The 110,942-nt window shown below is 63.9% G+C and carries 112 protein-coding genes, 5 tRNA genes and 2 pseudogenes (1 of these 119 running past the window's edge); 72 read left to right on the top strand and 47 right to left on the bottom strand.

Annotation, left to right across the window (positions count from 1 at the left end; genetic code table 11):
* Positions 1-73 precede the first annotated feature (73 nt).
* The 7 genes from CAG33_RS09710 to CAG33_RS09680 all read left to right on the top strand — a co-directional run bounded on the left by CAG33_RS09710 (position 74) and on the right by CAG33_RS09680 (position 10,773).
* Positions 74-556, top strand: a complete 483-nt coding sequence (locus tag CAG33_RS09710) for a sigma-70 family RNA polymerase sigma factor (RefSeq protein WP_085577528.1) — start codon at positions 74-76, stop codon at positions 554-556.
* Positions 557-689: 133 nt separating this feature from the next.
* Entirely contained in the window at positions 690-2,027 is a 1,338-nt protein-coding gene (locus tag CAG33_RS09705) for a lysine N(6)-hydroxylase/L-ornithine N(5)-oxygenase family protein (RefSeq protein WP_085577527.1), read from the top strand.
* Positions 2,028-2,616: 589 nt separating this feature from the next.
* Positions 2,617-5,316 carry a magnesium-translocating P-type ATPase gene (gene mgtA, locus CAG33_RS09700; RefSeq protein WP_085638128.1) on the top strand — a complete coding sequence of 900 codons (2,700 nt, stop codon included), beginning with the start codon at positions 2,617-2,619 and terminating at the stop codon, positions 5,314-5,316.
* A gap of 229 nt (positions 5,317-5,545) precedes the next feature.
* Positions 5,546-6,262 (top strand): MgtC/SapB family protein, encoded by a 717-nt coding sequence (locus CAG33_RS09695; RefSeq protein WP_085631416.1) that lies wholly within the window; start codon positions 5,546-5,548, stop codon positions 6,260-6,262.
* 129 nt (positions 6,263-6,391) lie between these two features.
* Complete coding sequence (locus CAG33_RS09690; RefSeq protein WP_085577524.1) at positions 6,392-6,784, top strand: hypothetical protein; 393 nt, start codon at positions 6,392-6,394, stop codon at positions 6,782-6,784.
* 145 nt (positions 6,785-6,929) lie between these two features.
* On the top strand, positions 6,930-7,556 hold the full coding sequence (locus tag CAG33_RS09685) for a response regulator transcription factor (RefSeq protein WP_085577523.1): 627 nt from the start codon (positions 6,930-6,932) through the stop codon (positions 7,554-7,556).
* A 10-nt stretch (positions 7,557-7,566) separates the two neighbouring features.
* Positions 7,567-10,773 (top strand): ATP-binding protein, encoded by a 3,207-nt coding sequence (locus CAG33_RS09680; protein WP_085638123.1) that lies wholly within the window; start codon positions 7,567-7,569, stop codon positions 10,771-10,773.
* A gap of 4 nt (positions 10,774-10,777) precedes the next feature.
* On the opposite strand, the gene dkgB is transcribed toward CAG33_RS09680, so the two are convergent.
* Positions 10,778-11,581 (bottom strand): 2,5-didehydrogluconate reductase DkgB, encoded by an 804-nt coding sequence (gene dkgB, locus CAG33_RS09675; protein WP_085638120.1) that lies wholly within the window; start codon positions 11,579-11,581, stop codon positions 10,778-10,780.
* 222 nt (positions 11,582-11,803) lie between these two features.
* Here dkgB and CAG33_RS09670 point away from each other — a divergent pair, with 222 nt between their 5' ends.
* The 3 genes from CAG33_RS09670 (at position 11,804) to CAG33_RS09660 (ending at position 15,045) form a co-directional block, all read left to right on the top strand.
* On the top strand, positions 11,804-12,670 hold the full coding sequence (locus tag CAG33_RS09670; protein ID WP_085577520.1) for a pirin family protein: 867 nt from the start codon (positions 11,804-11,806) through the stop codon (positions 12,668-12,670).
* Positions 12,671-13,065: 395 nt separating this feature from the next.
* Entirely contained in the window at positions 13,066-14,508 is a 1,443-nt protein-coding gene (locus CAG33_RS09665) for a mechanosensitive ion channel family protein (RefSeq protein WP_085577519.1), read from the top strand.
* Between the two features lie 96 nt (positions 14,509-14,604).
* On the top strand, positions 14,605-15,045 hold the full coding sequence (locus CAG33_RS09660) for a carboxymuconolactone decarboxylase family protein (RefSeq protein ID WP_085577518.1): 441 nt from the start codon (positions 14,605-14,607) through the stop codon (positions 15,043-15,045).
* A gap of 76 nt (positions 15,046-15,121) precedes the next feature.
* Here the strand turns inward: CAG33_RS09660 and CAG33_RS09655 are convergent, their stop codons facing one another.
* Both CAG33_RS09655 and CAG33_RS09650 read right to left on the bottom strand, forming a co-directional pair.
* Positions 15,122-16,714, bottom strand: coding sequence for a DHA2 family efflux MFS transporter permease subunit (locus CAG33_RS09655; RefSeq protein ID WP_085631422.1), 1,593 nt, complete (start codon positions 16,712-16,714; stop codon positions 15,122-15,124).
* Positions 16,711-17,832 carry an HlyD family secretion protein gene (locus tag CAG33_RS09650; RefSeq protein ID WP_085577516.1) on the bottom strand — a complete coding sequence of 374 codons (1,122 nt, stop codon included), beginning with the start codon at positions 17,830-17,832 and terminating at the stop codon, positions 16,711-16,713. The genes CAG33_RS09655 and CAG33_RS09650 overlap by 4 nt, the downstream gene beginning before the upstream one ends.
* Positions 17,833-18,233: 401 nt before the next feature.
* On the opposite strand from CAG33_RS09650, the gene CAG33_RS09645 reads away from it, so the two are divergent.
* The 6 genes from CAG33_RS09645 to CAG33_RS09620 all read left to right on the top strand — a co-directional run bounded on the left by CAG33_RS09645 (position 18,234) and on the right by CAG33_RS09620 (position 29,811).
* The gene (locus CAG33_RS09645) at positions 18,234-19,961 is read left to right on the top strand and encodes a ShlB/FhaC/HecB family hemolysin secretion/activation protein (protein WP_085638117.1); all 1,728 of its coding nucleotides are present in this window, start codon (positions 18,234-18,236) and stop codon (positions 19,959-19,961) included.
* 98 nt (positions 19,962-20,059) lie between these two features.
* Positions 20,060-24,535 carry a hemagglutinin repeat-containing protein gene (locus CAG33_RS09640; RefSeq protein ID WP_085638114.1) on the top strand — a complete coding sequence of 1,492 codons (4,476 nt, stop codon included), beginning with the start codon at positions 20,060-20,062 and terminating at the stop codon, positions 24,533-24,535.
* Positions 24,536-24,842: 307 nt separating this feature from the next.
* Positions 24,843-25,670, top strand: a complete 828-nt coding sequence (locus CAG33_RS09635) for a hypothetical protein (protein ID WP_085638111.1) — start codon at positions 24,843-24,845, stop codon at positions 25,668-25,670.
* A gap of 94 nt (positions 25,671-25,764) precedes the next feature.
* Entirely contained in the window at positions 25,765-26,265 is a 501-nt protein-coding gene (locus CAG33_RS09630; protein WP_085577512.1) for a sigma-70 family RNA polymerase sigma factor, read from the top strand.
* A gap of 40 nt (positions 26,266-26,305) precedes the next feature.
* Positions 26,306-27,289: a FecR family protein gene (locus tag CAG33_RS09625; RefSeq protein ID WP_085638109.1), complete on the top strand. Its 984-nt coding sequence runs from the start codon at positions 26,306-26,308 to the stop codon at positions 27,287-27,289.
* 98 nt (positions 27,290-27,387) lie between these two features.
* Positions 27,388-29,811 (top strand): TonB-dependent receptor, encoded by a 2,424-nt coding sequence (locus tag CAG33_RS09620; protein ID WP_085638106.1) that lies wholly within the window; start codon positions 27,388-27,390, stop codon positions 29,809-29,811.
* A gap of 361 nt (positions 29,812-30,172) precedes the next feature.
* Here the strand turns inward: CAG33_RS09620 and CAG33_RS09615 are convergent, their stop codons facing one another.
* On the bottom strand, positions 30,173-31,324 hold the full coding sequence (locus tag CAG33_RS09615; RefSeq protein WP_085577509.1) for an MFS transporter: 1,152 nt from the start codon (positions 31,322-31,324) through the stop codon (positions 30,173-30,175).
* 122 nt (positions 31,325-31,446) lie between these two features.
* On the opposite strand from CAG33_RS09615, the gene CAG33_RS09610 reads away from it, so the two are divergent.
* A complete protein-coding gene (locus tag CAG33_RS09610) occupies positions 31,447-32,436 on the top strand; it encodes a diaminopimelate epimerase (RefSeq protein WP_085631434.1) in 990 nt (329 codons plus the stop codon).
* A 28-nt stretch (positions 32,437-32,464) separates the two neighbouring features.
* On the opposite strand, the gene CAG33_RS09605 is transcribed toward CAG33_RS09610, so the two are convergent.
* The 5 genes from CAG33_RS09605 to CAG33_RS09585 all read right to left on the bottom strand — a co-directional run bounded on the left by CAG33_RS09605 (position 32,465) and on the right by CAG33_RS09585 (position 36,971).
* On the bottom strand, positions 32,465-33,121 hold the full coding sequence (locus tag CAG33_RS09605) for a carboxymuconolactone decarboxylase family protein (protein WP_085638103.1): 657 nt from the start codon (positions 33,119-33,121) through the stop codon (positions 32,465-32,467).
* A gap of 112 nt (positions 33,122-33,233) precedes the next feature.
* A complete protein-coding gene (gene codA / locus CAG33_RS09600; RefSeq protein WP_085638100.1) occupies positions 33,234-34,469 on the bottom strand; it encodes a cytosine deaminase in 1,236 nt (411 codons plus the stop codon).
* Between the two features lie 74 nt (positions 34,470-34,543).
* Positions 34,544-35,356, bottom strand: a complete 813-nt coding sequence (locus CAG33_RS09595) for an alpha/beta fold hydrolase (RefSeq protein ID WP_085638097.1) — start codon at positions 35,354-35,356, stop codon at positions 34,544-34,546.
* Positions 35,357-35,440: 84 nt separating this feature from the next.
* On the bottom strand, positions 35,441-35,797 hold the full coding sequence (queD, locus tag CAG33_RS09590) for a 6-carboxytetrahydropterin synthase QueD (protein ID WP_085577504.1): 357 nt from the start codon (positions 35,795-35,797) through the stop codon (positions 35,441-35,443).
* Positions 35,798-35,891: 94 nt separating this feature from the next.
* Positions 35,892-36,971: a hypothetical protein gene (locus tag CAG33_RS09585; protein ID WP_085638093.1), complete on the bottom strand. Its 1,080-nt coding sequence runs from the start codon at positions 36,969-36,971 to the stop codon at positions 35,892-35,894.
* A gap of 250 nt (positions 36,972-37,221) precedes the next feature.
* On the opposite strand from CAG33_RS09585, the gene CAG33_RS09580 reads away from it, so the two are divergent.
* Genes CAG33_RS09580 through CAG33_RS09565 form a run of 4 tightly spaced genes read left to right on the top strand, consistent with a single transcriptional unit; the run spans position 37,222 to position 39,832 of the window.
* Positions 37,222-37,530: a PepSY domain-containing protein gene (locus CAG33_RS09580; RefSeq protein ID WP_085638090.1), complete on the top strand. Its 309-nt coding sequence runs from the start codon at positions 37,222-37,224 to the stop codon at positions 37,528-37,530.
* Positions 37,530-37,850, top strand: a complete 321-nt coding sequence (locus tag CAG33_RS09575; protein WP_085577501.1) for a PepSY domain-containing protein — start codon at positions 37,530-37,532, stop codon at positions 37,848-37,850. Before CAG33_RS09580 ends, CAG33_RS09575 begins: the two co-directional genes overlap by 1 nt.
* Positions 37,851-37,853: 3 nt before the next feature.
* On the top strand, positions 37,854-38,522 hold the full coding sequence (locus CAG33_RS09570; protein ID WP_085638087.1) for a response regulator transcription factor: 669 nt from the start codon (positions 37,854-37,856) through the stop codon (positions 38,520-38,522).
* On the top strand, positions 38,519-39,832 hold the full coding sequence (locus tag CAG33_RS09565) for a sensor histidine kinase (RefSeq protein WP_085577499.1): 1,314 nt from the start codon (positions 38,519-38,521) through the stop codon (positions 39,830-39,832). Before CAG33_RS09570 ends, CAG33_RS09565 begins: the two co-directional genes overlap by 4 nt.
* A 472-nt stretch (positions 39,833-40,304) precedes the next feature.
* On the opposite strand, the gene CAG33_RS29015 is transcribed toward CAG33_RS09565, so the two are convergent.
* A complete protein-coding gene (locus tag CAG33_RS29015) occupies positions 40,305-41,060 on the bottom strand; it encodes a methyl-accepting chemotaxis protein (protein WP_371856083.1) in 756 nt (251 codons plus the stop codon).
* Between the two features lie 102 nt (positions 41,061-41,162).
* Positions 41,163-41,309, bottom strand: a pseudogene (locus tag CAG33_RS29010) (HAMP domain-containing protein); the annotation flags it as partial.
* A 1,540-nt stretch (positions 41,310-42,849) separates the two neighbouring features.
* On the opposite strand from CAG33_RS29010, the gene CAG33_RS09555 reads away from it, so the two are divergent.
* The 3 genes and pseudogenes from CAG33_RS09555 to CAG33_RS29000 all read left to right on the top strand — a co-directional run bounded on the left by CAG33_RS09555 (position 42,850) and on the right by CAG33_RS29000 (position 45,975).
* Positions 42,850-44,169, top strand: coding sequence for a Na+/H+ antiporter family protein (locus CAG33_RS09555; RefSeq protein ID WP_085577497.1), 1,320 nt, complete (start codon positions 42,850-42,852; stop codon positions 44,167-44,169).
* 123 nt (positions 44,170-44,292) lie between these two features.
* A pseudogene (locus CAG33_RS29005) lies at positions 44,293-45,117 on the top strand (cache domain-containing protein); the annotation flags it as partial.
* A 36-nt stretch (positions 45,118-45,153) separates the two neighbouring features.
* A complete protein-coding gene (locus CAG33_RS29000) occupies positions 45,154-45,975 on the top strand; it encodes a methyl-accepting chemotaxis protein (RefSeq protein WP_371856082.1) in 822 nt (273 codons plus the stop codon).
* 152 nt (positions 45,976-46,127) lie between these two features.
* On the opposite strand, the gene CAG33_RS09545 is transcribed toward CAG33_RS29000, so the two are convergent.
* Both CAG33_RS09545 and CAG33_RS09540 read right to left on the bottom strand, forming a co-directional pair.
* Positions 46,128-46,400, bottom strand: a complete 273-nt coding sequence (locus CAG33_RS09545; RefSeq protein WP_085631440.1) for a hypothetical protein — start codon at positions 46,398-46,400, stop codon at positions 46,128-46,130.
* A 38-nt stretch (positions 46,401-46,438) separates the two neighbouring features.
* A complete protein-coding gene (locus CAG33_RS09540) occupies positions 46,439-46,666 on the bottom strand; it encodes a DUF6555 family protein (protein WP_085577494.1) in 228 nt (75 codons plus the stop codon).
* A 139-nt stretch (positions 46,667-46,805) separates the two neighbouring features.
* Here CAG33_RS09540 and CAG33_RS09535 point away from each other — a divergent pair, with 139 nt between their 5' ends.
* From CAG33_RS09535 to CAG33_RS09435, 21 genes are all read left to right on the top strand, one after another.
* Positions 46,806-47,585, top strand: coding sequence for a helix-turn-helix domain-containing protein (locus CAG33_RS09535; protein WP_085577493.1), 780 nt, complete (start codon positions 46,806-46,808; stop codon positions 47,583-47,585).
* 248 nt (positions 47,586-47,833) lie between these two features.
* A complete protein-coding gene (locus CAG33_RS09530; RefSeq protein ID WP_085577492.1) occupies positions 47,834-48,007 on the top strand; it encodes a DUF1427 family protein in 174 nt (57 codons plus the stop codon).
* Positions 48,008-48,039: 32 nt separating this feature from the next.
* Positions 48,040-48,996 (top strand): zinc-binding alcohol dehydrogenase family protein, encoded by a 957-nt coding sequence (locus tag CAG33_RS09525; protein ID WP_085577491.1) that lies wholly within the window; start codon positions 48,040-48,042, stop codon positions 48,994-48,996.
* 119 nt (positions 48,997-49,115) lie between these two features.
* Positions 49,116-50,126 carry an aspartate-semialdehyde dehydrogenase gene (locus tag CAG33_RS09520; protein ID WP_085631442.1) on the top strand — a complete coding sequence of 337 codons (1,011 nt, stop codon included), beginning with the start codon at positions 49,116-49,118 and terminating at the stop codon, positions 50,124-50,126.
* A gap of 208 nt (positions 50,127-50,334) precedes the next feature.
* Positions 50,335-52,995, top strand: a complete 2,661-nt coding sequence (locus CAG33_RS09515; RefSeq protein ID WP_085638081.1) for a FimV/HubP family polar landmark protein — start codon at positions 50,335-50,337, stop codon at positions 52,993-52,995.
* 351 nt (positions 52,996-53,346) lie between these two features.
* The gene (gene truA, locus CAG33_RS09510) at positions 53,347-54,171 is read left to right on the top strand and encodes a tRNA pseudouridine(38-40) synthase TruA (protein ID WP_085631446.1); all 825 of its coding nucleotides are present in this window, start codon (positions 53,347-53,349) and stop codon (positions 54,169-54,171) included.
* 63 nt (positions 54,172-54,234) lie between these two features.
* Positions 54,235-54,867 carry a phosphoribosylanthranilate isomerase gene (locus tag CAG33_RS09505; protein ID WP_085577487.1) on the top strand — a complete coding sequence of 211 codons (633 nt, stop codon included), beginning with the start codon at positions 54,235-54,237 and terminating at the stop codon, positions 54,865-54,867.
* A gap of 198 nt (positions 54,868-55,065) precedes the next feature.
* A complete protein-coding gene (gene accD, locus CAG33_RS09500; RefSeq protein WP_085577486.1) occupies positions 55,066-55,986 on the top strand; it encodes an acetyl-CoA carboxylase, carboxyltransferase subunit beta in 921 nt (306 codons plus the stop codon).
* On the top strand, positions 55,983-57,290 hold the full coding sequence (gene folC, locus CAG33_RS09495) for a bifunctional tetrahydrofolate synthase/dihydrofolate synthase (protein WP_085638078.1): 1,308 nt from the start codon (positions 55,983-55,985) through the stop codon (positions 57,288-57,290). The genes accD and folC overlap by 4 nt, the downstream gene beginning before the upstream one ends.
* The gene (locus tag CAG33_RS09490) at positions 57,274-57,951 is read left to right on the top strand and encodes an SPOR domain-containing protein (RefSeq protein WP_085577484.1); all 678 of its coding nucleotides are present in this window, start codon (positions 57,274-57,276) and stop codon (positions 57,949-57,951) included. Before folC ends, CAG33_RS09490 begins: the two co-directional genes overlap by 17 nt.
* 98 nt (positions 57,952-58,049) lie before the next feature.
* A complete protein-coding gene (locus CAG33_RS09485; protein ID WP_085577483.1) occupies positions 58,050-58,610 on the top strand; it encodes a CvpA family protein in 561 nt (186 codons plus the stop codon).
* A 41-nt stretch (positions 58,611-58,651) separates the two neighbouring features.
* A complete protein-coding gene (gene purF / locus CAG33_RS09480; protein ID WP_085577482.1) occupies positions 58,652-60,157 on the top strand; it encodes an amidophosphoribosyltransferase in 1,506 nt (501 codons plus the stop codon).
* A gap of 80 nt (positions 60,158-60,237) precedes the next feature.
* A complete protein-coding gene (locus tag CAG33_RS09475; protein ID WP_085577481.1) occupies positions 60,238-61,449 on the top strand; it encodes an O-succinylhomoserine sulfhydrylase in 1,212 nt (403 codons plus the stop codon).
* Positions 61,450-61,454: 5 nt separating this feature from the next.
* On the top strand, positions 61,455-62,222 hold the full coding sequence (locus CAG33_RS09470; protein ID WP_170929974.1) for an SDR family oxidoreductase: 768 nt from the start codon (positions 61,455-61,457) through the stop codon (positions 62,220-62,222).
* A gap of 129 nt (positions 62,223-62,351) precedes the next feature.
* Positions 62,352-62,427, top strand: a tRNA-Val gene (locus tag CAG33_RS09465).
* A gap of 54 nt (positions 62,428-62,481) precedes the next feature.
* Positions 62,482-62,558, top strand: a tRNA-Asp gene (locus CAG33_RS09460).
* 94 nt (positions 62,559-62,652) lie between these two features.
* Positions 62,653-62,729 (top strand) — tRNA-Asp (locus tag CAG33_RS09455).
* 434 nt (positions 62,730-63,163) lie between these two features.
* Positions 63,164-65,995 (top strand): xanthine dehydrogenase family protein molybdopterin-binding subunit, encoded by a 2,832-nt coding sequence (locus CAG33_RS09450; RefSeq protein WP_085631450.1) that lies wholly within the window; start codon positions 63,164-63,166, stop codon positions 65,993-65,995.
* Positions 65,988-66,527 (top strand): (2Fe-2S)-binding protein, encoded by a 540-nt coding sequence (locus CAG33_RS09445; protein ID WP_085577478.1) that lies wholly within the window; start codon positions 65,988-65,990, stop codon positions 66,525-66,527. The genes CAG33_RS09450 and CAG33_RS09445 overlap by 8 nt, the downstream gene beginning before the upstream one ends.
* Before the next feature lie 2 nt (positions 66,528-66,529).
* Positions 66,530-67,765, top strand: a complete 1,236-nt coding sequence (locus CAG33_RS09440; RefSeq protein ID WP_085638072.1) for a cytochrome c — start codon at positions 66,530-66,532, stop codon at positions 67,763-67,765.
* A gap of 1 nt (position 67,766) precedes the next feature.
* Positions 67,767-68,738, top strand: a complete 972-nt coding sequence (locus CAG33_RS09435) for an XdhC family protein (protein ID WP_085577476.1) — start codon at positions 67,767-67,769, stop codon at positions 68,736-68,738.
* Positions 68,739-68,801: 63 nt separating this feature from the next.
* Here the strand turns inward: CAG33_RS09435 and CAG33_RS09430 are convergent, their stop codons facing one another.
* Positions 68,802-70,085 carry an FAD-binding oxidoreductase gene (locus CAG33_RS09430; RefSeq protein WP_085577475.1) on the bottom strand — a complete coding sequence of 428 codons (1,284 nt, stop codon included), beginning with the start codon at positions 70,083-70,085 and terminating at the stop codon, positions 68,802-68,804.
* Positions 70,086-70,268: 183 nt separating this feature from the next.
* On the opposite strand from CAG33_RS09430, the gene CAG33_RS09425 reads away from it, so the two are divergent.
* Positions 70,269-70,345: transfer RNA gene (locus CAG33_RS09425), tRNA-Val, on the top strand.
* Positions 70,346-70,863: 518 nt separating this feature from the next.
* The gene (locus tag CAG33_RS09420) at positions 70,864-71,319 is read left to right on the top strand and encodes a DUF2214 family protein (protein ID WP_085577474.1); all 456 of its coding nucleotides are present in this window, start codon (positions 70,864-70,866) and stop codon (positions 71,317-71,319) included.
* Between the two features lie 191 nt (positions 71,320-71,510).
* Here CAG33_RS09420 and csrA read toward each other — a convergent pair whose 3' ends face one another.
* Positions 71,511-71,705: a carbon storage regulator CsrA gene (gene csrA / locus CAG33_RS09415; RefSeq protein ID WP_003179932.1), complete on the bottom strand. Its 195-nt coding sequence runs from the start codon at positions 71,703-71,705 to the stop codon at positions 71,511-71,513.
* 249 nt (positions 71,706-71,954) lie between these two features.
* On the opposite strand from csrA, the gene CAG33_RS09410 reads away from it, so the two are divergent.
* The gene (locus CAG33_RS09410) at positions 71,955-72,323 is read left to right on the top strand and encodes a penicillin-binding protein activator LpoB (RefSeq protein WP_085638069.1); all 369 of its coding nucleotides are present in this window, start codon (positions 71,955-71,957) and stop codon (positions 72,321-72,323) included.
* Positions 72,324-72,410: 87 nt separating this feature from the next.
* Complete coding sequence (locus tag CAG33_RS09405; RefSeq protein ID WP_085577472.1) at positions 72,411-73,322, top strand: siderophore-interacting protein; 912 nt, start codon at positions 72,411-72,413, stop codon at positions 73,320-73,322.
* Between the two features lie 54 nt (positions 73,323-73,376).
* On the opposite strand, the gene CAG33_RS09400 is transcribed toward CAG33_RS09405, so the two are convergent.
* The 3 genes from CAG33_RS09400 to CAG33_RS09390 all read right to left on the bottom strand — a co-directional run bounded on the left by CAG33_RS09400 (position 73,377) and on the right by CAG33_RS09390 (position 75,599).
* A complete protein-coding gene (locus tag CAG33_RS09400) occupies positions 73,377-74,066 on the bottom strand; it encodes an endonuclease (RefSeq protein ID WP_085577471.1) in 690 nt (229 codons plus the stop codon).
* 4 nt (positions 74,067-74,070) lie between these two features.
* Positions 74,071-74,340, bottom strand: coding sequence for a DUF1654 domain-containing protein (locus CAG33_RS09395; protein WP_085577470.1), 270 nt, complete (start codon positions 74,338-74,340; stop codon positions 74,071-74,073).
* Positions 74,341-74,510: 170 nt separating this feature from the next.
* Positions 74,511-75,599, bottom strand: coding sequence for an asparaginase (locus tag CAG33_RS09390; protein WP_085631456.1), 1,089 nt, complete (start codon positions 75,597-75,599; stop codon positions 74,511-74,513).
* A 351-nt stretch (positions 75,600-75,950) separates the two neighbouring features.
* Between CAG33_RS09390 and CAG33_RS09385 the strand changes: the two genes are divergently transcribed.
* The 8 genes from CAG33_RS09385 to CAG33_RS09350 all read left to right on the top strand — a co-directional run bounded on the left by CAG33_RS09385 (position 75,951) and on the right by CAG33_RS09350 (position 83,582).
* Positions 75,951-76,406, top strand: a complete 456-nt coding sequence (locus CAG33_RS09385; protein WP_085631459.1) for a hypothetical protein — start codon at positions 75,951-75,953, stop codon at positions 76,404-76,406.
* Between the two features lie 200 nt (positions 76,407-76,606).
* Positions 76,607-77,560, top strand: a complete 954-nt coding sequence (locus tag CAG33_RS09380; protein ID WP_085577467.1) for a sugar ABC transporter substrate-binding protein — start codon at positions 76,607-76,609, stop codon at positions 77,558-77,560.
* A 55-nt stretch (positions 77,561-77,615) separates the two neighbouring features.
* Positions 77,616-79,169, top strand: a complete 1,554-nt coding sequence (locus CAG33_RS09375) for a sugar ABC transporter ATP-binding protein (protein WP_085577466.1) — start codon at positions 77,616-77,618, stop codon at positions 79,167-79,169.
* Positions 79,166-80,143 (top strand): ABC transporter permease, encoded by a 978-nt coding sequence (locus CAG33_RS09370; RefSeq protein WP_085631463.1) that lies wholly within the window; start codon positions 79,166-79,168, stop codon positions 80,141-80,143. The genes CAG33_RS09375 and CAG33_RS09370 overlap by 4 nt, the downstream gene beginning before the upstream one ends.
* Before the next feature lie 3 nt (positions 80,144-80,146).
* Positions 80,147-81,166: a LacI family DNA-binding transcriptional regulator gene (locus tag CAG33_RS09365; RefSeq protein ID WP_085638066.1), complete on the top strand. Its 1,020-nt coding sequence runs from the start codon at positions 80,147-80,149 to the stop codon at positions 81,164-81,166.
* 24 nt (positions 81,167-81,190) lie between these two features.
* Positions 81,191-82,108 (top strand): ribokinase, encoded by a 918-nt coding sequence (gene rbsK / locus CAG33_RS09360; RefSeq protein WP_085577463.1) that lies wholly within the window; start codon positions 81,191-81,193, stop codon positions 82,106-82,108.
* Complete coding sequence (rbsD, locus tag CAG33_RS09355) at positions 82,105-82,509, top strand: D-ribose pyranase (RefSeq protein WP_085631465.1); 405 nt, start codon at positions 82,105-82,107, stop codon at positions 82,507-82,509. The genes rbsK and rbsD overlap by 4 nt, the downstream gene beginning before the upstream one ends.
* A gap of 44 nt (positions 82,510-82,553) precedes the next feature.
* Positions 82,554-83,582 (top strand): nucleoside hydrolase, encoded by a 1,029-nt coding sequence (locus CAG33_RS09350; protein ID WP_085577461.1) that lies wholly within the window; start codon positions 82,554-82,556, stop codon positions 83,580-83,582.
* 34 nt (positions 83,583-83,616) lie between these two features.
* Here the strand turns inward: CAG33_RS09350 and CAG33_RS09345 are convergent, their stop codons facing one another.
* On the bottom strand, positions 83,617-83,829 hold the full coding sequence (locus CAG33_RS09345) for a hypothetical protein (protein ID WP_085638063.1): 213 nt from the start codon (positions 83,827-83,829) through the stop codon (positions 83,617-83,619).
* Positions 83,830-83,961: 132 nt separating this feature from the next.
* On the opposite strand from CAG33_RS09345, the gene CAG33_RS09340 reads away from it, so the two are divergent.
* Both CAG33_RS09340 and CAG33_RS09335 read left to right on the top strand, forming a co-directional pair.
* On the top strand, positions 83,962-84,267 hold the full coding sequence (locus CAG33_RS09340) for a hypothetical protein (RefSeq protein ID WP_085638058.1): 306 nt from the start codon (positions 83,962-83,964) through the stop codon (positions 84,265-84,267).
* A 167-nt stretch (positions 84,268-84,434) separates the two neighbouring features.
* Positions 84,435-84,752, top strand: coding sequence for an I78 family peptidase inhibitor (locus CAG33_RS09335; RefSeq protein ID WP_085638055.1), 318 nt, complete (start codon positions 84,435-84,437; stop codon positions 84,750-84,752).
* Positions 84,753-84,822: 70 nt separating this feature from the next.
* Here the strand turns inward: CAG33_RS09335 and CAG33_RS09330 are convergent, their stop codons facing one another.
* Complete coding sequence (locus CAG33_RS09330) at positions 84,823-85,035, bottom strand: cold-shock protein (protein WP_085577457.1); 213 nt, start codon at positions 85,033-85,035, stop codon at positions 84,823-84,825.
* A gap of 291 nt (positions 85,036-85,326) precedes the next feature.
* Entirely contained in the window at positions 85,327-85,629 is a 303-nt protein-coding gene (locus CAG33_RS09325; RefSeq protein ID WP_085577456.1) for a hypothetical protein, read from the bottom strand.
* A 356-nt stretch (positions 85,630-85,985) separates the two neighbouring features.
* Here CAG33_RS09325 and thrS point away from each other — a divergent pair, with 356 nt between their 5' ends.
* From thrS to CAG33_RS09275, 9 genes are all read left to right on the top strand, one after another.
* Positions 85,986-87,908, top strand: a complete 1,923-nt coding sequence (gene thrS, locus CAG33_RS09315) for a threonine--tRNA ligase (protein WP_085631469.1) — start codon at positions 85,986-85,988, stop codon at positions 87,906-87,908.
* Positions 87,908-88,459, top strand: coding sequence for a translation initiation factor IF-3 (gene infC / locus CAG33_RS09310; RefSeq protein WP_170929973.1), 552 nt, complete (start codon positions 87,908-87,910; stop codon positions 88,457-88,459). The genes thrS and infC overlap by 1 nt, the downstream gene beginning before the upstream one ends.
* Positions 88,460-88,519: 60 nt before the next feature.
* Positions 88,520-88,714: a 50S ribosomal protein L35 gene (rpmI, locus tag CAG33_RS09305; RefSeq protein WP_002553160.1), complete on the top strand. Its 195-nt coding sequence runs from the start codon at positions 88,520-88,522 to the stop codon at positions 88,712-88,714.
* A gap of 30 nt (positions 88,715-88,744) precedes the next feature.
* Positions 88,745-89,101, top strand: coding sequence for a 50S ribosomal protein L20 (gene rplT, locus CAG33_RS09300; protein WP_085577453.1), 357 nt, complete (start codon positions 88,745-88,747; stop codon positions 89,099-89,101).
* Between the two features lie 109 nt (positions 89,102-89,210).
* Positions 89,211-90,227: a phenylalanine--tRNA ligase subunit alpha gene (pheS, locus tag CAG33_RS09295; protein ID WP_085577452.1), complete on the top strand. Its 1,017-nt coding sequence runs from the start codon at positions 89,211-89,213 to the stop codon at positions 90,225-90,227.
* Between the two features lie 26 nt (positions 90,228-90,253).
* Positions 90,254-92,632 (top strand): phenylalanine--tRNA ligase subunit beta, encoded by a 2,379-nt coding sequence (gene pheT, locus CAG33_RS09290; RefSeq protein ID WP_085577451.1) that lies wholly within the window; start codon positions 90,254-90,256, stop codon positions 92,630-92,632.
* 3 nt (positions 92,633-92,635) lie between these two features.
* A complete protein-coding gene (ihfA, locus tag CAG33_RS09285; RefSeq protein ID WP_002553164.1) occupies positions 92,636-92,938 on the top strand; it encodes an integration host factor subunit alpha in 303 nt (100 codons plus the stop codon).
* Positions 92,919-93,275: a MerR family transcriptional regulator gene (locus CAG33_RS09280; protein ID WP_085638052.1), complete on the top strand. Its 357-nt coding sequence runs from the start codon at positions 92,919-92,921 to the stop codon at positions 93,273-93,275. Before ihfA ends, CAG33_RS09280 begins: the two co-directional genes overlap by 20 nt.
* 89 nt (positions 93,276-93,364) lie before the next feature.
* Positions 93,365-93,441, top strand: a tRNA-Pro gene (locus CAG33_RS09275).
* Between the two features lie 69 nt (positions 93,442-93,510).
* On the opposite strand, the gene CAG33_RS09270 is transcribed toward CAG33_RS09275, so the two are convergent.
* The 11 genes from CAG33_RS09270 to yejK all read right to left on the bottom strand — a co-directional run bounded on the left by CAG33_RS09270 (position 93,511) and on the right by yejK (position 101,444).
* Positions 93,511-94,707 (bottom strand): tyrosine-type recombinase/integrase, encoded by a 1,197-nt coding sequence (locus CAG33_RS09270; protein WP_085638049.1) that lies wholly within the window; start codon positions 94,705-94,707, stop codon positions 93,511-93,513.
* 308 nt (positions 94,708-95,015) lie between these two features.
* Positions 95,016-95,171: a hypothetical protein gene (locus CAG33_RS28490; RefSeq protein ID WP_170929969.1), complete on the bottom strand. Its 156-nt coding sequence runs from the start codon at positions 95,169-95,171 to the stop codon at positions 95,016-95,018.
* A 51-nt stretch (positions 95,172-95,222) separates the two neighbouring features.
* Positions 95,223-95,495, bottom strand: coding sequence for a hypothetical protein (locus CAG33_RS09265; protein ID WP_085638046.1), 273 nt, complete (start codon positions 95,493-95,495; stop codon positions 95,223-95,225).
* A 42-nt stretch (positions 95,496-95,537) separates the two neighbouring features.
* Positions 95,538-95,921 carry a hypothetical protein gene (locus CAG33_RS09260; protein WP_085638042.1) on the bottom strand — a complete coding sequence of 128 codons (384 nt, stop codon included), beginning with the start codon at positions 95,919-95,921 and terminating at the stop codon, positions 95,538-95,540.
* Between the two features lie 49 nt (positions 95,922-95,970).
* Complete coding sequence (locus CAG33_RS09255; protein WP_085638039.1) at positions 95,971-96,696, bottom strand: hypothetical protein; 726 nt, start codon at positions 96,694-96,696, stop codon at positions 95,971-95,973.
* Positions 96,693-96,938 carry a hypothetical protein gene (locus CAG33_RS09250; protein ID WP_085638036.1) on the bottom strand — a complete coding sequence of 82 codons (246 nt, stop codon included), beginning with the start codon at positions 96,936-96,938 and terminating at the stop codon, positions 96,693-96,695. Before CAG33_RS09250 ends, CAG33_RS09255 begins: the two co-directional genes overlap by 4 nt.
* A gap of 85 nt (positions 96,939-97,023) precedes the next feature.
* Positions 97,024-97,350, bottom strand: a complete 327-nt coding sequence (locus CAG33_RS09245; protein ID WP_085638033.1) for a hypothetical protein — start codon at positions 97,348-97,350, stop codon at positions 97,024-97,026.
* A 73-nt stretch (positions 97,351-97,423) separates the two neighbouring features.
* A complete protein-coding gene (locus CAG33_RS09240) occupies positions 97,424-97,786 on the bottom strand; it encodes an HNH endonuclease (RefSeq protein WP_085631485.1) in 363 nt (120 codons plus the stop codon).
* Positions 97,767-98,366 carry a hypothetical protein gene (locus CAG33_RS09235; protein WP_085638030.1) on the bottom strand — a complete coding sequence of 200 codons (600 nt, stop codon included), beginning with the start codon at positions 98,364-98,366 and terminating at the stop codon, positions 97,767-97,769. Before CAG33_RS09235 ends, CAG33_RS09240 begins: the two co-directional genes overlap by 20 nt.
* A gap of 401 nt (positions 98,367-98,767) precedes the next feature.
* Positions 98,768-100,321 carry a DNA cytosine methyltransferase gene (locus CAG33_RS09230; protein WP_085638027.1) on the bottom strand — a complete coding sequence of 518 codons (1,554 nt, stop codon included), beginning with the start codon at positions 100,319-100,321 and terminating at the stop codon, positions 98,768-98,770.
* Between the two features lie 115 nt (positions 100,322-100,436).
* Positions 100,437-101,444 carry a nucleoid-associated protein YejK gene (gene yejK / locus CAG33_RS09225; RefSeq protein ID WP_085638023.1) on the bottom strand — a complete coding sequence of 336 codons (1,008 nt, stop codon included), beginning with the start codon at positions 101,442-101,444 and terminating at the stop codon, positions 100,437-100,439.
* A gap of 97 nt (positions 101,445-101,541) precedes the next feature.
* Between yejK and CAG33_RS28220 the strand changes: the two genes are divergently transcribed.
* Positions 101,542-102,336: a hypothetical protein gene (locus tag CAG33_RS28220; RefSeq protein WP_139833001.1), complete on the top strand. Its 795-nt coding sequence runs from the start codon at positions 101,542-101,544 to the stop codon at positions 102,334-102,336.
* Here the strand turns inward: CAG33_RS28220 and CAG33_RS09215 are convergent.
* The 13 genes from CAG33_RS09215 to CAG33_RS09165 form a co-directional block, all read right to left on the bottom strand.
* A complete protein-coding gene (locus tag CAG33_RS09215; RefSeq protein WP_085638016.1) occupies positions 102,329-102,646 on the bottom strand; it encodes a hypothetical protein in 318 nt (105 codons plus the stop codon). The genes CAG33_RS28220 and CAG33_RS09215 overlap by 8 nt on opposite strands.
* 81 nt (positions 102,647-102,727) lie before the next feature.
* The gene (locus CAG33_RS09210) at positions 102,728-103,189 is read right to left on the bottom strand and encodes a hypothetical protein (protein ID WP_085638013.1); all 462 of its coding nucleotides are present in this window, start codon (positions 103,187-103,189) and stop codon (positions 102,728-102,730) included.
* A complete protein-coding gene (locus CAG33_RS09205; protein ID WP_085638009.1) occupies positions 103,186-103,425 on the bottom strand; it encodes a hypothetical protein in 240 nt (79 codons plus the stop codon). The genes CAG33_RS09210 and CAG33_RS09205 overlap by 4 nt, the downstream gene beginning before the upstream one ends.
* A gap of 7 nt (positions 103,426-103,432) precedes the next feature.
* Entirely contained in the window at positions 103,433-103,996 is a 564-nt protein-coding gene (locus CAG33_RS09200; RefSeq protein WP_085638006.1) for a siphovirus Gp157 family protein, read from the bottom strand.
* On the bottom strand, positions 103,993-104,730 hold the full coding sequence (locus CAG33_RS09195) for a hypothetical protein (RefSeq protein WP_085638003.1): 738 nt from the start codon (positions 104,728-104,730) through the stop codon (positions 103,993-103,995). The genes CAG33_RS09200 and CAG33_RS09195 overlap by 4 nt, the downstream gene beginning before the upstream one ends.
* Before the next feature lie 329 nt (positions 104,731-105,059).
* Positions 105,060-105,185: a hypothetical protein gene (locus CAG33_RS28740; protein ID WP_256576725.1), complete on the bottom strand. Its 126-nt coding sequence runs from the start codon at positions 105,183-105,185 to the stop codon at positions 105,060-105,062.
* Positions 105,182-105,376 (bottom strand): hypothetical protein, encoded by a 195-nt coding sequence (locus tag CAG33_RS09190; protein WP_085638000.1) that lies wholly within the window; start codon positions 105,374-105,376, stop codon positions 105,182-105,184. Before CAG33_RS09190 ends, CAG33_RS28740 begins: the two co-directional genes overlap by 4 nt.
* Positions 105,373-105,564: a hypothetical protein gene (locus tag CAG33_RS09185; RefSeq protein ID WP_085637997.1), complete on the bottom strand. Its 192-nt coding sequence runs from the start codon at positions 105,562-105,564 to the stop codon at positions 105,373-105,375. Before CAG33_RS09185 ends, CAG33_RS09190 begins: the two co-directional genes overlap by 4 nt.
* Positions 105,561-105,965 (bottom strand): hypothetical protein, encoded by a 405-nt coding sequence (locus CAG33_RS09180; RefSeq protein WP_085638275.1) that lies wholly within the window; start codon positions 105,963-105,965, stop codon positions 105,561-105,563. Before CAG33_RS09180 ends, CAG33_RS09185 begins: the two co-directional genes overlap by 4 nt.
* Before the next feature lie 19 nt (positions 105,966-105,984).
* A complete protein-coding gene (locus tag CAG33_RS28485) occupies positions 105,985-106,143 on the bottom strand; it encodes a hypothetical protein (RefSeq protein ID WP_170929968.1) in 159 nt (52 codons plus the stop codon).
* A 20-nt stretch (positions 106,144-106,163) separates the two neighbouring features.
* Positions 106,164-106,400: a DUF551 domain-containing protein gene (locus tag CAG33_RS09175; RefSeq protein WP_085637994.1), complete on the bottom strand. Its 237-nt coding sequence runs from the start codon at positions 106,398-106,400 to the stop codon at positions 106,164-106,166.
* 750 nt (positions 106,401-107,150) lie between these two features.
* Positions 107,151-107,423, bottom strand: coding sequence for a hypothetical protein (locus CAG33_RS09170; RefSeq protein WP_085637991.1), 273 nt, complete (start codon positions 107,421-107,423; stop codon positions 107,151-107,153).
* A gap of 60 nt (positions 107,424-107,483) precedes the next feature.
* Complete coding sequence (locus CAG33_RS09165; protein ID WP_085637988.1) at positions 107,484-107,699, bottom strand: hypothetical protein; 216 nt, start codon at positions 107,697-107,699, stop codon at positions 107,484-107,486.
* Positions 107,700-108,168: 469 nt separating this feature from the next.
* On the opposite strand from CAG33_RS09165, the gene CAG33_RS09160 reads away from it, so the two are divergent.
* Positions 108,169-108,747 carry an SPOR domain-containing protein gene (locus CAG33_RS09160; RefSeq protein ID WP_170929967.1) on the top strand — a complete coding sequence of 193 codons (579 nt, stop codon included), beginning with the start codon at positions 108,169-108,171 and terminating at the stop codon, positions 108,745-108,747.
* A 57-nt stretch (positions 108,748-108,804) separates the two neighbouring features.
* Here CAG33_RS09160 and CAG33_RS09155 read toward each other — a convergent pair whose 3' ends face one another.
* Together CAG33_RS09155 and CAG33_RS09150 are read right to left on the bottom strand one after the other, a co-directional pair.
* Positions 108,805-109,323 (bottom strand): DUF4760 domain-containing protein, encoded by a 519-nt coding sequence (locus CAG33_RS09155; RefSeq protein ID WP_085637981.1) that lies wholly within the window; start codon positions 109,321-109,323, stop codon positions 108,805-108,807.
* Between the two features lie 392 nt (positions 109,324-109,715).
* Positions 109,716-110,447: a helix-turn-helix transcriptional regulator gene (locus CAG33_RS09150; protein WP_085637978.1), complete on the bottom strand. Its 732-nt coding sequence runs from the start codon at positions 110,445-110,447 to the stop codon at positions 109,716-109,718.
* An 87-nt stretch (positions 110,448-110,534) separates the two neighbouring features.
* On the opposite strand from CAG33_RS09150, the gene CAG33_RS09145 reads away from it, so the two are divergent.
* Together CAG33_RS09145 and CAG33_RS09140 are read left to right on the top strand one after the other, a co-directional pair.
* Positions 110,535-110,750 (top strand): YdaS family helix-turn-helix protein, encoded by a 216-nt coding sequence (locus tag CAG33_RS09145; RefSeq protein ID WP_085637975.1) that lies wholly within the window; start codon positions 110,535-110,537, stop codon positions 110,748-110,750.
* Between the two features lie 54 nt (positions 110,751-110,804).
* On the top strand, positions 110,805-110,942 hold the beginning of the coding sequence (locus CAG33_RS09140) for a hypothetical protein (RefSeq protein ID WP_085637972.1). Its footprint extends 480 nt past the window's final position; 138 of the gene's 618 nt are visible here — the first part of the coding sequence; its start codon is at positions 110,805-110,807; the stop codon falls past the right edge of the window.

Below are 110,942 nucleotides of genomic sequence, written 5' to 3'. Positions count from 1 at the left end.
TTGCTAGCGCCCGTCGCGGGTTCCCGGATCAGTGTGCCCAAGGACAGAAACCGCACCGCTGCGGCGGGGAGCCATGTTGGAAAACTACTATCGCGAGCTGGTGAGTTTCCTGAATGCCAGACTCGGCAACCGCCAGGTCGCCGAAGATGTGGTGCATGACGCCTATGTGCGGGTGCTGGAGCGCTCCAGCGACACGCCGATCGAGCAGCCCCGGGCCTTTCTCTACCGCACGGCCCTGAACCTGGTGATCGACGACCACCGGCGCAACGCCTTGCGTCAGGTCGAGTCCCTTGAGGTGCTCGACAGCGAAGAGCGCTATTTCACCCCGTCCCCCCACAGCACGCTCGACCACGGCCAGCGCCTGGAGATGCTCCAGCGTGCATTGGCGGAACTGCCGCCGCTGTGCCGCGACAGTTTCCTGCTGCGCAAGATCGAAGGCCTGTCGCACCCCGAGATCGCCGAGCACCTGGGCATTTCCAAGGCGCTGGTGGAAAAGCACATCGTCAACGCCATGAAGCACTGCCGGGTGCGCATCAAACAATGGGACGCCCATTGAGCCGCCGTCGTTAAATTTTATTTCACTGTCCTCGTTCCTACTCAACAGACGACCTGCTGTCCCGCTCGGGGCCGGCCGGTCACGTAGGCTCTTCCTCCCCGCTGCGTTGGGGTTCATCCAGAGGACACTGGAAATGACACAGGCAATTGCATCGCCCATCGTTCACGATCTGATCGGCGTCGGTTTCGGCCCTTCGAACCTGGCGCTGGCCATCGCTCTGCAAGAGCGCGGCCCGACCCAGGGCGAACTGGATGTGCTGTTCCTCGACAAGCAGGCCGACTACAGCTGGCACGGCAACACCCTGTCGACCCAGAGCGAGCTGCAGATCTCCTTCCTCAAGGACCTGGTGACCCTGCGCAACCCGACCAGCCCGTACTCGTTCGTCAACTACCTCAAGCAGCACGGGCGCCTGGTGGACTTCATCAACCTCGGCACCTTCTACCCGTGCCGCATGGAGTACAACGACTACCTGCGCTGGGTCGCCGGGCAGTTCACCGAGCAGAGCCGCTACGGCGAAGAAGTGCTGACCATCGAGCCGGTGCTGCACAACCAGCAGGTCGAAGCGCTGCGGGTGATCTCCCGTGACGTCCAGGGCCAGCAGTTCGTGCGCACCGCCCGCTCGGTGGTGGTCAGCGCCGGCGGCACGCCGCGCATTCCGGAGGCGTTCAAGGGCCTGAAGGGCGACGCCCGCGTGTTCCACCACTCCCAGTACCTGGCGCAGATGGCCAAGCAGCCGTGCGTCAACAACCAGCCGATGAGCATTGCGATCATCGGCGGCGGGCAGAGCGCGGCGGAAGCGTTCATCGACCTCAACGACTCCTTCCCGTCGGTGCAGGTGGACATGATCCTGCGCGGTTCGGCCCTGAAGCCGGCCGACGACAGCCCGTTCGTCAACGAAGTGTTCTCGCCGGAATTCACCGACCTGATCTTCCAGCAGAAAAGCAGCGAGCGTGAGCGTCTGGTCAACGAGTACCACAACACCAACTATTCGGTGGTGGACATCGACCTGATCGAACGCATCTACGGCATCTTCTACCGCCAGAAGGTCTCGGGCGTCGCCCGTCACATGTTCCGCACCCTGACCACCGTCGAGAAGGCTGTCGCCACCGACCGCGGCATCGAGCTGACCGTGCGCAACAACGCCACCGGCGAAGTCACCGTGCGCCACTACGACGCCGTGGTGCTGGCCACCGGTTACGAGCGCCAGTTGCACCGCCAGTTGCTGGCGCCGCTGGAAGAGTACCTGGGCGACTTCGAGGTCGACCGCAACTACCGCCTGATCACCGACGAGCGCTGCAAGGCCGGCCTGTACATGCAGGGCTTCTGCCAGGCCAGCCACGGCCTGAGCGACACGCTGCTGTCGGTGCTGCCGGTGCGGGCGGACGAGATCGCCGGTTCCCTGTATGAGCACGGCAAGCACCGCGGGCACAGCCGTTCGGTGGCGGACCTGCTGTTGGCGACCGCCAGCTAAGACCGCGGCGCCTTCAAGGCCGTCACCGCGAGCAGGCTCGCTCCCACAGGGGATCTCCAGCGGACACGGAAGGTGTGTCGAACGGCGATCCGGTGTGGGAGCGAGCCTGCTCGCGTTCGGCCCCCGGCAATCCCAACCTGAACCTTTCCTGAACCCTTCCTGAAAAGCGGTGACATTCCCCGTCACACTTTCCTTTGCGGGTTTACTCTCCAGATACCGGGGCGTAAGCTTCGCGCGTTTTCATCAATAGCGGAGACCCACAGTGGGTACTTGTTCGAGTGACAGTTGTCGGCCGGTCTCGGTAACCGGCAGATTCTCGGCAAGATAACGCGCATTCCCTGATGCCGTTGTCTCGCCGAACAGCGAGCGGCGGCATCCCGATCATGGCCGGTTGAGGCCATGTCCCGACGTCCTTCTCATCGACGCTGAACAGAGCGTGGCCGTGACCTTTGTGTCGTCGCCGCAGCCCTATCGACACGCCTGTCTTGGCTGACCGGCGTGCCAGGCCCTGCCTTGCCGGTGTTTCCGGCGGCCGGGGCGTGGACGTGCCTGCTCGACGGTTTCCCGGCTGACCAGAGGGGTAGCAGCCATGAAACTGACGCTCAAGGAATTCTTCGCAGGCTTCCTGCGGACCCGCCACATCGCCCGCCACTTCCGGCGCCTGGCGCTTTTGGAATCGATCAGCGACACCACGGTCAGCCGTGAAGTGCCGCCCAGCCTGGCCAACACCCTGGTGGACGCCGCCCACTGCGACAGCGGCGCGCTGCTGTCGTCGCTGGGCACCCACGCCGACGGCCTCACGGATTTCGAGGTCGATGCGCTGCGTGCGCAGCACGGCCTGAACGAAGTCGAGCACGAACAGCCGCTGCCGTGGTGGACGCACCTGTGGCACTGCTACAAGAACCCGTTCAACCTGCTGCTGACCCTGTTGGCGGTGATCTCGTGGCTGACCGAGGACCTGAAGGCGGCCATCGTGATCTTCTCGATGGTGGTGCTGTCGACCCTGCTGCGCTTCTGGCAGGAAAGCAAATCCAACCAGGCCGCCGACGCGCTCAAGGCCATGGTGAGCAACACCGCCACGGTGATCCGTCGGGATGCGCCGCGCATCGAATTGCCGATCAAGCAACTGGTGCCGGGCGACCTGATCGTGCTGTCGGCCGGCGACATGATCCCCGCCGACTGCCGGGTGCTCAGCGCCAAGGACCTGTTCGTCAGCCAGGCGGCGATGACCGGCGAATCGATGCCGGTGGAGAAATTCCCGCGCCAGCAGGACCGCGACACGCGCAACCCGCTGGAACTGGACAACGTCCTGTTCATGGGCACCAACGTGGTGTCCGGCACGGCGGTGGCGGTGATCCTGACCACCGGCAACAACACCTATTTCGGTGCGCTGGCCCAGCGGGTCGGGGCCACCGACCGGGCGGTGACGTCGTTCCAGCAAGGCGTCAACAAGGTCAGTTGGCTGTTGATTCGCTTCATGTTCGTGATGGCGCCACTGGTGCTGTTCATCAACGGCTTCACCAAGGGCGACTGGACCGAGGCGCTGCTGTTCGCGCTGTCGATCGCTGTGGGCCTGACCCCGGAAATGCTGCCGATGATCGTCACCTCGACCCTGGCCAAGGGCGCGGTGTTCCTGTCGCGCAAGAAAGTCATCGTCAAGCGCCTGGACGCGATCCAGAACTTCGGCGCCATGGACGTGCTGTGCACCGACAAGACCGGCACCCTGACCCAGGACAAGATCTTCCTGGCGCGCAACGTCGACGTCTGGGGCGAGGACTCCGACGACGTGCTGGAGATGGCGTACCTGAACAGCTACTACCAGACCGGCCTCAAGAACCTGCTGGACGTGGCGGTGCTGGAGCATGTGGAGGTCCACCGCGAGCTGAAGGTCGGCACGGCGTTTCGCAAGGTCGATGAGATCCCGTTCGACTTCAACCGCCGGCGCATGTCGGTGGTGGTCGAAGGGCGGGGCCAGCCGCACCAGTTGATCTGCAAGGGCGCGGTGGAGGAAGTGCTCGCGGTGTGCAGCCATGTGCGCCACGGCGAAGCCGACGACGTGCTGAGCGCGGACCTGCTGGCCCGCATCCGCCAGGTGACCGCTGCGTTCAACGCCGAAGGCCTGCGGGTGGTGGCGGTGGCGGCGCGGTCGATGCCTCAGGGGCGCGACACCTACAGCCTGGCCGATGAACAGGACCTGACGCTGATCGGCTACGTGGCGTTTCTCGATCCGCCGAAGGAAAGCACCGCGCCGGCGCTCAAGGCCCTGGCCGAGCATGGCGTGGCGGTGAAAGTGCTGACCGGCGACAACGAACTGGTGACGGCCAAGATCTGCCGCGAGGTGGGCCTCGCCCAGCAAGGCCTGCTGCTGGGCAACGACGTGGAGCGCATGAGCGATGCCGAACTGGCGGTGGCGGTGGAGACCACCAACGTGTTCGCCAAACTGACGCCGTCGCACAAGGAACGCATCGTCCGCATCCTCAAGGGCAACGGCCATGTGGTCGGGTTCATGGGCGACGGCATCAACGACGCGCCGGCGCTGCGCACTGCCGACATCGGCATTTCGGTGGACAGCGCCGTGGACATCGCCAAGGAAGCGGCGGACATCATCCTGCTGGAAAAGAGCCTGATGGTGCTGGAGGAGGGCGTGCTCGAAGGGCGGCGCACCTTCGCCAACATGCTCAAGTACATCAAGATGACCGCCAGCTCCAACTTCGGCAACGTGTTCTCGGTGCTGGTGGCCAGTGCGTTCATTCCGTTCCTGCCGATGCTGCCGATGCACCTGTTGGTGCAGAACCTGCTCTACGACATTTCGCAGATCGCCATCCCGTTCGACAACGTCGATGACGAGATGCTGAAGCAGCCGCAGCGCTGGCAGCCGGCGGATGTGGGCCGGTTCATGCTGTTCTTCGGGCCGATCAGTTCGATCTTCGACATCACGACGTTCGCCTTGATGTGGTACGTGTTCGATGCCAACACCCCGGACCACCAGACCCTGTTCCAGTCGGGCTGGTTCGTGGTGGGGCTGCTGACCCAGACGCTGATCGTGCACATGATCCGCACGCCGAAGATCCCGTTCCTGCAAAGCCGCGCGGCCCTGCCGCTGCTGGTGATGACCGGGATCATCATGGCGGTGGGGATCTTCCTGCCGATGGGGCCTTTGGCGAACTACTTCAAGCTGCAGGCGCTGCCGTCGCTGTACTTCGTGTTCCTGCCGGTGATCCTGCTGGCGTACATGGCCCTGACCCAGGCGGTGAAGGGCTTCTACATCCGCCGGTTCGGCTGGCAGTAAGACTGGGGACGCTGTGGGAGCAAGGGGCTTTTCCTTGCTCTGCGGTGTCTGTGCCGGCCTCATCGCTTGCAGGCAAGCTCCTACAGGTTTTGTGGTGCGCAGGGATTTTGCAGACACCAGAAATACCTGTGGGAGCCAGCCTGCTGGCGATGAGGCCGGCACAGCCGCCCTCTGTGGTGACTGAACCGCTGCTCCCACAACGGACGGAAGATTTTTCAAGGAGCTGGACATGCAAGCCATCAATAACCTCAACCTGACCTCGCTGCTCGACACCCTGGTCAGCCTCAGCGCGGCGTTCATCCTCGGCGGCCTGATCGGCTTCGAGCGCCAGTACCGCCAACGCACGGCGGGCCTGCGCACCAATGTGCTGGTAGCGGTGGGCGCGGCGATCTTCGTTGACATGGCCAACCGCCTCGGCGGCGCCGAAGGGGCGGTGCGGGTGGTCGCCTACGTGGTGTCGGGCATCGGCTTTCTCGGCGCCGGGGTGATCATGCGCGAAGAGGGCAACGTGCGCGGCCTCAACACCGCCGCCACCCTCTGGACCTCGGCGGCGGTGGGGGCCTGCGCCGGGGCGGACCTGCTGGCCGAGGCGGTGCTCGGCACGCTGTTCGTGCTGGCGGCCAACACGCTGCTGCGGCCGATCGTCAACAACATCAACCGCCAGCCGCTGGATGTGGTCTCGGCGGAAGTCACCAACATCGTCTACGTCATCGCCCGGCGCTCGCAGCAGAAGGCCGTGCTGGCCTTGCTCGAGGCGGAACTGGAACGCAGCAACTACCCGGCCAGCGACGTCGACGTGCATGCCTTCGGCAGCGATGAGGTGGAGATCGAGGCGACGCTGGCCACCACCTCGGTGGACGGCGATGAGCTCGACGCGCTGGTGGCGCGGGTCTCGACGTCGGCTCTGGTGGTGCAGGCCTTCTGGAGCCCGAGCACCACCGAGTGAGGTCGCTGCGCGCGGCGGTGCGGCCTGCGGATGGGTGGCCGGATTTTTCGGAAAAGTCCTACAGAGTGTTCCGTGGCGCTTGCGTAACCTTGGCGCCTCGTGAAGCCGACACCGACCGGGAAGTCCACCGTGCCCCAAAAAGCCTTGCGCATCCTGATTGCCGATCCGCAGCATTTTCACCGGATGACCCTCGAGCGATCGTTCAATCGCCTCGGGTACTTTCGCATCGCGCCGGTGCGCAACCTGGCCGAACTGCTGACCTTGGTCGAGCGTGACTGCGGTGCCTTCGACGTGGTCGCCGCCAATGCCGGGCTGGCGGCGGGCTCGATGGACCTGGCGGACTTCCTGTGCGGCAATCCCCGTGTCCGCCATGCTCTGGTCTACAACGCGCCGGCGTCGACGGTGGCCGGGTTTGCCTGCAAGCCCATCGGGATCAGCGAGGCGCAGCTGCCGGACATCCACCGGATCGAGCGCCTGATGGCACAGATCGAGGGGGCGGTCGGGCAGGCTGTCGGCGTTTGAGCACGGTTATCCGTTTGTCGCAACTGTCAGATCTGACAGGTAGATTCCTCCCGCATCCCGTGCAACAGTCTTGGCGCAGCCAGGGTCTGTCCGAGCCGGGCGACGCCTGTGGCACCGGCGTCCCGACATTGCACTGGGAGTGGTCATGAAGAGAGCGCTCATCGTCGACGATCACCCGGTGGTGGGGGCCACCCTCGGCCTGATCCTGGAGTCGGAGGGCTTCAGGCAGGTGGAGGTGGTCGCCAGCGGCGTCGAAGCGGTGCCGGCGATCCGCAGGCTTTCGCCGGAGCTGGTGATCCTCGATCTCAACCTCAAAGGGATGAGCGGCCTGGAGGTGCTGGAGCGCATCCGCGCCAACGGCCTGGACTGCCGCGTGGTGGTGTTCACCTCCCACGAGCCGGCGCACTACCAGATGCGCTGCATGCGCGCCGGCGCGATGGCCTATGTCACCAAGTCCGATTCCCTGCACCAACTGCGCAACGCCATCAAAGCCGTGCGCTCCGGCTACACCTACTTTCCCGGCTCCACGGACCTCGCCGCCGGCAGCGGCATGCTGCAGAACAACGAGCGACAGCTGATCGACCTGCTCTCCGACCGCGAACTGCACATCCTGGTGCAGTTGGCCCAGGGCCGGGCGAACAAGGACATCGCCGAAGGCATGAGCCTGAGCCACAAGACTGTCAGCACCTACAAGACCCGCCTGATGACCAAGCTGGGGGTGGGGTCGCTGGTGCTGCTGCGCGAATTCGCCCTGCGCAACCAACTGATCTGAGGGGGCTGGCATGGGGTCGTGGCGTCTTTTCCTTCTGTCGTTGGTGCTGGTCGCGGCCCACGTTCGGGCAGGCGAGCCGCCGCAGGTGCTGGAGGTGCTGGCCCGCAGCAGCCCCGACACGGCCCCGATCCGCCTGGACGATGCGGATCGGCAATGGCTGCGCGAGCACCCCGTGCTGCGGGTGGGCGTGTCCGGCGCCGACTACCCGCCGTTCGAACTGACGCGCAACCGGCATGAGCTGGAAGGCATCACCGCCGACTACGCCGACCTGTTGGGGCGCCTGCTCGGCGTCGCGGTCACGGTGCAGCGCTACCGCGACCGCGCAGGGGCGATGGCGGCGCTCAAGGGCGGCGAGCTCGACCTGCTCGGCACCTCCAACCTTTTCGAGCTGGCCGACCCGCAAGTGGTGCTGTCCCGCGCCTACGCCGAAGACCAGCCCATGTGGGTGACCCGGCTCAGCGAGCCACTGCCGGCGGACCTGACCGGCAAGCGTATCGCCATGGCCGAGGACTACCTGCCGGAGGCGACCGTGCGCAAGGCGTACCCCACCGCGACCCTGGTGCGCTATCCCGCCATCCTCGACGCGCTCGGTGCGGTGGCGTTCGGCCAGGACGACCTGTACCTGGGGGACCTCATCAGCGCCAACTACCTGATCAACATCAATTATCGCAACGACCTGCAACTGGCCGGGCCTTCGGGGCTCGACGCCAACCCCTTCGGCTTTGCCCTGGCCCGGGGCAACGGGCGGTTGCAGCGTCTTGTGGACCGGGCGCTGGCGGCCATTCCCCTCGAACAGCGGCTGCTGATGGAGCAACGCTGGAGCGCCGGCCTCGCCGACATGAGCGGGCAGGCGAGCGTCACCCTGAGCGCCGCCGAACAGGCGTGGCGCGACGGGCACCCGGTGGTGCGGGTGGGGGCCGTGGAGGACTTCGCGCCCCTGACGTTCTTTGATGCGGACGGGCAACTGCACGGGCTCACCGCACAGTTGCTGAATATGATCGGGCAACGCACCGGGTTGACGTTCGACATCGTGCGGGGGCAGTCGCTGGACCGGCAGATGGCGCAACTGAAAGCGGGCGAGCTCGATGTGCTGCCGGTGGTGACGCCGAGCAGCGAGCGGGAGCTGGAACTGCGGTTCACCCGGGCCTACCTGAACAACCCGTTCGTGCTGATCGCGGCGGCGGACGGCCGTCTGCGTTCGTTGGGCGACCTGGCGGGCAAGCGGCTGGCGATCTACCGTGGCCATCCTTTGCACGACTATCTGGTCGAGCAGGTGCCGCAGATCAGGCTGGTCGACGTGGCCAGCCCCGCCGCAGGGATGGCGGCCATCGCCAACGGGCAGGCGGACGCGACGCTGGGCTCGCTGCTGGTGGCCCGCTACCTGATCGCCCGCCAATACAAGGGGCGCATGCGCATCGTCACCACAGTGGGGGATCAGCCGGCCCGGATCGCGCTGGCCACGGCGCCGGACGCGGCGTTGCTGCATTCGCTGCTGAACAAGGCGCTGCTGAGCATTGCGCCCCAGGAGATGGACGAGCTGGTCGAGCGCTGGAGCCACGGGGTGGTGGTCGAAGACAGCTACTGGCAGCGCCATCGCCGGGAAATCCTCTCGGGGTTCGCGGCGGCCGCCGTCCTGCTGATGCTGGCGCTGGCGTGGATCGGCTGGCAGCGTCGCCAGCTCCGTCAACGCCAGGGCTGGTTGCGCAGGCTGCAGCAGGCCAAGGAGGCGGCCGACGAGGCCAACCGGGCCAAGACCACGTTCCTGGCGACCATGAGCCATGAGATCCGCACGCCGATGAACGCCCTGATCGGCATGCTCGAACTGGCGCTCAAGCGGGCCGACGAGGGCGTGACCGATCGCCTGGCCATCGAGATCGCCTCCAGCGCCGGGCAGCAACTGCTGGCGCTGATCGGCGACATCCTCGACATCGCCCGCATCGAGTCCGGGCACCTGGAGCTCGCCCCGCAGCGCGCCAACCTGCGTGGCCTGGTGGTCTCGGTCTGCCGGGTGTTCGAGGGGCCTGCGCGGCAGAAGCAGCTGCTGTGGCACGTCGAGCTGGATCCGCGCAGCGATGTCGATGTGCTGGTCGACCCCACGCGCTTCAAGCAAGTGCTGTCGAACCTGTTGAGCAACGCGGTCAAGTTCACCGCCAACGGTGAGGTCAGCCTGGTGCTGCGGGTGACGTCGCTGCACGACCGTCGGCTGGCCCTGAGCGTGACCATCGAAGACAGCGGCATCGGCATCGGCGCCGATGACCGGCGACGCCTGTTCAGTCCTTTCGTGCAGGCCCGCGACGCTGCACAGCCGGTGCGCAGCGGTGCCGGCCTGGGGCTGGTGATCAGCCGGGACCTTTGCCGGATGATGGGCGGCGACCTGCAACTGGCCAGCGAACCGGGGCGCGGCACGCAGGTCCGGGCGCTGCTGCAGTTTCCGGTGCTGGATCCGCTGCCTGCGCCTGAGGCCGATGGGGAGGTGGCTGAATCGTCGGTGCCGCTGAACGTGCTGGTGGTGGACGACCACCCGGTGAACCGCTTGCTGCTGGGCTGGCAGTTGAGCGAGCTCGGGCACCGGAGCGTGGGCGCGGAGGACGGCGAACAGGGCCTGGCCGCGTGGCGCGGGCAGCCGTTCGATGTGCTGATCGTCGACATCAACCTGCCGGGGCTCAGCGGCCATCAACTGGCGCGGGCGATCCGCGCGGAGGAGGCCGCGACGGGCCGGCGCCGCTGCTTGTTGCTCGGGTTCACCGCCAACGCCCAGGCCGAGGAAAAACAGCGTTGCCTCGCCTCAGGGATGGATGATTGCCTGTTCAAGCCTATCGGCCTGGGCGACCTGGGCCGGGCGCTGTCTGTTGCCGAGCCCGGTGCAGAACCCATGGGGCAGGAGCAGGCATCCGCCGCGCTCGACCTGAGCACCCTGGAACGCCTGGCGGGCGACAACCGCGGGCTGATCCTGCGCTTGCGCGACCAGGTGTTGCAGAGCCTGCGCGACGACCTGAAGCGGCTGGATGACCTGGGCCGGGCGTCCGACCGTGGCGGCTTGCGCGACCTGGCCCATCACATCAAGGGCGGTGCGCAAATGGTCGGTGCCGGGCAGGTCGTGGCGGCGTGCCACGCCCTGGAACAGGCGTGCCGCGATGCCGAAACCGTGGCGCTGACGGGCGCGGTCGAATCGCTGCGCCAGGCCATGAACGGCCTGGCGCAGCACCTTCAGGGGTAGCGGGTCAGTCCCACTCGGGGGCGATGCCGTCGGGGCTGGTCAGGCGCTGGCCGCGGTCCAGGGTCGCGATCAAGGCCATGTCGGCCTCGCTCAGGGTCAGGGCCGTGGCGCCGAGGTTGCTTTGCAGGTTGGCGCGCCGGGTCGACGACGGGATCACCGCATAACCTGACTGCATCGCCCAGGCCAGCGTCACCTGCGCCGGGGTGGCGCCCAGCCGTTCGGCGATCTGCTGGATCAGCGGATCCTTCAGCGCTTCGCCGTAGGCCAGGGTCATGTACGAGGTGGTGTGGATGCCCTGGCTCTGGGTGAAGGCGATCACCTTGCGGTTCTGCAGGAACGGATGCACTTCGATCTGGTGGGTGGCGATGTGCTCGGCGCCGACCGCCGCGATGGCTTGTTTCAGCAGGCCGATGGTGAAGTTGGACACGCCGATCCGGCGGGTCAGGCCCAGGCGCTTGGCTTCGAGCAGGGCGCCCATGAATTCCTCCACCGGCACTTGATCGTCAGGGGACGGCCAGTGGATCAGCGTCAGGTCGAGGTAGTCGGTCTGCAGTTTGCGCAGGCTCTCCCGGAGGCTGTCGATCAGGCGGTTCTTGGCGTAATTGGCGACCCAGATCTTGCTGGTGATGAACAGCTCTTCACGGGGGATGCCGCTGACGGCGATGGCATGGCCGACCTCGGCTTCGTTCTCGTAGATCTGGGCGGTGTCGATGGCCCGGTAGCCCAGCTCCAGGGCGGTGCTCACCGAATCGATGACCACCTGACCTTGCAGGCGAAACGTACCAAGACCGAAAGCGGGAACAGACATGCGTGACTCCAGGGTTGCGAAGGGAATGGGCGCAGTATCCGTGGCGGCCTGCCCGGGAAAAACCGCTGCCCCGGCAAAGCACTGTTGAGCGCAAGTCACGAATCGGCGGTGCGGGTACGCATTGTTCTACGTGTGGAACGATGAAGCTGCTTTTGCCTGACTAGTGCCGGATAGGTAGCGGATTTAACATCAATCCATTGAAACCACCTTTCGGGAGGCACCATGAAAGACCTCATCGGCATTTACACCAGTCCCCGTGGCCACTGGGTGGGCGACGGATTTCCGGTTCGCACGCTGTTTTCCTACGACAACCTGGCCCGGCACATCAGCCCGTTCCTGCTGCTCGATCACGCAGGTCCCGCCGAGTTCACGCCGACCCATGAGCGGCGCGGCGTCGGCCAGCATCCGCACCGCGGCTTCGAGACCGTGACCATCGTCTACGACGGTGAAGTGGAGCACCGGGACTCCACCGGCAGCGGCGGCAAGATCGGCCCCGGCGACGTGCAGTGGATGACGGCGGCGTCCGGGATCCTGCACGAGGAATTCCATTCCCGGGACTTCGCCCGCACCGGCGGCAGGATGGAAATGGTGCAGCTGTGGGTCAACCTGCCGGCCAAGGACAAGATGGCGGCGCCCGGTTACCAGACGATCCTCGACGGCGACATTCCCGACATCGAGCTCAAGGACGGCGCGGGCCGCCTGCGCTTGATCGCCGGCGAGTTCGACGGCCGCCAGGGCGCGGCGCGCACCTTCACGCCGGTGGACGTCTGGGACATCCGGCTGAACGCCGGGAAGACGCTGGACCTGGACCTGCACGAAGGGCGCAACACCGCCCTGGTGGTGTTGCGTGGTTCGGTGCAGATCAACGGACGGGAACAGGCCGCCGTCGGCCAGTTGGCGCTGTTCGAGCGCGATGGCCGGCAGGTGACGCTCAAGGCTGACGCCGACGCGGTGGTGCTGCTGCTCAGCGGCGAACCGATCGACGAGCCCATCGTCGGCCACGGCCCGTTCGTGATGAACAGCGAAGCGGAAATCCATCAGGCGTTCGCCGATTTCCAGTCGGGGCGGTTCGGCCGGATGCAGGACTGACCCCGGTTCGCCAACACCGCCATCGCCAGCAGGCTGGCTCCCACAAGGGATCCCCGGTGTCCGCAGGATTCCTGTACACCACAGAAACCTGTGGGAGTTGGCTTGCCAACGATTGGGCCATCACAGCCGACATCTCCGGTGGCTGACAGGCCGCCATCGCGGGCAAGCCCGCTCCCACAGGTATCTCAGGTGCCCGCAAAATCCCGGCACACCACAAGATCCTGTAGGAGCTTGCCTGCAAGCGATGAGGCCGGCATTGCCGACATCCCTGGTGCCTGACCCAGCGCCCTCGCCAGCAGGCTGGCGCCTACAGTTTCTATGGCGTGAATCAAATGCTCCTACACTGAACCGATCTGTGAGATCTTCTGCCGATTGGTCTCTGCCGGAGTTGTTTGATGCTGTCACTGCTCACCGATCATCCCTTGATTTGCGCGCTGATCCTGATCCTGGTCGATCTTGGGCTGTGGCGCCTGATCAGCTCCCACGGCAGCGGGTGGAAGCTGCTGGTGCGGGTGGTGATCTTCACGTTGTTCAGCATCCTGCTGTTCAACGAAGGCCTCAACCCGATGGAGACCGCGCCGTGGGCCGACAACGTGCCGCTGCACCTGGCGGCGACCGGCCTGCAGATCGGCTGGTGGCTGTTCGGCGCGCGCACCCTGACGGTGCTGATCGGCGCGGCGATGATGCAGCGGGTCGGGCACACCGGGCGGCTGCTGCAGGATCTGCTCGGGGCCGTGATCTTCCTGATCGCGGTCATCGCGGCGCTGGCCTACGTGCTCGACCTGCCGGTCAAGGGCGTGCTGGCGACGTCCGGCGCCTTGGCGATCATCGTCGGCCTGGCATTGCAGAGCACCCTCAGCGACGTGTTCTCCGGCATCGTGCTCAACACCACCAAACCCTACCAACTGGATGACTGGATCTCCATCGACGGCACCGAAGGCCGGGTCACCGACATCGACTGGCGCGCCACCCGCCTACAGACGTCCCAGGGCAGCATGGCGGTGATCCCCAACTCGCTGGCGGCCAAGGCCAAGATCATCAACTTCAGCCGGCCGAGCAACATGTTCGGGGTGTCCGTCAGCGTGCAGGTGAGCCCCCATTCGCGGCCCAACACGGTGCTTGAGGCGCTGGAACGGGCCGTGCAGGGGTGCCGCTTCCTGTTGGACGACCCGGCGCCCAGCGTGGCGATGAAGAACGCCACCAGCACCGGCGTGGAATACGAGATCGGCGGCTTCGTCGCGTCGATGAGTGAGAAGCGCTCGGTGCGCAACCAGCTGTTCGACCTGGCGTACCGGCATCTGCAGGCCTCCGGGGTCAACCTGCTGTCGAGCGTCGAACCTCTGGCGCCCGCCGACCTGTCGCGGCCCCGGGCCCTGCTGGAGAGTTCGCCGATCTTCTCCACCCTGCGCGAGGAAGAAAAGGACACGTTCAGCCAGAACATGACCCTGCAGACCTTCCGTGCCGGCGAGGTGATCCTGGAGGCGGGGCAGGTCAGCGACCATCTGCTGATCATCGAGTCCGGCGTGCTCTCGGTGACGCTGCTGCGCCACGGAACGCCGTTCGAGTCCGGGCGCATGGGGCCGGGCGAGGTGATCGGCGAGGCCGGCATCCTGAGCGACTCGGCCTTGCCGGCGACGTTCTCGGCCAAGACCTATTGCACGCTGTACCGTATCGAAAAGGCTTACCTCAAGCCCTGCCTGGATGCCCGCCACGACATCAGCGACGCCATGAAGGCGTTGCTGGATTTCCGTCTGCTCAAGGCCAAGAGCCTGACCCAGGAGGTGCCGGCGGTGGTGCCGAAGAAGGGGTTCCTGCACTGGTTGCGGCATCGTGCGTAAGGCAGTGGTCACCCGGACTTCTGCCGGATTGGCTATTTGTGCGCCGGGGCTGCGGGATTAACGTAGCCGCACATTCACTTGACCCGGAAACCTGCCATGAAAGCCCGCATCGATTTCTACACCGCTTCCCCCGACGCACTCAAAGCGATGATGGCCCTGGAAAGCGCCGTCTCCAAACTGCCGCTGGAAAAGAGCCTGATCGAACTGGTCAAACTGCGCGCTTCGCAGATCAACGGCTGTGCGTTCTGCATCGACATGCACACCAGCGATGCGATCAAGGGCGGCGAGACCCCGCGTCGGCTGTTCGCCGTGACCGCCTGGCGCGAGGCCCCGTTCTTCACCGACCGCGAGCGCGCCGCCCTGCTGTGGACCGAATCGCTGACCCAACTGAGCCTGACCCACGCACCGGACGAAGACTACGAAACCGTCAGCGCCCAGTTCTCGCCCAAGGAAATGGTCGACCTGACCGTGGCCATCAGCACCATCAACAGTTGGAACCGCCTGGCCGTCGGTTTCCGCAAGACCCCGCAGGCCTGATCCGACTGCCTTGACCCTGCCCGGCGGTGGCTTCACTGACGCCATCGCCAGCAGGCTGGCTCCTACAGGTATCCCTTCAATGTGCATCGGCACTCGGTGCGGGCGGCGGCAGCACCTTGCGCATCAAGGGCACCATCGCCGTGGCGAGGCCGAAGCACACCATGATCACCAGAAACGTGTCGCCATAGGTCTGCGTCTGCGCCTCACGGTAGGTCAGCAGCCACAATTGGCGCAGGCTGGCGGTCATGCCCGCGTCCCCGTGCTGCCCCCACGCGGCGAGGTTGCCGCCGACCTGGCCCAGCCATTGGTTCAGCGCTTCGTTGCGGCTGTTCAGGTGCTCCGCCAGCCGGGTGAAGTGCAGGTTGGTGCGGTCGTTGAGGATGGTCGCGCAGGCTGCGATGCCGATGGCGCCGCCCAGGTTGCGCATCAGGTTGAACAGGCCCGAGGCATGCTTGAGCCGTGCCGGCGCGAGGCCGCCCAACGTCAGCGTCACCGCCGGCGGCACCGCCAGTTGCTGGGCGATCCCGCGCAGCGCCTGCGGCAGCAGCAGTTCTGCGGCGCCCCAGTCGTGGGTGATCGGGCTGAATTCCCACATCGACAGCGCGAACAGCGCAAGGCCGGCCATCATGATCCAGCGCAGATCCACGCGGTTGGCCAGGAAGGCGTACAGCGGAATCGCCATGATCTGGAACACGCCGGTGGAGAACACCGCCAGGCCGATGTCCAGCGCGCTGTAGCCGCGCACCCGGCCGAGGAACAGCGGCGTCAGGTAAATGGTGGCGAACAGGCCGATGCCGGTGACGAACGAAAAGAAGCAGCCCAGGGCGAAGTTGCGGTCCTTGAGCGCCCGCAGATCGACGATCGGATTGGCCACCCGCAAGGTGCGGCCGATGAAGGCCAGGCCGGCCAGGCCGCTGATCCACGCGGTGGTGAGGATGGTGCGGTCGCTGAACCAGTTCCAGCGCGGGCCTTCTTCGAGGGTGTACTCAAGGCAGCCGAGAAACAGCGCCAGCAGGATCATGCTCGGGTAGTCCGCGCCCTTGAGCAGCGACAGTTCCGGCCGGTCGATCTTCACCAGCATCGGCACCGCCACGGCGACGAAGATCCCCGGCAGCAGGTTGATGTAGAACAGCCAGTGCCAGGACGACAGGTCGGTGATCCAGCCGCCGATCACCGGGCCCAGCGTCGGCGCCAGCGAGGCCACGGCGCCGATGGTCGCGGCCGCGATGACCCGTTGCTTGCCGGTGAAGAAAAAGAACGCCGTGGTGAACACCAGCGGGATCATCGAACCGCCCAGGAAACCCTGCAGCGCCCGGAACGCGATCATGCTCTGGATGTTCCAGGCGATGCCGCACAGCAGGCTGGCGAGGGTGAAGCCGACCGCCGAGGCGCAGAACAGCCAGCGAGTGGAAAACACCCGGGACAGCCAGCCCGACAGCGGAATCACGATGATTTCGGCGATCAGGTAGCTGGTCTGCACCCACGCCGTCTCGTCGGTGCCGGCGGACAGCCCGCCGCCGATGTCGCGCAGGGAGGCCGAGACGATCTGGATGTCCAGCAGCGCGATGAACATGCCGATGCACATCGTGGCGAAGGCGAACACCTTGGTCGCCGTCGCCATGTCGGCGGCATTGAACGCGGGCGCGAGGACGGCCTGGGCGCGGCTCATGGCGCACTGGCCACGGCGGCGGTGTCGGGCCGGGCGCGGGTGTCGACCTCGGCGGTCACCGACAGCCCCGGCCGCAGGTGGCCGAGCACGCCGTCGGCGGGGTCGAGCAGGATCCGCACCGGCACCCGCTGGACGATCTTGGTGAAGTTGCCGGTGGCGTTCTCCGGCGGCAGCACGCTGAACTGCGAACCGGTGGCCGGGGCGAGGCTGTCGAGGCGACCGTGGAACTCCTGCCCGGACAGCACGTCGGCGCGGATGCTCACGCGCTGGCCGGGTTTCATCCGGGCCAGCTGGTCTTCCTTGAAGTTGGCGTCCACCCACAGGCCGCTGGCCGGCACCACCGACAACTGCTGCGAACCCGCCTGGGCATAGGCGCCGACCCGGGCGCGGCGGTTGCCGATCACGCCGTCCACCGGCGCACGCAGCTCGGTGTAGCCTAAGTTCAGTTGCGCCAGGTCGCGTTCGGCCTTCGCCTGCATCAACGCGGCGCGGGCCTGCTGCTTGCGGGTTTCGATGACCGAGAGCTGGCGCTGCGCGGCGAGCAGTTCGGCCTGGGCGCGAGCGCTCTGGGCCTGGGCGGTCTTGAAGGTGGCGTCGGCCCGTTGCGCGCTTTCCACCGAGACGGCGTTGCTGCTCACCAGCCGCTTGTAGCGTGCGTTGTCGTCCCGCGAGCGGGCGGTTTCGGCACCGGCGGCGTCGATGCCGGCGCGGGCCTGGCCGATCACGGCTTGCTGCAGTTGTTCGGTGGCGTCGAGGTTGGCCAGCAGCGCCTCTTCGGCGGCGACCGCACCTTCGGCCTTGGCCAGGCTGGCGCGGTAGTCCCGCGAGTCGAGACGAATCAATACGTCACCGGCCTTGACCGGTTGGTTGTCGCTGACCAGCACTTCTTCGATGTAGCCGGAGACCTTCGGCCCGATCACCGTGACGTCGCCGCCGATGTAGGCATCGTCGGTCTCCTCCAGGAATCGCCCGGCGCTCCACCAATGGGCGGCGTACAGTCCGGCGAACGCCAGGACGGCGATCCCGGCGGCGGGCAACAGCAGGCGCTTGAGCAGGGGCGATCGGGCGGCGCCGACCGGGACGGCGAGGTCGGGTTCGACGGTGGGCATGCTGGTCATGGGAATGTACCTGTGGAAGCGGGCTGTTATTACGACGGTAATATGACGTAGGTAATATTTTGTGGCAATTCATTTCTGTTGCCGGCCGTCAGGTGGTCACCCGACCGGTTCGCCCCACGGGCAAACGCCTCAGGCAATGGAGCATGCCGCCGCCGCAATGACGAATCCCGCCAATCGCTCAACACCCTTTGAGCGCTGCTTCGAGCCCCGCATCAGGCCCTCAGGGAAACCCTGAGGGTACGCAGATCCCTCCGTGATTACGGTCGATGACGGCAAATCACTGAATTGTTTAAGAAATGTAACCACTGTAGGAAGCGTCTTGCATTTGCGTAGGAGGGCTCCGACTATCACGAACATTGATGAAGTGGCATTACGCCATTTGATGATTGCAAGGAAGTTGAGTGCCGTATTCGTTCCGCGCTGTTTCCCGTTGCCGTTCCCTGCGTCGCCCGTTGTTGTCGGCTTTTGTGTTGGGCGTGTGCGCCTTCCCGGCCGGGGCTGCCGAACCGGCGTCCGCCGGCCAGGAAGCGCTGCGTCAGCAGCAACAGCAACAGCGCGACCTGCAACAGCTGCAACTGGAACAACGGCGCCGGCAACTGGAACGTGGCGCGTTCGGCCCGGCGCCGGCCTCTACGGCCACCGCCCAACCCGTCACCCCCGACGAACGCTGCTGGCCCCTGAGCGGCACGCGCATCGGCGGCGTCACCCTGATCGACAGGGACGCGCTCAATGCGCGGATCAAACCGCTGCTGGCGCCGTGCATGGGCGTCAACCAGATCAATCACCTGCTGGCGAACATCACCGCGATCTACGTCGAGCAGGGCTACATCGCCAGCCGTCCCTATTTGAGCAGTGCGCCGGCGGCGGGGCAGTCGCTGGACATCCTGGTCGACGAGGGCTACGTCGAATCCATCGAACTGGCCGACCAGAGCCTGCCGGTGTCGCTGGGCGGCGCCTTTCCCCACATGCTCGGCAAGCCGCTGAACCTGCGTGACCTGGAGCAAGGGCTGGACCAACTGAACCGCCTGCGGTCGGTGGACCTGACCGCCGACATCGCCCCCGGCAGCCAGCCCGGCGCTTCGCGGATCGTCCTGCGTTCGCGCAGCGCCGGGCAATCGCGCTGGGCCCTGGGGCTGGGCGCCGACAACCTCGGCAGCGCCAGCACCGGGCGCGACCGCAACACCGTCAGCCTGAGCCTCGACAGCCCGCTGGAGCTCAACGACCTGTTGAGCCTCAGCGCCAGCGACACCCTCAACCGGGGTGACCGCTACAGCCGCAACGCCAGCCTGTACTACGCGATTCCCTACGGCTACTGGACCTACAGCGCGTTCGCCAGCCACGCCGAGTACCGGGCGCCGTTCAAGCTCAGCACGACGACCCTGTACAGCACCGGCATCACCGACCAGCTCAGCCTGCGCGCCGACCGCGTGCTCTGGCGCGACCAGAGCCACCAGCTCAGCGCCAACCTGCAACTGGCCCACAAGGACGTCGACAGTTACCTGGCGGACGCGCGCCTGGGCATCCAGAGCCCGACGCTGACCGTGGCCGAAGCCGGGCTCAACCTGTTCTGGCTCGACCGCGCGGTGTGGAACCTGGACGTCAACTATGCCCAGGGCCTGCGCTGGTTCGGTGCCGACGATGACGGCGCGCGCCAGGTCAGCAACCTGCCCAAGGCGCAGTTTCGCAAGTACCGCGCCGGTCTCAGCCAATGGCGCAACGGCCGGCTCGGCGATCAGGCCTGGCAATGGCAGAGCCAGCTCAACCTGCAATACAGCCCCGACCCCTTGCCGGCCATCGAACAGATGCTCGGCACCGACGATTCCGCCGTGCGCGGTTACCGGGTCGCCAGCGCGTCCGGCGCCAGCGGCGCGATCTGGCGCAACACCCTGCGCCTGCCGCTGGCCACGGGCGGGCCTGTGCAGGTCACCCCGCGCCTGGGGCTCGACCACGGCTGGATCAAGGCCGACCACGGCGCGCCGGGCCAACGCCTGAGCGGCGCCAGCGTCGGCCTCAATCTGGGCTGGAAGAACCTGCAGGTGGACGTCGATTACCAGCGCAACCTCAACACCCCCAGCGGTTTGCCCCATGAGCCCGACGCCTGGCTGATGCGGGTGGGGGTGCAGATATGAACAACGCAGTGAACCCACAGCCGACGGATCTGAGCGCGACAGCCCCGGCCAAGACCAAAACGCGCGACGTGATGCCGTACTTACATGGAGACGTTTTTATGCCAGCACACACCTTCGCATTCAACCTTTCGCCCCGGGGCCAATTGCGCTGGGCCATCGCCAGCCTGTTCCTCGCCGCCCACCTGCCCAGCGCCCTGGCCGGCGGCGTGGTGGTCGCCCCCGGCCCCGGCGGCACCGCGCAATTGCAGACCCAGGGCGGTGTGCCCATCGTCAACATCGTCGCGCCCAACGGCTCGGGCCTGTCGCACAACCAGTTCCTGGACTACAACGTCGACCGCCAGGGCGTGGTGCTGAACAACGCCCTGCAGGCCGGGCAATCGCAGCTCGCCGGGCAACTGGCGGCCAACCCGCAACTGCAGGGCCAGGCCGCGAGCGTGATCCTCAACGAAGTGATCAGCCGCAACCCGTCGGCCATCAACGGCGCCCAGGAAATCTTCGGCCGCGCCGCCGATTACGTGCTGGCCAACCCCAACGGCATCTCGGTCAACGGCGGCAGTTTCATCAACGCGCCGAACGCCAGCCTGGTGGTCGGCCGTCCGGAGCTGAACGACGGCAAGCTGCAATCGCTGAACACCCGCGACGCCAGCGGCCAGTTGCAGATCCAGGCCGGCGGCCTGCGCAACGGCGAAGGTTCGGTGAACCTGATCGCCCCGCGCATCGACAGCCAGGGCAACCTCAGCGCCCGTGACCAATTGAACGTCACCGTCGGACGCAACCAGGTGGATTACGCCAGCGGCCAGGTGAAGACCGTGGACCCGAGCGGCCACACCGCCGACCAGCGGATCGACGCCAGCCTGTTCGGCGCGATGCAGGCCGGGCGCATCAATATCGTCAGCACCGCCGAAGGCGCCGGCGTGAAGGTGGGGGGGGTGCAGGTGGCCGGGCGCGACGGCGTGCAGATCCGTTCGGCCGGCGACCTGAGCGTCAGCGGGCAGGCCGTCGCCGACAGCCTCGACGTGACCCGTGCCGGCATTCGCAGCAGCCAGGGCGATGTCGGCCTGCACAGCGGCAAGGACCTGACCCTGGCTGCCGCCGATGTCAGCGGCCGCGACGTGAAGGTCGACGCCAACCGCAACCTGACCCTCACCACCGTGGAAAGCCGCAAGCTCCAGGAACAGCGTGAGAACTGGAGCAACAACACCATCGGCATCACCTGGGAAACCTACGAACGCACCCGCACCGACAGCGATTCGCGCCAGCACGGCAGCCAGATCGTCGCCAGCCGCGATGCGCAACTGTCGTCCGGCAAGGACACCGAACTGAACGCCGCCAAGGTCGAAGCGACCGGTGACCTGAGCGTGCAGAGCGGTGGCGACCTGCGCCTGACCGCCGCCACCGAGCGCCACGTGCAGACCGACCAAGGCAAGCACCGCAAGCACCTGTGGAAGGCCGACTGGGACAGCAGCAGCGAGACCCAGCGCAGCGTCACCAGTCAATTGACGGGCGGCAACATCGCCCTGCAGACCGCCGCGCTGCTGCGCTCCGAAGGGGCAGAGCTGACCAGCCGGGGCGACCTGCAACTGGCCGGCAAACAAGTGGACATCACCACCGCCAGCCGCACCGACCGCAGCAGCGACAACCGCTACGCGGGCGATCTGGTGGGCGGCGGCTTCTTCGGCAAGACCGGCGACGCCGACAAGGGCCAGACCCGCCACCAGGGCAGCAAGGTCAACGCGAGCGGCAAACTGACGGTCAAGGCCGACGACGTGCGCATCAGCGCCAGTCAGGTGCGCGGCGGCACCGATGCCAGCGTGATCAGCGACAGCGGTTCGCTGATTGTCGATGGCGTGCAGGACACCTCCCACAGCAACAGCCACGACAAGGACAGCAAGTTCTTCGGCATCACCAAGGACGAGTCCCGGCAGAACGCCAAGGACAGCACCACGGTGCGCAGCGAACTGGTGTCCGACAGCAACCTCAAGCTCAAGAGCGCCAAGGACATCGAAGTCGCCGGCGCCTCGGTCAAGGCCGGCGCCGCGCTGACCGCCGACGCGGCGGGCGATGTGAACGTGAAGGCTGCGCAAGACACCCGCGAGCGCAGCGACAGCACCCAGACCCGCGGCTTCGACGCCTACGCCAAAGAGAACGCGCCGGACGCCGGGCAGTACCGTGCCGGCATTCATTACGAAGACAAGCAGAAGACCGTCACCGCCAACGATGTCAGCCAGCAGGGCGCAAGCCTCACCGGCGGCACCGTGCAGGTGAAGGCCGGCGGCGACCTGACGGTCAAGGGCGGCGAGGTGAAATCCACCGCAGGCGATACGACCCTCAGCGGCAAGAATGTGTCGCTGCTGGCGGAGCAGGACAGCCACCAGACCTCCACCGACACCGCCAACACCGGCGGCGGCTTCTACTACACCGGCGGCCTTGACCGCGCCGGCAGCGGCATCGACTTCGCCCGCGACACGGCGCACGACGCCACCCGCAAAACCACCGCGCAGACCACCGGCGTGCAGAGCAGCGGCGGCCTGACCATCAATGCCGGCACACTCGTCACCGAAGGCGCGCAGCTCAAGTCCGGCAACGGCCTGAACGTGGTCGCCAACGAGGTGGACAACCGTGCGGCCGGCAACACCTCCAGCAGCACCCACGACGAGAGCCACTGGTCGGCGGACATCGGCGCCAACGTCGAGTACAAGGACATCGCCCGGCCGGTCGTCGCAGCGGTCAAGGACGTGCTCGCCGGCAAGGTGCCGGACAAGGACGCCCTGAGCAACCTCGGGCAGCCGAACGTCGGCATCGATGTCGCGGTGGGCCACGCCAGCGCCGGCAAGACCGAGCAGGGCAGCACCGCCGTGGTCAGTCGCTTCGACGGCGCCACCGTGGACGTGAACGTCGCCGGCACGCTGAAGGACCAAGGCACCCAATACAACGCAAGCGCCGGCAAGGTGAACATCGGCGCGGACAAACTGGTGGCCGACGCGGCCGCCGATACCCGCAGCAGCAGCGACAAGGCGGTGGACGCCAAGGTCGATGTGCGCGTCTACACCAAGACCGGCGAAGACGTGAACGTCGCCGGCAGCGGCGCCGGCGGCAGCAGCCAGACCCGCAAGGACAGCGCCACGGCGGTGGTCGGCGGCTATGCCGGCAGCCAGGGCGTGAACATCAACGTGCGCGGCGACGCGCAGTTCGAGGGCAGCCGCTTCGACGGCGGCCAGGGCGGCGTCAGCGTCAAGACCGGCGGCGACCTGGCCCTGAACCAGGCCAACGACCGTCAGGGCAGCGACACTTCCAGCCTGCGCGGCAACGGCTCGCTGACCGTCGGCACCTTGCCGGGCACCGACGGCACCAACGTCGATCTCGGCGCCGGGTTCCAGCTCGACCACACCGGCAAGCAGGTCAACGACAGCCAGGCCCGTGTGGCGAGCGTCCAGGGCAACGGCCCTGTGCAGTTCACCAGCGGCGGCAACCAGGTCCAGCAAGGCGCGAAGATCGACAGCGCAGGCGCCATCGACCTGAAGGCCGGCGGCACCCTCGACCTGCAAGCGGCCACCGACACCCACGTCGCCACCGGCGGCAACCTCGGCGGCGGCCTGAAGGCGGGCGGCAGCAAGACCAGCAGCGAGAAGAGCCGCGATCAGGGTGGCAACCTCAGCGGCAACTTCAACATCGGCCGGGTGAACGAGAACACCCAGACCCTCAAGGGCGGCCAGCTTGACAGCCAGACCAGCATCGCCCTGAGCGGCGATTCGGTGCGCCAGCAAGGCACCCAGGTCGGCGCGCCGAGCGTGAGCCTCGACGCCGGCAAGGGCGGCATCGCGCTGGAATCCGCGCAGTCCAGCGACAGCCGCAACAACTGGAACGTCGCCCTGAACGCCGGCGGCAACCTCAGCCAAAGCACACCGACCGCCGCCGATGAGAAGGCCACCAGCGACCACGGCTTCAACGCCGGGGCCAAGGTGGGCGTGGACTATGTTCAGGGCACCACGCAGCAGAACAGCCGGATCAAGGCCGATGCGGTGGTGTTGAACAGCGCGGGCGACGCCCGTCTGAGCGGTGCGCAGGTCGAGGGCAAGACCGTCGGCGGCAACGTTGCCGGTGACCTGACCGTCGAAAGCCGCCAGGACACGCAGAACCACGCCAAGGTCGATGTGGATCTGGGCCTGACCGGCAAGAAGAACCCGCCGAGCGACAAGAAGGAACTGGCCGGCACCGACTACAAGCCGACCCTCACCGCCCAGGGCGAATACGCCCATAAGGACAGCGTCGGCCAGGCGTCCGGCATCAGCGGCCAGCAAGGCGTGAACCTGAACGTCGGCGGCGCCACGCAACTGACCGGCGCGCGGGTCTCGGCGGCGGGCGGCCGGGTGCACCTGGGCGGCTCGCCGGTCGGCAAGACGGATCTGGACAACCGCGACTACGGGGTCAAGGCCGGCCTGACCCTGCCGCACAAGGCTGAAGAGAACGCACCGAAGGTCTCGGTTGAGAACGGCACGCTGAAAGCCGGCCCGGTCACCGTCAGCGGTCATTTCGACAGCCAGACGCTGCAGGCCGGCATCGACGAACGCGGCTGAAGCCCCCATGGTGGATGAGCCCTATCCACCGTCCAACCCTGCAGGAGCGAGCTTGCTCGCTCCTGCATTCTTCAGACCTCAACCCAAACGACAAGCATGCCCCTGTGGGAGCGAGCCTGCTCGCGATGGCGTCGGACCAGTCACTGCAAAGGTGCCTGTTCCATCGCCATCGCGAGCAGGCTCGCTTCTACAGGGGGGCATGGTCTGGTCTGCGTCGATTTCTTCGCCCCCGCTGGAAAACCCGCAGGCCTGCAACTAGCGTGTGAGAACGGACGCTCACTGCAAGGGACTGACGGGGTGCAACGACATGGGCAAGAAGTTCGGCAACGGCTGGTGGATCGATGAAGGGGTGTTGATGTCCGACGAGCGCGCGACGGATCTCGAAGCCGCCGCCGGGCATTTTCCGGACGAATACAACCCGATGATCTTCCTTACCGGCGATGCCCACCGCGAGCCGCCGTTCCAATGGGCGGCGCAGGGCGTCTGGGCGAACTTCTTCGCACCGCTGATCGAAGACAACAAGATCGTCTGCCATGTCGAGCAGTACCCCAGGGCGGTCACCCGTGATTCGGTGCCGCCGCTGTTCGGCCCGGTGTTTGACCACGGCAAAGTGTTCGGCTGGGAGCACGCGGTGTTCCCGATCCTCGAAAACCTGATGAAGAACTACTACAACCGGGCGCAGGACTTTCCCGCCAACATCACCGTCGGGTTTGTCCGCGGTGCGTTGGGCGACAGCGCCAAGGTCGCGCAGATGGGGTTTCTGAGAACCGAGCACCAAGCGTTCGTGGACTTCGCCAAACCCTACGTCGAGGAAAAGACCGGCCTGAAGGCCATCTTCAGTTCCACCCCGTCGTCGACGACGCGGCTGTCGGCAACGGACGGCGCCAAGTTCAAGGAACTCTACTCGGCCTACGTGCGGGCCGGCATGGAGCTGCGCACGGGCATCCATCCTTACATCGCCCCCGCGATCCAGCGCCTGATCGACACCTACCGCGACCACATCCACCTGATCACCTGCGGTGACGCGCACCTGCTGGTCAATCCGCTTTATCAGTATCTGCATCCGCCAGAGGGGTGTTTCGGCATCGTCGATCCGGATCAGGGCAAGGGGACGGGCAAGATCAAGGCCAAATAGGGCGCAGGCCGCCTCCCGTCGACAGGCCCAAGGAACGATTGCCGGGCGTAATACGAAACATTACTATTCACGCCCCTTTCCTCAGCACGCCGCCATGATCCCCATGCTGCCCCGCAGACCCGGCTTTTTCGAGCATTACGAAGAGTTGATCGGCACCTGGACCCGTCGCCTGCGCAATCGTCAGCAGGCCGAGGACCTGGCGCACGACACCTTCGTGCGGGTGCTCGAAACCGATGCGGCGACAGTGCAGCAGCCACGGGCGTACCTGCACCAGACCGCACGCAACATCGCGGTGGACGGCTTTCGGCGTGAGGACCGACGGGGCGCCATGGAGTCGGAGGCGATCGATCTCAGTGAGTCGCCGACCGGCGACCCGGAGCATTACATGCATGCGATCCAGTTGGCCGATTCCATCGAGCGGGCGCTCGCGGAGCTGCCGGTCAACTGCCGGCGGATCTTCGTCTGGCAGAAGCTCGAAGGCCTGACCCAGGCGGAAATCGCCGAGCGCCTGGGGCTGTCCAGGAACATGGTGGAAAAGTATATGATCCGCACCCTGCGGCACCTGCGCGACCGTCTGGACGGGTTGCAGCCATGAGCGGGCGCCGTCATTCATCCCCGGCCAGACAGGACATTCCATGATGCAGACCCGTGATTGCGCGTGCGGGCAGGCAACGGTGCGCGATGAGGCGGCACGCTGGTTCGTGCGCCTGCAGGAGGCGGCCGTCAGCGTGGACGAGCGGCAGCGCTTCGATGCCTGGCTGAACGAACATGCCTCGCACCGCGACGAGTTCCTGTTGCTGCAAGGCGTGTGGACCGCCGCCGACCTGCTGCCGGCGCCACGCCTGAAGGCCTTGTGCGACGAGCCGCCGGCCCGCCGCGAGCGCCGGCCGGCGCTGCGCTATGCGGTGGCCGCCGGGGTGCTGGCGGTGGCGGTCGGGCTGGGGCTGTTCAGCGGGCTCAACCCACCGGCGGGCTACAGCGCCGAATTCGCGACGAAGACCGGCGAACGGCGGCATGTGGCGCTGCCTGACGGTTCGGTCGTCGACCTCGACAGCCGGAGTGCCTTGAAGGTGCGCTTTGAAAAGGATCGCCGCGTCGTCGAACTCACCGAAGGCGAGGCGATGTTCAGTGTCGAGCACGACACCTCGCGTCCGTTCGTGGTCGAGGCCGGCAGCGGCAAGGTCACGGTCACCGGCACCCGCTTCGACGTGCGCCGCGACCCGGCGCAGACCCGGGTCGCGGTGGAGCAGGGCACGGTCAAGGTGCAGGGCCGCAACGCGCCGGACAACGCCTTCGTCAGCCTGACCGCCGGCCTGGGCACCGATGTCGACGCCCAGGGCGCCGTCGCGCCGGCCTACGCGGTCAACCCGGCCGAGCTGACCGCCTGGCGCAGCGGCAAACTGGTGTTCAACAACGCCAGCCTGAGCGATGTGGCGGCGCAGGTGTCCCGTTACCGCGACAAGCCTCTGAAGGTCTCCGGCCCCGCCGTGGCCAACCTGCGCCTGACCAGCGTGTTCCGCACCGACAACACCGACGCCTTGCTCAAGGCCTTGCCGAACATCCTGCCGGTGGCCGTGCGCACGCTGGCCGACGGCAGCCAGGAAATAATTTCAAAATAAAATTCAGGTTTTTTTCGAGTTCATCGTCTTCCTGTTCAACTGCAACTGGTTTGCATTAACAGACGCATACACTTGCGATCCACAGGACTACGTTCGACGTGAAAAACACCAACGCCAACAACAAGAAATCCCCTTGGCTGCCGCTGGCCCTCGCGCTGGCGGTCAACGCTGCCGTGCCGCTGGCGTTCGCCGCCGACGCCATCCACATCCGCGCGCAGCCGCTGGGCCAGGCCCTGAGCGAATTGGGCCAGCAAACCTCGCTGCAAGTGTTTTTCAGTCCTGACCTGGTCGCCGGCAAACAGGCCCCGGCGGTGGAAGGCAACCTCTCGCCGGAACAGGCCCTGCGCCAATTGCTGCAGGGCAGCGGCCTGGACTACCAGATCAACGAAGGCTCGGTGACGTTGTCCCCGGCGCCGACGGCCGCCGCCAACGGTCCGCTGGAACTGGGCGTGACCGACATCAAGGTGGTCGGCGACTGGCTCGGCGACGCCGACGCCGCCGTGGTGCAGAACCACCCCGGCGCACGTACCGTGATCCGCCGCGAAGCGATGGTGGAGCAGGGCGCCATGAACGTCGGCGACGTGCTGCGCCGGGTGCCGGGCGTGCAGGTGCAGGAGGCCAACGGCACCGGCGGCAGCGACATCTCGCTGAACGTCGGCGTGCGCGGCCTGACCTCGCGCCTGTCGCCGCGCTCCACCGTGCTGATCGACGGCGTGCCGGCGGCCTTCGCCCCTTACGGCCAACCGCAGCTGTCGATGGCGCCGATCTCGTCGGGCAACCTCGACAGCATCGACGTGGTGCGCGGCGCCGGTTCCGTGCGCTACGGGCCGCAGAACGTCGGCGGCGTGATCAACTTCGTCACCCGCGCCATCCCCGAAAAGGTCACCGGTGAAATCGGCACGACGCTGGAGACCTCCCAGCACGGCGGCTGGAAACACATCGACACCGCCTTCCTGGGCGGCACCGCCGACAACGGCCTCGGCATGGCGCTGCTGTACTCCGGCGTCAACGGCAACGGTTACCGCGAGCGCAACAACGGCAACGACATCGACGACGTCATCCTCAAGACCCATTGGGCGCCGACCGAGCAGGACGATTTCAGCCTCAACTTCCACTACTACGACGCCAGCGCCGACATGCCCGGCGGCCTGACCCAGAAACAGTACGACGACAAGCCGTTCCAGTCCGACCGCGACTACGACGGCTTCAGCGGGCGGCGCAAGGACGTGTCGTTCAAGTGGATCCGCCAGATCGACGAGCGCACCCAGGCCGAAGTGCTGACCTACTATTCCGACAGCTTCCGCGGCAGCACCATCGCCGCCCGCGACCAGAAGACCCTCAGCTCGTTCCCGCGCTCCTACTACACGCTGGGCATCGAGCCGCGCGTGTCGCGGGTGTTTGACGTCGGCCCCACCACCCAGGAAGTCAGCGTCGGCTACCGCTACCTGAAAGAGGCCATGCACGAGCAGTCCAGCCGCCTGGCCCTGGTCAACAACCAGCCGGTGGTGACCAAGACCTCCGACGGCCACGTGTTCCAGGACCGCACCGGCGGCACCGAGGCCAATGCGGTGTACGTCGACAACAAGATCGACGTCGGCAACTGGACCGTGACGCCGGGCATCCGCTTCGAGCACATCAGCACCGACTGGCACGACCGCGCGGTGCTCGACACCGCCGGCAAGCGCGTGCCGGAGAAGAACCGCAGCATCGAAAGCAACGAGCCGCTGCCGGCCCTGAGCGTGATGTACCACCTGTCCGATGCGTGGAAGCTGTTCGCCAACTACGAGACCTCGTTCGGCAGCCTGCAGTACTTCCAGCTCGGCCAGGGTGGCTCGGGCGACCAGACCGCCAACGGCCTGAACCCGGAAAAGGCCAAGACCTACGAGATCGGCACCCGCTACAACGATGACGTGTGGGGCGGCGAGGTGACGCTGTTCTACATCGACTTCGACGACGAGCTGCAATACATCAGCAACGACGTGGGCTGGACCAACCTCGGCGCGACCAAGCACCAGGGCGTCGAAGCGTCCGTGCACTACGACATGGCCGCGCTGGACCCGCGCCTCGACGGCCTGACCGCCAACGCCGGCTTCACCTACACCCGGGCGACCTATGAAGGGGAGATCCCGGGCTTCAAGGGCCGAGACCTGCCGTTCTATTCGCGCCAGGTGGCCACCGTCGGCCTGCGTTACGGCATCAACCGCTGGACCTACAACCTCGACGGCTTCGCCCAGTCCAAGCAACGCTCGCCGGGCACCGGGGTCAACGCCGACGGCAGCTTCAGCGGCAACTACATCACCGAAGGCACGGCGGACGGGCAATACGGCGACATTCCGGGCTACGTGACCTGGAACGTGCGCGGCGGCTACGATTTCGGCGCGCAATTGTCGAACCTCAAGCTGGGCGCCGGGGTGAAGAACATCTTCGACAAGCAGTACTTCACCCGCTCCAGCGACAACAACTCGGGGATCTACGTGGGCACGCCGCGTACGTTCTTCGTGCAGGCCAGCGTCGGCTTCTGACGACTCCCGCAGCGCCCCCGCTCCCCCTGTGGGAGCGGGCTTGTCCGCGATGACGGCGGCCCGTCCAACTTCGATGTGTCAGGCAGGCCGCCATCGCCAGCAGGCTGGCTCCCACAGGAGATCTCCAGTGAATGCAGGGGCTGTGGTCACCGCAGAACCCTGTGGGAGCGAGCCTGCTCGCGATGACGGCGGCCCATCCAACCTCGATGTGTCAGGCAGGCCGCCATCGCCAGCAGGCTGGCTCCCACAGGAGATCTCCAGTGAATGCAGGGGCTGTGGTCACCGCAGAACCCTGTGGGAGCGGGCTTGCCCGCGATGACGGCGGCCCATCCAGCACCTATGTGCCAGCCAGGCCGCTCGTTCAGACCTTCAGCACTTTGCCGCCGATCGCCACCGCCACCAGCAGCACCGCCATTAGGCCGAAGGCGAAGCTCAGGCTGCTGCCGTGGGCGACGAACCCGATCACCGCAGGTCCCGCCAGAATCCCCGCATAGCCCAGGGTGGTGATGGCCGGCACCGCGATGCTTTCCGGCATCACCGTCTGCTTGCCCACCGCCGTGTACAGCACCGGCACGATGTTCGAGCAACCGGCCCCGACCAGCGCGTAACCGATCAGGGCCGCCTGCCAGGACGGCGCGAACGTTGCCAGGAACAGGCCCGCCGCCGCGGTCAGCCCGCCGAACAGGATCACTCGCGTCGCCCCCAGGCGCCGGACGATGCGGTCGCCGGTGAGGCGGCCTGCCGTCATGGTCAGGGCGAACGCGGCGTAGCCCAGGCCCGCGTAGGCCTTGTCGATGCCGCGTTCCTCGGCCAGGAACACCGCGCTCCAGTCCAGCGCAGCGCCTTCGGTGAGGAACACGATGAAGCACATGCCGCCGATGAACAGGACGATGCCGTGGGGCACCGCAAACGCCGGCCCCGAGCTTTCGCTGCCGTAGGGCAGCATGTGCGGCACGGCCTTGAACAGGGACGCGACCAGCAGCGCGACCACCACCAGCATCGCCGCCAGCGGCGACAGGCCGAGGCCCAGCAAGCCGCTGACCCCCGCCGCGCCGACGATGCCACCGAGGCTGAACAGGCCGTGGAACCCGGACATCATGTTTTTCCCGCTGGCCCGCTCGACGATCACCGCTTGCAGGTTCACCGTCGAGTCCACCGTGCCCAGCCCGGCGCCGAACATGAACAGCGTGGCGATCAGCGCCGGAACCGACGACACCGTCGCCAGCAACGGCAACGCCGCGCAGATCAGCAGCGTGCCGCCGGTGGCCACCTTGCGGCAGCCGAACCGGGTGGCCAGGATGCCCGCCAGCGGCATCGCCAGGATCGACCCCACCCCCAGGCACAGCAGCAACAGGCCCAGCGTGCCTTCGTCGAGCCCGGCCCGGGCCTTGGCGTACGGCACCAGCGGCGCCCACGCCGCGATGCCGAGGCCGGCGATGAAGAAGGCGATGCGGGTGGACATCTGTTGCAGGCGTCCGGGAACGAAAGCGGCTTGGGCGTTGAGGTCGGTCATGGGAATCCTTGGCAGAATCGTTACAGCAGGCGGACATCCTTGCACAGTGAGCCCGCGGGCGCGAGCAGGCGCGCGCCCACACGAGGTACAGTGGTGCCTTTGAACCATCCAGGGATCGACCGATGACGCCGCTTTACGATGCACGGGGCAACCTTTACGCCGTCGTTTCACCCAAGGCGCTGCGGGACGCCGGCGTGCCGTTGCCCGCCACGGCGCAAGCTTGCGCGGCGTCGCGGCCGTCGTGGAGCCGCGCTGCGGTGGCGGCCTGCTGCGAGTGGCCCGACGGCGAGCGTCCGGCGGGGGCCAAGGCGCACCGCAGCGATGGTTTGCTGATCGGTCCGTTCCAGTCCGCGCCGCCGTTCGACCTGCTGATCGTCAACACCGACGGCTCGTTGGCCGAGCGCAGCGGCAACGGCCTGACGATCTTTTCCCAGGCGCTGCTCGAACAAGGCCTGATGCCGCAAGAGGGGGCGTTGCTGCGGGTGCACCATGACAAGCAGGACGCGGTCTCGCCTGTGGCCACCTCGGTCAAACCGGCGCAGGTCGAAGCCGTGCAAGGCTTCTGGCTGGATCTCGGCCGGCCAAGCTTCGGCCCGGCGGCGGTGGGCGCGCAAGGCGTCGAAACGGTGATGTTCGAGGGCCGCGAACTCAGCCGGGTCGAACCGCTGGCACGCCTCGATCCGGCCTGGGGGTGCAGTCAGTTCGTGCGCATCGGCAATCCCCATGGCGTCACGCTGGTGGCCGACGGGGCGCACCTGCCGGACAACGAACAACTGCGCGATGCGCCGCTGAACGAGCCCCTGACCCGGATCGCCTACGCCATGCCCGAAGGGGCCGGCCAACCCTGTCCGGCCGGGGTCAACCTGCAATGGGCGCAGCGCGGCGGCGAACAGCGCATCATCGCGCGGGTGTTCGAGCGCGGCGAAGGCCCCACGGCGTCCTCCGGCACCAGCGCCAGCGCGGTGGCGTGCGCGGCCTGGCGGGTCGGTTGGGTGAAGGCAGGGCAGGTGCAGGTGGTGATGCCCGGCGGCACGGCGCCGGTGCTGCTGGAGGCGTTCGGCGACGAGTTGACGGGCGTGCGCCTGTTCGGCACTGCGCACGCCCGGGCTTGATGCCGGCCCGGAAGAGTGGCCGGCCGTTTCAGTGGGCCTTGAACAAGGCGACGCTCACGACGGCTTCGCCTTCCACGTTCAGGTGAAGCAAGGCTTGCGGATCAGTGTCGATGCCGTCGAAGCACTCGACCACGACGGCGCTCGCTGAGGTGGCAAACAACGCCAGGCGTTCGGCCCGGCACAGATGACGCTTGACCGCCTCGCTGACCGGCATCGGCGGACGGCCCTCGCGCACCAACCCGCAGAATGCCAGGGCAACTTCGCGGGGAGGAGCGGGTGGAGGCGACGGCAGGCCCGCGTCGGCAAACAGGCGGTTGAACTGGTCGGCGGCGCTCACTGCCCGGGGGAAACCGGCGAAGGCCGAGGCCTGCAAAAGCACCTCCGTCAGTTCGCCGGGCGCGAGGCCGGAGGCCAGGCCAGTCTTGAGGTGCACGCTCAACGGCGGCCCGACCATGCCGGACGCCACGATCGCCGCAAATGACACCGCTTCGCGCAGGCGGGGATCCAGGCCCGGCCGGGCGTGCAGGTGCCCGTACACCACGCCGACCGCCAGCTCACCCAAGGCGGGTGCGGTATGGAACAGTGCATCGAGGCGGGATCCGCCATCGGGCACCAGGTCGATGAATGTGTGGCGGCCTTCGCAGTAGAGCGTGGCCATGGGATCGGAAGGGGAGTGATGATTCATGTCGCGTCCTCACGTTCGAATGAGGATGGCAGCAGAGCAACTTCGCACAAATTACGGCATGACACGGCGTCCATCGGGAGATCGGCGCCGGGATGGCGCCGATTCCTGAACCTTAGACGAATTCCACCACCGGCATCTGCCGCTTCATCAGCACCTTGCCCCCGCGGATCGAATACAGCGGCAGGCCCTGGCTGCGGATCACTTCGTAGTCGCTGTCCGCCGACAGGATCAGCAGGTTCGCCGGCCGCCCAGGCTCCAGCCCGTAGCGTTCGCCCAGGTGCAGGGCCTTGGCGCTGTTGTCGGTCACCAGGTCCAGGGCGTTCTGCAGGTTGCGGTAGCCGAGCATGTGGCAGATGTGCAGCCCGGCCTCCAGCACCCGCAGGATGTTGCCGTTGCCCAGCGGATACCACGGATCGACGATCGAGTCCTGGCCGAAGCAGACGTTCATACCCGCCTCCAGCAGTTCGTTGACCCGGGTCACGCCCCGGCGTTTGGGGAAGGTGTCGAAGCGCCCCTGCAAGTGGATGCTCTCGGTCGGGCAGGAGACGAAACTGATGCCCGAGTGCCCGAGCAGGCGGAACAGCTTGGCGCAGTAGGCGTTGTCGTAGGAACCCATGGCCGTGGTGTGGCTGGCGCTGACCCGGGCGCCCATGCCGCGGCTGCGGGCCTCTTCGGCCAGCACTTCGAGAAAGCGCGAATGCGGGTCGTCGGTCTCGTCGCAGTGCACGTCCACCAGGCAGCCGGTGCGCTCGGCCAGGTCCATCAAAAACTTCACCGAGCTCACGCCCTGGTCGCGGGTGTACTCGAAATGCGGAATGCCGCCGACCACGTCGGCGCCCAGGCGGATGGCTTCTTCCATCAGGTCGCGACCGTTGCGGAACGACTCGATGCCTTCCTGGGGGAACGCGACGATCTGCAGATCCACCAGGTGACGGTTTTCCTCGCGCACCTCCAGCATCGCCTTGAGCGCGGTGAGCTGCGGGTCGGTGACGTCGACATGGGTGCGCACATGCTGGATGCCGTGGGCGGCCAGGGCCTGGAGGGTTTTTCCGGCGCGGGTCTTGGTGTCTTCGAAGGTGATGGTGGCCTTGCGTTCGCCCCAGCATTCGATGCCTTCGAACAGCGTGCCGCTCATGTTCCAGAGCGGCTCGCCGGCGGTCAGGGTAGCGTCGAGGTGGATGTGCGGTTCGACGAACGGCGGCACCACCAGGTTGCCGCCGGCATCGAGGTCGTCGGGGCCCAAAGTGGGGGCTTCGGTCTGGCGGGCGACGCTGCGGATCAGGCCGTCTTCCAGGTGCAGTGCGTGCAGGCCTTCCTGGTTGCGCAAGCGGGCGTTGATGATGTGCATCGGCTCATCCTTTTCATGGATCGGGTGCGGTCACTGCGTCGTACCTTAGCGCAATACCCGCCCCTGCTGGGACATCAGAGAAAACGCAGCAGGGCCGCGACGATGGCCTCCGGGGCATCTTCCTGGACCAGGTGCCCGGCGTTGGGGATGGCGTGGAACCGCGACCCGGGAATCATCCCGTGCAACGCCCGGCCGCGTTCGATGGGGATCCACTGATCGTCCTCGCCCCAGAGGATCTGCACCGGGCAGCGGATCGTCGGGTACAGGTCCTGCACTTGGCGGGTGTAGCGCTCGTCCATCTGCGCGATCTGCCGGTAGAACGCCGCCTGGCCCGGATCGCCGAGCCAGGGCTGCACGTAGGGGGCGAGTTCGTCGTCGGGCATGTCGCGGTGGACGGCGCCACGGATGTAGGCCGGAACGACGGCCCGCTGAATGTAGTCGGGCAGGCCGCTGAACGCGGCCTCATGCTGGCGCACGTGCTGGACGAACGGCGAGCCCCAGGGCGACAGCGCGACCGGGTCGATCAGCGTCAGGGTGCGGTAGTCCTTGCCGTTGAGCAGGTGCGCGCGCAGGGCGGTGGCGCCGCCGAAGTCGTGGGCCACCACGTCCGGACATTGCAGGTTCCAGTGATCCAGCAATTGCGCCAGCAGTTCGTTCTGCACCCCGAGGGACACGTCGGCGTCAGGCTTTTCGGACTGCCCGTAGCCCAGCAGGTCGAAGCAGTGCACCCGGTGAGTCCTGTAGAAGTGCGGGGCGATGCGGTGCCATACATAGGACGAAAACGGGGTGCCGTGCACGAACACCAGCGGCGGCCCGTCGCCGCGCACGGCATGGCGAACGCCTCGCCCGTTGAAGTCAAAGACCTGATCCAGCAGCCAGTCCGTCATGGGTCTGTCCTCTTGGCGGGTTGAGCCAAAAAGCATAGGCACAAAAAAACCACCGTTCCCGGTGGTTTTTTTAGGCCGCTGGGCTCACTCGCCGCGGTAGATGCAGCCGCTGGTGCAGGTCTCGTGGATGCGGATCGCGCTGAGTTCCGGCAGCAGGGGCTTGAGCTCGTTCCAGATGAACTTGGCCAGCACTTCGCTGGTCGGGTTCTCAAGGCCCGGGATGTCGTTCAGGTAGTTGTGGTCCAGGCGCTCGTACAGCGGCTTGAAGATCGCCTTGATCTCGGAGAAGTCGCGGATCCAGCCGGTGTGCGGATCGATATCGCCGCTCAGGTGGATGGCCACCTTGAACGAATGGCCGTGCAGGCGTCCGCACTTGTGGCCGTCCGGCACGTGGGGCAGGCGGTGGGCGGATTCGAACGTAAATTCCTTGAAGATTTCCACGGTGATGTCGGCTCTGTTCAGATGGCGTCGCGTCAGCGATTCGGGCAGGCGGCGAGTTTACCAGCTTGTCTGCGGCCGTGCGGCAAAACGCTGACTAAAGGGTCAGCAGGCGTTCGGCGAGGCGACCGTTGGCGGCCAGTTCGAGAAACTCGTCGCCCAGCCGCCGGCTTTCGTCCATCGCCGCGCGCCAGTATTTCTGCCGGGCGGGCGCATCGCCCATGAAGCGCTTGAAGTCGTTGCGGTCGGGCAGCTTGCCGTAGGGCAGGCGCGCCAGGTATTCCTTCGACGGGGCGAGCAGCAGCACGTCTTGCAGGCGCTGGGTCGACGCCCGGCGCCAGGGCAGGGTCTTGTCGAACCAGCCGGGGATGACCCGGTCGGTGAAGTGCGGATACAGCACGATGCCGTCGCCGCTGTAGGGCAGGTCGAGGTGATAGTCCAGCAGGCCGCCGTCGCGGAACGTGCCGGCGCCGGCCCCCGGCAGGTCGCGCACGCCTTCCATCACCATCGGGATCGAGCCCGAGGCCAGCAGCGCCTGGCGCAGGTTGCCGGCGTTCAGGGCGATGAAGCGCGACGGGAAGTCGTTCAGCGCCTCGACCGGCGGCGCCAGGCGCGGGTCGTGGATGATCAGCCGTTCGAAGTGCCGCGCCAGCCGCGCCCGGCCGCGCAGGTTGTCGGCGATCACCGAGCCCAGCGCCAGGCCCAGCCGGCCGCGGTGATCGTCCGCCAGCCGGCCGTGGCTTTTGACCACCATGATGTTGAGGCGGTAGTGGGGGTTGTCGAGCAGGCGCGCGTCGCGGCCGTCGAGCAGGTCGTCGAGCATGCGCCGGGAACTGCGGCTGACCTCGGTGACGGTGACGCCCTTGTTGAAGTTTTGCTCGGTGTACAGGTGACCGAGACGGCGGATGCCTTCGGCGGCGTCCGGCAGGCAGGCGCTGGCGAAGCGCCAGGAACCCACCGACGCACCGATCAGCGAGCGCTCCCGGGGCGCCGCCGGCAGCCATTCGCCGAACAGTGCCAGATCCAGCCCCTGGATCCCCAGCGCCTTCGGCCCGCCGGCGGCGCCGGGCAGGGTGCTGACGTCGGCGGCGCTCAGGCCCCGGGCGCGGATGCGCGCCATGGCCCGGGGGCCGGCCTTGAGGGTGAGGGCGGGGAACTTGATGTGGATGGCGGTCATGTCGGCCTCGGTCGATGGCGAGCGGGGATTATAGAGCCACTGCGAACCCTGTGGGAGCTGGCTTGCCAGCGATGACGGAAGGACAGTCACTGCGATGTCGCACGCAGAATCGCTATCGCTGGCAAGCCAGCTCCCACAGGAAGTCCCACAGGAGGTCGTGTCGGGCAGGGCAATGATGGCCATTCAGTTTCAATTAAGTTCACCCCGCTAAGGTGACGCCCCGCAGCACATAAAAATACGGAGACACCCCATGAAGACCCTGACTGCCCTGTCCATCGCCTCGATCATCGGCCTGACCGCGAGCCTCGCCCACGCCCGCGACCTTGGTCCCGATGAGGCCCTTCGCCTGCGCGACGCTGGTACTATCCAGTCTTTCGAGAAGCTCAACGCCGCAGCGCTGGCCAAACACCCTGGTTCGACGGTCACCGAAACCGAGCTGGAAGAGAATTACGGCAGGTACTTCTACCAGATCGAACTGCGCGATCCGCAGGGCCAGGCGTGGGACATGGAACTGGACGCGGTCAGCGGGCAAGTGCTCAAGGATCATCAGGACACGTAATGAAGCCGTATTTTCTGCATCCGCGCGTCGGGAGCCGTCTGGCCCTGGCGCTGTTGGCGTTCTGCTCGCTGGCGGCGGCCCGCGACCTCGACCAGGATGAGGCCCTGCGCCTGCGCCAGCAGGGCGTGATCCTGCCGCTGGAACAGGTGCTGCAACAGGCGCTGGACCGCTATCCCGGCGCCAAGCTGCTGGAGGTCGAGCTGGAAGAGAAGCACGACGTCTATGTTTATGAAGTCGAGCTGCTGACGGTCGAAGGGGTGGCCCGCGAGCTGCACCTCAAGGCCGACACCGGGCAACTGATCAAAGACAAGGAAGATTGACCGATGCGTCTGCTATTGGTGGAAGACCACGTACCGTTGGCCGATGAACTGCTCGCCGGCCTGCAGCGCCAGGGCTATGCGGTCGATTGGCTGGCGGACGGGCGCGATGCGGTCTATCAGGGCGGCAGCGAGCCCTATGACCTGATCGTCCTCGACCTCGGCCTGCCCGGCGTGCCGGGGCTGGAGGTGCTGGCGCAGTGGCGGGCCGGCGGCCTGGCCGTGCCGGTGCTGATCCTCACGGCCCGGGACTCCTGGGTCGAGCGCATCGAAGGCCTGAAGGCCGGGGCCGACGACTACCTGACCAAGCCGTTCCATCCGGAAGAACTGTTCCTGCGCATCCAGTCGCTGCTGCGCCGCTCCAAGGGCCAGGCCAACCAGCCGACCCTCAAGGCCGCCGGCCTGCACCTGGACGAAGGCCGCCAGTGCGTCACCCGCGACGGCGCCGACATTCAGCTGACCGCCGCCGAATTCCGCCTGCTGCGCTATTTCATGCTCCATCCGCAGCAGATCCTGTCCAAGAGCCACCTCGCCGAACACCTCTACGACGGCGAGACCGAGCGCGACTCCAACGTACTGGAAGTCCACGTCAACCACTTGCGGCGCAAGCTCGGCAAGAGCGTGATCGAAACCCGCCGCGGCCAGGGTTACCTGTTCGGCGGGCAGGCTTCGTGAGGTCGATCCAGCGGCGCCTGAGCCTGGGCCTGATCAGCGTGATGGTGATCGTCGGCCTGGTGCTGGCGCAGGTCAGCCTGTGGCTGTTCGAAGTGGGCCTGCAGCGTTACCTCGAAGCCGGCCTGCGCAACGACAGCGAAAGCCTGCTGGTGGCGCTGGTGCGCGGCCCGCAGGGCTTGCAGCTGGATGAGCGGCATCTGTCGCCGGCCTATCAGCGGCCGTTCTCCGGGCACTATTTCCGCATCGACTTCGCCGACAGCCACTGGCGCTCGCGCTCGCTGTGGGATCAGGATCTGCCGCTGCTGGATCACCCCGGCCTGCACAGCAACCTGCAACTGGGCCCCGGCGGCCAGCAGTTGTTGGTGCTGCGCTCGGACTACCGGCGCCTGGGCCAGTCGATCTCCATCAGCGTCGCCCAGGACTACACCCCGGTGCGCGAGAGCTTCCGGCGCATGCGCCAGGTCGGGCTCGGGCTCGGGCTGGCCGGCCTGTTGCTGATCCTGTTGCTGCAACGGCTCACCGTGCGCCGGGCCCTGCGCCCGCTGGAAACTGCACGGGAACAGATCGCCCAGTTGCAGCAGGGCCAGCGCTCGCAGCTCGACGAGCAAGTGCCGACCGAGCTGGAACCCCTGGTGGCGCAGATCAACCATTTGCTGGCCCACACCGAAGACAGTCTCAAACGCTCGCGCAACGCCTTGGGCAACCTCGGTCATGCGCTGAAGACGCCGCTGGCGGTGCTGCTGAGCTTGGCCTCAAGCGAACGGCTCGACGGGGATCCGCAGTTGCGCAAGATGCTCACCGAGCAACTTGCGCAGGTGCAGCAGCGGCTCAACCGCGAGTTGAACCGTGCGCGGCTGTCCGGCGATGCGCTGCCGGGGGCGCTGTTCGATTGCGGTGCGGAGCTGCCGGGCCTGCTGGCGACGTTGAACATGATCCACGGCGAACACCTGGCGTTGAGCTTCACGGCGCCTGCGGGCCTGCAACTGCCGTGGGACCGGGAAGACTTGCTGGAACTGCTCGGCAACCTGCTGGACAACGCCTGCAAATGGGCCGACGCCGAGGTGCGCCTGAGCGTGGTCGAGGCGGCGGGCGGTTTTTTGCTGAACGTCGAGGACGACGGCCCAGGCATCCCCGAGGCCCAGCGCGATCAGGTGTTCAGCCGCGGCACCCGGCTGGATGAGCAGACCGACGGCCATGGCCTGGGGCTGGGGATCGTGCGGGACATCGTCGAGGCCTGGGGCGGGACACTGGCGCTGCGCGAGAGCGAGTGGGGCGGGTTGAGCGTGGTGATCGAACTGCCCAAGCGCTGAGGGCTGCGGAAGCGGCGGCGCCTTGACCGACGCCATCGCTGGCAAGCCAGCTCCCACAGGGTTTTGCGGTGAACACAGATTTTTGCAGCCAGCCAAGCCTCCTGTGGGAGCCAGCTCCCACAGGGTTTGCGGTGAACACAGATTTTTGCAGCCAGCCAAGCCTCCTGTGGGAGCCAGCTCCCACAGGTTTTGCGGTGAACACAGATTTTTGCAGCCAGCCAAGCCCCCTGTGGGAGCCAGCTCCCACAGGTTTTGCGGTGAACACAGATTTTTGCAGTCAGCCAAGCCTCCTGTGGGAGCCAGCTCCCACAGGTTTTGCGGTGAACACAGATTTTTGCAGTCAGCCAAGCCCCCTGTGGGAGCTGGCTTGCCAGCGATGACGGAAGGTCAGCCACCACCGATGTCGGATGGGCCGGCCCCTTCGCTGGCAAGTCGAGTCATCGCACCGCAGCGCCTACAGGTTTTCCAATGGTCAGACGCGGAACTGGTCCATCAGGCCCTGCTGCTGGTTCGCCAAACTGTTGAGCGACTGGCTCACCCGCGCCGATTCGTTGGCCTGGCCGGACAGCGATTCGGTCACGTCGCGAATGGTCGCCACGTTGTTGTTGATCTCCTCGGCCACGGCGCTTTGCTCTTCCGCCGCGCTGGCGATCTGCAGGTTCATGTCGCTGATCACCGTCACGGCGTCGCCGATCTGGCGCAGGGCCGTCACGGCCTGGCCGACTTGCTCCACGCTGCCCTGGGCCTGGCGGTGGCTGTTGCCCATCGAGCCGACCACGTCCTGGGTGCCGTTCTGCAATTGCTCGATCACTTGGCGGGTCTCCTCCACCGACTCCTGGGTGCGGCGGGCGAGGTTGCGCACTTCATCGGCGACCACCGCGAAGCCACGTCCGGCCTCTCCGGCGCGGGCCGCTTCGATGGCGGCGTTGAGGGCCAGAAGGTTGGTCTGCTCGGCGATGGCGCGGATGGTCTCCAGCACGGTGCCGATCTTCTCGCTGTTGGCGGCCAGGCCTTCGACCTGCGCCATCGCCGCGCTCATGTCGGCGGCCAGGGTGTCGATGCTGGCGGTGGTGCGGTCGATCACAGTCAGGCCCTGACGGGTGGCGCGGTCGGCGTCCTTGGCCGCTTCGGCGGCTTGCGCCGCGCTGCGGGCGACGTCCTGGGCGGTGGCGCTCATCTCGTGGGACGCGGTGGCGACCTGATCCACCTGGCGGTACTGCTGCTCCATGCCGGCGCTGGTCTGGGTGGCGATGGCCGAGGACTGGTCGGCGGTGTTGCGTGCGTCCTGCACCGAGCGTTTCACCTGGGCGATGATCGGCTGCAGTTTGTCGAGGAAGCGGTTGAACCAGCCGGCCAGTTGGCCCAGTTCATCGTTCTTGTCGTAGGCCAGGCGCCGGGTCAGGTCGCCTTCGCCGCTGGCGATGTCTTCGAGCATGTGCGCCACGCCGAGGATCGGCTTGGTCACGCTGCGGGCCATCAGCCACACCAGCAGCAGGCCGAGCAGGGCGGCGAGGGCGCCGAGGCTCAGCTCGATCAGCGTGCCCGAGCGGTTGCTGGCGTCGAGTTGCTGCTTGAGGGCTTCGGCGCGGCTGACCAGCACCTTTTCCGGCACATCGAGCAGCACGCCCCAGGACGGCCCGCCAGGGATCGGCTGGAACGGCGACAGCACCTTCAACTGCTGGTTGCTGTGCAGGCTGCTCACGGTCTTGCTGGAGGCGAGCAGGCCCAGCAGTTCGGCGCCGCTGGCCTTGTCCACGGCGTCCAGGCGCTGGCTCAGCTTGCCGGCGTCCGGGCTGTGGCCGGCGAGCAGGCCGGCGGGGCTGATGATGCTCACGGCGGTCTGGCCGTCGTACAGCTTCTTGCTGGCGTTCTGGCTGATGGCCTGCAGGCTGTTGAGGTTGATGTCCACCGACAGCGAGGCGATGACTTTGCCGTTGACCGTCAGCGGGAACACGATGCTGGTCATCAGCACCTTCTGGCCGTCGATCACATAGAAGTAGGGTTCGATCACGCAGGGCTTGAGCGTGGTGCGCGGGCAGGTGAACCAGGCGTTGGCGGCCTGGCCGCTGGGGCCGGTGCTGGTGTCGGCCATGTCGCTTTCCGGCAGTGCCATGGACGTGACCTTGCCCGGCGTCGGCTGCGACCAGTACAGGGCGAAGCGGCCCTTGTCGTTGCTGCCCAGTTCCGCCTGGCCGGCGAACAGTTCGTCCTTGCCGTCCAGCGCGTTGGCCTCGAACACCAGCGACAGGCCCAGCAGCTCAGGGTTGGCCTGCAGGGCCGACTTGACCTGACGGGTCATGTCCTCGCGCAGGTCGAAGGCATCCAGGAAGCGTTTCTCGGCCTGTTCGCGCAGGAACAGTACCTGGCGCGAAAAGCCGTGGCCGTATTGATAGGCGTCCATGAACTGCTGGCGGATGAACGCCGCCTGCACTTCGCCCTGGGATTCGATGCGGGCCTGGGCCGACTCGGTGAGCATTTCCATGCTCGACGCCTTCACCAGCTCGGAACTGTGCTCCATGCGGTACAGCGAAAGACCCACCAACAGGGTCACGATACCGGCCAGGCAGAGCCCGGCGAGCAGGGTGATTTTCCATTGGATGGAAAGTTGTCTGAGCGACATGGAGACGTCCTTATTCGATATTTATCTGAGACTTTGCACTGTAACGGCAGCGCGGCGGTTTTCTTTATGGCGCAAACGCAATAGGACCGATTGCCGCATCCGGCGGCAGTGCCACGTATGTTCCTGTGGCGAGGGAGCCTGCTCCCGCTCGACTGCGCAGCAGGCGCGATGCGGGCCGCCCCCCACGGCGGGAGCAAGCTCCCTCGCCACGGATTCATCGGTTGTTACAGGACAATGCAGCCCCTCGCTTTGACACTGCGGCCACTCTGCGGCACAGTGCGCGCCCTTCTAACAAGACCCTCGATCCAAATTCGCTGGCGGCCTCCGGGCGTTGCCGGGCGGACTCATCCTGTCTGGCGGTGAAGCGCATCCATCGCCGTGTTTTTGAGGTAGTGAAATGAATGCAGTGATTGCTGCGGTCGGCGTCATGCTGATCCTCAGCCTGTCCCGTGTGCACGTGGTGATCGCGTTGATCGTCGGTGCGCTGGTCGGTGGCCTGACCGGCGGCCTGGGCATCGACGCCACGCTCAAGGCGTTCAACAGCGGCCTGGGCGGCGGGGCGACGGTGGCGTTGTCCTACGCGCTGCTGGGCGCGTTCGCGGTGGCCATCGCCAAGTCCGGCCTGGCCCACGCGCTGGCCGACAAGGCCCTGGCCATGGTCGACCGCCAGCACGCCACCGGCGGCGGCAGCGTCAAGTGGCTGCTGATCGGGCTGTTGTGGGTGGTGGCGATCGCGTCGCAGAACATCCTGCCGATCCACATCGCGTTCATTCCGCTGCTGGTGCCGCCGTTGCTGTATGTGCTGACCAAACTGCAACTGGACCGGCGCCTGATCGCCTGCGTGATGACCTTCGGCCTGATCACCCCGTACATGGTGTTCCCGGTGGGGTTCGGCAACATCTTCCTCAATCAGATCCTGCTGGCCAACGTCAGCAAGGCCGGGGTGGACATCAGCCAGGTCAACGTCATGCACGCGATGGCCATTCCGGCGGCGGGCATGGTGTTCGGCCTGCTGCTGGCGGTGTTCTTCAGCTACCGCAAGAAGCGGGTCTACGACCTGGAGAAGATCGAGCAGGTGGAGCAGGTCAGCGTCGCCTATAACCCGATGACCCTCGGGATCGCCTTCTTGGCCATTGCGGCGGCGTTCATGATTCAGTTGCTGCTGGACTCGATGATTATCGGGGCGCTGGCCGGATTCCTGATCTTCTCCGCCTCCGGCATCGTGAAGTGGCGCGAGACCGACGGCCTGTTCACCGAAGGCATGAAGATGATGGCGATGATCGGCTTCATCATGATCTCGGCCTCAGGCTTCGCCGAGGTGCTGAAGGCCACGGGCGAGGTGCGCACGCTGGTGGAGAGCGCAGCGGCGTGGATCGACCACAGCCAGGCCATCGGCGCGCTGCTGATGCTGCTGGTGGGGCTGATGGTGACCATCGGCATCGGCTCGTCGTTCTCCACGGTGCCGATCCTGGCGGCGATCTTCGTGCCGCTGTGCGTGCAGCTGGGCTTCAGCCCGATGGCGATCGTCTGCATCGTCGGCACCGCCGGCGCCCTGGGCGACACCGGCTCGCCGGCCTCGGACTCGACCCTGGGCCCGACCTCCGGCCTGAACATCGACGGCCAGCACCACCACATCTGGGACACCGTGGTGCCGACCTTCCTGCACTACAACCTGCCGCTGCTGGCGGCCGGGTGGCTGGCTGCGATGGTGCTCTGACCACCAGCGGTCACTTGTTGGCTCCCGCATCGGCACGGGTGGGAGCCTCCGGCTCAACTTTTGGTTCGGCAGGCCGTTAACGCCTTTATCCACGCCAATAAAACCAAAAGAGTGAGCCCGTCCATGCGTCTGAGCCTCAAGGCTAAAGTCCTGTCCCTTGCCGTCCTTCCGGTGTTGCTCTTTGCGCTGGTGATCAGCCTGACCGTGCTGTTCATCCTTCAGGAACAGGCGCACAAGGAAGTCGAACAGACCCGCGAGCGCCTGCTCGGCGACGCCAAGGCCACGCTGCAGAGCTACGTCGCCGTGGCCATGACCACGATCAAGCCGCTGTACGACGCCGCCGCCCCCGGCGACACCGCCGCCCGGGCCCAGGCGATCAAGCTGCTGTCGAGCATCAAGTACGGCAAGGACGGCTACTTCTTCGGCTACGACTCCGAGACCGTGCGCCTGTTCAAGGCCAACGACCCCGACGGCGTGGGCAAGAGCTTCAAGGACAACCGCGACCCGAACGGCGTCTACGTCAACCGCGACCTGGTGAAGGTGGCGAAGGACGGCAGCCATTACCTGCAATACAGCTCGCCGCTGCCGGGCAATGCCCAGGTGCTGGTGCCTAAGCTTGGCTACACCGAATACCTGGCCAAGTGGGACATGGCGGTCGGCACCTCGGTGAACCTGGACGGCATCGAAGCGCAAGTGGCGGCGGTCGAGGCCACGGTGCAGGAGCGCATGCGGGGTGTGGTGCTGAGCATCGTCGGCGTGGCCGTGGTGGTGCTGCTGGTGATCGCCGCGGCGGGCATGCTGCTGGCCAACACCATCCTGCGCCCGTTGAACCTGATGAAAGCCAACCTCGACGACATCGCGGCGGGCGAGGGCGACCTGACCCGCCGCCTGGCCATCACCAGCCAGGATGAGCTCGGCGAACTGGCCGGCTCGTTCAACCGCTTCGTCGACAAGATCCACGGCCTGGTACGGCAGATCACCGAAATGACGTCCCAGCTTACTGGCCTGGTGACCCAGGTGTCGGACCAGGCACACCGTTCCGATCAGGCCATGGAGCGCCAGCGCCACGAGACCGATCAGGTCGCCACGGCGATCAACGAGATGTCCGCCGCCGCCCAGGAAGTGGCCAAGAGCGCGCAGAACGCCGCCGTCGCCGCCCGTCAGACCGACGAGGAAGGCCAGGCCGCCAAGCGGGTCGTGGCCGGCAGCATCCAGCAGATCCATGCGTTGGTGGACGACATCCGCCACAGCGGCGTGTCCCTCGACAGCCTGCAGCAGGACGTGTCCTCGATCGTCGGCGTGCTCGGGGTGATCCGCTCCATCGCCGAGCAGACCAACCTGCTGGCGCTGAACGCCGCCATCGAGGCGGCGCGGGCCGGGGAGGCCGGGCGCGGTTTTGCGGTGGTGGCGGACGAAGTGCGGGCGCTGGCCAGCCGCACGCAGATCAGCACCCAGGAAATCCAAGGCATGATCGACCGCCTGCAGGCCGGCACCCAATCGGCGGTCGAGGCCATGCGCCGTTCCAGCGAGGCCGGCGACGGCACGTCGGCCCAGGCCAATCAGGCCGGCGCATCGCTGGATGCGATGGCGGAACTGATCGCGACCATCAACTCGATGAACGCCCAGATCGCCAGCGCCGCCGAAGAGCAGACCGCCGTGGCCGAAGAGATCAACCGCAGCGTGCACCAGATCGCCGTGGCCGTGGACAGCGTGGCGGACGAGACCCAGCTCGGCGCCCAGACCTCGCGCAGCCTGGCCGAGCTCGGTCAGCGCCTGGGCCGGCTGGTGGGGCAGTTCCGCATCTGAAACCCATACGGCGCCCGGCCGGGCGCCATCGCCGGCAGGCTGGCTCCCACCGGTTTCGGCGCGTGCGCACCTGCAGTGAAAGACTGGACATCCGCGGCAACTTCTACAGGGTTGCAAATGCGCCCACGGAGCTGATGCCGGGTAAGTGGGGCCTAATCGGGCTCCACTTCCAGTCTCAGGCGCGTGTCGTCCAAGCGTTTGATCCGCAGGACAGCGCCTTGCAGGCGTCGGCCCTGCACCCGCACGTCCACGGTCTTGGCCTGGTCCAGGTCTTGCGGCAGCGGGGCGGATACGCACAGCGCAAACCGGTAGGGATCGCCCTCGACCGGTTCCAGCCCGACCTGGCACTCGACGCTCTTGATGACGTACCCGGCCGGCGTCTCCAGCCCGTAGTCGAGCCGCGCCGGGCTCCTGATCGATGTCATGGCGGCTATCCCCCGTGTCTGCCGGTGAGCGGACAAGCTTAGCTTGCCGGTCGCCAGGTGACGTTCTCCACGCCGAATTTCTCCGCCATCGGCTTGCTGGTCTTTTGCACCTTTTCCCGGCCGAAACGCGGGATCCGGCCGACGCCGGCGTCGCAGCTCGCCCAGTGCCAGGCCTCGACGTTGTCCATCTTTTCCGAGCGGATGATGAACGACTTCGGCGCGCCGTGGAGGGTGTATTCGATGACAAACAGTTTTGCGTTGTTCATAAAGCCCCGGTTCCTCCCTGTTGTTATAGAGGGATCGCGGCGGGCCGGGAAAATTCATTCGGATTGTCCGGCGGCGCGTTGGCGGGCGGATCGGCGACTGGTTACCATGGCGCTTCCCTCAAACCGATGAACCCCTGCCATGGCCCTTGCCGCGCCTCCCGACCTGAGCGATACCGACGTGCCGGTGCAGCCGCTGGCGCGCACCTACCCGCGCGGCCTGTTCATCGAGCCCCACGAGCATGTCTGGGGCCAGTTGCTGTATGCGATGAGCGGGGTGATGTGGGTCGAGACGCCTCACGAGGCGCTGGTCGTCCCGCCGCAACGGGCGGTGTGGCTGCCGCCGGGCGTGCCCCATGGGATCCGCGTGGTGTCGGACCTGCAGATGCGCAACATTTACCTGCGCCCGGCGCTGGCGGCGACGCTCGACGCCACGGTGCAGGTGATCGAGGTCGGCGGCCTGCTGCGCGAGCTGATCGTCGGGCTGGTGGAGGAGGGCGACAGCGGCGATCCGGCCTATTACGACGCGCTGGTCGGCCTGGCCCTGCTGGAGCTCAAGCGCGCCCGGCGCTCGCAGCTGAAAATCCCGCTGCCGGACGATTCCGACCGGCGCCTGATGAACCTGTGCCAGGCGGTCATGGCCGCGCCTTCGCTGGACATTCCGTTCGAGCGGCACGCGGAGAACGCCGGGGCCAGCGTGCGCACCCTGGCGCGGCTGTTCAAGGACGGCCTGGGCATGGGCTTCGCCGAATGGCGGCGGCAGGTGCAACTGGCGACCGCGGCGGCGGAGCTGATCCAGGGCGTGCCGGTCAGCGCCATCGCCCGGGAGCTGGGCTATTCGCCGAGCAGCTTCAGCGACATGTTCCGCCGTGAGCTCGGCGTGGCGCCTTCACAGTACGGCGCAGGCGCCGGCTCCGGTTGATCGCGATCCCTTGTGGGGGCGAGCCTGCTCGCGATGGCGGTCTGTCAGTCGAAGCCGGTGCCGGATGTTCCGCCGCTCCCACAGCGGTCGCGCGGGATCCGGACCTTTGACCGAAATCCAATAGGCGGCTGGCGATGGCGCCATTCAGGGCGCCGAAGGATTGGCCGAAATTCGGAAGTCCTTGGCCGATGCCGCCGCACGCCTTTCCCTAGACTCTGCCCATTCCCTTTCTCAGGCGGAGCTGTCCCATGAATTACCTGATTTCCCTGGCGGTCGGCCTGGGCGTCGGCCTGCTCTACGGCGCGCTGGATGTCCGCTCCCCGGCGCCGCCGACGATCGCGCTGGTCGGCCTGCTGGGCATGCTGGCCGGTGAGCAGCTGTGGCCGATGGGCCGGCAACTGGTGGCCGGCTGGCTGTCCTGAATCCCTTCCTTTTCCATTCGGTGGATGTACCCATGAAAGCATTGCAATTCGATCAAACGGGCGATTTGGCTTCCCTGCGCTTCGTCGAGGTGCCGACCCCGGTGCCGGGCGCCGATGAGGTGCTGGTGCAGATCAAGGCGGCGGGCCTGAACCCCAGCGACGTGAAGAACGTGCTCGGGCGTTTTCCCTACACCACGCTGCCGCGCATCCCTGGTCGGGATTTCGCCGGGGTCGTGGTCGAAGGGCCGTCGGCGCTGATCGGCCAGGAAGTGTGGGGCACGGGCCGTGAGCTGGGTTTCTTCGCCGACGGTTCCCATGCGCAGTTCGTCAAACTGCCGGCCAACGGCGTGGCGCATAAGCCTTCGCACCTGAGCTTCACCCAGGCCGCCAGCCTCGGCGTGCCGTACACCACGGCGTGGGACGCGCTGGAACGCAGCCTGGTGAGCGCCGAAACGCGGCTGCTGGTGATCGGCGGCGGGGCGGTGGCCACGGCGGCGCTGGCCTTGGCCAAAGTGCGCGGCGCCCAGGTGCTGGCGGCGGCGCGTCGGCCGGAGCAGGTCGAGGCTTTGCAGGCCCAGGGCTACCGGACGATCCTGCTCGACACGCCGGAGTCGCTGGGCGCCCAGGTCAATGCGGTGTACCGCGGCGGCGCCGATGTGATTTTCGACACCACGGGCTTCTGGCTGCCGGCTTCGGTGGCGGCGCTGGCGACGTTCGGGCGGATCGCGATCATCGCCGCGCCGGTGGACGGGCATGTGCAGTTGCCGGCGCTGGCCCTGTACCGCAAGGGCGGGTCGGTGGTCGGGATCAACTCGCTGCTGTACGGCGTGCAGGCCTGTGCGGCAATGCTGGAGCAGTTCGGCCGCTACTTCGACGAGGGCCTGCTGCCGTTGCCGCAGGGGCTGGTGGAGGCGCCGCTGGAGCAGGGGCTGGCCCGTTATGCCGAGGTGAATCAGGGCGGCGGGGACAAGATCATCCTGATGCCTTGATGGGTGGTCTCCGGGGAGGGCGGGGCGGTCGCCGGCATGGCCGGGCTTCGGCAGAAATTGCCTGTGTGCCGGCCACCCGGTAAAGTGCCGCTCCCCCCCGTTCTGCCTGAGGTCGCACCATGAGCCAGCCCATCGATATTGCCGTGATCGGCGCCACCGGCACCGTCGGCGAAACCCTTGTGCAGATTCTTGAGGAGCGCGACTTCCCGGTCGGCAACCTGCACCTGCTGGCCAGCAGCGAATCCGCCGGCAGCTCGGTGCCCTTTCGCGGCAAGAACGTGCGGGTGCGGGAAGTCGATGCGTTCGACTTCGGCAAGGTCAGACTGGCGTTTTTCGCCGCCGGCCCCGCCGTCACCCTGAGCTTTGCCGACCGCGCCCATGCCGCCGGCTGCTCGCTGATCGACCTGTCCGGCGCCTTGCCGGCCGAGCGGGCGCCGCAGGTGGTGCCGGAAGCCAACGCCAGCGTGCTGGACGGCCTGAAGGCGCCGTTCCAGGTCGGCAGCCCGAGCCCGTCGGCCACGACGCTGGCGGTGGCGCTGGCGCCGTTGCGCGGTCTGCTCGACCTGCAATCGGTGCATGTCACCGCCAGCCTGGCGGTGTCCGCCCTGGGGCGCGAAGGCGTCACCGAGCTGGCGCGCCAGACCGCCGAGCTTCTGAACATGCGCCCTCTGGAGCCGTCGTTCTTCGACCGTCAGATCGCCTTCAACCTGCTGGCCCAGGTCGGCACGCCGGACGCCGACGGCCACACCTCCCTGGAAAAACGCCTGGTGCGCGAACTGCGTCAGGTGCTGGCCAACCCTTCCTTGAAGATTTCCGCGACTTGCATTCAAGCCCCGGTGTTTTTTGGCGATAGCTTTAGCGTGACCTTGCGGTCAGCGGACGCGGTCGACCTGGAAAAGGTCAACGCCGCGCTCGAAGACGCGCCGGGCATCGAGTTGGTCGAAGCCGGCGATTATCCGACGGCGGTCGGTGACGCGGTGGGGCAGGACGTGGTCTATGTCGGGCGGGTGCGCGGCGGTGTCGATGAGCCGGCGGAACTAAATCTGTGGCTGACGTCAGATAACGTACGCAAAGGCGCGGCCCTCAACGCGGTGCAGGTCGCCGAATTGTTGATAAAAGGCCTGCTGTAAAAGATACTTGGCAACAATTTGTCGACTGATTCTAGCCGGGCGCTATGCTTGGCCGGAGCGCTTGGCAACGAGTCACTCTCCGGGACTTTCCGGGGCATCAAAGAAATGATCGCGCGCGGCCCGTTCCCGTCGTCGCGCGCAATGCCTTGCGGCAGCGGTATTCAAGACTTCTCGCTGGCCGAGGAATGTTCAGACAAAGGAAGAGGCTATGGTTCAAGTTCGCAAACTGGTGTTAGCAATAGCGGCCGCCTCGGCGCTGTCCTCCGGTATGGCGCATGCCCTCGGGCTCGGGGAGCTGACCCTGAAGTCGACCCTGAACCAGCCGCTGGTGGCGGAGATCGAGCTGCTCGACGTCAAGGACCTCACCGCTGCCGAAGTGGTGCCGAGCCTGGCCTCGCCCGAAGACTTCGCCAAGGCCGGCGTCGACCGCCAGGCCTTCCTCAACGATCTGACCTTCACCCCGGTGCTCAACGCCAGCGGCAAAAGTGTGCTGCGCGTGACGTCCAGCAAGCCGCTGTCCGAGCCGATGGTGAAGTTCCTGGTGCAGGTGATGTGGCCCAACGGCCGCCTGCTGCGCGACTACAGCGTGCTGCTGGATCCGTCCAAGTTCTCCCAGCAGACCGCCGACGCCGCCCAGCAGGCCCCGGTGCAGACCATCACCGCACCGACCACCGGCGCCACTCACCCGGCGCAGTACACCACGACGCCGCGCGACACCCTGTGGGAGATCGCGGCCAAGGCGCGCAACGGCGGATCGGTGCAGCAGACCATGCTGGCGATTCAGGCCCTCAACCCGGATGCGTTCATCGACGGCAACATCAACCGCCTGAAGACCGGCCAGGTGCTGCGCCTGCCGGACTCGGTGCAAAGCACGGCGCTGCCGCAATCGAAGGCGATCGCCGAAGTCGCGGCGCAGAACACCGCCTGGCGCCAGGGCCGCCGTTACGTGGCCAAGCCGGGCACCGGCCAGCAGCAACTGGACGCGACCAAGCGTGGCCGCGGCAATGCCGGCGCTGCGCCGAACCCCAAGGACAACCTGAGCCTGGTCTCCGCCGAAAGCGGCAAGGCCCGCGGCAAAGGCCCGGCGGGCGACGCCAAGGCCCTGAGCAACAAGCTGGCGGTGACCCAGGAAAGCCTCGACACGACCCGTCGCGACAATGCCGAGCTGAAAAGCCGCATGGCTGACCTGCAGAGCCAGCTGGACAAGCTGCAACGCCTGATCGAACTGAAGAACAATCAACTGGCGAAGATGCAGGCCGAAGGGGCTGCGCCGGCCGCCGCACCGGAAGTTGCGCCTGCGCCGGCTCCGGTGCCGGCCATCACCGCCGAGCTGGCGACCACGCCGCCGGTCGCTCCGGTGCAAACTGCTCCGGCTGCGCCTGCGCCCGAGGCAGCTGCGCCTGCGCCCGCCGAGCCTGTGGTCGAGCCGAAACCGGCCGCCGATGACGACAAGGCCTTCAACGAACTGCTGACCAACCCGATCCTGCTGGGTCTGGCCGGCGGCGGCGCCATCGTCCTGCTGCTTCTGCTGTTGCTGCTGGCCCGCCGGCGCAAGGCCCAGCAGGAAGCCGAGAAGCACCTGCGCATGGCCCGGGCCCTGGAGGAGCAATCCTTCGAGCCTGAGCTCGATCTGCCGGAAAGCAGCTTCGAAGGCTTGGAAACGCCGGCGGCGAGCGTCAAGCTGAACCCGGCACCTGCTCCGGCGCCAGCTCCAGCCCCGGCGCCGGCCGTTGAGCCTGTCGTCGTGGCGCAGCCGATCGCTGCGCCGCTGGTCGCGCCGGCGGCCGAACGCACCGATGACGTACTGGCCAAGGCCCAGTCGCACATCGACGGCGGTCGCCTGAACCAGGCCGCCGCGCTGCTGGAGGAGGGCGTGAGCCTGGAGCCGCAGCGCAGCGACCTGCGCCTGAAACTGATGGAAGTCTACGGCCGCCAAGGCGACCGCGACATGTTTGTCGGCCAGGAACGTCAATTGGTCGCCAACGGCGAGAACTTCGCCAAGGTCGAAGAGCTCAAGAAGCGCTTCCCGGCCATGGCGGTCGTTGCCGCCACCGGGCTGGCCGCTGCGGCCATGGCCGCCGAGCTGGATGCCGAATACGTCAAGGAACTGCTGCTCGACGAGCCGCAGGCCCCGGCCGAAACCGACAACGAGTTGGACAGCGCGTTCGACCTGAGCCTCGACGATCTGGACAACATCAAGCCGGTGGAGCCAGCGGTGGCTGAGCCTGCACCTGCTGCGGCCATCGAGCCGGAAGCACCGGTCGAGCTGGACGAGTTTCCGGCCGATGACGACCTGAGTTTCGAGTCCGTGCTGCAGCAGCAGACCGAAATCAAGGAGAACCTCGACGACCTGCCGGAGTTCGACCTGGATCTGGACCTGGGCGCCGAAGCGTCGCCGGCCACGTTGGCCGAAGACGATTTCCTGCTGGATCTGGATGACGGCATGAAGGATCTGCCGCCGGTCGAAGCGCCGGCCGTGGCCCAGGCGCCGATCGACGAGCTGGATCTGCCGGCCGATTTCGACCTGTCCCTGGCGGACGAAATGGACGCGGCCCCGGCTGAGCCGGATGCGTTTTCCGCCGAGCTGGACGACGTCAACGCCGAGCTGGACCGCCTGTCCCAGAGCCTCGGCGAGCCGAGCTTCAGCGAAGCTGACGCGGCCATGGGCGGTGATCTCGGTGAACTGGGCGAGGATGACTTCGACTTCCTCTCCGGCACCGATGAGGCCGCCACCAAACTTGACCTGGCCCAGGCCTACATCGACATGGGCGACAACGACGGCGCGCGCGACATCCTCAACGAAGTGCTCAGCGAGGGTGACGACAAGCAGAAGAACGAGGCCCGGGAGATGCTTTCGCACCTGGCCTGATCCGGCGTTCGGCGGTAATGAGAACGGCAGCCCATTGGGGCTGCCGTTTTTTTTCGCTTTAGATCGGTAAGCCCTCTTCTGTGCTCAGGCTTGAAGGGGAGCGTGCAGATAAAACTGTGGGAGCCAGCCTGCTGGCGATGACGGCGGCACATCCGGCATCGATATGCCAGGCAGGCCGCCATCGCCAGCAGGCTGGCTCCCACAGGTAATCGGTGCTGCAGGTGAGGCTGTGGGCCGGCGGCGGTCGCTGGAGAACTTTCTGGCATCCCCCATCCATGGCCTTATAATGCCCGCCTTTGTGCATCTGCAGGCTGTCCCGCTTTGGCAAACATAGATAACCCGGCCGCCGAAATGGCCCCCGAAGGCTTTTTCCGCATCGCCCTGGGCGTTGAGTACAAAGGTTCGCGCTACCGTGGCTGGCAACGCCAGGCCTCGGGTGTGCCGTCCGTGCAGGAAGAGCTGGAGAAGGCCCTGTCGAAGGTCGCCGATTCGCCGGTGGCGATCCAGTGCGCCGGCCGCACCGACGCCGGGGTGCACGCCTGCGGGCAGGTGGTGCACTTCGACACGCAGGCTGTGCGGTCGCTGAAGGCCTGGGTCATGGGCGCCAACATCAATCTGCCCCACGACATCAGCGTCAGTTGGGCTCAGGTGATGCCGGCCCACTTCCATGCGCGCTTCAAGGCTATCGCCCGACGTTACCGGTACGTGATCTACAACGATCAGATCCGTCCGGCGCACCTCAATGAGGAAATCACCTGGAACCACCGTCCGCTGGACGTCGAGCGCATGGCGCAGGCGGCGCAGTACCTGGTGGGCACCCACGATTTCAGCGCGTTCCGCGCCGGCCAGTGCCAGGCCAAGTCGCCGGTCAAGAAGCTCCACCACCTGCGCGTGACCCGTCACGGCAAGATGATCGTGATCGACATCCGCGCCAGCGCGTTCCTGCATCACATGGTGCGCAACATCGCCGGGGTGCTGATGACCATCGGCGCCGGCGAGCGCCCTGTGGAGTGGATGAAAGAGGTGCTGGAGAGCCGTGAACGGCGCTCCGGAGGGGTGACGGCGCACCCGTTCGGGCTGTATCTGGTACAGGTCGAGTACCACGACGAGTTCCCGCTGCCGGAGCGTTTCATCGGGCCGCATTTCCTGACCGGTTTCGCTGAACTGGACGGCTGACGCCCTCGAATGCATTTGCTACCATCCGGGACTTTCTCGGATTTGCCTTGGGGTTCTATCGACATGTCAGCCGTTCGCAGCAAGATTTGCGGGATTACCCGCTTAGAGGATGCGCTGGCGGCCGTCGAGGCCGGGGCCGACGCCATCGGTTTCGTGTTCTACGCCAAGAGCCCGCGGGCGGTGACCGTGCAGCAGGCGCGGGGGATCATCCGGGCGTTGCCGCCGTTCGTGACCACGGTGGGTCTGTTCGTCAACCCCAGCCGTTGCGAGCTGGGGGAGATCCTCGACGCCGTGCCGCTGGATCTGCTGCAGTTCCATGGCGACGAGACCGCCGCCGAATGCGAAGGCTGGCACCGGCCGTACATCAAGGCCCTGCGGGTCAAGGCCGGCGACGACATCGCCGCCGCCTGCAATGCCTACCCGAGCGCCAGCGGCGTGCTGCTCGACACCTACGTCGAAGGCGTGCCGGGCGGAACCGGCGAGGCGTTCGACTGGTCTTTGATTCCGCAAGGTTTGAGCAAGCCGCTGATCCTCGCCGGCGGCCTGACGCCGGACAACGTCGCCGACGCCGTCGCCCGGGTGCGGCCGTACGCCGTCGATGTCAGCGGCGGGGTGGAAGCGAGCAAGGGCATCAAGGATCACGCGAAGATCCGGGCGTTCATCAACGCCGCACGCGGCAACGCAGCACCGATGTGACGGCTGGCAGACTGCCGCCGTCCATAACTGCACTTGCAACAAGCAGGCGCGGCTGAGGATGTTTGGATTGCGCGCAAGGTCGCTTCACGCCGACCCGGCAGTCCACCGGTCATCGCCGCACACAATGAATTTAGCTGAAGGGCATACGCGGGGCCGCGAACCAGAGCGTTCGGGCCGCCGGTACTGGAGAAAGAAAGCATGAGCAACTGGTTGGTAGACAAACTGATCCCTTCGATCATGCGTTCGGAGGTCAAGAAGAGCTCGGTGCCTGAAGGCCTGTGGCACAAGTGCCCATCCTGCGAGGCTGTGCTGTACCGTCCCGAGCTGGAAAAGACCCTGGACGTTTGCCCCAAGTGCAACCACCACATGCGCATCGGCGCACGTGCGCGCATCGACATCTTCCTGGATGCCGAAGGCCGCAGCGAACTGGGCGCCGACCTGGAACCGGTCGACCGCCTGAAGTTCCGTGACGGCAAGAAGTACAAGGACCGCCTGACCGCTGCGCAGAAGCAGACCGGCGAAAAAGACGCCCTGATCTCCATGAGCGGCACCCTGCTGGGCATGCCGGTGGTGGTGTCGGCGTTCGAATTCAACTTCATGGGTGGCTCCATGGGCGCCATCGTCGGTGAGCGCTTCGTGCGCGCCGCCAACTACGCCCTGGAAAACCGTTGCCCGATGATCTGCTTCGCCGCCTCCGGTGGCGCGCGCATGCAGGAAGCCCTGATCTCGCTGATGCAGATGGCCAAGACCTCGGCGGTGCTGGCGCGCCTGCGCGAAGAAGGCATTCCGTTCATCTCCGTACTGACCGACCCTGTCTACGGCGGCGTTTCCGCTAGCCTCGCGATGCTCGGCGACGTGATCGTCGGCGAGCCGAAGGCCCTGATCGGCTTCGCAGGCCCGCGCGTGATCGAACAAACCGTGCGCGAAAAACTGCCGGAAGGCTTCCAGCGCAGCGAGTTCCTGCTGGAGCACGGCGCCATCGACATGATCGTCGACCGCCGCGAGCTGCGTCCGCGCCTGGGCAACCTGCTGGCGCAACTGACCGGCCAGCCGACGCCGACCTACGTCGCCGCTCCGGTCGAGCCGATCGTCGTTCCGCCGGTGCCTGCCAACGTATGACCGAGCGCACCCTTGGCGAGTGGCTCGCCTACCTTGAGCAGTTGCATCCCTCGGCCATCGACATGGGCCTTGAGCGTTCGCAACAGGTAGCGTCCCGCATGGGGCTGGGCCAGCCGGCGCCTCGGGTGATCACGGTCACCGGCACCAACGGCAAGGGTTCGACCTGCGCATTCGTGGCCTCGCTGCTGCGGGCGCAGGGCCTGAGCGTCGGTGTCTACAATTCTCCGCACCTGCTGCGCTACAACGAGCGGGTGCAGCTCAACGGCGTCGAAGCCACCGACGCGCAGCTGTGCGAAGCCTTTGCGGCGGTCGAGGCAGGGCGCGGCGACACTTCCCTCACTTACTTCGAAATGGGCACCCTGGCGGCGTTCTGGCTGTTCCAGCGCGCGGGGCTCGATGCGGTGGTGCTGGAAGTCGGCCTGGGCGGGCGCCTGGACACGGTCAATGTGGTGGACGCCGATCTTGCGCTGGTCACCAGCATCGGCGTCGATCATGCCGATTATCTGGGCGATACCCGCGAATCCGTGGCCTTCGAAAAGGCCGGCATCTTCCGCCCAGGCAAGCCGGCGCTGTGCGGCGACCTGAATCCTCCGCAACCGTTGCTCGACAAGGCCCGTGAGCTGGCCTGCCCGTTTTTCCTGCGCGGGCGCGATTTCGATCTCGGCGTGACCGAGCGGAACTGGCAATGGCGCGGTACGGATGCCCAGGGGCAGGCTGTCGAATTGCGAGACTTGCCGCTGCTCGACCTGCCGATGGAAAACGCCGCGCTGGCGCTGCAGGCCTATCTCGTGTCGGGTCTACCGTGGGATTCTGAGCGGATCGTCGGTGCGTTGCAGGCGACCCGCGTGGTCGGCCGGCTCGACCGGCGCTCGTTCGACTGGCACGGCAAGCGTCTGAACCTGTTGCTGGATGTGGGCCACAACCCGCATGCGGCGGAGTACCTGGCCCAGCGCCTGGCGGCGCGGCCACCGGTCGGCAAGCGCCTGGCGGTGTTCGGCCTGCTGGCGGACAAGGATCTGGATGGCGTCGTCGGCGCGTTGAATGCTAGTGTCCAGCACTGGGCCGTGGCACCGCTGGATTCGGCGCGGGCCCGTCCGGTCGCCGAACTGCATGCGGCGTTGCAGGGGCTCGGTGCGTCGGTCACGTCCTACGACAGCGTGGCGGCCGCCCTGGAAGGGCAGTGCGCCGTGGCCACGGACGAAGACGAGATTCTGTTGTTCGGATCATTTTATTGTGTTGCCGAGGCCCTCGAATGGCTGGCCCGGCGCTCCACGGAGGAAGCGGCAGATGGCATTGCTGGATAAGGCGTACAAACAGCGCATGGTCGGCGCCCTGGTGCTGGTGGCGCTGGCGGTGATCTTTTTGCCGATGCTGTTTTCCCGTCAGGACGAGCAGCGTCAGGTGACCGTCGATGCCCCGTCCGCGCCGCAGGCGCCTGCCGTGGCGCAAGTGCAGATGGAGCCGGTGGCGGTGCCTGAGCCGCAAGCCTTGCCGCAAGAGCCGGTGCCGAGCGATGAAGACGTCGCCGAGCAATCGGCGCCTGCGATGCCGATTGCGCCGGCCGCGCCTGCACCAGCCCCTGCACCGGCCGCGCCGGTCGCGGCGGCGAAGCCGGTGGCCCCTGCGCCGGCGCCGGTGGTGAAGCCGGCCCCGGCTCCGGCCCAGCCGATTGCCGCGGCAGCGGCCAAACCGGACACCAGCGCAAGCCGCGTCGATGCGAACGGCCTGTCGGTGAGCTGGTCGGTGCAACTGGCCAGCCTGTCGAGTCGCGCCAGTGCCGAAAGCCTGCAGAAAACCCTGCGCAGCCAGGGCTACAACGCCTACATCCGTTCCGCCGACGGCAAGAACCGGGTGTTCGTGGGGCCGCTGATCGAGCGCGCCGAGGCCGACCGTCTGCGGGATCTGCTCAGCCGCCAGCAGAACCTCAAGGGGTTCGTCGTGCGTTTCCAGCCTGAGCGCGGCTGAAAACTATCGTCCCGATTGAAATGCACTGACAATCGCAGCTTACCGACAGCCCTGGGCTCTGCTAAAATGCGCCGCCTTATCCGTCTGTAGGCTGCACTGTGCCATTTACCTGGGTTGACTGGGCGATCGTTGCAATCGTCGCCATCTCCGCTTTGATCAGTCTGAGCCGCGGCTTCGTCAAGGAAGCGCTATCGCTGGTGACCTGGATCATCGCAGGAGCGGTTGCCTGGATGTTCGGTGGCTCACTGTCCGAGTACCTCGCCGGATACATCCAGACTCCGTCGGCCCGTGTGATCACGGGCTGTGCCATCATGTTTGTCGCCACGCTGATCGTGGGCGCAATGATCAATTACCTCATCGGCGAACTGGTTCGCGTCACCGGACTGTCCGGTACCGACCGGTTCCTGGGCATGGCTTTCGGCGCGGCGCGTGGCGTGCTGCTGGTGGTCGTGGCCGTCGGGCTCTTGAGCCTGGGGCCGGTGCAGCAGGACGGGTGGTGGAAAGAATCACAGCTCGTGCCAAAGTTTCTATTGGTCGCCGACTGGTCCAAGAACCTGATTCTCGGGTGGAGCAGTCAGTGGCTTGCCAGCGGTATCAGCGTACCCGCTGAAATACCGTTCAAGGAGCAGCTCTTGCCGTCGGCCAAAACGCCGCAGTGAGTGTTGTTCAGTTCAGATCCATTAAGTAGGGGTTGCGTCGCATGTGTGGCATCGTCGGTATCGTCGGTAAGTCGAACGTCAATCAGGCGCTGTATGACGCGCTAACCGTGCTCCAGCACCGCGGCCAGGACGCTGCCGGTATCGTGACCAGCCATGACGGCCGGTTGTTCCTGCGCAAGGACAATGGCCTGGTGCGTGACGTGTTCCAGCAGCGTCACATGCAGCGTCTGGTGGGCCACATGGGGATCGGCCACGTCCGTTACCCGACCGCCGGCAGCTCGACCTCGGCCGAAGCCCAACCGTTCTATGTGAACTCGCCTTACGGCATCACCCTGGCGCACAACGGCAACCTGACCAACGTCGAACAGTTGGCCAAGGAGATCTACGAGTCCGACCTGCGCCACGTCAACACCAGTTCCGACTCGGAAGTGCTGCTCAACGTGTTCGCCCACGAGCTGGCCCAGCGCGGCAAGCTGCAGCCGACCGAAGAGGACGTGTTCGCCGCCGTGACCGACGTGCACAACCGTTGCGTCGGCGGTTATGCGGTGGTGGCGATGATCACCGGCTACGGCATCGTCGGTTTCCGCGATCCGCACGGCATCCGCCCGATCGTGTTCGGCCAGCGTCACACCGACGAAGGCGTCGAGTACATGATCGCCTCCGAAAGCGTTTCCCTGGATGTGCTCGGTTTCACCCTGATCCGCGACCTGGCGCCGGGCGAGGCTGTATACATCACCGAAGACGGCAAGCTGCACACCCGTCAGTGCGCGACCAACCCGTCCCTGACCCCGTGCATCTTCGAGCACGTCTACCTGGCGCGTCCGGACTCGATCATCGACGGCGTGTCGGTGTACAAGGCCCGTCTGCGCATGGGCGAGAAGCTGGCCGAGAAGATTCAGCGCGAGCGTCCGGACCACGACATCGACGTGGTCATCCCGATCCCGGACACCAGCCGCACCGCCGCCCTGGAGCTGGCCAACCACCTGGGCGTGAAGTTCCGCGAAGGCTTCGTCAAGAACCGCTACATCGGCCGTACCTTCATCATGCCCGGCCAGGCCGCGCGCAAGAAATCGGTGCGCCAGAAGCTCAACGCCATCGAACTGGAGTTCCGCGGCAAGAACGTGATGCTGGTGGACGACTCCATCGTGCGCGGCACCACCTGCAAGCAGATCATCCAGATGGCCCGAGAAGCCGGCGCGAAGAACGTCTACTTCTGCTCCGCGGCCCCGGCCGTGCGCTTCCCGAACGTGTACGGCATCGACATGCCGAGCGCCCACGAGCTGATCGCCCACAACCGTTCGACCCAGGACGTGGCCGACCTGATCGGCGCCGACTGGCTGGTCTACCAGGATCTGCCTGACTTGATCGAAGCCGTCGGCGGCGGCAAGATCAAGATCGAACAGTTCGACTGCGCGGTGTTCGACGGCAAGTACGTCACCGGCGACGTCGACGAGGCGTACCTGAACAAGATCGAGCAGGCGCGCAACGATGCCTCCAAGGCCAAGACCCAGGCGGTCAGCGCGATCATCGATCTGTACAACAACTGAGTTTCCACCGGCCCTGAGGGGCCGGTTTTGCATCTGTCGCAAGACGTTCATTTATCAGGATCAGGGCAAGGAGTGACAGCATGAGTCAGGAATGGGATGCCGGTCGGCTGGACAGCGACCTCGAAGGCGTAGCGTTCGATACCCTGGCGGTACGTGCCGGTCAGCACCGTACGCCGGAAGGCGAGCACGGCGATCCGATGTTCTTCACCTCCAGCTACGTGTTCCGCACCGCGGCCGATGCGGCGGCGCGCTTTGCCGGGGAAGTGCCGGGCAACGTCTATTCGCGCTACACCAACCCGACCGTGCGCGCGTTCGAAGAGCGCATCGCCGCGCTGGAAGGCGCCGAACAGGCGGTCGCCACCGCCACCGGCATGGCCGCGATCATGGCGGTGGTGATGAGCCTGTGCAGCGCGGGCGACCATGTGCTGGTCTCGCGCAGCGTGTTCGGCTCGACCATCAGCCTGTTCGAGAAGTACTTCAAGCGCTTCGGCGTGGAAGTCGATTACGTGCCGCTGGCGGACCTGTCGGCATGGGACGCGGCGATCAAGGCCAACACCAAGTTGCTGTTCGTCGAGTCGCCGTCCAACCCGCTGGCGGAACTGGTGGACATCGCCGCGCTGTCGGAAATCGCCCATGCCAAGGGCGCGATGCTGGTGGTCGACAACTGCTTCTGCACCCCGGCCTTGCAGCAGCCGCTGAAGCTGGGCGCGGACATCGTCGTGCATTCGGCGACCAAGTTCATCGACGGCCAGGGCCGTTGCATGGGCGGCGTTGTCGCCGGCCGCAGCGAGCAGATGAAGGAAGTGGTCGGTTTCCTGCGCACCGCAGGGCCGACCCTGAGCCCGTTCAACGCCTGGGTCTTCCTCAAGGGCCTGGAAACCCTGAACCTGCGGATGAAGGCGCACTGCGCCAACGCCCAGCAACTGGCCGAATGGCTGGAGAAGCAGGACGGCATCGAGAAAGTGCACTACGCCGGCCTCGAAAGCCATCCGCAGCATGAGCTGGCCCGTCGTCAGCAGAAGGGTTTCGGAGCGGTGGTGAGCTTCGAGGTCAAGGGCGGCAAGGAAGGGGCGTGGCGCTTCATCGACGCGACCCGGCTGGTGTCGATCACGGCCAACCTGGGTGACAGCAAGACCACCATCACCCACCCGAGCACCACGTCCCACGGTCGCCTGGCGCCGCAGGAGCGTGAGGCGGCGGGCATCCGCGACAGTCTGATCCGCGTGGCGGTCGGCCTGGAAGACGTGGCGGACCTGCAGGCCGACCTGTCCCGCGGGCTGGCGGCATTGTGATCGAGCTGCCGGCTCAGGTCGCAGGCGTCCATGGCCGTGTCGCACTGGTCACGGGCGCGGCGCGCGGCATCGGTCTGGGTATCGCGGCCTGGCTCATCAGCGAAGGCTGGCGGGTGGTGCTGACCGACCTGGATCGCGTGCGCGGCGCCAAAGTGGCCAAGGTGCTGGGCGAAAACGCCTGGTTCATCGCCATGGACGTGGCGGACGAGGGGCAGGTGGCGACGGGCGTGGCAGAGGTGCTGGGGCAGTTCGGCCGGCTGGACGCGCTGGTGTGCAACGCGGCGGTGGCCGATCCGCACAACATCACCCTGGAAAGCCTCGATCTGGCCTGGTGGAACCGGGTGCTGGCGGTGAACCTCAGCGGCCCGATGCTGCTGGCCAAGCACTGTGCGCCGTACCTGCGCGCGCACAGCGGCGCCATCGTCAATCTGGCGTCGACCCGTGCGCGGCAATCGGAACCGGACACCGAGGCCTATGCGGCGAGCAAGGGCGGCCTGCTGGCCCTGACCCATGCGCTGGCCATCAGCCTCGGGCCGGAGATCCGCGTCAATGCCGTCAGCCCCGGCTGGATCGATGCGCGGGATCCTTCCGTGCGTCGCGCCGAGCCGTTGACCGACACCGATCACGCTCAGCATCCGGCGGGCAGGGTAGGGACGGTCGAAGATGTGGCGGCGATGGTGTCCTGGCTGCTGTCGAAGAACGCCGGGTTCGTCACGGGCCAGGAGTTTGTGGTCGATGGCGGCATGACCAAGAAGATGATCTATTCCGAATAGGTGGCGGGTTTGGAGGGCGCTTCGCGGTGCCCTGATTGAAACGATTTCGTCTTTTTCAGAAAAACTTCAAGCAGGGTATTGACTTAGCTTCGGCACCTGCGTAAATTTCGCGGCCTCGGAGATGCAAACGGGTGATTAGCTCAGCTGGGAGAGCGTCTGCCTTACAAGCAGAATGTCGGCGGTTCGATCCCGTCATCACCCACCACTCCCGAGAGTCTTGCGAAAGCAAGATGGAAGGCTGAAATGCCTCCACCGACGCGCAGCGGTAGTTCAGTCGGTTAGAATACCGGCCTGTCACGCCGGGGGTCGCGGGTTCGAGTCCCGTCCGCTGCGCCATTTTCAACGAGTCAGGCAATGCCTGGTTCGCGATTGCAAAGCACCGAAGCTTTCAATCAAAACGAGTTATCCGGACGCAAGTCCACAGCGATACGCAGCGGTAGTTCAGTCGGTTAGAATACCGGCCTGTCACGCCGGGGGTCGCGGGTTCGAGTCCCGTCCGCTGCGCCATATCTGTTTCGAGGACTACTGAACGCCTCGAAGCGCCGAAGCAAGCCACTGGCTGATTCGGATCGATAACAAAGACCCTGGTCGAGAGACCGGGGTTTTTTGTGCCTGAAATTTGTCCTTCCGCCATTCCCTCCCTGGCGCCACCCGTATTCAACACCAATCCCGGTGGTAGCGAGCCTGCTCGCGATAGCGTTCTCTCAGTCGATGCAGATGCGGAAAAGTCCGAAGACTTCGCAAGCAAATTTTTTGATTCTTTAGTCAAATTTTTGTGTCCAGTTGTTTGCTGCTGGCGCAGAAACCTTTAAAGTTAACCTTTCGGTCAGCTTTGCATGCTCATCACAGCCCTTCGCTTCGCCAGAAAGGGCTTCAGCAAGACTCGAGATTCCCCGTAGATAACCAGAAGGGCGGATTCATAACCGCCCAAAGGATGATCCATGTCCAACCGTGAAATATCCCGGCGTTCGTTCCTTCAGGGCGGGCTCGTAGCCGGCGTGAGTGTCACGCTTGCGCCGATCGGCAGCCCGGCGCTGGCCGCCTTGATGGAAAACAGCGTGACCGTGCCGTCCGAGCAGTGGCTCGGCCACAACGGCAAGGCGCGCCAACGCAACGATGCCTTGTCCAAGGTCTGCGGCAGCAAGGTCTTTGCCCGCGACATCCGTGCCAAGGACATGCCGGGCTGGCCCGGCCAGCAGGGCCACGCCATGCTGCTGAAGACCATCAAGGCCGACCGCATCTATGACGGTTACGACCTGTCGTGGCTGGGTGCCGAACTGCAGCCTGACCGCATCGTCACCGCCGCCGACCTGGACAAGGACGGCATCGTGTTCCCGGAAGAGCACGCTCCGGATCCGCTGCTGCCGCCGGGCAAGGTGCCGATGTTCATCGGTCACCCCGTGGCGATCCTGATCTGGAACGACTTCGAGCGCTTCCGTCGGGCCAAGGCCAAACTCAAGTTCAATGACAAAGCGATCCGCTACGGCGCCCAGGTGCCGTTCTACGAAGGCGATCCTTACGGCAGTTTCCGCTACGTGCGCGTCGGCGGCCCGACCTCGGCGGACGAGGACGAGTTCGCCAGCCTCAAGGATTCGATCCTGTTCCCGATGCTGCGCAACCGCCGTCCGGTCTGGAACGCTCAGCCGAACCTGCACGGCAACCTGACCGAGCGCGGCCTGTTCTACGCCGAGCGCATGAAGCAGCAGATCGACACGCCGCCGGACAACTGGCTGGTGTTCGACGAACGCTACAAGACACCGTCGATCGAGCCGGCCGCCATGGAGCCGGACAACGGCAACGGCTGGTACGACCCGGCGACCAAGACCCTGCACTTCGTGGTCGCCACCCAATGCCCGCTGGAAACCGCCACCGAGACCGCGAAGATGATCGCGCCGTCGCGCTTCGGCCTGGCCCATCTCAACCTGCATCCGGGCTACACGGTGGGTTACGGCTCCAAGGACCACAACATTTTCGTCTACTACGCAGCCCTGGCCGCGCTGTACGGCGCCGGTGTGCCGGTGCGCCTGGCCAACGACCGCTACGAGCAGTTCCAGAGCGGCATCAAGCGCCATCCGTTCGACATCCGCTATCAGCTGGCGGTGGACAAGGACGACCACAGCTTCAAGATCTTCCGCGCCGAGATGAGCGTCGACGGCGGCGGCCGCATCAACTACAGCCCTTCGGTGGCGGCGGTGGGCGCCACGGCGGCGCAGTCGATCTACTACATGCCGCAGAACGACCTGCAGGTCACCGCTTACCATTCCCGCGCCGTCGAGGCCGGCTCCATGCGTGGTTACGGCACCCTGCAGAGCATGGCCTCCACCGAAATGATGGTCGATGAAATCGCCGGCCGTCTCGGTGTCGACGCCATCGACCTGCGCCGCAAGAACGCGCTGCGCTCGGGGATGAAGAACACCCAGGGCGCGATCCCGGCCGGTGCGCTGCGCCTGCACGAGATTCTCGACAAGGCCTCGCTGCACGAAGTCTGGCGCAACCGCGACGCGATCAAGAAACAGCGCGAGGCGGCGGATCCGGACAACTGGTACGGCGTCGGTTTCGCCATCTGCCAGAAAGACTTCGGCACCGGTTCCGAGGCGCCGATGGCGAGCATCGAGTTCACGGCCGACGGGCGCATTTCCCTGCGCCACATCGGCATCGAGATCGGCACCGGCATGTCCACTTCGCAGGCGCTGGTGGTGGCCGATTTCCTCGGCAGCCCGGCCCACGACGTGAAGACCGGCGAAACCGAATGGAAGGAAATGCAGCTGGTCACCGCCGGCAACCCTTACATCATGAGCCAGGCCGAGCAGGATAACTTCCTGCGCAACCCGCGCTGGGTCGGCAAGCTGGCGTCGGCCTCCTCGGCGACCAACTCCGCGTACTACTTCAGCCATGCCACCCGTGAAGCGGCGCGTGTGCTGTTCAACCATGGCCTGTGGCCGGCAGCGCTGGAGATCTGGCGTCAGGGCCCGTACGGCGGTCAGGCCAACCCTTACGTGGTGCGCCGTGAAGATGCGCATTGGGTCGACGGCAAGCTGACCGCCAACGGCATGCAGCCATTGAGTTTCGAAGAGCTGGCCCGGCGCGCCCACGAGCGCGGCCTGGTGACCGGCGCCACGGTGCACGGCTTCAACCGCTGGAGCTGGGCCGAGGCCGAATTCAGTATTGACGGCGTGCGTGAGCGCCTGCCGCTCGACGGCCTGGCGGTGAAGTACGGCGACGGCGCGCCGAAGGCGAAACAGGCGCAGATGACCAGCGCCGGTTTCCACCTGCTGGATCGGCAGAACGTCGCCTATCCGGTCGTTCAACTGAACAACGCGGCCGTGACCTACTACAGCCCGGTGGCGACGCTGGTGGAGCTGAAGGTCAACAAAGGTTCGGCTGAAGTCGAAGTGCTCAACCACCATTCGTGGCTGGAATGCGGACGGGTGCTGGTGGAGGAACTGGTCAAGGGGCAGCTCGAAGGCGGCATCGCCATGGGCATCGGTCACGCCTTGATGGAAGAGATGCCGTTGTACGAAGGCGGGCCGGGGGAGGGCGACTGGAACTTCAACCGCTACCGCTTGCCGATGGCGCGTCACGTGGCTGTTTGGAAGCAGACGGCGGAAATCCTGCCGCCGCTGTCGCCGAGCGACCCGTCCAAGGGCATCGCCGAGGTGGTGATGATCCCCGTGGTCGGCGCCATCGGCAACGCCGTGGCCCATGCCATCGGTAAACGTGTCCGCGACTTGCCTATCACCGCTGCCCGCATCAAGGAGGCCCTCAATGGCTAACCGTCCGCTTCAACTGACCCTCAACGGTCAACCCGTAGGTCCAGTGGACATCCCTGATGACCTGCCGATGATCGACTACCTGCACGAGCACGAAAACCTGACCGGCTCGCGCCTGGGTTGCGGCCAGGGCATCTGCCATGCCTGCGTGGTGATCGTCGACAACCCGGACGGCACCAGTGAGGAAGTGCGCACCTGCATCACCGGTGCGCATTACTTCGAGGGCAAGAAAGTCCGCACCATCGAAGGCCACGCCAAGCGTGACGAGCAAGGGCGCGTCACCGAGCTGAACCCGATCCAGCAGCGTTTCGTCGATGAGTTCGCCTTCCAGTGCAGCTACTGCGCACCGGGCTTCGTCAACGCCGCGACGGTGCTGGTGGAAAAGCTTCAGCGCCAGCCAGTGGCCAAAAGCAAGCTGGAACAAGTCATCGAGGACAGCCTCGGTCATCACGTCTGCCGCTGCACCGGGTACGTGCGTTACTACAACGCCACCCGCAACGTGCTGACCGATCTCGGCCTGGTCAAGGAGGGTTGAGCATGAAGCGTACATTGACCCGTCTGGCCCTGGCGGTCGGGCTGGCTGCGCCGGCGTTCCTGGCCCATGCGGACGACCAGGCCAAGCGCGGCGAATACCTCGCCCGCGCCGCCGACTGCATGGCCTGCCATACCGCGCCGGGCGGCGCGCCGTTTGCCGGCGGGCTGCCGATCGTGTCGCCGTTCGGTACGATCTACGGCACCAACATCACGCCGAGCAAGGAGCACGGCATCGGTCTCTACACTGATGACGAGTTCTTCGCCGCGCTCACCGAAGGCAAGCGCCGTGACGGCGCCAACCTGTATCCGGCGATGCCGTACACCTCGTATCACCTGATGCCGCGTGCAGACTCGGACGCGATCCATGCGTACCTGAAGACCATCGAGCCGATCGAGCGTCCGGCACCGGTGACCAGCCTGAGCTTCCCGTTCAACGTGCGCCTGGGCCTGATGGGCTGGAACATGCTTTACGGCAAGGACGTGAAGCTGGAGTCCGGTGAAGGCAAAAGCGAGGCCTGGAAGCGCGGCCAGTACATGGTCGACGTCCTCGGCCACTGCGGCGAATGCCACACGCCGCGCGGCCTGCCGGGCGCGATGCAGCAAGACAAACGCATGACCGGCGGCATCCTCAACGGCTATCTGGCGCCGAGCCTGCTGGCCACCGACCTGGCGGCGCGTGGCTGGAGTCACCAGGACCTGAGCGCGTTCCTCAAGCACGGCATGAGCGCTCAGGGCACGATGTTCAACGAGATGTTCCCGGTGTTCCACAACAGCACCCAGGGCCTGAACGATCCGGACCTGGCGGCGATGGCGACGTTCCTGCTCGGCGATCAGCCGCCGAAGGCAAAAGAGTTGGCTGAGGTGCCGCTGGACAAGCTCAGCCCGAGCGCCCAGCGCGGCCGTCAGGAATACCTGAACGTCTGCGCCGGTTGCCATGCCGCCGGCGGCGAAGGCAAACCGCACATCGCGGTGGCCATGCGCGGCAACACCACGCTGCGGCTGGAGGATCCACGCAACCTGCTGCGGGTGATCGATGACGGCATCGGCGAGCAGAAGTTCGCCGGCTTCGAACACATGCAGCCGATGCCGGGCTTCGCCGACAAGCTCAGTGCCGAGCAACTGACCGACCTGCTTAACTACCTGCGCGAAGGCTGGGGCGGTCAGGCCGGGGATCTGGCCGTGGGCGACGTGCAGAAGCTGCGGGCCGATGCGCCGTCCGTCGAGCACAAGGCGCACTGACATGCAGCATCTGGACCTGCAAGTCGTGCGTCGGGCGCTGGAGTGGTCCGTCGCCGGCCAGCGCCTGTGGTTGTGCACGGTGCTGGCCACCTATGGCTCGGCGCCCCGTGCGCCGGGCTCGCTGCTGGCGGTCAACGACAGCGGGCAGTGGATCGGTTCGTTGTCCGGCGGATGCGTCGAGGAAGACTTTCTCGAACGGGTTGCCGAAGGTGCGTTTTTCGAGGCGGTGAATGTGGTGCGCTACGGGGAGGGCGAGGATCCGCGTTCGCGGGTCAGCCTGCCCTGCGGCGGCATTCTCGATGTGTTGGTAGAGAAATTTGACGCCGGTTGCGACGTGCAGGCGCATTTGCGCGAACTGGAGTCGGCGCTGCTGGGGCATTCCCGTCTGATCCGTGAGGTCGACCTGGCCAGCGGTGCCCGTGCAGTGTTGGCCGATGCCGAGCAAGGCGCGCGGATCGAACGTGAAATCGACCGGGTCAGGATCCGTATCGGCGCCGCGCAGCGCTTGCTGCTGGCGGGCTACTCCAGCGTGGCGCAGGCGTGTGCCGAGTTTGCGCTGGGCCTCGGCTTCGAGGTGATCCTGTGCGATCCGCGGGACGAGGTGCTGGAGGGGGTGGTGCTGGAGGGTGTGGAGATCCGTCGGCAACTGCCGTCGGTGTTCATCGCCGAAGGCGGCTGCCATCGTGACACTGCAGTGGTAGCCCTGACGCACGATCCGCGCATCGATGACCTGGCGATGATGGAGGCGGTGCGCACCGAGGCGTTCTACATCGGCGTGATGGGGTCGGTGCAGACCTCGCAGAAGCGTTTCGAGCGCTTGCGCCGGATCGGCGGCTTGGGCGAGGCGCAGCTTGCGCGGATCCATGCGCCCATCGGGCTCAACCTGGGCAGCAAGACGCCTGCCGAAATTGCCTTGGCGGTGCTGGCCGATATCTTGCGGATCCGCAGCGGCATCGCTCGGGACAGCCTCTGAAACAATTGCGGCGAGGGAGCAGATGCCCTCGCCGCAAGTGTTTCTGCCGTCAGGTAATGGTGGTCAGACGCCCAACTTGTCGCGCAATCCGTAATACCAGGCGCCCAGCGCCGCGAACGGCGTGCGCAGCATCTGGCCGCCGGGGAACGGGTAGTGCGGCAAGTCGGCGAACGCATCGAAGCGCTCGGCCTGGCCACGCAATGCCTCGGCCAGCACCTTGCCCGCCAGGTGCGTGTAGGTCACGCCGTGGCCGCTGCACCCTTGGGAGTAATAGATGTTGTCGCCCAGGCGCCCCACCTGCGGCAAGCGCGACAGCGTCAGCAGGAAGTTGCCGGTCCAGGCGTAATCGATCTTCACATCCTTGAGCTGCGGGAAAGCCTTGAGCATTTTCGGGCGGATGATCGCCTCGATGTTGGCCGGATCCCGGGCGCCGTACACCACGCCGCCACCGAAGATCAGGCGCTTGTCGCCCGTCAGGCGGTAGTAGTCCAGCAGATAGTTGCAGTCCTCGACGCAGTAGTCCTGCGGCAGCAGTGACCTGGCCAGTTCCTCGCCCAGCGGTTCGGTGGTGATCACCTGAGTGCCGCACGGCATCGATTTGGCCGCCAGCTCCGGCACCAGGTTGCCAAGGTAGGCGTTGCCCGCGACGATGATGAACTTCGCCCTGACCTTGCCTTGCGGTGTGTGCACCACCGGATTGGCGCCGCGTTCGATGCGCACGGCAGGCGACTGCTCGTAGATAGTGCCGCCCAGGGACTCCACGGCGGCCGCTTCGCCCAGTGCCAGGTTCAGCGGGTGGATATGGCCGCCGCTCATGTCGAGCATGCCGCCGACGTATTGATCGCAAGCCACCACTTCGCGGATGCGGCGTTGGTCGAGCAGTTCCAGCTGGGTATGGCCGAAACGCTCCCACAGGCGCTTCTGCGACTCCAGGTGGCCCATCTGCTTGGCCGAGAGCGCGGCGAACACGCCGCCGTCCTTCAGGTCGCACTGAATGTTGTACCGGGCGACGCGCTCGCGGATGATCCGGCCGCCCTCGAAGGCCATCTGCCCGAGCAGTTGCGCCTGTTTCGGGCCGACGGTGCGTTCGATCACATCGATGTCGCGGCTGTAGCTGTTGACGATCTGCCCGCCGTTTCGGCCCGACGCGCCGAAACCGACCTTGGCGGCTTCCAGCACCGTCACGCGAAAACCGTTCTCCAGCAGGAACAGGGCAGAGGACAGCCCCGTATAGCCAGCCCCGATCACACAGACATCCGTCTCCACGTCATCCTGCAGGGCCGGGCGGGCCGGTGCGGCGTTGGCCGACGCAGCGTAATAAGACTCTGGGTAAGGGGTGTTCGCCATCCTGCTGCCTCTGTTTAATATATTTTACGAGTGCGACGATCCTACCCGGTTTGAAAAACCTCCGCCAGCCACCGGAAAATCTTCTTTATCGGGGTGAAATTAAAAATTTTGCATATTCATAGGGTTAGGTGAAAAAAAGGTGTTGACACCCCTCCGGAATTCCGTAGAATGCCGCCTCACAGCAGGCACGTAGCTCAGTTGGTTAGAGCACCACCTTGACATGGTGGGGGTCGTTGGTTCGAGTCCAATCGTGCCTACCAAACAAAATCCGCTCTGCTGGGCGGTCTAGAAGGGGTCACCGGAAACGGTGACCCCTTTTTGCTTTCTGTCATTTGCAAAGCTTTTGCAAACCCCACTTCAATCGGCAAGTCGTTGACCTCGACGAATCCGAATTTCTGAAGCTTCCTCGCGACTCCTTTTCCTTTGCATACAATTCGCAGGAATGTGCACCGCCTCTGTGCCTTTTCTTTGAGCGCCCCTGAAAAATATGTGGATATTTAATGGGTTACGATTTTTTTTAACTGACCGGTTATCAAAAATACGTTGTTACAGCTCGTATAATTCAGTAACATTCGCCCCGCGTTCACCACCACGGTTTATGCATTTTTAAATCCCAAGCTTCCATCAGCTGCTTGGGATTTTTTTTGCCTGCGATTTGCCTCCTTCCTTCAGAAAGCGCCCGGGCGCCCTTGCATGTGCGCCTGCATCGGGCGAGTTCGCGCTTTTTCAGCTACTACTGTCTGGCCGAACGACAAGGCTGCCTGACGGGAGTGCATCGATGCTGGTTCACTGGATTCTTGCTGCGGTTCATTTGTTGGCTGTCTCTTTGGGGTTCTGGGCTGTGCTGACCCGAGGGACGGCGTTCAGCCGTCTTGCCGTTGGAGAGGGGGCTGTGGGGCGTGTGCTGCTGGCCGACAACCTGTGGGGGATCTCGGCGTTGATTCTGTTGGTCAGCGGAGGAATGCGCGCCTTTGGGGGCTATGAGAAGGGCACCGACTACTATCTGCATCAGCCGCTGTTCCACCTGAAGATGACGTTGTTCGTGCTGATCCTGCTGTTGGAGCTTGCGCCGATGGTGACGTTGATCAAGTGGCGCATCGCCTTGGCGCGCGGCGGAGTGCCCGATATGAGCCGCGCCAGGCTGTTTGCGCGCATCAGTCATGCCGAGGCGCTGTTGCTGGTGCTGATGGTGGTGGCGGCTACCGGGATGGCGCGAGGGGTGGTCTTCGCTTAGGAGGGTGCAATTCCCTGCTGCTTAAGGGAAATGTCTGACAGCCATCCTTGGGCGGTGTGGTTAGTATTGGGCGGGGCAAAGGAAGGGGGCATGGCAGGCGCCGTGACCAATGAAGCAGAGGCAATACGGCGCTGAATCTTTAGCCAGCCATCACACGAAGGCAGCGGACTGGCTAGCGACTGCGGCAGGGCTCAAGGGGTTTGCGGCTTGTCCGGAGCGGTCAGGCCGGCCTGGATGCGCTGATAGATCTCTTCACGGTGCACCGCAACGTTCTTTGGAGCGTTGATGCCGATTCGGACCTGCTGGCCGCTGACACCGAGGATGGTGATCGTAATGTCATCGCCAATGTTAATGCTTTCACCGACTTTGCGGGTGAGTATCAGCATGGTGTTCTCCTTGATTGCTTTGTAGGGCACCTGATTCGGACAGTGCAGAGTCGGTGGTACGTATAGATTAGTGCGAAGTCTCGCGGTTTGGGTGCATCTTTCTGACGCGCAGACGAGGCATTAATTCCCAGCGCGTCACTATACAGGGGCCGCAATCATCAATCTCGTTGTTTTGTGGTGATTTTGCGGCGTTCGTGAAGTATTCGCGAATGCTAAGATGCCGCCTTTGTGATTTTCGAGGGAAGCGTTGTGCGCAAACTGGTCTGGGTCGTCGCGGCATTGGCATTGGCGGGTTGTGGAGAGGGCAAGAATGTCGCGGGGCAAAAGCCGCAGCCGACTGCGGTGACGTCATCCGCTGTCGTTCCTGCTGCCCAGTGGGATCTGGAAGTGCGCGGTGAAACCACGCAGGCGGTCAGCGACCTCAGCGGCTGGCTGATCGAGCATGCCTTCGTGCCCAACGTCATCAAGGATGCCGCCGGCAACACCCGCATCCTGCTGGGGCCGTTCAACTCCAAGGCCGAAGCCGAGGCGCGCCAGGCCGATCTGAGCGCTGCGTTGGTGCGGGCGAAAAAGCAGAACATCGAATCGCTGGTCATCGAGCGCAATACGGCGCAGTGACAGGTCCGTTCGGCGGAGCCGGGTAAAGGAAGTTCTGTCTGACTCGTTTTCTTGAGAGTCACCGACGATTTCCAGAAGGAGCGATCCATGGCCTCCGCCACCCCCTACAAGCTGTTCGATGTCGTATTGCACCGCAAAGTCCAGCTGACGCCGCATCTGATGAGGATCACGCTGGCCGGTTCCGCCGTCACGGACATGGCGACATGGGCGCCTGATCAGCGGGTGAAGCTGTTCTTTCCGGCGGCTGACGGTTCGCCCTCGAAGCTGTCGCAGGGGGAAGGCTGGTACAGCCGTTTCCGGGCGATGCTGGCCGACCGGCGTCCGGCGATGCGCACCTACACCATTCGCCAACTGCGCGCGGAGCTTGGCGAGGTGGACGTCGATTTTGTCCTGCATGGCGAAACCGGGCCGGCTTCCCGTTGGGCGTTGAGGGCGCAGCCGGGGGCGTCCATGCAGATGCTGGCGCCCGACCGGCGTTTTTCGGCCGAGGAAGCCGGGGGCTTCGAATGGAGGCCGCCGCAGGCGCTCAGGCACGTTCTGCTGGTCGCCGATCCGACAGCGTTGCCGGCGGCCATGGGGATTCTCGAAGCCCTGGCGCCGCTCGCGGAGCCGCCGCAGGTTCAGGCCTACTTCGAGGTCGACAGTGCGCAGGACATGCTCCCGGTTCCCGACTGGCCCGGGCTTTCGGTGCAGTGGCTCGTCCGGGAGCAGGCGGGTGGCGCCGTGGCGGGAGCGCTGATGGTGGAGGCGGTGAAGGGGGCGGCATTGCCTGTCGATTCGTCGCCGGCGGGGCGGGCGGTCGAGTTGGCCGACGTCGATATCGACAAGGAGATCCTTTGGGAAATCGCTGAAGCGTCCGCCGAAGGTTTCTACGGCTGGGTCGCCGGTGAATCTGCCGCCGTCATGAGCCTGCGTCGGCATCTGATCAAGGAGCGCGGCATTCCTCGCGAGTCGCTCAACCTGATGGGCTACTGGCGTTACGACAAGGCCGGCAGCTGAGCACAAAAAAGGCCTCGGGCATCAAGCGCGAGGCCTTTTGTATTGAGTGAGCGGTCAGCCGCACGCTTTCAGGTTCACCGGCCCGACGAAGTCGTTGCCGCGTCCCATCACGCACGCCACGCTCTGGTTGCGCTGCCGTTCCCAGTCCTGCACCGGGTAGGTCTTGTCCCACGCCTCATACAATTGGCGGTCCTGTTTTGACAGCCGCAGGCCGTACTGTTTGCTCATGTAGAAGTACGTTCGGGCGATCATGCCGCGGATAGAGGGGCGGGGCATGACTTTCTTGGCCTTGAAGTCGACTTGGGTCAGGCAGGCGCCGTATTGGCCTTTCTCTTCCGGCAGCCATCCGTAGCTGAAGTTGCTGCGGTCGCCGTTGACCTCGCCGATGCTGGGCACCAGGTTGTGCAGGTCGGCTTCGGCCTTTTGATAGGACGGGTCGTAGCGGGTGCAGTTCTTGCGTCCGCCTTCCTGCCAGCACTGGCGCTGGTGGCCGAACTCCCAGGCCGGGACAATGTGCTCCCACTCGATGCGCGATGCGCGTTTGGCGTTCTTGCGAGGCACATAGCCGCACGCGGCAAGGTCGACCTTGTTGCCGGTGTACTTGCAGCCGCAGTAGAACTCGGTCGATTGCGGGGCGTAGAGCTTCCAGGCGACCTTCTTGGCTTCGGTGAAGGTGCGCGGGGCACCGGCCTGGGCTCCCAGGGAGATGAACAGCAACAGCAGGGCAAAGCAGCGGACACTCATTGGATCAGTCTTCCTTCGGTACAACCCAGAAAATCTGCACGCCACCGTCGTCGCGGTAGGCGAGGGTGACGTTGTCGTTCTCGTCGATCTCTTCCAGCAAGCGCTCCCAGGCGTCCTCCGGTTCGTCCGGCAGGCGAAAGATCAGTGCGGCTCTGGCTTTTTGTGCGGTGGGGGCGTTGATGATTTTTTGAATGCGCATGCCCATGCGTTCGTAAGCGTCAGGAGCATCAGGGGAGGTGGCCACGAGGTTATCCTTATTAAGCTGTACGTGCATACAGTATTTAACTGTAGGCGATTTCGCAACTGCTTAAAAAACAAGAGGATCCTCTGACAACGGTTTTCCGTTTTTGGCAGGGATTGCGCGATATTTTTTTGCCGGGGAACCACCCGTCACGGATGACGGGCGGTGGCTGTCCGAGCCGGAACCGGTCGGGCGAGGGTGTATCAGTATTCCCAGAACATCCGCTGCAGCTCTTTGCTGTCGTTGGTCTTGGTCAGAGCGACCATCGCCAGGATGCGGGCCTTCTGTGGGTTCAGGTCATGGGCGACGACCCAGTCATATTTGTCGTCGGGCTGCTCTGCGTTGCGCAGGACGAAACCGCCGGCGTTGACGTGAGACGAGCGGATGATTTGCACACCGTCCTTGCGCAGGGCCTGCAGGGTCGGAACCACGCGGGAAGAGACCGAGCCGTTGCCGGTGCCGGCATGGATGATCGCCTTGGCGCCGGCCTGGGCGAGGGCCTTGTAGGCGGTGTCGCCGACATTGCCGTAGGAATAGGCGATCTCTACGTCAGGAAGGCTCTTGATGTTCTTGATGTCAAATTCCGAGTCCATCGTGTGGCGCTTGGCCGGCAGGCGGAACCAGTAGGACTTGCCTTCGACCACCATGCCCAGCGGGCCCCAAGGGCTCTTGAAGGCTTCGGTCTTGATGTTGATCATTTTGCTGACGTCGCGGCCGGACTGGATTTCATCGTTCAGCGTCACCAGCACGCCTTTGCCGCGGGCTTCCTTGCTGCTCGCGACGGCGACGGCGTTGTAGAGATTGAGCATGCCGTCCGCTGACATGGCGGTGCCCGGACGCATCGAGCCGACGACAATGATCGGCTTCTCGGTCTTCTCGACCAGGTTCAGGAAGTAGGCGGTCTCTTCGAGGGTGTCGGTGCCGTGGGTGATGACGATCCCGTCGACATCCTTGCTGTCGGCCAGTTCGGAAACGCGCCGGCCCAGTTGCAGCAGGTTTTCGTTGCTGATGCTTTCCGATGCGATCTGCATGACCTGTTCGCCGCGCACGTTCGCCAGTTTGCTCAGTTCCGGAATGCCGGCGATCAGCTGTTCGACGCCGACCTTGGCGGCCTGGTAGGTGGCGCTGTTGGCCGCGCTGGCACCGGCGCCGGCGATGGTGCCGCCGGTGGCGAGCACCACGACGTTGGCCAGCTTGGCCTGGGTTTCGACTTCTTTGGCCTGGAGGGCGGTCGGCAGGAGCATGAGAAGCGCCAAGGCGCCCGGAACCAGGGTATTGAAAGCAGACTTCATTGTTTTTCTCTCTAGTAGTGAGACGGTGCGGATGCAGGTTCATCTAGATGCGCCCCAGACCCATCTGAAAGCCGGGGGTTCAGGAGGGGAGCAGGATCTGTACCAGCCACACTCTGCTTGAGAGAAACGTTTAACCTGATGATTTACATCAATAATTTTTTGATGCGTGAAAAATGGCCGGGATGTTGGATCCGGTTTTCCGAACGGTTCCCGATTTCGCGTTCGGCTCTCCGAAAGGTACTACGCAACAGATCGAATCAGAGGAATGGCCACTCCGGCGATCCGGATTAAAGAAACAGGCCGGTTGGCCGATGCTGCTTTCAAAGGAATCCATTTCTCTCAGGAGCTCACATGTCGATGACCATCGGTTTCTCAAATCCCGGCGCAGTCACCATCGGCGGGAAAACCCCGGCCATGATCGCCAGCCTGAACGAGGCGACGGCCGAAAATTCAGATGAGGCGCTGGGGCAGGTTGAAGACGACGGCAAGGTCAGAACCGGCGGCGCAGCGCCGAGCGAGGACAAGGAAGACGCCGGCGACACCCACAGCCTTGTCGTCAAGATGCTGCTCAAGCGGATGCAGGAACTGCAGAAGCAAATGCAGCAGCAGCAACAGCAACTGGCCGCCGCGCAAGCCGCCAGCTATCCCACGCCTGAAGCCAAATCCACTGCCGTGATGGCTATCCAGGGGCAGATCTCCGGCACTGCTGCTGCGATTGCGCAGGTCGCCGGCGATCTGGCCAAAGAACTGGCCAAAGAGCTGGCGAAAGCGACGGGAAGCGGAAATCTGGTCAACACGACGGTGTGACGTCGCGGGCGGTTGCGGTTAATCGCCCTACAAAAAAAGCAGATTCCCAGTCGTTGACAAATCTCGGCAGGGTTCGCATAGTTCGGTCTACGCAAACGTTTGCGCGGCATTCCCGGTAGCGTATTCGGCATTCTGGAATGCCGCGAAGCTTACGTCAGCGCAAGCGTTGCTCACAATAATCATAAGATCGGAGTGAACCCATGAAGCTGCCATTTGCCGGACGCCTTCTCGCTGTCGCCATGCTGGCTGCCGCATCCGCCGCACTGCCCGTCTCTTCGGCTTTCGCCGAGTCTCCCGAAAAACCCAAGGTCGCGCTGGTCATGAAATCCCTGGCCAACGAGTTCTTCCTGACCATGGAAGACGGCGCCAAGGCCTACCAGAAAGAACACGCCGCCGATTTCGACCTGCTCTCCAACGGCATCAAGGACGAAACCGACACCGCCAACCAAATCCGCATCGTCGAGCAGATGATCGTCGCCAAGGTCGACGCCCTGGTCATTGCCCCGGCTGACTCCAAGGCCATGGTGCCGGTGATCAAGAAGGCCGTGGATGCCGGCATCAAGGTCATCAACATCGACAATCAGCTGGATCCGGCCGTCGTCAAAAGCAAGGACATCAACGTTCCGTTCGTGGGGCCCGACAACCGCAAGGGCGCTCGCCTGGTGGGCGAGTACCTGGCCAAGCAACTGAAGGCCGGCGACGAAGTCGGCATCATCGAAGGCGTCCCCACCACGACCAACGCCCAGGCCCGCACCGCAGGCTTCAAGGATGCGATGGGCGCGGCGCAGATCAAGGTGGTGTCGCTGCAGTCGGGTGACTGGGAAATCGACAAGGGCAACAAGGTCGCCGCTTCGATGCTCAGCGAATACCCGGAAATCAAGGCGCTGCTGGCCGGCAACGACAGCATGGCCGTCGGTGCGGTGTCGGCCGTGCGGGCCGCAGGCAAGGCCGGGCAGGTGAAAGTGGTCGGCTACGACAACATCAATGCCATCAAGCCGATGCTCAAGGACGGTCGCGTCCTGGCGACCGCCGACCAGTTCGCGGCCAAGCAGGCCGTGTTCGGCATCGAGACCGCGCTGAAGGCCCTCAAGGGCGAGAAAGTCGACAGCGCCAACGGCGTGATCGAAACGCCGGTCGCACTGGTCACCCAATAGTTTTCCGGCGACACAACGGCGCCTGCCGGCTCCGGCAGGCGCATGGAGATTCCTTATGTCTGTTTCCGCCCCGAACGCTGTCCTCACGGTCAGCGGCATCGGCAAGACCTACGCGCAACCTGTGCTTGCCGGCATCGACCTGACGCTGATGAGAGGCGAAGTCCTGGCGCTGACCGGCGAAAACGGTGCCGGAAAAAGCACGCTGTCGAAGATCATCGGCGGCCTGGTGACGCCGACCGCCGGCCAGATGCAGTTCCAGGGCAAGGCCTACAGCCCCGGCAGCCGAACTCAGGCTGAAGAACTGGGTGTGCGCATGGTCATGCAGGAGCTCAATCTGTTGCCGACCTTGTCGGTGGCGGAAAACCTGTTTCTCGACAACCTGCCCAGCCACGGCGGCTGGATCAGCCGCAAGCAACTGCGCAAGGCCGCCATCGAGGCCATGGCCCAGGTCGGGCTGGAGGCCATCGACCCGGACACGCCGGTCGGCGAGCTGGGCATCGGTCACCAGCAGATGGTCGAGATCGCCCGCAACCTGATCGGCGATTGCCATGTGTTGATCCTCGATGAGCCGACGGCCATGCTGACGGCACGCGAGGTGGAGATGCTGTTCGAGCAGATCACCCGCCTGCAGGCCCGTGGCGTCTCGATCATCTACATTTCCCATCGCCTCGAAGAGCTGGCCCGTGTCGCCCAGCGCATCGCCGTGTTGCGTGACGGCAATCTGGTCTGTGTCGAGCCGATGGCCAACTACAACAGCGAGCAACTGGTCACCCTGATGGTCGGCCGGGAGTTGGGCGAACACATCGACATGGGGCCGCGCCAGATCGGCGCGCCGCTGCTGACGGTCAACGGCCTGAGCCGTTCCGACAAGGTGCAGAATGTGTCCTTCGAGGTGCGGGCCGGCGAGATTTTCGGGATCTCCGGGCTGATCGGGGCAGGGCGCACCGAGTTGCTGCGCCTGATCTTCGGCGCCGATGCCGCAGACAGCGGTACGGTCGCGCTCGGTACGCCGGCGCAAGTGGTGAGCATCCGCTCGCCGGTGGATGCGGTGCGCAACGGCATTGCCTTGATCACCGAAGACCGCAAGGGCGAGGGGCTGCTGCTCACTCAGTCGATCAGCGCCAACATCGCATTGGGCAACATGCCGAAGATTTCCCGGGGCGGCGTCCTCAATGACGGCGAGGAAATCTCGCTGGCGCAACGACAGATCGGCGCCATGCGCATCCGCAGCTCGAGCCCCGCGCAACGGGTGTCCGAGCTGTCGGGCGGCAACCAGCAAAAGGTGGTGATCGGCCGCTGGCTGGAGCGCGACTGTGACGTGCTGCTGTTCGACGAGCCGACCCGCGGCATCGACGTCGGCGCCAAGTTCGACATCTACGCCTTGCTCGGCGAGCTGACGCGCCAAGGCAAGGCGCTGGTGGTGGTCTCCAGCGACCTGCGCGAACTGATGCTGATCTGCGACCGCATCGGTGTGCTGTCGGCCGGCCGCCTGATCGACACCTTCGAGCGTGACAGCTGGACCCAGGATGACTTGCTTGCCGCCGCGTTCGCCGGCTACCAAAAACGTGATGCGTTGCTCAACGAAGCGGCGCCTAGGGATCTCCCATGAAAACTGCATCTCCCGCCGGTATCCGTAGTGGCAATCTTTATGGCCTGGGCACCTATCTGGGGTTGGCCGGGGCCTTGCTGGCGATGGTCGCGCTGTTCTCGGTCATGAGCAGCCACTTTTTGTCCTATAACACCTTCACCACGCTGGCCAACCAGATTCCCGACCTGATGGTGCTGGCAGTGGGCATGACCTTCGTGCTGATCATCGGCGGCATCGATCTGTCGGTCGGTTCGGTGCTGGCCCTGTCGGCCTCCACCGTCAGCGTCGCGATCCTCGGCTGGGGCTGGAGCGTATTGCCGGCCGCCGTGTTGGGCATGGCGGTGGCCGCGCTGGCGGGCACGGTGACCGGATCGATCACCGTGGCCTGGAGGATCCCGTCGTTCATCGTCTCGCTCGGTGTGCTGGAGATGGCCCGTGGCCTGGCGTATCAGATGACCGGTTCGCGCACCGCCTACATCGGCGATGCGTTCGCCTGGCTGTCGAACCCCATCGCCTTCGGCATTTCGCCGTCGTTCATCATCGCCTTGCTGGTGATCTTCATCGCTCAGGCAGTGCTGACGCGCACCGTGTTCGGCCGTTACCTGGTCGGCATCGGTACCAATGAGGAGGCCGTGCGCCTGGCGGGCATCAATCCGAAGCCTTACAAGATCCTGGTGTTCAGCCTCATGGGTCTGTTGGCGGGCATTGCTGCGCTGTTCCAGATTTCCCGCCTGGAGGCGGCGGATCCGAACGCCGGTTCCGGGCTGGAACTGCAAGTCATCGCAGCTGTGGTGATCGGCGGCACCAGCCTGATGGGCGGACGCGGTTCGGTGATCAGCACCTTCTTTGGCGTGCTGATCATTTCCGTGCTGGCGGCCGGTCTGGCTCAGATCGGTGCGACCGAGCCGACCAAGCGCATCATCACCGGGGCCGTGATCGTCATCGCCGTGGTGCTGGACACCTACCGCAGCCAACGCGCTGCACGGCGGGGCTGACGCATGGCAACGATCAAGGATGTGGCGGCGCTCGCGGGGATTTCCTACACGACCGTGTCCCATGTCGTGAACAAGACCCGGCCGGTCAGCGAAGAAGTGCGCCTGAAGGTCGAGGCGGCGATCAAGAGCCTCGACTATGTGCCCAGCGCGGTGGCGCGTTCGCTGAAGGCCAAGACCACAGCGACCATCGGCCTGCTGGTGCCCAACAGCCTCAACCCGTACTTTGCCGAGTTGGCGCGGGGGATCGAGGACTACTGCGAGCGCAACGGTTACTGCGTGATCCTCTGCAACTCCGATGACGATCCGGAAAAACAGCGCAATTATCTGCGGGTGCTGCTGGAAAAACGCATCGACGGTCTGATCGTCGCCTCCGCCGGCGGGGACGACGGCCTTGTCCAGGGTCTGACCGGGGTGAAGACCCCCATGGTGATTGTCGACCGTGGCCTGGACGGCGTGGATGCGGATCTGGTGCGCATCGACCATGAGTACGGCGCCTACCTGGCCACCCGCCATTTGCTGGAACTGGGGCATCGCGACATTGCCACCATCGGCGGGCCGGTCAGCACCAGCGTCGCGCAGATGCGTCTGGCCGGTTTCCGCCGGGCAATGGATGAAGCGGGGGTGACCGTGTCGCCCGGTCGTGTGCTGGAAAGCGACTTCACCAGCACCGGCGGCTACAACGCGGCGGCCCTGCTGCTCGAGGGCAATCCGCCCACGGCGATCTTCGCCGGCAACGACATGATCGGCATCGGTGTGCTGCGGGCTGCAGCGGAACGCAACGTGCGCGTGCCCACCGAACTGTCGGTGATCGGTTTCGACGATATCCAGATGAGCCGGTACGTTTACCCTGCGCTGACCACGGTCGGTCAGTCGATCCTGCAGTTGGGGGAAATGGCGGCGGAAGTGCTGTTGCGCAGGATCGCCAGCCCGAGCCTGGCCACCGACCAACGGATCGTCACGCCGAGCATCGTCTTGCGCGAGTCGACGGCCCCCCTGTTCGGCGTGTTCACCGAATACCGCTGAAACCGAATTGATGAGTAGCGACGTATGTCAGCAAATGTAGTGGTAATAGGCAGCCTGAACATGGATCTGGTGACCCGTGCGCCTCGGCTGCCCCTTGGCGGCGAGACGCTGATCGGCCATTCGTTCACCACCGTGCCCGGCGGCAAGGGCGCCAATCAGGCAGTGGCGGCTGCCCGTTTGGGAGCGGCTGTGGCGATGGTCGGCTGCGTCGGCAACGATGCGTATGGCGCGCAATTGCGTGATGCGCTCCTGGCCGAACAGATCGATTGCCGCGCAGTCAGCACGGTCGAGGATTCCAGCGGTGTGGCGCTGATCGTGGTCGACGACAACAGTCAGAACGCGATCGTGATCGTGGCCGGTGCCAACGGTGCGCTGACCTGCGCTGTAGTGGATCGGTTCGATGACGTGCTGCAGGCGGCGGATGTGGTCATCTGCCAGCTCGAGGTTCCGGACGCCACGGTCGGTCACGCCCTCAAGCGTGCCCGGGCGCTCGGCAAGACCGTCATCCTCAATCCGGCGCCTGCCGGTCGGGCGCTCCCGCCGGACTGGTACGCCGCCATCGATTACCTGATTCCCAACGAAAGCGAGGCGGCGACCCTGAGCGGGCTGCCCGTGGATTCACGGGCGTCGGCAGAACGGGCGGCCAGCCATCTGATCGGCCTGGGCGCGGGCAAAGTGCTCATCACCCTAGGCGCCCAAGGGCTGTTGTTCGCCAGCGGCACAGGCTTCGAGCATTTCCCGGCGCCCAAGGTCAAAGCCGTCGACACCACGGCGGCGGGCGACACATTCGTCGGCGGTTTCGCCGCGGCGCTGGCGCGCGGCGAGTCTGAAGCGCAGGCCATCCGCTACGGTCAGGTCGCCGCGGCGCTGTCGGTCACCCGCGCCGGCGCACAGCCGTCCATTCCCACACGTTCCGAAGTGCAGGCATTCAAATCCTCATGAAAAAGACCCCATTGCTCAATGTCGCCCTGTCGCGCCTGATAGCCTCCCTCGGTCACGGCGACATGCTCGTGATCGGGGACGCCGGGCTGCCGGTGCCGCCCGGCGTCGAGCTGATCGACCTGGCGCTGACCCACGGCGTTCCGGCGTTCATCGACACCCTCAAGGTCGTGCTCAGCGAGATGCAGGTGGAAAGCCACGTGCTGGCCCAGGAGATTCTCGAGAGACGTCCCGCGCCGTTGACCGTCCTCGATGAGCTGAACGGCTCAGGGGCGCTCGGTCGGCGCGACCTGCTCAGCCATGAGCAATTCAAGGCGCTCAGCCGCCAGGCGCGGGCGATTGTCCGTACCGGCGAATGCCAGCCGTACTGCAACATCGTGCTGGTGGCCGGCGTCACCTTCTGACGGGTCGCGAACCCATTCGATTTCACATGCACAAGGAGTGCGCCATGCGCCGCTATGCTAAAAAACTGCCTCAACTGTTCCGGAGCCTGCTGCTTTTGTCCCTACTGACCGCGACCGGCGCCCAGGCGGCGGAAAAGATCGACCTGATCATCGACACCGACCCGGGCGCCGATGATGTGGTCGCCCTGTTGTTCGCCCTGGCGTCGCCGGATGAGCTGAACATCCGCGCCTTGACCACCGTGGCGGGCAATGTGCGCCTGGACAAGACCTCGCGCAACGCCCGGTTGGCCCGCGAGTGGGCAGGGCGCGAAGACGTGCCGGTGTATGCCGGCGCGCCCAAGCCGCTGATGCGCACGCCGATCTATGCCGAAAACATCCATGGCAAGGAAGGCCTGTCGGGAGTCACCGTCCACGAGCCGAAAAAAGGCCTGGCCGAAGGCAATGCGGTCAACTACCTGATCGACACGCTGAAGAAGGCCAAGCCCCACAGCATCACCATCGCCATGCTAGGCCCGCAGACCAACCTGGCGTTGGCGCTGATCCAGGAGCCGGAGATCGTCCAAGGCATCAAGGAAGTGGTGATCATGGGCGGTGCGCACTTCAACGGCGGCAACATCACCCCGGTGGCGGAGTTCAACCTTTTCGCCGACCCTCAAGCGGCCGAGGTGGTGCTCAAGAGCGGCGTGAAGCTGACCTACCTGCCGCTTGATGTCACCCACAAGGTGCTCACCAGCGACGCGCGGCTCAAGCAGATCGCGGCGCTGAACAACAATGCCAGCAAGATCGTCGGCGACATCCTCAACGAATACATCAAAGGCGACATGGAGCACTACGGGATCCCGGGCGGCCCGGTGCATGACGCCACGGTGATCGCTTACCTGCTCAAGCCTCAGCTGTTCACCGGCCGTTCGGTGAATGTGGTGGTGGACAGCCGTGAAGGGCCGACTTTCGGTCAGACCATCGTTGACTGGTACGACGGCCTGAAACAGCCGAAGAACGCATTCTGGGTGGAGAACGGCGATGCCCAGGGCTTCTTCGATCTGCTGACCGAGCGCCTGAAGCGTTTGAAATGAGTGATGCGCCCGCAGGCATCGAGTTTGCGGGCTTCTATTCCCTTTCGCTGTCCGGGGTGCCTTGGAAGTCGTCGGGGTACCTTTCGAAGACCTGGTCGATGAATGACCGTGCGCCTTGCGTGCCGAGCGTCCGGATCAGCAGGTCGACGCTGATCAGCGCAAGCTCTTCCGGGCTGCCCGGACTGTAGGAACTGTGCCCCTGGGGCCAGATGGCCTTGATGTCGGCGGTGATGCTTACGGTGGTCATGGCGGGCTCTGGAGGTCGGGTCTGTCGAAGCCTTGAGTAAATCATGTTGCCCGGCGTTTGGCACTGCGACTTAGGCATGGGCGCAGGGCTGTGCGACACTTGGTCGTTTTCGGCCGAACCCAGGATTGCACCGTGCAGATTGATTTGAATGCCCCCGATGGCCTGACGCTTGAGGCTGTGCGCCGGTTGCTGGCTGAGGCCAGTGACGATATGCATACGCAGTTGCGGGTGACTAAAGGCGGGATTGCCTATATCTCTTCTGGCGTGACGGGCGGTCAGGAAATCGATGGCCTGTCTTTCCGTCTGGAGACCTGGGCCAAGGGTTCAGGGTACGTCGGGCGTGTGGCGGCGAGCGATGACGTGTGGGTGCAGCAGATCTACAACGCACTCAAGGGCAACTGGCCGAATCCGCCGTTCGACTACATCGACGTTTACTGAGGCCGATTAATATTCAGTCACGATTGCGTGATGAAGCATGACCGGCTGTTCAGGCAGACTCGGCGCCTTTGGGGTCGTGGAGGAGGGGTGTGTCAGCCCCGCCGTGAAACCAAACGCAGGATTGGTGGTCGCACGATCTCGAAACAACCATTGGAAAAGGAGGCTTCATGCCTATGAAATTCACCTCGCTGGGCGCGCTGGCGGCCATTGCCATGCTGGCCGGTTGCAGTTCGACTTCGAGCGAGCCGGCGAAGGATCCTGTGGCCAGCGAGGCCGGTCATGGCCGCTGCGAGGCATCGGCTGCGCAATTCGCCATCGGCAAAAAGGCTTCGCCGCAGCTTCTGGATCAGGCCCGCACCCGTGCCGGTGCGCAGAACGCCAGGTTCCTCAAGCCCAATGACATGATTACCCTGGAGTACCGTTCCGATCGCCTGAACCTGAACACCGACACCGATCTGATCGTCACCCGCGCCAGCTGCGGCTGATCGCTGCGGGCTTTTCGGCAGGCATAAAAAACCCCGTCACATGGACGGGGTTTTTTTGTGCGCCGGGAGATTACTCTGGGCGAACTTGTGCAGCTTGCATACCCTTTTGGCCTTTCTCAGCCACGAAGGATACGGCTTGGCCTTCTTTCAGGCTTTTGAAACCGTCAACTTCGATAGCTTTGAAGTGTACGAACAGGTCGTCACCGCCACCTTGAGGAGTGATGAAGCCGAAGCCTTTTTCATCGTTGAACCATTTGACGGTGCCGGATTGGCGATTAGACATGGTGTATCTCCAAGAAACATATATTTTCAGTAGTGCTGTGCTGCTCAGGCCAACTGGGCACACCGGGGTATCATAGTCGAAATGTTCGCTTTGGTAGCCCCCCGCAGGTGCTGTTTGCCAATCAGTCGTGTTTTCTTTGCAGGTTGTTTCGGCTGGAGGCCCCGGTTTGAAAGGCTTTCAAGGGCTTTGGGGCTGCAGTAAAAAACCTGTAAAACCTGCACGAAACAGGTGGGAATTCGTCATTTGCCAGCCTTTTCCCCGTGTCCGGGGGGCCTCAGGCGTGCCGTCCGCTCACTTTTTCGCGGGGACGTTGGCCTTGCATTTGGCGATCTGGCCCAAGGCTTTCTGTTGCAGTTCCTGGCTGGCCTTGTTGTCCATCAGGGCCTGGATGTCGCTGGCCGAGTAGGATTTGATGGCATCGGCGCCGCAGGCGCAATGGGACTTGGCGGCCGCAGCGCCGATCTGCGGTGTCGCCGCCTGGGTGCACTGCGCCATGTATTTCTCGCGCTCGCCTTTCGGCCAGTCGGCATGGGCGCTCAGCGGCAGCAGCAGAACAACGGGGGCGAGAGCGGCGAAAAGGGTGTGCAGACGCATGCGAAGATGCTCCTTGTGGGTCAATGTCCTTCATCAGATGGGCGAAGGACGGATCAAGTTCATCACTCTGGCATAAAAACGGATGATCTGCTCTGGAATGCAACCCTGAAGCGTCCGCAGCCGTTCATCTGTGCTAGCATGCCGGGCTCGGGCGACCGCAGGCCTCCAAGGCCCATGCGGCTCCCGTGTTTTCTGTTTGAATCCCAGTCACTCTGGTTCGGTTTTCCGGTTGGCCGCAAGGCTCCTGCCGCTGTAAGGCAGGCGTTCGTCATTGAATGGCCTGGATCGGATCTTGTACTGGCTCATCCCAACCCACGTGACCTTTGGTAGGGGTCACCACTAGGAGAGGAGGCGCCATGCCAACTATTACTCTTCCCGACGGCAGTCAACGTTCTTTCGATCATCCGGTTTCCGTAGCCGAGGTCGCCGCATCCATTGGCGCGGGCCTGGCCAAGGCCACCCTGGCCGGCAAGGTCAACGGTCGGCTGGTCGACGCTTGCGATATCATCGACAGCGACTCGACGCTGCAAATCATCACGCCAAAGGATGAAGAGGGGCTGGAGATCATTCGCCACTCTTGCGCCCACCTGGTCGGTCACGCGGTCAAGCAACTGTACCCGACCGCCAAGATGGTCATCGGTCCGGTCATCGACGAAGGCTTCTACTACGACATCGCCTTCGAGCGTCCTTTCACGCCGGAAGACATGGCCGCCATCGAACAGCGCATGCAGCAGCTGATCGACAAGGATTACGACGTCATCAAGAAGGTCACTCCGCGTGCGCAAGTGATCGAAGTGTTCAAGTCCCGCGGCGAAGACTACAAGCTGCGCCTGGTCGAGGACATGCCGAACGAGCAGGCCATGGGCCTGTACTATCACGAAGAATACGTCGACATGTGCCGCGGCCCGCACGTGCCGAACACCCGTTTCCTGAAGTCCTTCAAGCTCACCAAGCTGTCCGGCGCCTACTGGCGCGGCGATGCCAAGAACGAGCAACTGCAGCGCGTCTACGGCACGGCCTGGGCAGACAAGAAGCAGCTGGCCGCCTACATCCAGCGTATCGAAGAAGCCGAAAAACGCGACCACCGCAAGATCGGCAAGCGTCTCGGGCTGTTCCACACCCAGGAAGAAGCGCCGGGCATGGTGTTCTGGCACCCGAACGGCTGGACGCTCTATCAGGTGCTTGAGCAGTACATGCGCAAGGTGCAGCGCGACAACGGTTACCTCGAGATCAAGACGCCGCAGGTCGTTGACCGCAGCCTGTGGGAAAAGTCCGGGCACTGGGCCAACTACGCCGACAACATGTTCACCACTGAGTCGGAAAGCCGCGATTACGCGATCAAGCCGATGAACTGCCCTTGCCACGTGCAGGTGTTCAACCAAGGCCTGAAAAGCTACCGCGAACTGCCGATGCGCCTGGCCGAGTTCGGCGCCTGCCACCGCAACGAGCCGTCCGGCGCCTTGCACGGCATCATGCGCGTACGTGCGTTCACTCAGGACGACGCGCACATCTTCTGCACCGAAGAGCAGATGCAGGCCGAATCCGCTGCGTTCATCAAGCTGACCATGGATGTCTACGCCGACTTCGGTTTCAAGGACATCGAGATGAAGCTGTCCACCCGTCCGGAAAAGCGCGTCGGTTCCGACGAGTTGTGGGATCGTGCCGAGTCGGCGCTGGCGGCGGCGCTCGACAGCGCGGGTCTGCCTTATGACCTGCAGCCGGGCGAGGGTGCGTTCTACGGTCCGAAGATCGAGTTCTCGCTCAAGGACTGCCTCGGCCGCGTATGGCAGTGCGGCACCTTGCAGCTCGATTTCAACCTGCCGGTGCGCCTCGGTGCCGAATACGTTTCCGAAGACAACAGCCGCAAGCATCCGGTGATGCTGCACCGGGCGATCCTCGGTTCCTTCGAGCGTTTCGTCGGGATTCTGATCGAGCACTACGAAGGGGCGTTCCCTGCGTGGCTGGCGCCGACCCAGGCGGTGATCATGAACATCACCGACAAACAGGCGGATTTCGTCGCCCAGGTCGAAAAAACTCTCAACGAAAGCGGGTTTCGTGCCAAGTCTGACTTGAGAAATGAAAAGATCGGCTTTAAAATCCGCGAGCATACTTTGCTCAAGGTTCCATATCTCTTGGTTATTGGGGATAAGGAAGTCGAGATGCAGACTGTCGCTGTGCGTACTCGTGAAGGTGCTGACCTCGGCTCGATGCCGGTCGCCCAGTTCGCCGAGTTCCTCGCGCAAGCGGTTTCCCGGCGTGGTCGCCAAGATTCGGAGTAATTATTATTAAGCGTGAAATGAGACAGGATAAACGAACTGCACCGAAGGCCCCGATCAACGAGAATATCTCGGCACGCGAGGTTCGGTTAATTGGCGCTGACGGCGAGCAGATTGGCATCGTCTCGATTGATGAAGCGCTTCGTATAGCTGAAGAAGCCAAGCTTGATCTGGTGGAAATCTCCGCCGACGCAGTCCCGCCGGTTTGCCGGGTGATGGACTACGGCAAATCGATCTTCGAGAAGAAGAAGCAGATTGCTGCGGCGAAGAAAAACCAGAAGCAGATTCAGGTCAAAGAAATCAAGTTTCGTCCAGGGACGGAGGAAGGGGATTACCAGGTAAAACTACGCAACCTGGTACGTTTCCTGAGTGACGGGGACAGGGCCAAGGTTTCCTTGCGATTCCGCGGCCGTGAGATGGCCCACCAGGAGCTGGGGATGGATCTCCTCAAGCGGGTCGAACAAGACCTGCTCGAGTACGGATCGGTCGAACAGCATCCTAAGATGGAAGGACGCCAGCTGATCATGGTCATCGCCCCGAAAAAGAAGAAGTAATCAACAGGGCACGGCAGGCCTTCTGATTATGTTTATCCACTGAATGCGGAGTATCCGAACATGCCAAAGATGAAAACCAAAAGTGGTGCTGCCAAGCGGTTTCTGAAAACTGCTAACGGCATCAAGCACAAGCACGCTTTCAAGAGCCACATCCTGACCAAAATGTCGACCAAGCGTAAGCGTCAACTGCGCGGAAGCAGCCTGCTGCATCCGTCTGACGTGGCAAAAGTCGAGCGCATGCTGCGCCTTCGTTAATTTTTGGATCAAGAATAGAGGAAGTAACTCATGGCTCGTGTAAAGCGTGGCGTCATTGCCCGTAAGCGTCACAAAAAAATTCTGAAACTTGCTAAAGGCTACTACGGTGCACGTTCGCGCGTATTCCGTGTTGCCAAGCAAGCGGTAATCAAGGCAGGCCAATACGCCTACCGTGACCGTCGTCAGAAAAAACGTCAGTTCCGCGCTCTGTGGATCGCTCGTATCAACGCTGGTGCTCGTACCAACGGTCTGTCCTACAGCCGTTTCATCGCCGGCCTGAAAAAAGCGTCCATCGAGATCGACCGTAAGGTTCTGGCTGATCTGGCAGTGAACGAAAAAGCGGCGTTTGCTGCGATTGTCGAGAAAGCTAAAGCCACCTTGGCTTAAGTACCCCCGACAGTCACCCGGCCCTGCATCTGTGGGGTCAGGTGTTAAACGTCATAAATAGGGGAAGAGCCTTCAAGCTCTTCCCCTATTTCGTATCTGGAGTCTGTACATGGAAAACCTGGATGCGCTGGTCTCTCAAGCACTAGAGGCTGTGCAAAGCGCTGAAGATATCAATGCCCTGGAGCAAATCCGGGTTCACTACCTTGGCAAGAAGGGCGAGCTGACTCAGGTGATGAAGACCCTGGGCAACCTGCCGGCAGAGGAGCGTCCGCAGGTCGGCGCCCTGATCAACGTTGCCAAGGAGCGTGTCACAGAGGTTCTCAATGCGCGCAAGGCTCTGTTTGAAGAGGCCGAGCTGGCCGCCAAACTGTCCGCCGAGTCCATTGACGTGACCCTGCCGGGCCGCGGTCAGACCTCGGGTGGCCTGCATCCGGTGACCCGGACTCTGGAACGCGTCGAACAGTTCTTCACCCGCATCGGCTACGGCATCGCCGAAGGGCCGGAGGTCGAAGACGACTACCACAACTTCGAGGCGCTCAACATCCCAGGCCATCACCCGGCCCGGTCGATGCATGACACCTTCTATTTCAACGCGAACATGCTGCTGCGCACCCATACCTCGCCGGTACAGGTCCGCACCATGGAGTCGAAAAAGCCGCCGATCCGCATCGTATGCCCGGGTCGCGTGTACCGCAGCGACTCCGATATCACCCACTCGCCGATGTTCCACCAGGTCGAAGGCCTGCTGGTCGACCGCGACATCAACTTCGCCGACCTCAAGGGCACCATCGAAGAGTTTCTGCGGGTGTTCTTCGAGAAGGAACTGGCCGTGCGCTTCCGTCCTTCCTACTTCCCGTTCACCGAGCCGTCCGCCGAAGTCGACATGGAATGTGTGATGTGCAGCGGTAAAGGCTGCCGCGTCTGCAAGCAGACCGGCTGGCTGGAAGTGATGGGCTGCGGCATGGTTCATCCGAATGTGCTGCGCATGTCCGGCATCGATCCGGAAGAGTTCTCGGGCTTCGCCTTCGGCATGGGTGTCGAGCGCCTGGCCATGCTGCGTTACGGCGTGAACGACTTGCGTCTGTTCTTCGACAACGACTTGCGGTTCCTCGCGCAATTTCGCTAGTCGTAACGAATTCTTAGGAGAGCAGGATGAAATTCAGTGAACAATGGCTGCGTGGCTGGGTCAGCCCGCAGGTAGATCGTGACGGGCTGGTTGCCCGTCTGTCGATGGCCGGTCTGGAGGTCGATAGCGTCACCCCGGCTGCCGGCGCATTCAGCGGCGTGGTGGTGGGCGAAGTGCTGAGCACCGAGCAGCACCCGGACGCCGACAAGCTGCGCGTTTGCCAAGTGAGCAACGGCAGCGAAACGTTTCAGGTCGTGTGCGGTGCGCCGAATGTGCGCCCTGGCCTGAAGATTCCGTTCGCCATGATCGGCGCCGAACTGCCGGGCGACTTCAAGATCAAGAAGGCCAAGCTGCGCGGCGTCGAGTCCAACGGCATGCTGTGCTCGCAATCCGAGCTTCAGGTCGGTGAAGGCAACGACGGTTTGATGGAGCTGCCGGCCGATGCGCCGGTAGGTGCGGATTTCCGCGTTTACCTGGATCTGGAAGATGCCAGCATCGAGGTCGACCTGACCCCGAACCGTGGCGACTGCCTGTCGCTGGCCGGCCTGGCCCGTGAAGTCGGTGCGCTGTACGACGCTCCGGTGGTGCGCCCGGTCGTGGCCCCGGTGCCGGCGGCTCACGATGAGGTGCGTCCGGTCGACGTACTGGCGCCGGCCGCTTGCCCGCGCTACCTGGGCCGCGTGATCCGCAATGTGGATCTGTCCCGGCCAACCCCGCTGTGGATGGTCGAGCGCCTGCGTCGTGCGGACGTGCGCAGCATCGATGCCGCCGTGGACATCACCAACTACGTGATGCTCGAGCTCGGTCAGCCGCTGCATGCCTTCGACCTGGCCGAGATCAATGGCGGAATCCGCGTGCGCATGGCGGAAGAGGGCGAGAAACTGGTGCTGCTCGACGGCCAGGAAGTCAGTCTGCGCAGCGATACGCTGGTGATTGCCGACCACACTCGCGCACTGGCGATTGCCGGTGTCATGGGGGGCGAGCACAGCGGCGTCTCCGCGACCACCCGCGACGTGTTCCTTGAAAGCGCGTTCTTCGACCAGATCGCGGTCGCCGGCAAGGCACGTTCCTACGGTCTGCACACCGATGCCTCTCACCGCTACGAGCGTGGCGTGGACTGGCAACTGGCCCGTGAAGCCATGGAGCGCGCCACTGGCCTGCTGCTGGACATCACCGGCGGCGAGGCCGGCCCGATCATCGAGACGGTCAGCGAGCAGCATCTGCCGTCGATCGCGCCGATCACCCTGCGTGCGCAGCGCATCGCGCAGATGCTGGGCATGGAAATGGACTCGGCCGAAGTCGAGCGTCTGCTCGGCGCCTTGGGCCTGAAGATCTCGGCTGAAGGAGCAGGGCAGTGGCGTGTCGAGGTGCCAAGCCACCGTTTCGACATCAGCCTGGAAGTCGACCTGATCGAAGAGCTGGCGCGTCTGTATGGCTACAACCGCCTGCCGGTCCGTTACCCGCAAGCCCGTCTGGCTCCGCAGGCCAAGGCGGAAGCGCGCAGCGACCTGCCGGAACTGCGTCGTCTGCTGGTGGCTCGCGGCTATCAGGAAGCGATCACCTACAGCTTCATCGATCCGAAACAGTTCGAACTGTTCAATCCAGGTGTCGAGCCGTTGCTGCTGGCCAACCCGATCTCCAACGACATGGCCGCCATGCGTTCGTCGTTGTGGCCGGGGCTGGTCAAGGTGCTGCAGCACAACCTGAACCGCCAGCAGGATCGCGTCCGTCTGTTCGAGAGCGGCCTGCGCTTCGTCGGTCAGTTGGAAGGGCTCAAGCAAGAGCCGATGCTCGCCGGTGTGGTCTGCGGCAGCCGTCTGCCGGAAGGCTGGGCGCAAGGTCGCGACGCCGTGGACTTCTTCGACGTCAAGGCCGATGTGGAAGCGGTGCTGGGCTTTGCCGGTGCATTGGGTGCTTTCACGTTCGTACCGGGCAAGCACCCTGCGTTGCATCCGGGTCAGACCGCACGCATCGAGCGAGACGGCCGCGAAGTCGGCTTCATCGGTGCCATTCACCCTGAACTGTCGAAGGCCCTGGGTCTTGACCGTCCGGTCTTTGTTTTCGAGCTGGTTCTGGCTGAAGTGGCGCAGGGCAAAATGCCTGAATTCCGTGAGTTGTCGCGCTTTCCTGAAGTGCGTCGTGACTTGGCGCTGTTGGCCGACAAAGACGTCGCCGCCAGTGCTGTGCTTGACGTAATCCGTGAAAATGCAGGCGAATGGCTGACAGATCTCAGGCTGTTTGACGTCTATCAGGGTAAAGGCATTGATCCGCATAGAAAAAGCCTTGCCGTCGGCTTGACCTGGCAGCATCCATCGCGCACTCTTAATGACGATGAGGTGAATTCGACGACGCAAAACATCCTCACCTCGCTCGAACAAAGGTTGAACGCCACGTTAAGGAAGTGACGTATGGGGGCTTTGACGAAAGCTGAGATGGCGGAACGTCTGTATGAAGAGCTGGGCCTGAACAAGCGGGAAGCCAAGGAGTTGGTCGAACTGTTTTTCGAGGAAATCAGGCACGCTCTTGAAGACAACGAGCAGGTCAAATTGTCGGGTTTCGGCAATTTCGACCTTCGGGACAAACGCCAGCGGCCTGGCCGCAACCCGAAAACGGGGGAAGAAATCCCGATCACGGCTCGCCGTGTGGTCACCTTTCGTCCAGGGCAGAAGTTGAAGGCCCGAGTTGAGGCTTATGCTGGAACCAAGTCATAACGACGAACTTCCCGTCATCCCGGGCAAACGCTACTTCACCATCGGTGAAGTCAGCGAGCTGTGTGCGGTCAAACCGCACGTGCTGCGCTACTGGGAGCAGGAGTTTCCTCAGCTCAACCCTGTCAAGCGGCGCGGAAACCGCCGGTATTATCAGCGCCAGGACGTGCTGATGATCCGGCAGATCCGCGCACTCCTTTACGATCAAGGCTTCACCATCGGTGGTGCACGTCTAAGGCTATCCAGCGATGAGGCCAAAGACGACACCACGCAGTACAAACAGATGATCCGCCAGATGATCGCCGAGCTTGAAGATGTGCTGGTGGTACTCAAGCAATAAATTACTGCTTTTAAATACTTCCAGTTTTCAAAAGCTTGCGATATATTCTTGAGCGTTCCTCGAGATGAGGAACAAGATTCACGCCTAGTCGGGGCGTAGCGCAGTCCGGTAGCGCACTAGCATGGGGTGCTAGGGGTCGAGTGTTCGAATCACTCCGTCCCGACCATATTTTTCAATGACTTAGCCGAACTCTAACCAGTTCGGCTTTTTCATGCGCAGGGACTTTTGCGGGGGTTCATCCTGTTTTCCTCCTCAAGATGGTCAGAGCCGGCCCGCGTGAATCCGTCGCTGACACTTTGTTTGACGCCTCAATCAACTGTTCAAGCTCTGCGGTAGAATAGTGGCTCGTAATGCTGCCATTCTTGTGCCCCAAGAGCGCCTTCCGATCTTCCAGTGTCACGCCCGCTGCACGAAGCCTTCTGCCAAAGGTGTGCTTGAGGTCGTGAACCCTGATCGATCTGAACCCGGGGTGTGCCGGTGACTTGTGTTCCATTTCCCACTTCGCCGCCGATCGCACCCTGGCCTTCTTCCATGCCGTGTCATTCATCCGGTGCATTGGGGTCGGGCCGTATTCGTCCGGCTGCCCATACGGGAAGACATACTCCGGATGCAAGCCGCGCTGACCGTCGATGACAGACATCGCCACCTTGTTCAGCACCACCAGCCTCTCGTCGCCGTTCTTCACGCCAGACTTTTCACTTCTTCCGCCAAAGTCAGCAGGTATCAGGAACACGCTTGTCCCCAGTTCCGGCACCCGGATTTCCCAATCCCACTGAAGCTTGCAGACTTCCTGCTCTCGGCAGCCCGTGTTCACCTTGTAGAGCGCCATCCTCAACAGGTGATCGGGGATTTCAGCGAACAGCATCGACTGCTCCGCCCAGGACATCGGATAAGGCTTCCTGCTCGACTTATTCTCCTCCAGCATCGAGATCATCGGCACGCTATCCAGCCACGGCCGCTTCTCTGCGTCTCGCCACTTCCTGTGGCACAGGTTCAAGATCCGAACGACTCGCTGTAGTGCGATGTTCACCGTCCGGTTCGAGACGCCTGGCTTTACCTTCCCCTTTTCGTTCTTCGTCGGCTTCTGCCTGTCCCGCTTGAAAGGAGCCAGGGTTCCGTCATCTATATGGGTGATCGGCAGATCCCCGATGTACGGATCCAGCTGCTCAATGTGTAATGCGGACAGGCCGATCGATGCCTGGTCTTTGAATTCAACCAGATACCTGGTGGCCGCCTCACGCCAGGTTCGCACCTGGCGCACGCCGTAGACCTTTTCCTGCCTTAGCTTTTCCAGCCGGTGGATCAGGTACTGCTCCGCCTCCTGCCTTTCGCTTGTTCCAGTGCTTTCCTGAAGTCGGTGACCTCTGACGACCTTGTCGATATGCCAGATTCCATTTCTCTCGTAGAGACCGGAGATCGTTTTTCGCGCCACTTATTACCTCCTTGGCGCCCACTGCGGGGCTGATTGTTGTCCTGATTCGCCGCTTTTTCAATTGCCATGGACTCGACGTAAGCGTCTGCCCACTGGTCGAGCTCAATCCGGTCGAATCCAACGCCCTGTTTGCCGATGGGGAATTCGCGGACGTTCGGCCTGACCGTTTTGTTGAATTCTTCCCGGCACATGCCGAGGTATCCGTAGGCCTCGCCGGCGCGGATAAAGCGCGGGAGGAGGGGCGCAGCCTGTGCCGCGCTTCGATTTGCCATAGGTGATGCTCCACGCCGCCGGCGGCGGCTGAGTGTTCAGTGAAGGGTCACGCTGTCCTGCCCGGCGGAGATCTGGCGGGCCAGTTCCTCGGTGCGGCGTGAGATGTACTGGATCTTTCCGCCGCAGTCGGCGACGACCCACCAGAGTCCGGCGAACCGGTGTGGGCCCTTGATGATCTTGGTGATGGTCATGGCGCACTTCCTTGCCCTGGTGGGCGGTGCCGCGCTGGCGGCGGAGGGTGGCTAAAGGTCGCTGGAGTGCTTCGTGAGGGTGGCTTTCTTCTTCGCGATTGCGTCTGCTCGTTTTTTGAGGGTGTTTTGTTGCTCGTCGAGCTTTCGCCAGCCGGCCTCGATTGCCACTCGTTTCGAGGCATACAGCTCGGATTGGTGGTAGTACTTGTTCGCGGCAGTGTGGTGGTAGTCGCTGTAGTGGGATGCAGCCACCAGTTCGACTTCCTTCGGCGCGAAACTGGGCGTCAACACCCAGGATTTGAACGGATACTGTTGATCTGACATGAGTCTTCCTCGCCCGCCGCACACCGGCGGGCCATTGGTTAGTTATTCGGACTTGGCCGGGAACCACTGGGTCTCATATTCGAACTGGGGAACCAGCTCGGCTTCGATGCGGGGGATCTCCTGTGCCATCTCGCGCGTCGTGCCGGTCCGGCCCGCAACGAAGTCGGCGGCGATCTCCAGGAAGTGCTTCCTGAAGATGCTGAGCAGGTGGTCGGCGGCCGCCTCGAACTGTTCCTCGCGGAAAGACCTGTCGATGATTCCGCCGCGGCACACCTGCCAGACGATTCGTTTCTTCTCCGCCTCGACCACGCGGATCCTGTCGCGGATCAGGTCGCCGGCGGCGTGGAGCTGGCCGAGAGACATGGAGGCGATGAACTCGGGCGTGCTGATGCGCTGGGTGGTCTTGTCGTTGTTGTTCGCAGACATAGGGGTTCCTTGCCCGCCGGGCGCCGGCAGGCTGTTGTGTTGGGTAGGGTTACAAAGCGAGTTCGACTTGGGCTTCGCGTTGCCAGATCGGAGAACTGTTGTGCGACTCAATGCGGTCGGCGATCACGCAGGCTCGCTGCCCGGCGGTGGGTGGGGCGTACATTCCAAAGCGGCTGATGCTGCCTCCGTTAACTGCAGCGTTTGTGGAGTCCGCAGAGGCAAACGGGAGGTGCTGGAAAATGGTCGGGTCGAGCATTCGCAGCCCGTGCAGGCGGCAAACAGGTCGACCCTGGTCGTCGCAGATTGCATCCATAGCTGAACCGATCCGCTTCCACCACGCAGCCGTTCCCGGGCTCGCCCACTGGCCGGAGCTTCCAATTGCCACCGTTGGCCAGCCCGCCGCCAGGCGCACAAGACGATCGAGCGATTCATGCAGGTGCCAGACCGGCACACCTCGTAGTTCCGCAGGCCAAGCTGACAGTAGTGCGTCGTTCGCAGCTTCGTCCCCATCAATGACGTCAGGGATTAGCGCCCAGTCGAAACCAGGATGCCGGTGCCACTGCTCAACCCATCGGGTATAGCCATCCACATCCAGCGTTCCGCCTTTTTTCCAGACCGAAAATGCGCCGTTGTCGAAGACGAACGACTGGCAGACGTCGGCCACAATGCCCATGTCATCCTGGCGCGGAAAAGGCACCAGAGCATGCCGTCCTGCAAGAAAGCGAGCGCCGTCCTGCCTGGTGCCACCGACTGGAGTGCCGTGGTACGCAATCATCCGCTAAGCCTCAATGTCTCAATCTCAACGCCTTGGTGAGTGGCGACGATGGTTTGATCGCCGCCGAGCTTTTCGGAGAGGCTGTCGGCGATCTGCTCATGCCAACCCTGCTTGATCAGCGCGGTCGCTGTTTTGATGTGCTCGACGTGGATCATCGATGTCGATCGCAACTCAAGGCGGTAGATGATCGTTTCGCCGTCGGCCGGACAGACGGCTGCGAAGGTGTGCCGGTAGATGTTCATCGCCACGGCCCCTTGTAGATGAGCCAGGCCATGTAGATCGGGGCGCCTCCAGCGAGAACGGGAAACAGGGCGGGGATCAGGATGATCATGGCGTCACCTTCAGTCCTGCGGATTCGATAGATTGCTGGCAGTCGCTCCGCATGCGGATGGCAGCGTGGAAGGCATCCAAGTGGCTGTCGTCGATGGCGTCTTCTGGGTCTTCGGGTTCGTTGGGTGCTGGCGGCAGGACGATTACCAGCGCCTCGCGGGAGGCCTGCCAAGCCCAGAAGGCACAAAGAGTTTCCAGCGCGATGTAGTCGCCGGCCTCCCGGCTGTGCCCGTTGGCAAAGCGCAGGGGTTGATGGGTTCGAGCGAGCGGCAGGCCTTGAGCGCGCGCCGCAGTCTCGAATTCTTCACGCATCTTGTCGTTCATCCGATCACCGCCTTAATGGTCAGGGCCAATGGAAGCCAGAAGAATAGGGCGCAGCCGGCCATGCATATGAGGATCATGGCTGCACCTTTTCGAAGTAGAAGACCACCGGCGCTCCTGTCTCGGCGATCAGGCCGTACGACTTGGCTAGCCGGTAGATTGGGTGGTAGCTGTTGAGGCTGTTGACGTGGCCGGCGATCCAATCCCGCCAGCCTTCCAGTGTCTGTCGGCCCTTGCTGATGTTGCATTGCGCGCAGGCTGGCATCATGTTGCCGAGGTTATGGTTGTTGATCTGCTCGGCGACACGTTCATCAGCGACCCGGATAACTGGTTCCAGGTGATCGGCGTGCCAACGATCGCCCAGTAGCGCGCCGCAGTAGGCGCAATGGCCGCCGTATTTCAGGCGAACTTGCTCGCGGTCAGCTTTCTTCAATCGCATGGCTTGCCCTCGCTGCGGCGACCTCGTCGATGAGCGACTGCGGAAGGCGGGCGGCGAAGTTGCCCTGCGACCACGACAGCGGCTCGGACTGACGGATCATCTCGTTCAGCAGTTCGAACGCCGCGAAAAGTTGCTGATCGCGGATTTCGCCATCCTCTGGTAGGTCGTCAACAAATACGTCGGACGGGTCGATTTCGCTCGGCATATTCGGCTCGCAGATGCAGAGCTTCAGGTCGGCCAGTTCGAAATCGCTGTCGATCAGGTAATCACGCAAGCTGTCTTCGTCGAAGAAGTACTGGTCGCCATCGAAGATAACCAACGGCTCCCCGGCCCAGTCCTTGAATGGCATCGCTGCGAACTTCGCCATTCGGCTCTCGTCGTGGCACTGACGACAGTAGCTCCGGACTTCGTGGATGGGATGTTCCGGGTTTTTCTCGCAACGGCGATGTGTGGCGCCGCACCAACGGGCCATGTGTTCATCGTTGCCCCAGAAGCGGCCATTAGCGGAGACCCAGCCAGTCAAGGTCTGGATGCTGGCGGCTTCGGGTGATTCGTACATCACGACTTTTTCTTCAGGCATGACTTCGTCCTTGCCGCTATAGCGGCTGACTTTGAAGGGGGAGGGAATAGCTTGTATCGAACCGATCAGGTTGGTGACATACTCATTTCATAGGAATAGCGGCCCGTAGTTCCGAGCCAGTCCTTGCACAGTCGCGTGCTAAAAATGCATGAAAATGACGGATTCAGACTCAAAGCTCATCAATATTTGCTTGATTTGGATGCTACTACGAGTCATCTGATGATGCTGGTGATTGCAGCTGATACTTCAGGCACAAACTGGAGTGACGCTGTTGACCGCCAAAAATCGGCATATGAAGCGTGGGTCTCCATTCTTTCTGTTATCGAAACAGATCCAATGCCAGCGCTGGATGGTCGATCGACGAGGGGGGCGCCGCCAGCCGCTGAGTAGCGGGAATTAGCTCAAATCAATTCGTCGTACGGGCTAGGAGTGATCTGTTTGAGAATGCGCCGGCCAATCCAGCGAACGCACGGCACGGCCTTGCTGTTGCCGATCGCCTTGTAGCGTGGGCCGTCAGGGCATTCGCTGGCGGGTTTACCGCGCCACGGGATCAGCGTGTAGTCGTCTGGCATGCCCTGGAGGCGTTCGCACTCGCGCGGGACGAGGCGGCGGACGTCCGATGCGACCACGAGGGTGTCCTTTTGGGTGGACGGGTTGCTGTGGCTGCGGAAGTTGGCAGATCTGAGCGTCGGCGACAGATCTGCCACCATCACAGCGTGCTGCGAACCGTTGTCCAGGGTGTACATCGGCTCGCCGTCCGAGGAGATCCCCAGCCCGTTCTGGGCTTTGCCGCGGGTGGCGTTCTGGATCGCAAGAACGGCATTCTCCTGGCCGCTGTTGCGCCCAAGGGCATGGGCCTGATCCAGCATCACGCAGGGATCTTGCGTGCCGTGCACCACCAAATGGCTGTGACCGTGGTTGGCATCCTGTCCCGAGCAGCCATGCAGTCGTCCATAGCTTGCATCGAGTGTCGCTGCGACGCAGGGCACGTCGTCGTAGCTGTAGCCGCCGGACTTGCGCGCGCCGCCGGCGATGGTTGGGGCCACGAAAAACGTCTCGCTCTCGATGTCCTGCCGGCCTTCGTGATGGGTGAGGGTGGCAGACTGCTCGATCGTGCCGCCCAGGCTGTGCCCGCCGAACGCCGGGACACCTGCCGTCACGCTGACCGCTGGGCCCTCATCTCCTTCCCAGTTGGGGCATCCCCAGGCGCCGCATCGTTCATCGAAGGTGCATCCGCACCCGCACTGGAGCGCAGGGCGGAAAGGAGCTGATCCGGTAAGGTCTTGCCCCTCGCCTCGGCGCGGCGCAGTATCCCGGCGCACGCCGTCGCGCTCAAAAAGTACCTCGATGGGATCGAATCCGTCTCGAGCACTTGCGACAACGAACACACGGCGGCGTCGTTGGGCCAGGCCGAAATATTGGGCGTCCAGGATCCGCCACGCGATTGCTCTTTTGGGTCCATACACACAACCAGCGTCCGGCCATTTCTTCCCTGAAGGCTGCAGTTCGCAGTCTTCCCCAGCAAGCGCGCCAAGAAAGCATCCGAAGGCGTTGCCTTTGTCGCTGAGGACGCCGGGGACGTTTTCCCAGACGATGACGCTGGCGGGCTTTCGCTGGCCTGCTCGAACATAGTCAACTGCATCAGCAAGCTCCACGTATTTGATGGTGAGGGCGCCGCGCGGATCGGTGAGGCCCTCACGCATGCCGGCGACCGAGAAGGCCTGGCACGGGGTGCCGCCGACGAGGATGTCCGGCGCCGCAATCTTGCCCGACAGCACCTGTGCGCCGAGCTTGGTCATGTCGCCGAGGTTCGGCGTGTTCGGGTAGTGGTGGGCCAGCACTGCGCTGGGGAAGGCTTCGATCTCGGCGAACCAGTTGGCGCGCATGCCGAGCGGCTTCCAGGCGAGCGTCGCGGCCTCGATCCCTGAGCAGACCGAACCGTAGGTGATTTCCATGCGGGATCCTTGCCGGCTGGCGTGATTCGTAGAAGGTGGAAAGGCGCTGGCGGACAGCGCCGGAGTGTCATGGGCAGTTGTTCGCACCGCCCTTGGTGGCGGCGCGTGATTGATGTCAGGCGCCTGCGCGATTGAGCTGCTCCACAAGTTGGCTCGGCAAGCCGCGCAGTGTCAGCGTGCCATCGGCCGGATCGAATTCGATCTTCGAGCCGAGCAGGTGCTGCTCGAAGCTGATCGACAATCCCTCGGCCCGGCCGGTGAATCGCCGGAATTTGTTGAGGGTCTTCTTGTCCGGCGGAAGAGTGTCGGACAGCCCGTAGTCGGAAGACTTGATGAAGTCAACGAATGCCTTCGGCTGATCCTCGTTGATCAGCTCGGACAGTTCGTCGAGGGTGATCGGCTCGCCAAGCTTGGCCTGGGCCATCGAGTAGCTGACGAGGGTCTGCGTCTTCTCGCGAGCGGAATCTTCCGGCAGGTCTTCGCTCTCCACGAAGTCACTGAACGCCTTGAGCAGAGTGCGGGTTTCCCCGGGGCCGTCGACGCCTTCCTGACAGCCGATGAAGTCGCGGAAGTAGTCGTTGAGCTTTCGACCCTGTTTTCCCTTGATGTACGAGATGTACTGCTTCGACTGCGGGTTGTTCTGCCATTCGCTGATGTTGATGCGCGCGGCCAGGCGGATGTGATCCAGATCCAGACGCTTAACCGTCATCAGGCTGAGTTCTTCCGTCATGGTCACCGCTTCTGTTTCTTGCACCAGGGCAATGATCAGGTAGTCAGTGAGGCCTTGCCGGTAATGGCAGAAGAGGGCGTGGCCGCCCGTGGTCAGGTTCGACTCTTCCATCAGCCGGGTCAGGTGCTCGACGGAGATGATGCTGAAGTCGAGGAAGTCCGATCCGCCGGCCAGGTATTTGGCGAGCCAGCCGCTGAGTGGGAACGCTCCAGATTCAGCGTGGAAGAACCCCCAGCCTTTGCCGGTGGTGGCGTTGTAGCTTTCATTGAACTGGTTCACCAGGTCGTCGCGCGCCTGGCTCTCGACCTGCTCGGCGCCGCCGAGGAACAGAACTGCCGGCGAGCCGTCGGGCTTTTTGTCGATCTTGTGAATCACGCTATGGAGAACAGGCATTGCGATTACCTCGGGTAGGCGCCGCCCTCCGTGACCGGTGGTGGCAATTTGATTAATGTTGGGGTATTTGTAAATTTTTGCGCGAGAGTGACAAAACATGGATGACAAAACGGGCAAGCTGGATCCGAGTCCACTTTTACAGTTCACTGACTTTCTCGAAGGGTGTTCTGGTAGAACAAAATGGGCATCTGTCAATGCTGTTAGCCACATTCAAAAAGCTATCGACATAGCGGTAATAGACCCTGCTATGGCAGCTTTCCGAGCGGTGTGCGCCGAGGAGGAGGCGGCGACTGCATTACTGTCTTCGCTAAAAGAGCAGGAGTACCCCGGCGCGGACAAGTTGTGGTTCAGAAATCACGCCGATAAGCATGCAGTGGTTTTATTCGTCGGTACCGTTATGCAGTGGTTCAAAAATCGCAAGGAACAAGCTGGCGGACAGTTTGGGCGCCATCGTATTTTTTTCGACGACGTCGATGGTCGCATAGGTTTGCGGATCGGGATTCAACTTGGCCAAACGGATACAGAAGTCCAGCCGACACCACCTCTTCACGTCCGAGCAGAAGGGCCAAAGACGCTTGGCGAGCACTTTCAGGAAGAAATGAAAGAGCTTCTTGGGTTTGAGAAAACTTCGGAAATTCGAGGGCTTATTGATAAACGTGCTAATTTCAGAAATACAATCCTGTATGCAACTCCAGCTGGGATTCCGAAACCCACCGGGGATGTAGGCGCTTTTATAAATAATCAAATAGGGATTGTGAACTCACTATTGATAGCCTTGGCCCTCATAGATCCCTGGCAGGCGCCTAATTACCCGAGGTCTGAAATCGTCACAGTCTCGATAGGAATCTTTGTCGATTTGATGGATCGAGTCAAAAGAGAGGCGGTTAAATGACCGATGGTTTGAGAATCTCATCCCCGGGATCCCGCCTCAATTCCATGATGCTCTGATTATGAAGTTCTATCGCCACGTTATCGCTAATCACAATTTCGTGGCGCGCTTTCAACGCTTCCCGTGCAGCTTCAGGCCCAAGCGAATGCACATACCGAAGGCAACCCTCAATCACCGAGGCCTGTTCGGTATCCTCGTTCCAGACCAGCTTCTGCCGCGTGCCGAGCCTGCACCGGTGCCGCAGCTCCTTCTCGTCGAACGCGATACGCTTCAGTGCGGCCTTCGCCGATCTTTCTTGTCCAGTTTTGGCCATGGCCTACCTCTTCGATTCCGCTGGCGGGCATGTCCAGCCAGGTTTTCCGGCGGCGGGCGCCGGCCAGTTTGTTGATCCGCCTCATGCAGCCCTCTGCTGATTCCACACGCCGACGGCGTCGAACACCCGGGCGGCCTGCTCTTCACTCAGCGACACTTCGGCGGGGATGGCGATCCAGCCCGAGGCGACCTGGTGGTTCGGGTTCGACTCGGCGATGAGATCCTGGTAGGTGCCCTCGATCACGTCCTCGAGGTGCGCGGCGAGGTAGTTGCCCTGGGGTGCAACCTCCACCGACTTTGTGTAGCGGTGCCCGCGCTGATCTCGGCACTGGACGCTGAGGTAGATCGTCCAGCGGTGCGGGATGTCGCACACCGCGTTGGCGATCTGCTGGCCGGGCGGGATGTTTTTGCAGTTCACCCAGTTGACCATGCCCTGGCGCCCGCTGGGGTCGATGTTCACCACGGCGACGTGGTTGGTGCTGAGCAGCGCCCGGCAAGCGCGTTCCAGCCGGGCGCGCATGTTGTGGGGCTTGCGTTTGCTCATAGTGAGTCCGCCATTTTGCGAATGGCGCCGCGGTCGGCCGGCGACAATTTCTTGCGCCGGCGCTGGAGCACCGTTTCGGGGTCGATGTTCTGGGAGCGGGGCCGCGGCTGGGTGCGCGGGTGGCTCTTCAATTGCTCGATGCGGCCGCCGGCGGCGAGGAACTGGGCGACCTGGCCGGAGATCGCCTCGGCGCTTTCTCGCTGCTGCTCGACTAGGTTGAGATGGTTGCTGATCATGCTGACCTCACTTGATCCGGATTGAGCTTTCACCGCGCTCAAGATGCGCCCAGGCTGGCTCGGGAGAAAGTTCATGCTCGGCGTCCTCGCCGGCCTCGATGCGTTTGCGCACGGCGTCGTTGTGGTCTCGGATTTCCTTGAGCCTTGCGGCGATCGACTTCTTGTCGGGAGTGAAGACTGTCTTCGTTTCGATGAAGTCGTCCGGGATCTCATCCTCTTTGTCGACGATGACCTTTTCAGGTGCCAGGGCGAGGGTGATGGTGAACAACGGCCGCTTGATCGACTTGATCTCAGCGGCTTCCATGTTCCGGCGTAGGTAGTCGCTGATCTGTGCGACACCGTTCTTCTTCACACGCTTCAACTCGTTCAGTCGATCGACCTCTTTCTCGATCGCGTCGATATCACTCTCGATGTTGCGGCGCAGCATGACGATGTTGTCGGCCTTGATCTCGAATTCGCCTTGGATCTCGTCCATGGCATGCTGTAGGGCTTCTTTCAGACCCTCATCGTCGGTGTCAGCCATTCCCTGCAGTTCAGCAAGCTTGCCGGTCAATGCGTAGAGTTGAGTCATGCTGCGTCCTCACGTTCAGCGGCTTCAGTGATGCGTTTCCACTCCAGCGAGATGCGCTCGGCGCCTTTCGTGTCTTTCCGCAGGCTCAGTTTGCGCACCGCCACGTCGTGGATCTTCTTCAGTTCCTGGGCTGATTGCGCGCCGCCCATGGTTTCGATGACAGACCTGATGTAATCGAGCCGCTCCTGCTGCTGGCGGTCGATCTCTTCCTGCTTGTCTTCAGCCTTGGCAATGGCGACTTCGTCGCGCACTGTTTCGACATAGGCGGCGTCGTCGAACAGACCCATGTGAATGTCCGCGGCGAACCCAAGCGGTTGGAGGCACTTACCGATGGCATCGGTGAGTGACTTCTTCGCTGCTTCCCAGTCGGTGATGATCTTGCCTTGCTGCAGGAGAACGAACGGTGTGTGCCCGTAGTGCGTCACGGTGCATTTCTGTCCGCCTTCGCCCTGGTACCAAAGCTCGACCTTGACTGTGTGCACCTTCGCGTAGATCAGAGGCGCGGTAGGCCATTCCTTGGTGGGTGCTTGAAGTGGAGCTCCTTCGTCGAATCGCTCTTCAATGACAGTCCACCCCCAGCCTTCGCCACAAGGCCCGAAGACCTCAGTGGCTTTTCGCATCAGGTAGGTCGGTTTGATGGCGGTACCCTTGAAACCACCCATCCCTGTGAAGTTCTTCGTGGCACTTGGGTCGGTCGTGTTGACCTGATCCCAGATCCGCATATTCGTGGACATGACTGTTCCTTGCCGCGCCGAGCGCAGCGATTGAGTGCTTGGTTCAGGAGGTGATGCGGTCGGCGAGGGCGCTGAGCAGCATCAGGAAGGTGATCACGGAGAGGGCGGAGAACGAGCCTCGCCAGATCAGGACGCGGCGCAGCCATTGGCGACTGGTCATGGCGACACTTCGAGGCTAAGCAGTCGCTCGCCAAGCGTGATCCGCGCAGCGACACGCGTCCGATCCACGCCGGTCAGGTCTGCAATTTCGCTCAGGGTGTGGCCCTGCCGACGCAGCCTGGCGCAGCGTTTCGCCGTTGCCTGCTGGCGCTTCAGGGCGCCTTCGCCGCTCACCGGAACACCCGGTAGGTGATCGAGTGCGGCACCTGGCAGACGCCAGACGAGTCGCGCACCACGCTGTAGGCGGCCAGCAGGGATATCAGAAGGGCAGCCATGGCCCAGTAAGTGAGCCTCATGGGCGAACCCGCACGGCGATCCGCCGGCCCTTCATCGTCGACGCCAGGCGCCGCGGAAGGTCTGCGACCAGATCCTCGCGCTTGCGGCCGATCACCTCGTTGAAGGGCAGACCGAAGCCGAGGATCGCGATCTTGCGCTCGATGTCTTCGATCTGCTCGTCGATCAGGGTTTTAACGGGGGCCGTGCTCATGCTGCCTCCTTACGCCGCTGACAGAGGTCACGCAGGCGTTTGCAGTAGTGGTTGAACTCGTCGATGGTGATGGCGCCGTCGGTGAAGAGGCGGGTGATCAGCCCCTGAACCAGCAGGCTGACCTCGTCGTCTCCCGGCGACGTGGCGACGCCTTCGAGCGCTTGGTCGATCAGTATGTGCGGGCTCAAAACCCGCACTCCTGTTCCACGCGATCGCTTTCACGTTTCGCATCGCGATACCTGTTGGCATGCCTTGCCACAAGGTCGCCGGCCAGTGCTCGAACGAGGAGCGGATCGCCACCCACGGCCTCAACGGCCCAGGCGTGCAGCATCCCGTCGCCACCGCGCCTGATCAGCTCGATCAGTATCTTCTCGATGCACCGATCTGGATCCGGGTTCGCGGCCATGTGGTCAGCCAGCGCTTCAGGCAAGTGATCGGCGTTGACCAGGACGAGGTTCCGGCCAACGGGGTTCGGAGCCTCTACATGGTTCCGAGAAAGCAGGTCGTCGACTGACGCGCTCAGCCATTCCTGGCCGGCCTGCGTTTCGAGGAAGTCGTCTTCTGGGATGAGCTTGCGTAGAGCTGACATGGTCGCCTCCAAATCGGCGTTACTGGGCGTTCTGCTGTTCTTGCTTGATCTGCCTGGCCTTGACGGCGCAGTTGGCGTGCTGGACTCGCCATCCGCCAGCGTGGCGCTCAAAGTGGCCTTGGCCTACCTCAACGCGCATGTTGCAGCGGTAGCAGGTGCCCGGGTGCTTGTTGCGCATGGCGCCTCCTGGCTGAGTAGTTAATCGGTGGGTGGCGCCGGGAGTGGCTGCCAGTGGGTTGGCTTTATCTTGTGTCCCCAGCCTGGGTGGACGTACCAGACATCGTCATAATCATGGCTTTCTGGCGATGCGCAGCGCTTTTCGTGGCAAAGCTCAGCAGCGGCGACTGTCTTCCTTTCAAGGGCGTTCACGAAGCAGGCCAGAACTTTTTCGTTGTAGGCAGGCAGTTTGTCGCTGCACTTGATCCAGCTGCTCATGCGATATACCCGCCAGGCAAAGTGACAACGATCTTCTTCGCCATGGCGTCATGCATCCGGCCTTTGGCACAGTCGTGGACGTCAGGACGAGGTTTGGTTGGTGATGACTTGCGTTTCATGGCGACCTCCGGTGTGCGGTTGATCCAACAAAACTCGCAATGCACTCATCCGCTCCGCTGGTTGCCGTTGGGCGCGAAGGGGAGTGCATTCGGGATTGGTCGGGGAGGGGTGCCGGTTACGTCTACGGCGCGGGCTTCACCGCCGTGGTGCTTGTTGCTGGCTTGATTACGCGCAAGCTACCCCGCGTTGATGCAGAAGGCCGGTCGCTACGTCCGGCTATCCTCATTGGGCCGACAAAGCCTTTCTCTCAGGTTCCGGCTATAGCCCCAGCAGGCATACCGGACGTCGCTCACAGCGGCTGGCATTACAGGCAGTTTTTCAGGTGGGCGCCTATCCGTTGCCCTGCGTGTCTGCTTTCCACGCCGCTTCCGCATCGGGGTGTGATTTGCAGGGTGGGCCCACTCGGGCGACCTCCAGCTTCCACAGCTGGCGAGCTAAGCCTCGGTTATGGCTACAACTTCAGCGCTTGTGCACAGCGCTTATGCTTCGCCATACCTACGCAACCCCTGGCGCCATCGCGAATGACCGCTTTAGGGTTAACACTGCTCTACCACCCTGCAAATCACACCCCGATGCGCTCTCTTCGAGAGGATCGGGCAGTTAACGACAGGCTGTCGTGGCGCTGGTTGTTCAGTCTTGTTCGTCTGCTTCGATCATCTTTTCGATGTCGGCGGCGGCGGGCTTCTTCCAGTTCTTGATCTGGCCTGTTTCCAGGTCGATGTTGAGCATCAGGTAGTCGCCGTAATGCTCGCCAGGGAAAAAGTCCGGCACATAGCCTTCGTAGCGGCCTACTTCCTCGCCCTGAGCGTCTTTCAATCCACCCGCAAAGCCGTCGCGCACTTTGATGCACAGGTGAAGCTCAGTCACGTCTACCTGAACCGTCTTCTGCTGATTGATTTGCATGCTGCTGTCTCCGGTTGATTTCCCGTCAGCTCCTCGTGAGAAGAGCTGCCAGTGAAATCGTCATGGGAGTCGAGCAGCCAACTGCAGGCGCAGATGTAAGCGGGCGCGGTGCTGGTGGAACCACTGAATCATCTCGGCTTTGGCCGGGGCCCATCCGGCTGCTTCCCGACACTCAGCCATGAAGCCCATGATGTTTGTTGCTACACCGCGAGCGCGGCGAGCCTTGAACTGCTCCATGGTTTCGCCTTCGGCGCGGAACTGGTTGTTGTTGCGCATTTGGATACCCTCCGGTTGTCATCCCAAAGCCCGCTCAGTGAACGGGCTTCAGTGATGCTTTCCGCCGTGACCCGCTACTGGCGGCCGTCATCGGCTTCTTCAAATTGTTCCTCCAGCCGCGGGCCTTTCGGCTTGTCCTCCCGCTGGATAACTGCTTTCGGCGCTTTACGCTGCACGCCCGGGTCAGTTGCCAACCCTCTGAACCGTTGAGGCCGGTTCATCGCTGCCTTCGAATCTGGGCCGGTGGTGATCCGGCAAGTGGTGTCGCTAAAGAGCGGCGCGGCTTTCGCTGCTGGGCCGGTGATGCGCTGGCTTGTGGGCAAATATAGGCACACCCATATTTCATGTCAATGGGTATTCCCATAATTTTGTCTTTACCCATATTCCGGTCGATGACCACACGCGGCCAACCGCCTGATTGAAACCTGGCCAGCTGATAGAATCGCGCGAACAAACCATGGAGGTGTGGATGCGCGGACTATTGGTGGTGAGCTTGGCGCTGGTCGTAGCTGGATGCGGGGGAGGGGATATTGAGCGTGCGCGAACGGCAGTTGCTCAGCGTCTGAAAGATCCTGATTCGGCGAAATTCAGAAATGAGCGGCCTGCGCCAGCTGGTGGCATTTGTGGAGAGGTCAATGGGAAAAATGCTTTAGGTGCCTACTCTGGATTCTCCCCGTTCCTTGCCACGAAGAATCCAGCTGGCTTTGATGTGATCATCGATTCCACGCTTTCAGATCCGTTCGTCAGTAAGGTCTGCGGGTACGCTATCGCTGAAGATCCCAAGCAAGTACTGGAGATCCCGGGCACTCAATGGTCAGTCCAGGTAGCATCAGTTAGCAGTGAGGAAAAAGCGGAGAAGGTAAGCCGAGATCTTGCCGAATCGGGCTGGAAGCCTTACACGCTACGAGCCGACAACAAAAGTCGTATTTTTCTTGGGCCATTCTCGACTAGGTCAGAAGCCAATGCAGTTATTGGCGACTTGGCGAGCAAGAAGGCCTTGAAGGGGTTTGTGCTGCGATACCAAGTGCCAGAGGCTGCGAGCAACTAACGTGAGATAGGTCCTGGTAGGTCAGGAATGAAAAGCCCGGCACTTGGCCGGGCCATTTTACCTTTTCAGCTCAACGAGAGGTTTTTTCTTCCAGCGCTTGGCGGCACGTTCAAGGCATTGATAATACGTGTTTTTTTGCTCTTCTTCGCGCACCGCCTCGATATAGGGCCTCGCCTGAGCGTAGGTTCGTAGCACTGTATTGTAGTTTGCTTCACGAAGCATATTTTCATCGTAAATTCCTTGCCGGAGTCCGACGAAAATCCTTTCCCAGTGATTCAGGACGTACCGAATCTGGTTCGCATCATCTGACTGTTTCTTGCCGTCCTTTGCAAGGGCGCGGATATTTGAGTCATCAGAGTTGTGTAAGCGTTGCAAACATTTATAGCCTTCGCTGAGCATGTCATCTGAGCGAGTTCCAAACATCATGTCGGCAGTTTGCTTCTTTCTAGCTGTGTTGCGAGCGCTGATCACGGATGTGATAGCTACAACAACACCGGTCATAATCATGAAGCCCCTAAAGGCTTCACTGCTCAGGATGTCAACGATGTGGCACCAGAGCGCATTTAATAAATCCATTTCCCCAACTCTCCAGACATTAAAAAAGGAGGCCTAAGCCTCCTTCTTTGGAGCTACAAAGTGAATTTTAAAGCTTAGAAGCCTTCATATTCATCACGGATGCTTTTTACGATCATGTGCTGTGCCTCCATAAGTCCATTTTTCCTTAGTTCGATACCCCCAGAATAGGGGCGCTTCGCTTGTCGCCGCTTAGCGTCCTGCTAGCTGGCTTCAAGATTTTCGACAGCGAAAACGATCGAATGTTCGATCGAGCGCTGCCATGTGCGCGTTTGATACCATCTGTGCTACGGTTCAAACCAATTGATTTATCCTATATGCCAAGGTTGAAAATCGAAAAGTCGGTACTCAGTCTACAGAATGGCAACGAACTCGAGGATTTCAAGCCCCCTGAATCATCTTGAATACATAGCCCACCAGAACACATGGCCAAGGATCGAGATCTGCTGCTCCTGGACATCCTGAAAGGTGTAGTCTTCGTCTGGGTGATCATCGCGGTTGAAGCTGCGCAGGCGGATACCAGCCGGGATGCGGTACACTTGCTTAACGCGGAGCTGGCCGTGATGGTTGATCGCGTACATCTCGCCATCGACGATGTCGCCGAATGAGTTTTTCCCCATGTTGATGCCGACGGTGGCGCCATCGCGCAGCACCGGAACCATGCTGTTCCCGCTGACGGTCACGCACTTGGCGTTGCTGAACTGAACGCCATTCTGGCGCAAATCCTTCTTGAAGAATCGAAGCCGAGAGCTGTCGCTTTCCTCGATCGCAAATCTCCCAGATCCAGCAGCCAATTCGACTTCGTGGAGGAAGGGGACATAGACCTCGTCATCATCGAGAGGGGTCTCGTCGTCCCACGTCTCAATAGTGCCAAGCTTCACGCCGGGCTGAGTTTGCTCAGCTGGCCGGGAGCCCGCGCCCTTAAGCATTTCGCCTACGCCTTCGGCCAGCCACATGGGCGATACGCCACATACAGAAGCAATCTGGGCTGCGAAAGCTGTTGCCTTCGATTTTCCTCTCTCCAAGTCGGAGATTGAGGTCTGTGTAATGCCGGCGCGCTCCGCGAGCTCGGTTTGATTGAGCTGGGCGTGCCGGCGAGCTGCCTTGAGGCGATCTTTGAATTCCATGAGCGAAGTATTACGGGCGCTCCCATAACCTTGCAAATCGGTATTCCCGTAACCTACTATATGGGTATTCCCGTATGGAGGGGCGTCATGAACGCAATTTATAAGGGCCTCGTTGATCACTTCGGCACCCAGGAGGCCACTGCCGCAAAGCTCAAGGTTGATCAAAGCACCGTTTCCGGCTGGGTTCGGGGAAAGCACGGCATGTCTCCAGTAGTTGCCAAGCGAGCGGAGGCGTTGACCGAAGGTGCTTTCAAAAAGGAAATCCTTTGTCCGTCGTTCCCTTGGGCCGAGATGGCCGCCTGAGCAACATCCCTGTCCGCCGATCCATTGAAGCCAGATTAGAAGAGAGCAGTCCCCATGGAAACGTCCAGTCCAAGACACGCCGAGCAAACCCGTGACCAGGTTCTGGTGGCGCATGCCGCCAACCAGATCGCCCGAACCAGCCTGAGCCAGGATGACTTTGCCCAGGCCTTGAGCCGGGAGATCTACGTGCGC

The sequence above is a fragment of the Pseudomonas sp. B3(2017) genome (genome assembly GCF_002113595.1).
GTDB lineage: Bacteria > Pseudomonadota > Gammaproteobacteria > Pseudomonadales > Pseudomonadaceae > Aquipseudomonas > Aquipseudomonas ekonensis.
This window is presented reverse-complemented; position numbering and strand designations above follow the sequence as displayed.

Bases quoted from the DNA above. Each gene is read 5' to 3' on its own strand.
- CAG33_RS09710 (WP_085577528.1), top strand. From the start codon at position 74: ATGTTGGAAAACTACTATCGCGAGCTGGTGAGTTTCCTGAATGCCAGA.
- CAG33_RS09705 (WP_085577527.1), top strand. From the start codon at position 690: ATGACACAGGCAATTGCATCGCCCATCGTTCACGATCTGATCGGCGTC.
- mgtA (WP_085638128.1), top strand. From the start codon at position 2,617: ATGAAACTGACGCTCAAGGAATTCTTCGCAGGCTTCCTGCGGACCCGC.
- CAG33_RS09695 (WP_085631416.1), top strand. From the start codon at position 5,546: ATGCAAGCCATCAATAACCTCAACCTGACCTCGCTGCTCGACACCCTG.
- CAG33_RS09685 (WP_085577523.1), top strand. From the start codon at position 6,930: ATGAAGAGAGCGCTCATCGTCGACGATCACCCGGTGGTGGGGGCCACC.
- CAG33_RS09680 (WP_085638123.1), top strand. From the start codon at position 7,567: ATGGGGTCGTGGCGTCTTTTCCTTCTGTCGTTGGTGCTGGTCGCGGCC.
- dkgB (WP_085638120.1), bottom strand. From the start codon at position 11,581: ATGTCTGTTCCCGCTTTCGGTCTTGGTACGTTTCGCCTGCAAGGTCAG.
- CAG33_RS09670 (WP_085577520.1), top strand. From the start codon at position 11,804: ATGAAAGACCTCATCGGCATTTACACCAGTCCCCGTGGCCACTGGGTG.
- CAG33_RS09665 (WP_085577519.1), top strand. From the start codon at position 13,066: ATGCTGTCACTGCTCACCGATCATCCCTTGATTTGCGCGCTGATCCTG.
- CAG33_RS09660 (WP_085577518.1), top strand. From the start codon at position 14,605: ATGAAAGCCCGCATCGATTTCTACACCGCTTCCCCCGACGCACTCAAA.
- CAG33_RS09655 (WP_085631422.1), bottom strand. From the start codon at position 16,714: ATGAGCCGCGCCCAGGCCGTCCTCGCGCCCGCGTTCAATGCCGCCGAC.
- CAG33_RS09650 (WP_085577516.1), bottom strand. From the start codon at position 17,832: ATGACCAGCATGCCCACCGTCGAACCCGACCTCGCCGTCCCGGTCGGC.
- CAG33_RS09640 (WP_085638114.1), top strand. From the start codon at position 20,060: ATGCCAGCACACACCTTCGCATTCAACCTTTCGCCCCGGGGCCAATTG.
- CAG33_RS09635 (WP_085638111.1), top strand. From the start codon at position 24,843: ATGGGCAAGAAGTTCGGCAACGGCTGGTGGATCGATGAAGGGGTGTTG.
- CAG33_RS09630 (WP_085577512.1), top strand. From the start codon at position 25,765: ATGATCCCCATGCTGCCCCGCAGACCCGGCTTTTTCGAGCATTACGAA.
- CAG33_RS09625 (WP_085638109.1), top strand. From the start codon at position 26,306: ATGATGCAGACCCGTGATTGCGCGTGCGGGCAGGCAACGGTGCGCGAT.
- CAG33_RS09615 (WP_085577509.1), bottom strand. From the start codon at position 31,324: ATGACCGACCTCAACGCCCAAGCCGCTTTCGTTCCCGGACGCCTGCAA.
- CAG33_RS09610 (WP_085631434.1), top strand. From the start codon at position 31,447: ATGACGCCGCTTTACGATGCACGGGGCAACCTTTACGCCGTCGTTTCA.
- CAG33_RS09605 (WP_085638103.1), bottom strand. From the start codon at position 33,121: ATGAATCATCACTCCCCTTCCGATCCCATGGCCACGCTCTACTGCGAA.
- codA (WP_085638100.1), bottom strand. From the start codon at position 34,469: ATGCACATCATCAACGCCCGCTTGCGCAACCAGGAAGGCCTGCACGCA.
- CAG33_RS09595 (WP_085638097.1), bottom strand. From the start codon at position 35,356: ATGACGGACTGGCTGCTGGATCAGGTCTTTGACTTCAACGGGCGAGGC.
- CAG33_RS09585 (WP_085638093.1), bottom strand. From the start codon at position 36,971: ATGACCGCCATCCACATCAAGTTCCCCGCCCTCACCCTCAAGGCCGGC.
- CAG33_RS09580 (WP_085638090.1), top strand. From the start codon at position 37,222: ATGAAGACCCTGACTGCCCTGTCCATCGCCTCGATCATCGGCCTGACC.
- CAG33_RS09575 (WP_085577501.1), top strand. From the start codon at position 37,530: ATGAAGCCGTATTTTCTGCATCCGCGCGTCGGGAGCCGTCTGGCCCTG.
- CAG33_RS09570 (WP_085638087.1), top strand. From the start codon at position 37,854: ATGCGTCTGCTATTGGTGGAAGACCACGTACCGTTGGCCGATGAACTG.
- CAG33_RS29015 (WP_371856083.1), bottom strand. From the start codon at position 41,060: ATGGAGCAGCAGTACCGCCAGGTGGATCAGGTCGCCACCGCGTCCCAC.
- CAG33_RS09555 (WP_085577497.1), top strand. From the start codon at position 42,850: ATGAATGCAGTGATTGCTGCGGTCGGCGTCATGCTGATCCTCAGCCTG.
- CAG33_RS29000 (WP_371856082.1), top strand. From the start codon at position 45,154: ATGACGTCCCAGCTTACTGGCCTGGTGACCCAGGTGTCGGACCAGGCA.
- CAG33_RS09545 (WP_085631440.1), bottom strand. From the start codon at position 46,400: ATGACATCGATCAGGAGCCCGGCGCGGCTCGACTACGGGCTGGAGACG.
- CAG33_RS09540 (WP_085577494.1), bottom strand. From the start codon at position 46,666: ATGAACAACGCAAAACTGTTTGTCATCGAATACACCCTCCACGGCGCG.
- CAG33_RS09535 (WP_085577493.1), top strand. From the start codon at position 46,806: ATGGCCCTTGCCGCGCCTCCCGACCTGAGCGATACCGACGTGCCGGTG.
- CAG33_RS09530 (WP_085577492.1), top strand. From the start codon at position 47,834: ATGAATTACCTGATTTCCCTGGCGGTCGGCCTGGGCGTCGGCCTGCTC.
- CAG33_RS09525 (WP_085577491.1), top strand. From the start codon at position 48,040: ATGAAAGCATTGCAATTCGATCAAACGGGCGATTTGGCTTCCCTGCGC.
- CAG33_RS09520 (WP_085631442.1), top strand. From the start codon at position 49,116: ATGAGCCAGCCCATCGATATTGCCGTGATCGGCGCCACCGGCACCGTC.
- CAG33_RS09515 (WP_085638081.1), top strand. From the start codon at position 50,335: ATGGTTCAAGTTCGCAAACTGGTGTTAGCAATAGCGGCCGCCTCGGCG.
- truA (WP_085631446.1), top strand. From the start codon at position 53,347: ATGGCCCCCGAAGGCTTTTTCCGCATCGCCCTGGGCGTTGAGTACAAA.
- CAG33_RS09505 (WP_085577487.1), top strand. From the start codon at position 54,235: ATGTCAGCCGTTCGCAGCAAGATTTGCGGGATTACCCGCTTAGAGGAT.
- accD (WP_085577486.1), top strand. From the start codon at position 55,066: ATGAGCAACTGGTTGGTAGACAAACTGATCCCTTCGATCATGCGTTCG.
- folC (WP_085638078.1), top strand. From the start codon at position 55,983: ATGACCGAGCGCACCCTTGGCGAGTGGCTCGCCTACCTTGAGCAGTTG.
- CAG33_RS09490 (WP_085577484.1), top strand. From the start codon at position 57,274: ATGGCATTGCTGGATAAGGCGTACAAACAGCGCATGGTCGGCGCCCTG.
- purF (WP_085577482.1), top strand. From the start codon at position 58,652: ATGTGTGGCATCGTCGGTATCGTCGGTAAGTCGAACGTCAATCAGGCG.
- CAG33_RS09475 (WP_085577481.1), top strand. From the start codon at position 60,238: ATGAGTCAGGAATGGGATGCCGGTCGGCTGGACAGCGACCTCGAAGGC.
- CAG33_RS09450 (WP_085631450.1), top strand. From the start codon at position 63,164: ATGTCCAACCGTGAAATATCCCGGCGTTCGTTCCTTCAGGGCGGGCTC.
- CAG33_RS09445 (WP_085577478.1), top strand. From the start codon at position 65,988: ATGGCTAACCGTCCGCTTCAACTGACCCTCAACGGTCAACCCGTAGGT.
- CAG33_RS09440 (WP_085638072.1), top strand. From the start codon at position 66,530: ATGAAGCGTACATTGACCCGTCTGGCCCTGGCGGTCGGGCTGGCTGCG.
- CAG33_RS09435 (WP_085577476.1), top strand. From the start codon at position 67,767: ATGCAGCATCTGGACCTGCAAGTCGTGCGTCGGGCGCTGGAGTGGTCC.
- CAG33_RS09430 (WP_085577475.1), bottom strand. From the start codon at position 70,085: ATGGCGAACACCCCTTACCCAGAGTCTTATTACGCTGCGTCGGCCAAC.
- CAG33_RS09420 (WP_085577474.1), top strand. From the start codon at position 70,864: ATGCTGGTTCACTGGATTCTTGCTGCGGTTCATTTGTTGGCTGTCTCT.
- csrA (WP_003179932.1), bottom strand. From the start codon at position 71,705: ATGCTGATACTCACCCGCAAAGTCGGTGAAAGCATTAACATTGGCGAT.
- CAG33_RS09405 (WP_085577472.1), top strand. From the start codon at position 72,411: ATGGCCTCCGCCACCCCCTACAAGCTGTTCGATGTCGTATTGCACCGC.
- CAG33_RS09400 (WP_085577471.1), bottom strand. From the start codon at position 74,066: ATGAGTGTCCGCTGCTTTGCCCTGCTGTTGCTGTTCATCTCCCTGGGA.
- CAG33_RS09395 (WP_085577470.1), bottom strand. From the start codon at position 74,340: ATGCACGTACAGCTTAATAAGGATAACCTCGTGGCCACCTCCCCTGAT.
- CAG33_RS09390 (WP_085631456.1), bottom strand. From the start codon at position 75,599: ATGAAGTCTGCTTTCAATACCCTGGTTCCGGGCGCCTTGGCGCTTCTC.
- CAG33_RS09385 (WP_085631459.1), top strand. From the start codon at position 75,951: ATGTCGATGACCATCGGTTTCTCAAATCCCGGCGCAGTCACCATCGGC.
- CAG33_RS09380 (WP_085577467.1), top strand. From the start codon at position 76,607: ATGAAGCTGCCATTTGCCGGACGCCTTCTCGCTGTCGCCATGCTGGCT.
- CAG33_RS09375 (WP_085577466.1), top strand. From the start codon at position 77,616: ATGTCTGTTTCCGCCCCGAACGCTGTCCTCACGGTCAGCGGCATCGGC.
- CAG33_RS09370 (WP_085631463.1), top strand. From the start codon at position 79,166: ATGAAAACTGCATCTCCCGCCGGTATCCGTAGTGGCAATCTTTATGGC.
- CAG33_RS09365 (WP_085638066.1), top strand. From the start codon at position 80,147: ATGGCAACGATCAAGGATGTGGCGGCGCTCGCGGGGATTTCCTACACG.
- rbsK (WP_085577463.1), top strand. From the start codon at position 81,191: ATGTCAGCAAATGTAGTGGTAATAGGCAGCCTGAACATGGATCTGGTG.
- rbsD (WP_085631465.1), top strand. From the start codon at position 82,105: ATGAAAAAGACCCCATTGCTCAATGTCGCCCTGTCGCGCCTGATAGCC.
- CAG33_RS09350 (WP_085577461.1), top strand. From the start codon at position 82,554: ATGCGCCGCTATGCTAAAAAACTGCCTCAACTGTTCCGGAGCCTGCTG.
- CAG33_RS09345 (WP_085638063.1), bottom strand. From the start codon at position 83,829: ATGACCACCGTAAGCATCACCGCCGACATCAAGGCCATCTGGCCCCAG.
- CAG33_RS09335 (WP_085638055.1), top strand. From the start codon at position 84,435: ATGCCTATGAAATTCACCTCGCTGGGCGCGCTGGCGGCCATTGCCATG.
- CAG33_RS09330 (WP_085577457.1), bottom strand. From the start codon at position 85,035: ATGTCTAATCGCCAATCCGGCACCGTCAAATGGTTCAACGATGAAAAA.
- CAG33_RS09325 (WP_085577456.1), bottom strand. From the start codon at position 85,629: ATGCGTCTGCACACCCTTTTCGCCGCTCTCGCCCCCGTTGTTCTGCTG.
- thrS (WP_085631469.1), top strand. From the start codon at position 85,986: ATGCCAACTATTACTCTTCCCGACGGCAGTCAACGTTCTTTCGATCAT.
- rpmI (WP_002553160.1), top strand. From the start codon at position 88,520: ATGCCAAAGATGAAAACCAAAAGTGGTGCTGCCAAGCGGTTTCTGAAA.
- rplT (WP_085577453.1), top strand. From the start codon at position 88,745: ATGGCTCGTGTAAAGCGTGGCGTCATTGCCCGTAAGCGTCACAAAAAA.
- pheS (WP_085577452.1), top strand. From the start codon at position 89,211: ATGGAAAACCTGGATGCGCTGGTCTCTCAAGCACTAGAGGCTGTGCAA.
- pheT (WP_085577451.1), top strand. From the start codon at position 90,254: ATGAAATTCAGTGAACAATGGCTGCGTGGCTGGGTCAGCCCGCAGGTA.
- ihfA (WP_002553164.1), top strand. From the start codon at position 92,636: ATGGGGGCTTTGACGAAAGCTGAGATGGCGGAACGTCTGTATGAAGAG.
- CAG33_RS09280 (WP_085638052.1), top strand. From the start codon at position 92,919: ATGCTGGAACCAAGTCATAACGACGAACTTCCCGTCATCCCGGGCAAA.
- CAG33_RS28490 (WP_170929969.1), bottom strand. From the start codon at position 95,171: ATGACCATCACCAAGATCATCAAGGGCCCACACCGGTTCGCCGGACTC.
- CAG33_RS09265 (WP_085638046.1), bottom strand. From the start codon at position 95,495: ATGTCAGATCAACAGTATCCGTTCAAATCCTGGGTGTTGACGCCCAGT.
- CAG33_RS09260 (WP_085638042.1), bottom strand. From the start codon at position 95,921: ATGTCTGCGAACAACAACGACAAGACCACCCAGCGCATCAGCACGCCC.
- CAG33_RS09255 (WP_085638039.1), bottom strand. From the start codon at position 96,696: ATGATTGCGTACCACGGCACTCCAGTCGGTGGCACCAGGCAGGACGGC.
- CAG33_RS09250 (WP_085638036.1), bottom strand. From the start codon at position 96,938: ATGAACATCTACCGGCACACCTTCGCAGCCGTCTGTCCGGCCGACGGC.
- CAG33_RS09245 (WP_085638033.1), bottom strand. From the start codon at position 97,350: ATGAACGACAAGATGCGTGAAGAATTCGAGACTGCGGCGCGCGCTCAA.
- CAG33_RS09240 (WP_085631485.1), bottom strand. From the start codon at position 97,786: ATGCGATTGAAGAAAGCTGACCGCGAGCAAGTTCGCCTGAAATACGGC.
- CAG33_RS09235 (WP_085638030.1), bottom strand. From the start codon at position 98,366: ATGCCTGAAGAAAAAGTCGTGATGTACGAATCACCCGAAGCCGCCAGC.
- CAG33_RS09230 (WP_085638027.1), bottom strand. From the start codon at position 100,321: ATGGAAATCACCTACGGTTCGGTCTGCTCAGGGATCGAGGCCGCGACG.
- yejK (WP_085638023.1), bottom strand. From the start codon at position 101,444: ATGCCTGTTCTCCATAGCGTGATTCACAAGATCGACAAAAAGCCCGAC.
- CAG33_RS28220 (WP_139833001.1), top strand. From the start codon at position 101,542: ATGGATGACAAAACGGGCAAGCTGGATCCGAGTCCACTTTTACAGTTC.
- CAG33_RS09215 (WP_085638016.1), bottom strand. From the start codon at position 102,646: ATGGCCAAAACTGGACAAGAAAGATCGGCGAAGGCCGCACTGAAGCGT.
- CAG33_RS09210 (WP_085638013.1), bottom strand. From the start codon at position 103,189: ATGAGCAAACGCAAGCCCCACAACATGCGCGCCCGGCTGGAACGCGCT.
- CAG33_RS09205 (WP_085638009.1), bottom strand. From the start codon at position 103,425: ATGATCAGCAACCATCTCAACCTAGTCGAGCAGCAGCGAGAAAGCGCC.
- CAG33_RS09200 (WP_085638006.1), bottom strand. From the start codon at position 103,996: ATGACTCAACTCTACGCATTGACCGGCAAGCTTGCTGAACTGCAGGGA.
- CAG33_RS09195 (WP_085638003.1), bottom strand. From the start codon at position 104,730: ATGTCCACGAATATGCGGATCTGGGATCAGGTCAACACGACCGACCCA.
- CAG33_RS28740 (WP_256576725.1), bottom strand. From the start codon at position 105,185: ATGAGGCTCACTTACTGGGCCATGGCTGCCCTTCTGATATCCCTGCTG.
- CAG33_RS09190 (WP_085638000.1), bottom strand. From the start codon at position 105,376: ATGAGCACGGCCCCCGTTAAAACCCTGATCGACGAGCAGATCGAAGAC.
- CAG33_RS09180 (WP_085638275.1), bottom strand. From the start codon at position 105,965: ATGTCAGCTCTACGCAAGCTCATCCCAGAAGACGACTTCCTCGAAACG.
- CAG33_RS28485 (WP_170929968.1), bottom strand. From the start codon at position 106,143: ATGCGCAACAAGCACCCGGGCACCTGCTACCGCTGCAACATGCGCGTT.
- CAG33_RS09175 (WP_085637994.1), bottom strand. From the start codon at position 106,400: ATGAGCAGCTGGATCAAGTGCAGCGACAAACTGCCTGCCTACAACGAA.
- CAG33_RS09170 (WP_085637991.1), bottom strand. From the start codon at position 107,423: ATGCAAATCAATCAGCAGAAGACGGTTCAGGTAGACGTGACTGAGCTT.
- CAG33_RS09165 (WP_085637988.1), bottom strand. From the start codon at position 107,699: ATGCGCAACAACAACCAGTTCCGCGCCGAAGGCGAAACCATGGAGCAG.
- CAG33_RS09160 (WP_170929967.1), top strand. From the start codon at position 108,169: ATGCGCGGACTATTGGTGGTGAGCTTGGCGCTGGTCGTAGCTGGATGC.
- CAG33_RS09155 (WP_085637981.1), bottom strand. From the start codon at position 109,323: ATGGATTTATTAAATGCGCTCTGGTGCCACATCGTTGACATCCTGAGC.
- CAG33_RS09150 (WP_085637978.1), bottom strand. From the start codon at position 110,447: ATGGAATTCAAAGATCGCCTCAAGGCAGCTCGCCGGCACGCCCAGCTC.
- CAG33_RS09145 (WP_085637975.1), top strand. From the start codon at position 110,535: ATGAACGCAATTTATAAGGGCCTCGTTGATCACTTCGGCACCCAGGAG.